Genomic DNA, 115,343 nt, shown 5'->3' on the forward strand with positions numbered 1-115,343 from the left:
AAGATAACAAAATGTTAACTAAGTACGAAATCTTTTTTAAGGAAATGTTATTGGGTAAAACAATTAATGAACCAATATTTTTGGCATTACAAGATTCTTTTAAAAAGTTTGACTTAAGCCCACGACCTTTCTTTGAGCTAATAAACGGAATACGAAGTGATCAAAATTTTGAACAGCCTCAGTCAGAAAAAGAACTCTTAAATTATTGCTATCAAGTAGCTGGAACCGTAGGGGAAGCTATTCTTCCAATTCTCGCTAAAGAAAATCATCAAGAATTAAGAAATGATGCCATATCATTGGGGTGTGCAATGCAACTTACTAACATTTTAAGAGATGTAGGCCAAGACTTAGGTGATGGAAGAATATATTTTAGTAAAGATACAATGGAATACTTTGGGATTACTGTAATTGATCAGCAATTTGTTCCTAAAAAAAACTATCAATTAATGTGGGAGTATTATGCATCAAAAGCAGAAGATTTGTATATTGAAGGGTTATCACATATCTATTTATATGATGCAGACAGTAAAATGATAGTAAAGTCAGCTGCAGAAGTATACAAAGCAATTTTGTCAGCTGTACGAAAGATAGACTATAGTCTTGATAAAAAAGCAACAGTCTCTCGAATGGAAAAAATTAAAATACTTTCTAAAAACACAAAGTAGAAATGTGTAAACTTACGGCTCTTTGTCAAATAATATTGGTAAAGAGAAATTGTAGAATTATATCGAGTCCAGAGGAGAAAATCCTCTGGATTTTCTTATTTGGTTTGTATGGCTTGTCCTTGTTGTACGAAAATCCGCAATTTGAAATTATAAAAGTTACGAAAACCATAGGCATTCCGCTTTAACACTTTGACATGATTATTTAGACACTCCAATTGTCCATTGGAATAAGAATAATTCAAGGCATGATGAATTTGTTTTTGGTATTTTTTAAAGGTTCGTATAGTTGTTTGATAAGTAGCTGGCAAGTGAGAAATATTTTGCGTAAGCAAGGCATCAAAATACGTTTTGTTTCGTTTAAGAACGGCATACAAGAAGTCTTGGTACAACACGTGTAACCTTGTGTTAATTCAACGCTATAGGAAAGCAGTCTGTCCGCAAGCTCCGTTTCGGTTAGATAAGTTTTAAACGAAGGGCGCCAACAGCGGTTTAAACTATTCAACTTTTCTTGATTTTTTTGTAATAACTTCCAATGTTTTTTGAGCTGTTTTCCTTGTCGTTTTTCAGCTAAACTTGAACTTTTTAATAGGCGATTTGTCCAAATGATTCGATGGTTTCGAAAAGACCGATCGATGTGTTGAACGATATGGAAGCGATCAATGATGAACTTCGTCTTAGGGAAACATAAAGTGCGTACATATCAATGACAATAAATTGGACGTTTTCCCGCACAGACAGTGGAAAACGATTAAAATAACGTTCTAAATAAGGCAATTGTCGGTTTTCAACAATATCAAACAATTTTCTTGTTTGGCCATTTAAAATGATAAAACTCATGGCACCAGAAACCTGACGAATGGATTTAAATTCATCAAAGTGAAGAACCGTTGGTAAGGTTGTTTTAAAGGGATTCATCGGTTGGTAAAAGCGTTTCAGTACACGATAAACAGGCACATTTTTTTGGCGAGAGATGCCTGTCATGGAAGTATTTTCTTTCAACCATGTAGTAATGGCCCATTTGACAGATTGACTAATGAAACAGTGCTTTTCTGCAATACTTGTATCCGCAACAAAAGTCCGTTGACATGCGTGACATTTAACACGTTTTTTTTCAATTCCAGATATGTTTTGAATTCTGCGACTTTATTAAGTAACAAACGAACGGTTGTCATTCCCCAGCGAATAATCATGGAATGACTTTTACAATGTTCACAGGGATTTGGAGAATAGGTTAATTTTCCTGTATAAACTTTACAAATTTGTCCGTTTATTTTTTCTTTTCGCAAACAATTTTCTTCGAAAGTAACATATAGGTCTAGAATATTTAGGATTTCTTTGATAAGCTCAGTATAGGACTCCTTAGAGTGGGTTTAGCGACTTTAATTCTACAGAATTTCGAGGTGTCTTTTTTGTGAATCAAAAAAGATGTTGGTAAAAATACCAACATCAGAAAGTATAGAGCCCTTTTTCATACGTAGAAAGTAGTATAATAGAAACAGAGGAAAGCATATCAGAGCCAGCGATAAATCGCTAGTTTTTCGTTTTTCTACAGGTACACTTCTGCTCGCTTTTGTAATAGTATTATTACTGCTGAATAGCGGACAGCTTGTATGTATCTCCATTGGAATGCGATCAATATACATAATAGTAAATCCTTACCACTTGCACTCTACCACATGGTATCTACTGGCATATTAGTGCTTATGATTTATATTAACGTTTCTGTTACGATCGTTTCATATAGTTAATTATTAAACCATCAAAAGCTGGCATGAATGATATAAGAAATTAAGTTGCATGAGGCTAATATTGTCAAAAAAGCGGTTTTTTCATTAACTTGCAAGGCAAGTGATAGGGGACTGGTTTCCTAGAATCTATTTTGGCATTTCATTTTTTGTTATTGAGTTTAGTGAGCTGTAAGAATCTCTCCATTATAAATTTTCAATTCATAGTATTGCTTTACTCAGTGGATAATACGGTAATTTGACATTCAGTAGTAAAATTATTTTGAGACTTGTCACTTTCATAGATTTTAACAACGGATTGTTTAACCTCTTTATCAAATTTACGAGGTTTTTTTTGTTTGTCTCTCATAATAAAAATCCTTTCTAAATGAGTGTCTATTTAATTGTCAATATAGTAGAAAATCTGCCTACCTTGTTAGTATATATTCATGGTATCGATGAAAAAACTGTTGTGAAATTGGAAAGTAAAGGTGAAGTAACCTCTATATACAAAAATGATAAAAAAGGATTATATAGCCTTACTTGATTGTGAGCAAACTGGAACGAAAATAAGAGTACTTTTACTGGAAAAAGTGAAAGATAATAAGGTTTCAGAGATGGCATATAATTCACTGAAACAGGGGTATTAATATTGATATATATGGATTTACACTTTGTTTATTGATATTATATTTAAAAAACATTACTGCTTTGTATTTCATCTATTCATATTCTTTTTAGGGACGTGTAATCAATGAGAATCACAACGATATGATTTAGCAGTTTATTTTCAAATAAACTCGGATGTGCCATTTCCTACAGTTCGACGTTTTCACTGTTGAATGAACAATTTTCCACGAAAAATTTTGGGTTATGCGATGCCTATAGAATGTCTATGGAAGAACTGGTGCAGCTATCATTGACCACTTGAGCTTCTGGTAAGAAATAATTAAAAATGAACTACTAATCGTTTTAAAACTTGGAGTCTCATCAGCGGTACGAATCCAGTCAGCTAGCAGTAAAATTGAGTATATTTTTCAAAAATGAGAAGTACGATGGATAGAAATTGATTTTTCAAATTGAACTAGCTAGTGGAGTAATTTATTTTTTTAAATTCATCAATCCATTCCTTCTAAAAAAAGTCATCAAAAAGGTGTAGTCAAATCACTATACGATATTTAAAGCTCCTAAAACTGGTTTTTAAAGATAAAATATGGTATTTATGTATCTTTTGAGATCTAATGGGCGGACTATCTTACTTCTGTTCTTTTGTTTTAATAGAGTGAAATAATTTTTAAATATCAACCATATGGTTGATAGAAATCAAATTAAACCTTCTATACAATAGAATTTGTAAGGAGGAGAGCGTTGATGAAACCATTAATTGAAGTAAAACAATTAGAAAAGAGCTATAAAAATAAAAAGGTTATTCATGGAATATCCTTTTCAATTTATGAAGGAGAAATTCTTTGTTTATTAGGACCGAATGGTGCCTCAAAAAGTACAACAATCAATATTCTATGTGGCGCACTAGGGTTTGATGGCGGAAATATTACTTGCAAGGGTGCTCCGATTGATAAGAATTTGCAGGAGTTTAAACAACAATTGGGCGTTGTTCCACAAGAATTGGCTTTATATGAAGATCTGACAGCAGAAAAGAATGTTCAATTTTTCGCTTCTTTATATGGCTTGAAAGGAAAAGAATTGGAAGCGGGAGTCACCTTTGCGTTGTCATCGGTGGGGTTATCCAGCCATCGAAAAGAAAAGGTAGCATCCTTTTCCGGCGGTATGAAGCGAAGACTGAACATCGCGTGTGCCCTCGCTCACCGCCCGGCCTTGCTTATTATGGATGAGCCTACGGTAGGAATTGATCCTCAATCTAGAAATCACATATTGAATTCGATCAGAGATATGCAATTGAAAGGAATGACTGTTCTCTACACCACTCATTATATGGAAGAAGTAGAAGAAATCTCTTCGCGAATTATTATTATGGACCATGGTCAGATTATTGCTGAGGGGACAAAGGAAGCTTTAAAAGAAAAAAATGATGAACGAAAAATCACGATTGAAATCAGTAATTCAAATGAAATTTTGTTGGACTCCTTTTATCAAATTGAAGGTGTAAAAGAAGTGGCATTAAACGATGATGAATTGTTAATCACTTCAATCAAAGGAATCGAGAATCTCGATCACATTATCGATAAGCTAATCCGTTTGCAACAGAAAATCCAAAATGTTGTTGTTCAAGAGGCTAATTTAGAAACAATCTTTTTGGATTTAACGGGTCGATCTTTAAGAGATTAAGAAAGGAGAAGAACAATGTATCGACTTTTTAGAATTATTCAACGTGATACGATGAATCTGATTACGAATCCTATGTGGATATTCTTTAGTTTAATGTTCCCATTTCTGTTAGTCGCCATATTAGGTTTTTTAACGGGAGGACTGTATGGAGATTATTTTACTAGTTATGACTATTACGGTGTCACACTAATGTTGTTTTCAACGATGTATGCGGCGACTTTTTCAGCCAATAGTTTCATGGAGGAAAAAATCAAAAAGGCCAATTTGCGAATTGTGTATTCACCTATACGTAATTGGTTTATCCCTTTTTCAAAAGCTGTTGCTACTTTTATTTTTACTACTTTCTTTTATACCATCGCCGCTGTGAGTTGTCATTTGCTGTTTCAAATAAGATTTGGTGATGACATGCTGTTGCAGATTTGGCTTTTATTCATTGGAATGGACTTACTATTCAGCTGTATCGGGGTATTGATGTGCTGCATTTTCAAAAGTGAAGGAGTTGCCAATCAAATCCTTAGTATTTTGACTGCTGCGTTGGCAATGCTCTCTGGATTTCTATTTCCAATCGCCAACTTAGGAGAGACGTTTGTCAAGATAAGCAAGTGGCTGCCTACGACTAAGGTGGTACAGACAATCTTCGAAATGATTTACGATCAGAATTCGGAAAACTTTTCTTCAGTTTTTTTGATGCTAGTCGCTTTTTCTGTTTTGATATTGGCAGTATCGACGATTCTATTTAACGGGGAGGAATATGTATGATCGCGATGTTCAGAAATGATTGGGCGAGGACATGGCAGAATAAAGCACGGCTCTTTGTCATGTTAGGTTTGATCCTTGTATCCATTGTTCTAGCAGTTTTTGTTAGCGGTAAAGGAAATTTTTCAACCAAAATTGGACTAATCGGCCCTTCGAAACATGAAGTAGTTTTGGATACTGTAAAAATAGATCACCTTTCACAAGAACCTGAAAAATCAGCGTTAGTCTTAGGAATGTATGACGCAATTATTGATATGCGAAGTGGAACTCCCGCGATAACGACCTTTAAAGGTGAGAAATATAAAAAAGAGCTGGCGGAGTACCTCAAAAATCCTCAGTCTATTCGAAATATCCAGAAAAAAGAAGGAGGCATTGGCAGCATGATTATCGGCTATATGTTGATGTTCGTATTGATGTCCAGTGTAACAAATATGCTGCTGTTTAGTGAAGATAAAGAAAAACACATTATGGAACGAATCAACACCACACCAGTTAGTTTTATCAAATTATTCACGAACTATTCATTGTTTTCTTGGCTGTTGCTGTTTATTCCCAATATTTTGATTCTTGCTAGTATTTCACTCTTGGGTCTTACCGACATCGGTTTTTCTGTTTCCAATTATCTTGTATTGATTGGTTTGATCGCTCTCTTTGGGGTGTCATTCTCAATTTGCAACGCATCCTTTTTCAAAGTAGCAGATACGGCAAGTATGTTGGGATCGATGATTATGATGATCACCACCATATTATCGGGAAGTTTCTTTTCGCTAGATAACGGCAATAAGTTCTTCAACAGCTTAATCCATTGGTTGCCACAAAAACAATTTTTGGAGTTAGTTAAAAATATCGAGGCTGGCCAAAGCTATGGAGAAAATTCTCAACGGCTGCTCTATTTGATTGGCGTAAGTACGGCTTTGATGATCGTTGCTATTTTTAAAACAAGAAGGGAGTATGTCCGTAATTGAGTAAACTGATATACTAAGGGCATTTTTATTGGAAGGAAAATCTTTATGAAAAAACACTTATCAACGAATCGCGTTAAAGCACCAGAAATTCTTGAAAAATTTATTAGTAGAGAAGAATTAGCTGGAAAAATACAAATCGGCCTTCAAAAAAAATTGATGATCTTAGAAGCAGGTGCTGGACATGGTAAAACGACCGCTATCCGAGAGAAGCTTAGTTATCTCCCTTCAGATCGATGGCATTGGTTGACCCTTAATGAAGATTGTGATCACTTGATCGTTTTCTGGAGCTATATGATTGAAACACTGAAGGGGCGGTTGGATTCGACAAAGGAGGAACTTCTTGTCTATTTTCAATCAGGAATGAACTCTGAAAATATTGAAGAATTTATTATCTTTTTAGTAAATAGCTTAGCTATTGAAACAGATGAGTATCTAGTCCTCGATGATTTTCATACTGTAAAAAATGAAGTGGTTCTTCATTCCTTCGAACGTTTTTTAGAAGAACTCCCAGATAGTTTACATGTAGTAATCACAACTAGGTATCAGCCGGAGTTGTATTTAACGAAATTTCTATTGGCAGAACAACTTCAGTATATCCGGGAAGACGATTTTCTTTTATCTGATAATGAGGGAACGACCTTTATTCAGCAAAATTCTCGTGAAGAGCTTTCTCAAGAAGCGAAGAACTATTTACTTGAAACTGCGATGGGCTGGATCGGTGGATTGAAATTGTTGATGGCGGTTAAAAAGATCAATCAACCTCATGTTGAAAAAATCAGCTTTGAAAATAAAATCCTTTCGGAATATCTAGCAAGAGAAATATTTGACAACTTATCGAAAGAGGAGCAGGAATTTTTGGTTATCTCAGGATTCTTTCCCTTCGTCTATCCCAACGTAAGTCGAGAAATTTTTCCAAAGGTCAATTTCTTGTCCATGATTGAGGGATTGCTGGAAAAGAATCTTATGATTACTTGTATTGATAATGTGGAGCAAAAATTTACTTTTCATCCGATCCTTAAAGAATACCTAGTTAAAGAATTTCAAACACTGCCGGTCGAACAACAACAAAACTTAAGAAAACAAACGGCAGCTGTTTTTATCGAAGATGGGTACCTGGATGAAGGGATTTCTTTATTATTCGAATTAGGTGAATATCCGCAACTTATGAATCTGATCGTGGAAAATCAGCAATCTTTTCGGCGAATGTATTATATCGAGCAAATTCCGAAAGAAATTACGTTGACGAATATTGATTTTGCTTTTCAAAAATTTGTCTATTATTATTCCAATCTTGATTATGATAATTGCTACGATTTGATTGAAGCGCTGGAAGAAAAATATCCTGATAAAAAAGAAATTAGAGCGTTAAGCGGCATTAAATTACTGCTTGGTTCTGACTATTTAACAACCGATCAGACACCGAACACGATTCAAGAAATTAATCAACTGAAGCTTGATGATGTATCTAAAGCACTCATTTTCTTGAAAAGTGCTGTGATTCTCTTTTTTAAGGAAAGCTACCAGCAAGCAAAACAATTCATTGAAGCAAGTGAAAAATTGAATCAAAAGAGTAAAAGTAATTTTTTGAGCTATTTTAATCAAACACTATTAGCGCAAATTTGCGAGGAGACGGGTGAACTGAACAAAAGCCTGGCTATTTTGACAACTGTCTATCAGAGTTTAGATAGTTTAGGAATCAATTCCAAGATGAAAGAGACCTATCAAGTTAGTTTTTTTATCACGATAACTGGTATTCATTTGAAACAATTAAATTTGGCGGCTGCGGCAGATACATTGAAAAGAGCTGACACAAACAAACATCCACACATCCGAGCATCCTATTTATATAATTTAGCAGAATTTCATTATCTTGCCAGTGATGAAGAAAAAGGCTGGCAAATATTTAAAGAATTGGAAACCGGAACAACAAACAGCTACAACAATCCCTTTACACAATCTGGTATCATGAAATACGCTCTGAAGATTGATCAGCTGCCGGGCTATTATGAAGAGCAATTTATCGAAGTCTATAAGCAACATCCTGAACTTCATAATATGGCTTATCAGCTATTTTATGGCATGATCCTGTTAAAAAGAAGGGACTATCAAGGATGCATATATGTGACTGATCGAATTTTAGAAAAGAGTCGAAAGCAACGTATTTACGCCAAAATCATTGAGGCTAACCTATTAAAACTGTCAGCATTGCTGCAAATAAAAGGAGATAACTCAAGGCAACTGCTTAATATTTATCATGAGTGTTTGTATTATGGCAGTGAAAACCAAATCTTGAACAACTTCTTTCTTTTTCGCCAAGAAATCGCCCAACTTATTGAACTGCTGAAAGATAAAATAGATGCAAATTTGGAACCGCGTGAGAAAGACTTTCATAACGAAATAATGAATTTATGCTGTATCAGATCAGGTTCTTTATTAACTGAGCGAGAGATCGAGATTTTAGGGGAAATGGCTAAAGGAATGACTAATAGAGCGATTAGTGAAAAATTGTTTATTTCAGTAGCAACAGTCAAAACCCATATTTTAAACATTTACCGTAAATTAGAGGTTAATTCCCGTGTAACTGCAGTTGATAAGGCTAAGCAAATGCGGCTAATCTAACTAGTTTATAAAAAAATACTTTGTTAAATGCCAATGATTCCCTATCTACATCATAAGCAATGCCCCATCTATGATGGAATTACGGCTCTTTGTCAAATAATGTTGGTAAAGAGAAAATGTAGAATAGCATCAGGTCCAGAGTAGAAAATCCTCTGGACTTTTTTATTTGGTTTGTATGGCTTGTTCTTGTTGGACGAAAATCCGCAATTTGAAATTATAAAAGTTACGAAAACCATAGGCATTCCGGTTTAACGATTTGATATGATTACTTAGACACTCCAATTGTCTATTCGAATAAGAATAATTCGACGCATGATGAATCTGTTTTTGGTATTTTCTAAAGGTTCGTAAGGTTGTTTGATAAGTAACTGCAAGAGAGAGACACTGTGAGTAAGCAAGATATAAAAATGCTTTTGGTTTCGTTTATGAACGGCATAGAAAAAGTCTTGGGACAACTTGTGTAATTCAACGCTATAGGAAAATAGTCTGTCCACAAGCTCTGTTTGAGTCAAATAAGCTTTAAACGAAATGCGCCAACGACGGTTTAAATTACTCAAATTTTCTTTATTTTTTGTAATAACTTCCAGTATTTTTTGAGTTGTTTTCCTTGTCATTTTTCAGCCAAACTTGGACTTTTAAATAGGCGGGTTTGTCCAAGTGATTCAATGGTTTCGGATGGTCTGACCGATGTGTTGAACGACATGAAAAAGATCAATGATGAGTTTAGCATTAGGGAAGCATTTCTTCGCTAGAGTGCACCCAAAGTGCTAGTTAAATTTAGAGATAGAAAATAAAAGAAACTTTGCCTAGAATTAACTCAAAATATCGACGAAATAAGTGATAATTCTAGGCAAAGTCCACTACAGAATATAAAAATATTACAAGACTATCAACTATCTTTTTCAAAACTAAAAGAAAAAGTGTTGCCTTGGTATAATGAGTTTGTTCCTCAGAAAATTAACAATTATAAAAATATCGGCCAATAAATTCAATCCGATTTCGTTATCCTTTTAGCGATTATTTTGGCGACAACGCAAATATATACAACACAAATAGCCCAGTATAAAGCGATTAGTTCCATGTTGTTTCCTGATAGTTTTCCAGAACGTTCTAGATACTAACGTATCTGCGGGTTATTATCAGATGTGATTAAAATCATTCGTGTTAATTACGTACAATCGTTACATGAAAACTGTCCTATTTCCGTCCTAGACAGTAGACCAATTCCATTATGTGCACCTGTTAGAAAGAATCGAAATCGAGCAAAGCTATTTAAAGGCATTGCAACTTTTGGCTACAATGCTATGAGAGCGTATTAAAACAGTTTTTTCTACATTAATAAAACTGAGAGAAAATGGGGTTTTAAACCGCTCTCTAGTAGGATTCGAGACCAAACTAAAGGTGATTCTGTTGACCTACAGTTTTCTGCTTGAAGAAGCATAAAGGGTTATTCCTAGGACATTAAAATATTCACTTGGCTACTTTTAAATTTAACTAGCAATTTGGGTATAAACAAGTAAAAAATATTGGTAATAATGCTCAACGCTACTGATAATAATGATTTTTTAACATGATTAAACTTTAGCAACAATTAATTCATAAGAATTATTGCTAATTAAAATCCAAAGGAGTATAATCCTTTCAAGGAAATAGTTAAGTATGTTTCTTTATACTTTCTGATTATAAAATTTAATTGTTCTTGGTACATCTTGTTCAATATATCACAATATATTTGATGATATGTTAAATCTTACTATTTCATCTGTTATAAGAATAACTGTTGTTAAAGTAACTGTTCATTTGATAAAAATTTTATTTTTAAGCAATTCTAATAATAAAAAGATGTTAGGCTTAGATGACATGAAATTGTTTATGTATTTAATAGAACAATTAATTATATTGATAGATGGAAAAATAGTATTGTAAGGATAAAAATAAAAATTATTCAATGCTAATAAATATGCTAAATCTAAAGATTTACATAATTGAATAGTTTCTAATTTTAGGAATAAAGAATTAATTAAGTTACATTGTTAAATTAACAGTAGATAGGGGGTGTATATATTGGTTAATTTTTTGTACGCAATGGTCTTACTTTTAATTATATATAATCAGTTGAGAATAAGAAAGATCAAAAAAAGGCGTGTATGGAGTTATTTAGCAATTATGTTAGTGGGAATTAATATATTTTATAAAGGAATTTCATCGAAACAGTTACTTCTAGATAAAAGTTCAATTGAAATTTTAATATTTGTATTTCTAGTTTTAGCTATAGGCTCAGGGATAGCTCGTGCTTGTACTTATAAAATTTGGCAAACACATAATATAGTTTATAGAAAAGGAACTTTAATAACTCTGTTAATCTGGGCGATTACAATCATCGCACATCTCTTTTTTGATAGTTTAATTGAAAACGTTCAGACCTCTTCGCTTCTTTATCTAGGAATTACTTTATTAACACAGCATATTGTTACCTTACAAAGAGTTAAAATGTAAGGATTCTATAACATATATGGCGAGTTACCTCTATATAAGCTAGCAAGTTGTAGCTGTTTACTAGATTCTATAGATAGAGTCCATAAAGTTTGATAAATTATTTAGAAGTGCACTTTTTACTAAACCTATTACTTTTCTCACGCAACATTTGTTCAATACACTTTTGTAAAATATATCTTTAAATCATGAAAATTATAACGATAAAATTGACCTCTCACAGCGTCCTGTATTGAAATAAGAATTAATATTATTGAGGGGATGAGAAGGAGAAATATCTATGATTAATAGCAGTTCCATTTTTTTATGCTCAGTGTCTGTATTCTTATTACTCATATTTTACTTAGGAGTATATGTTTTTTTTAGTAAAAAATATAAGATTAGATTTATACCCGTTCTGTGTGGATTTCTATTATTTATTCTTTTTGCCTTGATACTAGAACCAATAATACATCAATTAGTTTTACAGCCTTCTCCTAATGGAACAATTTCTATGAAGACTAATAATCCTATTGTATACATGATGTATGCTGCTTTTACAGCTGGAGTCTTTGAAGAAATAGGCCGCTATACTGGTTTAGCATTTTTAAGTAAAAAATATCCTGAACAAAATACAAGTATTGCATATGGGTTGGGACATGGGGGTGCGGAACTTCTTATATTGGGAGTAGGTACCTTAATAAACAATTTAATTTTAATGATAAGTATCAATCAAAATAATAAACAAGTTATCATTAATTTGCCTAAAAATATTGTAGATACACTAATAAACACACCGTCTTCACACTATTTGTTTATTTTGATAGAAAGGATTCCTGCGCTTTTTATACAAATTTTATTAACAATTATAGTTTGGTATGGTATTAAGCACTCTAACAGTCTTAAAATATTACCGTTAGCAATTGTTCTTCACGCTGTTATAGACTTAATTAGTGCTGCATATCAAGTAGGATATATTCAAAATTTTTTAGTTCTTTATGGGTTGCTTTATTTAGCAACTTTAGGATTATTTGTATTAACTAAAAAATATTTTTTTGCAGACTATGATTCATTAACTAAAAGAGAAGGTAACATAGCTAAACAAATTTAAGTAATAAATCTTTAAAATTCACAGAGTTTAATTTAGTAGATTTCCTATGTAAAATTTTTATTTTGATTAAATGTATCTGTAATGAATAATTAAATTGAAATAAAATTTTTTAAAATCATCTAATAATATTATTTAATATATAAGTTGTATATCTAACCTCACATATGGAATGGGAAATTACCAAAGATAAATCCGGAAAATCCATATTAATTTGATATAAAAAAGTTGATGTTAAGTCATACTTTTAAGAAATTTCTGAGTCAACATTGGAATACGCGTCTTACTTGAAAGGTGAAAGTAAAGACTTAGAGACTTTATTGAATGAATTAGGATCAAAAGTAGAAAATGAAGCAATAGTAGCAGTGATTCCAATAAATTGGTTCGTCTAGTTACCTGCTGTACTAGTTAATTTTAAAAGCAGAAAATAAAAAAGCTTTGCGATAAAATATGCTTAAAATCCTAACAAAATGAGCGAATATTTTATGCAAAGCCAAATCACAGAATACCTAATGTTATTCAGATTTTCAAACAGAATATCAAACAACCTTGGAAAAGGTTGAAGAATTAAACTGTGAGTTTGTTCCTGACTTTGTCCGCGTTAGACGAAAGATTGATCAACAAAAACAGCTAGATACCGTGATTGTTGCCACGATGATCTGGGGATTTTCAAACCAGTCATGCACTTATCGTGCAATCTGCGCTTTTTTTATGATCCTGCTTCTGACTTTTCGAGTTGTTCTAGATATAGCAAAATTTGCGATAATTTGAATAATGTTTTAAAAATTATTCACTATAAATACGTAAAATCATTGGATAATCAAGCAACTTATGCTATTATCGACAGTTTCCCTTGCTCGTTGAGTGCCACCATTCGAAACAGGCGAGCGAAGCTTTTTTCTGAAGTTGAGAATATTGGCTACAATGCGGCGAAAGAGTTGTATTACTACGGATTTAAAATCAGTCTAAGTGTTGATTCTAAAGGATCTCCACTCTCTTATGGGGTAAGTTCAGCTTCGATTCATGATGTAAACATGGCTTATGATTTAGTGGGACAAGCCCCAAATAAGCAAATGTTGGCTGATAAGATATATTAGTTAAAAGCTAAAACAGGATTGTCACGCTATTGGCGTAGACTTCTGGACACCACGTAAAAAGAATCAAAAATCATGCGAGACCGTAGATGACAACATACTAAGTAACTTTCACAAGAAACAAGAAAGTAGAAACTGTGATTTCCAGTTTAAGGTTACTAGTAGCCCAAAGTACGGTTTCTGTTACACTTAGATGGTCACTAGGTTAATTTTAAAATTAACTAACACAACGAGTTTGTAAATGTACATTGTCATCTCTATCCTTGTGAAAAAGTGAGTGAAATCTCTAGATTAACAAAAATTGGTTCGGTAAAAGCTGGATTTGATTTTGAAAAAGCTGAGTTTATGTTAAATTCGAGACAGTTTCAATTCCAAAAATGTAAGAGTTGCTGGGCGATATTACATTGTGGACATTGTATAAAGACATACGAAAATAATGGGAAATTAGATAGACATAAAAAAGAGAGAGCATGTAAAGATAGTATAGAGGCATCTTGATTTGTTGTTAATCTGATGATTTTAGCATCTGAAATAAAGGGTATTTATGGTAAGCACAGCGAAACAAACATGGAGCTTTTAAAAAGCTAAGGAGAATAACTTATGTATTTTATAATAATTAAGCTTTTTATAACTTTTTTCCTTTCTTTTTTGACAACGCCTATCATGAGAATGTTTGCATTTCGAATTAATGCTGTAGACTATCCAAATAAAAGAAGAATAAATACTGAGCCAAAACCTTCCGCGGGAGGTCTCTCAATATTTCTGATATTTATGTTTTCTTCGGTAGTTTTGTTTAATAGTTTGATACCAAAACAATATCTATACCCGATTCTTTTGGGTGGATTTGTGGTTGTTATTACAGGACTTTTAGATGATATTTATGAGTTGTCTCCTGGGAAAAAAATGCTAGGAATATTTAGTGCAACATGTTTAGTATATTTTTTAGGAGATATTAATTTTAATAAAATTACATTGCCTTTTTTAGGACATATGAATGTTTCTCTGTTCTCTTTTCCCTTGACAGTATTTTGGATTATAGGGATAACAAATGCTATTAACTTAATTGACGGGTTAGATGGCTTGGCGGCAGGAGTTTCAAGTATTTCATTAGTAACTTTGGGAATAATTGGCTTCTTTTTTTTGTTAGATACTAAATATTACGTTGTAATACTAATATTTATATTAGTATCAGCCATTATGGGTTTTTTACCATACAATTTCTATCCCGCGTCCATATATTTAGGTGATACAGGGGCTCTTTTTTTAGGGTTCATGATTGCTGTACTTTCTTTGCAAAATCTTAAAAACGCAACATTTATAGGTATTGTTACGCCTATAATAATTGTTGGCTTACCCATTGTGGATGTTATATCTGCAATCATCCGTCGTATTGTTAACAAAAGGCCGATTACTTCAGCAGATAAAATGCATTTACACCATAGATTATTACATCTGGGGTTTACTCATAAAGGAGCTGTTTTAATTATTTATAGTATTACTTTAATCTTTTCTTTTGTTGCATTGTTAATGAATTATCAAAGTTTAGAAATGAATGTATTTATAATCATTATTTTACTAATAATAGTAGGATTTTTTGTTGAAATTATTGGGTTAGTAGACCCATCTAATAAGCCAGTGTTGTCAATTTTGAAAAAAATTAAAAAAATAACTTTCACTCAAGGAAGTCCAGCGTTGCAATAATAGAAAATAATTATTTTGAAAGTAGGAATAAAATATGAAATTGTTAGTTTATAGCGTTAATAAGGATATAATACTTTTGCTGAAAACTTAAAAAAACAAAAGGATTTGGTTTTCATAGAAGGTTATTTCAATGAGTTTTTTAAAAAAGAACTCATAAGCTTAGGCGTAGTAAAAGAAAATTTGCGTGACGCTATAGATGAAGTGAATTCGTGTTGGATACCTGATTTGAAAGAAACTAGAAATGATAAAACATATATTATTGACGTACATTGTCAAATTAAGTGCAACACCTTTTTTATAAAAAAATTCATAAGGTGTTTTCCAACCCAGACATTTTCTAGGTCGATTATTAATTTTAAAAGCGACTGATTCAATAAGATCATTTGAAATGGGGGTCATATCAACACTTTTAGGTAGGCACTCACGTACCAATCCATTTTTTCAGTCGTTTCAGGAAGGCGTACGCCGCTTGTATATCACGCTTTTACCTAGCCAAATATCTAAAGTCAATCCGTCTGCGTCAATCGCAAGATATAAATAGTGCTTTTCCACTTTGATTTTGATATAATTTCGTCCATTTTCCATGAATAGAAAAACTGTCTATTTTTCTTTTTCCAAATTTGATAAAGGCCTTTTCCACATTCCGGCACTCAGCGGTAAATCATGCTATGACAAACATGGATACCACGATAATATAAAATTTCTTGTACTTCTCGATAGCTGAGGTTATACCGAAGATAGTGCCAACGGCTACGATAATCACGTCTTACTGAAATTGTTTCCCCTTAAAAGGATCCATCTTCATTCCTCCAAACTATCATTTTTCTCTATTTTACCTTAAATTGTATTTGTTAGAAAACTTTGCAACAAAACCTTTCAAAGTATGTACTTTCTACTATTCTTGCTTCATTATTTATGGGAGTGCTTTTAGCATTTTTCAAGCACTGGATTGAAAAACGGAACAAACAGTCAGCAAGCGAATAAGAGGCAAACAGACCCCCGCGGCTACCTATGGTAGTAGGGTTCTTTACAATTTTTTCTGAACAAAAGTTTTTGACCTTGGTTAATTAATCCCAAAATATTTAATCTCATCTATTTAATTCAATTACATTAAGTTAATTAATCATAGTATAGAATTCTTTAAACCTATTGAAATATACAGTATAATGAATGATGAGGAGTGATTGTATGTTAACTACAAAATCAAGGAAACAAGAAAGTTCTGTAGTATTGACTTTACCATCTAATAATGGACAAAAACCAAAAGCAGACCAAGAATATATAGTGATGTATTCTGATGACGGGGCAATTACATTAGTTCCCAAATTACAAGATCCATTTAGTGGTGGAGCAGAAGAGGAGTACTATGAAAAAGACGAATGGCATGATATTGAACCTGGAGAGAGAGAATTATTTTAATGAGTGACAAAAAGAAATACATTTCTAAAAAGGGCGATATTGTATGGATAGATTTCGATCCTTCAACTGAAAAAAATTCAGAAAAGATGTCCAGGTCTAGTAGTTTTTAGATATGAATCTAATAGAAAGACAATGTTTGCAGTAATTTGCCTAATAACTTCTATAATTAAAAATATACCAACGCGTTATATATTACTTGATGAACTTGATGAAATGGAAACTCATGGACAAGTTGTTATTTCTCAACTAAAATCTTTGTATTTTACGGAAAGAAGACTAAGTCAGATAGAAAACTTACCTTTAAAAGATATGGCTAAGATAGATCAAACAATTGAATATATTTTTTAATTATTAAACAGTAGGAAAGAATACATATAATAGTTGATATTCATAAATTCTTTCTTTTTATAACATCTATTTACTATAACGTATTATAGTAAATAGATGGAAAGGAGCAAAAATTGAACCTAAGAAAAATAGAACAAGAAATTGAAGAAATATTGGCTAAGGATACCCATTCATGGGTACGTCTATACGAGCTCATAAGAGAAGTAGAATATAATAAATTATGGCGTAATGAGTATAGTTCTTTCACACGGTGGATTAAACATTTGGCATATGTAGCTGGAGTAACTGAATCGCTAATATGGAAAAGAAAAAAAGCAGGAGAAATATACTTTGAATACCAGCAACGAGCAGCAGGTAGGGGAGTTAATGTTCCTAACATAGAGGATGTAGAAGTCAGTCCAGATAATTTTGAATTGGTAGAAAAAATTAGTCAAGGAAATAGCCAAATAAAGGATGACTTAATGCAAAAAGTTTTATCAAAAGAGATTAAGCGATCTGACTTATTAAATACTTGGGCAACTATTAAAGCGATACAAGCTAAAGAGGGTGGCGGTATAGTTAAAAAAAATCGATACTCTAAAATTGATAGTAGTGACGAACAAATATTTACTATATCTGATTTTTCTTTTGCATTATCAGATAGTTCCTGGTTACAAAGTACTAAGAATTCATATCACAAAGGAAAATCAATTTATAGGTTAGTTCCTAATTTTTCTTTTTATTCTTCGTTATTAATAAGATCAGTTACTTTAGATTTTTTGATGCTAGAAAACGTATCTAGTAAATATACACAAGAAATAAATACACATAGCATTGAAATAGTTTTATCATATAACAACCTCAACAATATAATTTTAAATCCTAAAACTAATTATAGTTGGATAGTTGTTCCTGAAGATATTTTATCACTTGCATCTAAAAATCTTCCTGAAGAAATAGGGTTATTAAAAATTTCATCTGAAAGAAAAATTCAAATTGTTAAACATGCGGAACTTAATAACGAAACTAGTAAATTAGATATTTTACAAGCGTTCATTGTTAAAACTATCTAAATTAACATCTTATATGTAATAACAAAAAAGTTTATCATGATGATGTACCGTATCTCAAAAAAGGGCATTGAGTTTATTTTTACCATAAGAGAAAAGGGGAATATTACTGGAGAAAAGCTGGATAGTAAGTATCTCTATTTTTTTGATTGTTATGTAACTTTCGTGTTAAAATACATTGAAAAACTTAGTATAAAAGTTGAAGGAGTCATTGAAAAAGAAGATTAATAATTAGTAGGCGGTGATTTTAGTTGCTAGAAAACAAATTAGGCATTACTAACCAACTTGAATTAAACAGAGTTGAGGAGCGTATTAGTAAAGAAAAAGCAAAACGATTATATGACTCAAAAGATATTGAAAGAGTAGAAGTTGGAACATTCAAAGGGCTATCTTACATCCATAATTATTTATTTGAAGATATTTATGAATTTGCTGGTAAAGTAAGAAGTCAAAATATTTCTAAAGGAAATTTTCGCTTTGCACCAGTAATGTACTTAAAAGTCTCTTTAGAACATATAGATAAAATGCCACAAAGTACTTTAGATGAGATTGTAGCCAAATATGTTGAAATGAATATTGCGCATCCTTTTCGTGAAGGTAATGGCAGAGCAACCAGAATATGGTTAGATCTAATTCTAAAAAAAGAATTAAAGCAAGTTGTTGACTGGAACTTAATCGATAAGGAAGATTATTTGTCTGCAATGGAAAGAAGCCCAGTTAAAGATTTGGAAATCAAACACTTAATCTCAAGTGCTTTAACTGATAAGATTAATGATAGAGAAATTTTCATGAAGGGTATTGATATTAGCTATTATTATGAGGGATATACCGAATACAACGTTGATGAATTATAAATTAAATAAGAAAAACAAAAGTAGCTTGGATTAATTGTCCTCCAAGCGGCTTTTGTTTTAGGAAAAAAAGAACTAAGAGAATTACAGTCTGTTTGATAGCTAGTTATATAATATAGTATTTAAACGGCTGAATTTAGTTTTATTTTTAGTTTTTTTATCAATGATAAGTTGTCATAAAAAAGATTATTTGTTGAATTTTATGTTATAATTCAGACTTTTTATTTTACTTTGTTAATGATTATATTTTAACAAAATAAATAAATCTCTGTGTAATAACAGCGTAAAAAATACATCTTGATTCATTATGTAAACGGAGTAATTATATTATTTACCAAATTAAAAAATCTATTTGGTGGTGAATTATAAGGTAAATATCAAGAAAAAGGCAAATTGAATATCTTAACCAAAGGGAAGAGAAATATTTTAATAACGAGTGATAACATATAATTTACGGCTATTTTTAAATTCTATAGACGCTAACTTTAAAGCAGATTTAATTGCTTCGTTTTTTATCAAAAATCTAAATTCTCTTTTATAAAATCCGTTCTCTAATATTAGATATTTATCTCTGTCTTTGATCAATACGATAGATCGATCTTTTTTAAATGTGTAAATTTTTATAGCACAATCATTCTTTAAAGAAGAACGTATATACGGTTTTAATTGCTTTTTATCAATAATCTTCATAATCATTATTCTCCTATGATAATTTGATAAATAAGTATTACACTGTTTTTTTGTTTTCATTTATTTTTACATAGTTTTTTTACTTCTTTGTCAAACATCTTTTTTACTAGGCTTGAACTAATAAAGAATACATTAATCTTATCTTTATTTAAATCAAATGCTATTCAATAAGGTTTTTTATCAAGAATAAGCTTCATTTCATAACACTTTTTGTTTTTTACACGGACTGGTTTTATTTTATAAAAATTATATTCTATACTAACTTTTATTTTATTTGTAATTATACGCTTAAATAAATATTGTTTTTCATTTTGAAAGTGTTTCAGTTTCTTTTACGTAACCTAATAACGTCAATTAATCATATATTAAGTGTCTCTGCACATTGTTTATTTTCAAAGCCTTTCGGGATTACTTCAACAAAATACAGCAACAATCCTTCTTCCCGCATTGTTTATACTTAAAATTTCTAACCAAATTATACCAAGATACATACCTATTTTTTTAATTTTTAAATAATTTTTTGTAATATTTGTAATTAAAAATAATTATAATAGGCACTAATCTTATAATTTTTATACATCTCCAACTATATAATCGCTTTAAAGATATAAAAACTTCTAATCCAGAAAAATATTTATATTTTCTCAATATAAGAATCCTTTATTTATTTTAAGTTTTTTATATAAGTTTATTACTAATTATTATTTAAGGGTTAGCTATTTAATGGGATATATGTCACATCAATAAACTTTAATAATCTTTTTTACGCTGTAATATAAAAGAATTTTGGAATCGCTAGCACATGACCTTATCTTTTGATTTCGCGATTATGTATATATGCATATAATTTTTCTTAATTAAAAAAAATTATTTAAAAGTAAAACTTCAGCATTAAATGTTGGATACTTCGTTTTATTTTTAAGTATGAGTATATGGCATGGTTTAACCTGTTTCTACATTGCCTATAGGCTATACCACGCAACATTGATAATTGGATGAAATATGACGTTTTAGGCGAAGAAAATAGTTGGGTGGCAGAATGGACAGCGAACCCAAGTGCTAATAACTTATTGCTCACAGATACAGCCGCTTGGCAATGGAGTAGTCAAGGTTCTTTTGATTTCATTACTGAATCTAACTTTGACTTCAACGTGGATTACCTAGGACGCTTTACTACTAACTAATAAAGAGCGATTCTTTTTAGAATCGCTCTTTTTTCCTGTCTAGTCGACCACTGAACAAACATACCTAAAATACTTCACCAGATAAATAGACAGTCGTTTTCCGCCGACTGTCTAAGACTAAGATAGATTTGTAAAGAAGTGAATAACATACTTTACATAATAGAATTTTAACATATACAAATAAAATGAGCCAAATTTTAGTATCTTAAATACATTAGTTATTATGTTATATATATTTAAATGTAAATTATTCAACGTAAGTTTTTATTTGTTAGTTTCAAGTAAAAGCTTGCAAAGTTATTCATAATTCTGTATTCTTATATTTATATCAAAGGAGGTGGTTTAATTGACAAGTGACTCGATAGAAGGTGAGCAGAGAACTTTAGTATGTTTATCCTATTTCTTAATTGAATAAGAATACAGTAGTGCATCAAAAATTACTTTTCATTACCAGGATAGTAATAGATGGGCTTTTTTGTGTTTAACTATATTAAGATAGGGGATTAAAATAATTTATGGAAGAAAAAAAAATATACCAATTAAATATCAATGAGGTATTAAGAAAATACAATATATCAGATTTAGAAAATGGTTTAACAGATAAACAAGTTAAAGAAAGTTTGTTAATGTACGGATTAAATAAATTAGAGTCAAAGAAGATACCAAAATGGAAACTACTTATTAGACAATTTAATAACATGATAATCTATATTTTATTGTTTTCGGCATTGCTTACATTGATAATGGGACATATCTCAGATGCCCTTATTATTGCATTAGTGGTTATTGTCAATGCAATGATTGGCTATTATCAAGAGGCAAGTGCCTCAGACGCTTTAGAGCGAATCCAAGAAATGCTATCTTCTGAGGCAACTGTGTATAGAGATGGGATCAGAAAAGATATTCTTTCCGAAGAAGTGGTTGTTGGTGATGTTGTCTTTTTAGAAGCTGGTGATAATGTTCCAGCAGATTTGAGAATCGTTGAAGCCGATAATTTGAGGATCCAAGAATCTGCTCTGACTGGTGAACCTGATTCTGTAAAGAAGACTGAAGAATCTTTAGAAACGAAAGACATACCACTTGCTGAAAGAGTTAATTTAGCTTTTGCTTCAACTTCTGTTACTTCTGGTAGTGGCATAGGAGTTGTAACTTCAGTTGGTGAAAAGACTGAAATAGGAAAAATATCAACTGATGTTAATAATACGGAAACTAGAAAAACTCCACTCATGAAAGAGATAGATGGCTTAGGTAAAGGAATTACTTATGTCATCATGGGGGTAGCAGTAGCTTTGTTTATTTTTAGTTTGATTTTAGAGACTTATTCTTTGTCAGTGCTATCTCTTGCCGTAGTTACAATGATTGTGGGGTCTATCCCTGAGGGATTACCAGCCACAACTTCCGTTGTTCTAGCAATGGGTGTGAGTGATATGGCTAAGAACAAGAATACAATAGTTAAGACCTTGCCTGCTGTAGAAACATTAGGCTCTGTAAATGTTGTAGCTACAGATAAAACTGGAACTTTAACTAAAAATGAAATGACTGTGAAAGATATTATTTTTTACAAAAAATATCTTCAAGTTACAGGAGATGGATACAAACCCAAAGGAGAGATTCTTCATAATGATTCTCCAGTTATAGTCGATAACCAACTTGAATTGTTTTTAGAAGCTGGGTTTGAAGCTAATGATACGGTGCTGGTAAAAGAAGAGGACCGTTGGACAATTAATGGAGAGCCTACAGATGGTTCTTTCTTAACGTTGTTTTATAAGCAATATTCTTATCCTAAGAAACCAGACTATGAAGAAATAGACATGTTACCATTTGACTCAGACTATCGATACATGGCAAAGCTTGTTGAAAATAGTCACAAAGAACGGATTATTTTTATAAAAGGTTCTCCCGATAAACTTTTTCCAATGGCACAATCTTTTGATTCTTCATTTGATGAGAAATATTGGTTCCAACAAGTATCAGAACTTTCTGAGGAAGGAAAAAGAGTTGTTGCTGTTGGATTCAAAAAAGTCTCTTCAGATATTGGGGAAGTGACACATGAATTACTTAGTCAGGGTATAGATTTACTGGGGATTGCTGGAATCATTGACCCTCCAAGAGAAGAAGTTATTCATGCCTTAAAAGAAATGAATCGTGCGGGTGTGCATGTCAAGATGATAACGGGTGACCATCCTTTAACAGCAAAAGCAATAGGCGAAAAACTTTGTTTAGCTTCTAAGATAAACGTGGTCACTGGTGCAGAACTTGACAGTATGTCACACGAAGAGTTTAAGAATGCAGTGTTGTATAATCAAGTATTTGCAAGAACCACACCAAAAAATAAAATGGATATTGTAGAAGCTTTACAAGAAAGTGGAAAAGTAACTGCAATGACGGGTGATGGTGTCAATGATGCTCCCGCTCTAAAGAAAGCAGATATTGGTGTAGCCATGGGAATGAACGGAACTGATGTTGCAAAAGATTCTGCGGATATGATTCTAACAGATGATAATTTTGGAACAATGTCTGTAGCCATCAGAGAAGGTAGAAGAATTTACGATAATATCAAGAAGAGCATATTATTCCTTCTGCCAACATCTTTTGCTGAAGGTTTAATCATTGCTTTTACAATTTTGACGCAAAAAGAAATGCCATTACAACCAACACAATTATTATGGATTAATATGGTATCAGCAATTACAATTCAGTTTGCTTTTATCTTTGAGCCTGCTGAAAAGGGGATTATGCATAGAAAACCACGTAAAAATGGGAATCGTTTGTTAAACAATCATGATATATGGCAAATGGCTTACGTATCGGTTTTGATGGCTCTGATAAGTATTATTTCATATGAATGGTTATTAGCAAAAGGTGTTAGCCAAGCAGTTGCTAGTACTATGATGATTAATGTTGTTGTATTGAGTAAGATATTCTACTTATTCAATATTCGTACTAGTCAGCCGGTAATATCCAAAAGTTTCTTTAGTAATCCAAAAGCCTTTGTAATAATTTTGATTATGATTGTTCTTCAGATAATTTTGACCTATGTCCCATTTATGCAGTCTTTGTTTCACACTTCTGAGATGTCAATAATTCTCTGGGGTATTTCGATTGTATCAGGCATTGTCATTCTTATTATCACAGAAATTGACAAGTTACTTAGGCTAAAATTAAATAACCAAACGTAGAGACAATATACACAAAAATAAAATTAGATAAAAGCCGATTAGATTGTTCTGGTCGGTTTTTTTATATTACTACAAGTATATGATAATGTTAGTCGAAAAGATACTTTTCGAAGTTTTTCTAACTAGCTATATTAAGATCACAATTTATCAACCTTCTTTCCACGAATTTTTAAGTGTAAAAGTAATTGAAGTTGTGATTAATATTTGCTTTCTACAATAACTGTCTATTCTCTTGTGATATAATAGGCAAAAAAGTGAGTCTACATTTCAGGAGATGATTTAGTAATGGGATTGAATGCATTTTTAACAGGATTAGCAAATTTAGAAAAAATAAGGAGAGCTCCAGGTTTTTTTAAATTTACTGAACACACGGTAGCTGCTCATTCATTTAGAGTAGCAATGATTGCTCAAACTTTAGCTGATATAGAAGAGTTGTCCGGGAATAACATTAATTGGCAAACTCTCTATGAAAAGAGTCTAAATCATGATTATACGGAAAGATTTATTGGTGATATAAAAACACCAGTGAAATATGCTAATAAAGAATTACGCAGCATGTTAGCTTCTGTTGAAGAAAGCATGACAGAAGCTTTTATAAATCAAGAAATTCCTAATGAGTTTCAAAAAATTTATCAAAGAAGACTTTCAGAAGGAAAAGATGATACTTTGGAAGGTCAAATTTTATCCGTTGCAGATAAAATAGACTTAATGTATGAATCATACGAAGAAATTTCTAAATCAAATCCAGATAATGTATTTAAGGATATGTTTTTCGATGCAGTAATAACCGTAAAACAATATAGAACGCTAAGTAGTGTCGAATATTTTTTTGAAAATATTTTTCCAGAACTAATCCAAGATGATTTTTATGGTAAACTTTCGTTCCAAAAAGAAATAGAAGCTATCCTTAATGATTGAATATCTAATAATTAAAAAAATTTATAGAATAGAAAAATTTTTTTATATGCAGTAACCCCTAAAAGTTAGATATAAAAATCTAACTTTTAGGGGTTTTTTGTATTATTTATTAGGTATTTAAATAGATTATTCTATTTAAACTTGAACAATAAGAAAAAAACTATATTTTTTCCTTGCTATGGAACCAGTTTCATCATTTATTCTAAATTTGTAAAAATAGAGGAGGGAAGAAAATGTTTACAAATATCGAAATACAAGGAGAAAAAGGTAATCAATTGATCTATGTACGTTTAACAATTGAAGGAGATACTTTGGTCTTGAAGAGTCTTACTGGCAGTGATCGTGGAAAATTAAGAATGATTCCACTGAATGAAATCGAAAAGCAGGTTTTCGATAATTATTTTGGAGGACAAAGGTGGTCTTTTGAATACTTAGGGGTTACTTGGAAGATTTTTGAATATGGTACAGGACTCTTCTCGTATATTCAAAAGAATTTACAGCTGCTAACTTATTAATAAAAAAACAAAAAAGACTTAAAATTCAAGTCTTTTTTGTTTCAGTAAAAGTATCTGCTAGTGCATAACTAATTCTAAATAATTATAAATGTTACTAAAGGATAGTATAGTTTCTTAATTTTAAATTCCTAATAAATCGTTCGAATTAAATAATATTACTTCTATACCAAATAAAAATAATTTAATTACCTTTTTTTAAATGGTTAATTCTAGTAGATTTCCTTCAGGATCTTTTACTATAGATTCATAATAACCATCACCAGTCCACCTAGGGCCATTTAATATTTCAAATCCATCTTTAATGAATTGCGTAGTCATTCGATTTACGTCTGATACTTCACCAACTTTAATTGCTAGGTGAGCAAAAACTAAAGAAAAATTATTACCATCAACTAATCCAGATTTATTTTGAATCTCCAAACGGGCACCATCTTTAAAAATTAAAAAATAAGAACGAAAGCCTGTTCTAGAGTTATGGTAAAGTTCAGTTGCAGTAGCGTTAAAGTAAGCTGTATAAAAATCCTTCATCATTTCTAAATCGTTTACCCAAAGTCCGATATGTTCAATTTCCATTTGATATTCACTTCTTCCTGTTTATTTTGTAAAATTTATTGTAAGATTACTATAATTTATGGAACGCGTTCCAAGTCAAGGAGAAAAAAATGCATACTATTTCAGATATTGCAAAAATTGCTGGAGTTTCAAAAACGACTGTTTCCCGAGTATTAAATGATGAAAAATATGTTTCTGATAAGTTACGACAACGTGTTAAAAAAATTGCAGACGAGTTAGGTTATATTCCGAACGGTAATGCTATTAGTCTTAGTACTGGAAAAACATATACTCTAGGTGTCTTGTTGCCCGCATATGATAATTGTTATGACGAACTGTTAAACTCGATTTTATTAAATGCAAAAGAAAAAGACTATCATGTTATGGTATTGCCTAGTTATTATGAATTTATTACTGAAAAAACCTACTATGAAATGTTTCGTCGTAAAGTCATAGACGGTCTAATTCTAGCTTCCATAAATGCTCCAGAAAATATAATTATAGATTTACAAAAATATGGGAAAATAGTCTCTGCTGAAAAGCTAGATAACAGAGATATAACTATGATTTATCCTGATAGAACTGCTGCGTATAAAACTTTATTTGGTCATTTAAAAACGTTAGGTAAGAAAAGAACTGTGTTTACTTTAGAACGATCACCAGAGGTTAGTAAAAGCTCTCTAAATAAAATTAAGTCTTTCCAAAATCATTTTACTGAGCCCATAGAAAATAAAGATTTTTTCATTGGAATTAAAAGCTTTGATGATGGTTATCAGTTAGGTAAACATTTGGCAAAATCTCAAAATGTTCCTGAAATAATATATACGAGCGGTGATCAAATAGCAGCCGGTGTTATTAAGGCTTTTAACGAGAATAAGATTAAACATGGAGAAGATTATCAAATTATTGGAGAAGGAAACACACCATATAGTCAAACTTTGAACTTTTCTTCTATCGATTTTCGTTTAACTGAAATTGGTGAACTCCTCGTTACACACATAATTTCTGACGTAGAACAAGAAAGTAAATCATTTACACCTAATATTTTATTTCGTGGTCATTTAGAATAATATAGTTAGTCATTAATTCACAACACTTAAGACATAGATAGTTATCAAGTAGAAAACACAGCTCTATTAAAATAACTTTAATAGAGGGATTTTCTGTTTCTTAAATAGTATTACAGCTAGAATATCAGGGTGCTGGTCCTTATACAGGAATTAAACGGAATATAATGTAAATAGGTACTAAAGGATATTTTAGTTCTATAGCTATGTTATTGAAACCTTTAAAATAAGTTGTTACTATTAAAGCAATAATTGAAGTAGATTTTTGTTTGCAAACTTATGTTTACTTTTGGTAAGCATATAGCTTCTTAAAATTTAAACTTATTAATAGAAGGGAAAGTACAAAGCATGCAAATTAGAAAAATAGATAAAAAAGATTTTTCAATAGTTTCTAAAATGATTCGAGAATCTTTTGAGCATACGGAGCATGGATATGGTAACGAAGCTGAATTAGTTGATAAGATACGCGCCAGTACCACATACATTCCTGCTTTAGAAATGGTTGTTGTTGACAATGATAGCTCTATAATAGGTCATGGATTATTAAGTGAAGTAGAAATTATTGATTCTGACAATGTTCCTCATGTGGGATTAGTTTTGGCTCCACTTGATGTGGCAGTTAATCATCAAAATAAAGGAATAGGAAGTAAAATCTTAATAGAGTTAGAAAAAGCAGCGACAGAAATGCATTATCGATTCATCAGCATTCTTGGTCATCCCGATTATTATCCTAGATTTGGCTATATGCCAGCGAGTAAATACAATATCGAGGCACCTTTTGATGTCTCCGATGAACTATTTATGATAAAACCATTATATGATGATGCACTAGATTCAATTAGTGGAACAATAAAATATTCTGATGCTTTTAATGAATAATGCAATAGGAGCTGATATCAGCTCTTTTTGCATGTTGTTATCTGGATTTGCCGAAAAATTATTACTTTTAATCCCAAAAATCTAAAAAGAAACGTAACCGTTATAAAATAAAACATCCGTACAGTCACGCACTTAATTTGGTCATTAAGAATATGTAAGTCTACTACATAAACGCTTCATGAACGTGAATCTAATGATAATTATACATAAATAAAAAATCAAAAACGAACAATGTAAGTTATTAATCATTTAAACTTCCTTAAATATCACTAAAAAACGAATAATTTTCTTTAACAAGTATAATTTTTGCTCTTAATCTTATCATTCAGCCCTTTTACACTACTTTGAATAATACATCTTATGTTAACTAGAATTTTTATATTTGAAAAAATAAAAAAGGATAGCCTAATTTTCTCACCATCCAAAATTACGACCAACAATTTCCCATATTAGAGCTCCTCCAGGATAATCAGATACCACAATTCCATTTAATATTTACTCTTATATAATCAAATGTATGAGGATCTAAATCTTGAGTATTTTTCCAGTTGGTTAACAAATTCCCAGTAAAGCTGAGATAATTAATATAAATCATCCCATTACCTTTTCCAACATTTTTATAGTGTATCCCAATCAATTTCACTTTCCTCATTTTCGAAGTATCTAGTACGATCTAAAACTCCCGTATTTTGTAAATAAATTGTTTCTTGTAAGAAATTCCAATAACTTTTATTAATCATAACCATGCTCTCACCATCTTTAGTATTAGCAATCTCAATAGGCTGACTATCTGACACAACATGCGGATATATACTAATAAAGTAGACATTTTATTAATGGTTTACTGTCTATAAGTAGACACAATAATGAAAGGGAGAACTCTTATATCCCGTTACAAAAAATACGATGAAGATTTCAAGAAAAGCTTGGTTAATCTTTATCATGGCGGGAAAACTCAATCTAGTTCATGCAAAGAATATGGGATTTCACAAACAACTATCTCACGATGGATCAAACTCTATTCTGAAATCGAGGAATCCGGAGCGCTTCTTGCTGCTAACCAAGTGATAGAACTCTTAAAACAAAAGGCTGCTTCAGAAGAGAAAAATCTTATTTCAAAAAAAGCGATTGCCACATTTATGCCACACGCCACCAACGACTAAGAGTTATTTTCTTACTTCAATCAGAACACACTGTTTCTAAGTTATTTCGTGTGCTGAAAGTCAATCGTAGTACATTTTATAAATATAATAACAGAAAACCTTCCCCTCGCTTTCTTGAAAATTAAGAACTAAAACGGAACGGTTGATTCTTCAGGTTTACACAGAATAGGTGCTGCAAAAATGCAAATTCTTTTATAACGTGAACATAGCGTTTCAATTAGTATCGACAGAGTGCACCGTCTAATCAAATCAATGAACTTACCAAAAACGGCGACCGTAAAACCAAAATTCCGTTATCAAAAACCTACGGTTTCTTTGACTTATACAAATTTAGTACAATAACAGTTTAAAACAAGGCAGCCCATCAAAGCATGAATAAGTACTATCTCCTATATTCTAGTAAAAAATGGGTTTGTTTATCTTTGCGTCATTCTCGATCTTTTTTCTCGAAAAGTAATTGCCTGGAATGTTTACAATAAAATGACAGCTAGTCTCGTTTGCGATATCTTAGAAAAAAGCTGTTAGTAGAAGAAAACTTGCATGCTCAGTCATTTTCCACTATGATAGGAGATCTCAATATCTTTCGAACCAACTTCAACAGCTTCAAGAAAAATTAGTAATTGTTCCATCCTACTCAAAATTAGCTTATCTGGGAGACAACGAGGTGGCTGAGTCTTTCTTAAATGGATGAACCATGAAGAATTGAAACGCCATACGTTCTCTTCGTTAGAAGAAATCAAACTTGCTTGTTTTAAATATATCGAGAGTTTTTATAATCTTAGAAGATCTTATGCAGCAATTGATATGCGTTTTCCAAAAATAAAAGAAAAAAAATATTGGAAATCCCACTAAAAATATGCTTTTTTCTGTCTACTTTATTGTTTAAAATTTACTCTTGTAATTGGTAACAAATCTCTTTAGTAGCAGAATATACTTTACTATATATTTGAAAGAGTTTATTATATATCAATACATTTTTTTCAATTGGTTGATATACTTTTTTGTATTTCACAAACATTTCAATACAACTATCAACGTCTGTACACATACCACAACCGATAACTGCTAATATTGCAGCCCCTAGGCTAGGCCCCTGTTCTGTTACCAATGTAGTGATAGGGATACCAAAAATATCTGCCTGTATCTGAAGCCATTCTTGATTTTTCGATCCTCCCCCTACAGAGATAATTTTTTTAATATTCAAATTTTTTCTTTGTTCCATGATTATCTTAGATTCTTTTAATGAAAAAGTTATTCCTTCAATAACTGATCGTTTAAAATGTTTAATGCTATGTCGACTATCGATACCAATAAAACTACCTCGAATTTGACTATCTTGATACGGTGTTCTTTCTCCTCTTATGTAAGGGGTAAAAATCAATCCCTCACTTCCTACCATTACTTCATCAATATTAGCTAACAAGTCAGAAAATTCCACATTTTTAGCGAATGTATCTCTAAACCATTTTAAAGAATTACCTGCTGCCAATGTTACTCCCATGGAATAATAAGAATTAGGTAAAGCTGAATTAAATAAATGGAGATTACCTTGATATTCGCTCTCAGAATCGTCTTCCATTGACAAAAAGACCCCACTAGTACCAATTGATAGCATCGCTAATTCGGAACTAACTATCCCAGCTCCAATAGCCGCACAAGCATTATCAGCACCACCTGCAAAAATTTCCACTTTTGTTTCTAATCCAAATCTATTAAATAATGAACTTCTCATATTACCAACTTTAGCTGAAGATTCAAATACCGTTGGTAAATACTCCTCAGGAATATTAAACTTATCGAGAATTATCTTGGACCAAACGCGCTTTTTAACATCTAGCATTAACGTTCCAGCCGCATCTGAATAATCCGTAGAATAACAACCAGTTAACCAATGTACCAAATAATCCTTAGGTAACATTATATGCCTCGTTTTAGTCCAATTCTTTTTTTCATTTTCTTGAATCCATAAAATTTTGGGTAGAGTAAAACCTTCTAAAGCAACATTTTTAGTGATTTCCTGTACTTCCCTACCCATACAATTCATAATATAATCACATTGTTTCGTTGTGCGTACATCATTCCATAAAATAGCAGGACGAATTATTTCATTATTCTTGTCTAATAGTACTAAACTATGCATTTGACCAGATATACTGATTCCTTTTAATTCTTTTCTCATTTCGGGGATTTTACTCAATAAATCATTAATTACATTTTCAATTGCCTTAATCCAATCGCTTGGATTTTGTTCACTATATCCTGGTCTTGAAGAAAACAACGGATAATCTGATGAAGCTGTAGCGATGACATCTCCTATTTCAGATACCAATAATCCTTTTAATGAACTTGTACCTAAATCTATACCTAAAACATAACTCATAATTATTAAATCCTTTCAAAAAAGCTGAAATATCTGCAAAAGATATTTCAGCCCATTTTTCTTAATACAGATAATCATTTAAAATATTTTTTACATATTCTATATGACTTGATTCTATTATTGGCTCTTCATTTTTTAGGGCATAATCAGTTAAACTTTCTAAATTTTCTTTTCCAGAAATGATTTTTTCGCCAATACCTTCTTTAAAAGATGAATAACGCTGTTCTTTTAGATCCTCAAAAAAACGATCCTCTTTTAATTTCATCGCACTCTTTAATCCTCGCGCAAATGTATCCATTCCAGTAATATGAGCAAGTAATAAGTCTTCCATTTCAAAAGATGAACGTCTAACTTTAGAATCAAAGTTTATCCCACCAGGTTCAATCCCCCCATTTTCTAGTATTTCACACATAGCTAATGTCGCATCATATACATTAGTAGGAAATTCATCTGTATCCCATCCAAGCAGAACATCACCTTGATTAGCATCAATTGAACCTAATGCACCATAGTTTCTTGCCACATTAAGTTCATGTTCAAATGTATGTCCAGCTAAAGTTGCATGATTAGCTTCTAGATTTAGCTTAAAATCCTTTTCTAACCCGTATTTTAAAATGAATGCCATAGTAGTAGCAGCATCGAAATCGTACTGATGTTTTGAAGGTTCTTTGGGTTTTGGTTCAATTAAAAATTGTGGCTTATGCCCAATTTTTTCACCGTAAGATATAGCCATTTTGAATAGACGAGCAATATTATCTTGTTCAAACTTCATATCAGTATTTAGTAGTGTTTCATAGCCTTCACGTCCACCCCAAAAAACATAATTTTCTCCACCTAGTTTTTTTGAAATATCTAACCCTTTTTTTACCTGAGCAGCCGCGATAGCGTATACGTTTGCATTATTTGTAGATGCTGCGCCGTTGACATAACGAGGATTTGAAAACATATTTGCAGTATTCCACAATAGTTTAATACCAGTTTCATCCATCTTATCTTTTATTAAATCTGTAATTTCATCAATATTAGAGAAGAATTCTTTTAAAGAGTTACCTTCTGGAGCAATATCAATATCATGAAAACAAAAATATTCAACATTTAGTTTTTCTAGAATTTCAAAAAAAGCTATAACTCTTTTTTTCGCAGTCTCCATAGGAGATGCTTCCAACCAATCTCGCTTATTAACTGGGTTTCCAAATGGATCTGAACCGTCTTGTGTCATAGTGTGCCAGTATGCTACAGCAAATCGTAAATGTTCTTTCATAGTCTTTCCCATAATTATTTCTTCTGGGTTATAGTGTCGAAACGCGAACATATTTTTAGTATTAGTTCCTTCGTATTTAATTTTTCCAATATTTGGGAAGTAAGTCATGTTATAAGTCTCCTTATCATCTTTGAAATAGTTATTTCAATTCTATTAATAATTTCATAATTTATATACTATTGAAAATTGATTAGCCATAGGTTTTTTAATTTTTATTATTACTCTTCCTCTTCTTCAGAAAATTGTAACTTCGGTATTTTAATACTTTCGGTACCTATTTTCAACAAGTTTTCTACAAGATTTTCCTCTTCTATGGCAAAGAATGATTCTAAAACCATTCCTAGATTAACTCCAGTTATTACCTGAATTCTTGAGTCTCTACTTGCCATCATCATAGCCACATTAGCTGGAGTTCCACCCATTAGATCTGCTAAAATCACAATTCTTTTTGCATCATTTAAAGTCCCAATAATTTTATCTAATTTCTTAAAGGTTCCTTCAATACCATCATCAGGCTTCATAGAAACAACAGGATAATTTATTTGATCACCTAAGATCATTTTAGCTGAATTTAAAATTTCTTTTGCCATAAGGCCATGGCTCATTAATATTACTTCGTTAGTCATCATTGTCTCCCTTACAATATATCTTTTAAAAAAGTCTTTTTGTCATCAGGTGTCATAATTGTTGTTATTTCAATATCTAGACTTAATAGTTTCTCAAAAGCAGACCGCTCTTCATCAGTGACACTAATATTTGGTCTTAAAACAGTAGTATTATTACGATTTGACATATTACCAACATTGATTCTTTTTATCTCTAAATCATTTTCAATAAACGGTAATAAATCCACGGGTGATTTGACAATCATTAAAACATTTTGTCCTTCATATTTACCATTTTTAATATTACTAATAGCTGTTTCTTCAGTTATGATAGATGAAGAAATTCCAGCAGGAACTGCCATTCTTAAAACCTGCTTTTGTAAATCATTTTTAGCAACGCTGTCGTTCACTACCATTAAACGTGTTACTCCCAATTTATTACTCCACATTGTAGCTACTTGACCATGTATCAAGCGATCATCAATTCTAATATTGTTAATGCCTTTCATTTCCATCGAAAATGCCTCCCATAAATTATTTTATTTTAAAATACCTAGAGCCGCTAAAATAATTGACAATACCATAACACCAATAATTAAGTAAATAGGTTTAACGTTCTTCTTTAATGCCCAGAAAACTAAACCAACTAACAATGCAGGCAATAATCCGGGCATTATCTGATCCAAAATGTCTTGACCTTTCATTGAAAAATTACCTTGTTTAAAGTTTAAAGCAATATTCGCTTTAACGACTGAAGGTATTAATGCCCCCACGACCATTAAACCTAAAATCGAAGTTGACTCAGTTAATAATTTTAAACTTTTTTCTATAGTAGCAATTAATTTTGTTCCTGAGGTATATCCTGCATTAAATAATGGAATACTAATTAACTTTAGTGCTATACTTACAACAATCCATAATAAAATCCCTACTGGACTGCCATCAATTGCCATATTTGCTGCAATAGCACCAAATATAGTCCAAGGAATAACTACAAATAAACTATCACCCAAACCAGCTACCGGGCCCATAAGGCCCGTCTTGATAGATGTTACAGCCTCTTCTGTGTTTTCGTCAGCATTCTCTTCCATAGCTACATTAATGCCTAAAATGTAAGGTGCCACCCAAGGATTAGTATTAAAAAATTGTAAATGATTTAATACCGCTTTTTGTAATGCTTCTGGTTTATTTTTATATGCTGTTTTTAAAAATGGTAATACTGCATAACAATATGCTAAAGCTTGCATCTTTTCATAATTAGAAGAAACTGAGTTTGTAAAAAACCATCTCCACAAAACACTTCGTTTAGTTTTTGTATCAACACTTAATTTTGTTTGTTCGATATTATTCATCGTCATCCATCCCCTCTGCTGTATTAATTACAGTATTCTTTACTAAATCTTTACTATTTTTTTTATAAATTATTAATGCAATAGCTGACCCTACAAGCGCCACTCCTAATAAAGGTATTTTCATATAAACAGCCATTACAAAGCCAATAACAAGATAACTAAAATATTCTTTTGCAGGTAAATATCGCAGTAGTAATCCGATACCAACAGCTGGTAATAAACCTCCAGCGACAGTTAATCCATTGGTTAGCCACTCTGGAGTATACGATAAAATTGTATTAATTAATGATGGACCGAAAATTACTGCCAATGCAACTGGTATGCCTGTTGTTGCTGCTGTTAAAAACACACCAAACATTTGCATTTTGGTAATCATACTATAATCACCTTTTTTCACACCTGTTTCAGCTTTGTGAACCATCCAGATGCCAATGGTATTTCTGATTACATCTAGTTGGACCATCAATAAAGCTACTGGTATGCCAATAGAGATTCCTACAGATGGTTTTTGCCCAGTAGTAATTGTAATAAAAGTTGCTACGATACTTGCTGTTTGATAGTCAGGTATTGAAGCTCCTCCAAAATTACTTATTCCCAAAGATAGTAACTGTAAAGTACCACCAATAAATAAACCTGTTGATATATCACCTAGAATTAATCCTGTGACAAAACCTGCTGTTACCGGTTGATAAGTTCCAAACATTGTTGAGTTTTTTTCAAAGTTAATAAAAAATCCATACAGCACAATTAATACTAATTGAAGAATATTTGCTTCCATTAATTTTCCTCCTTAATTACATCAAATAATTTTGAAAATTTACCTTTTTCACTTGTTTTGATAAAAATCGGGATTTGTTGAATGTCTGCTTCGACTACCACTGTTTTTCCACCATCAAAGTTTTCTCTTGTCCATAGGTTTGTCCAACTTTCACCTTTTGGTAAATAAACTTCTCGACTAGTTTCTTTATAATTTTCAATAGGCGCAACAAGGAGTGCATCTCCAAATAAGTAGGTATCTTCAATATTCCATGCATTCTGATCATGTGGATATTCATAAAATAATGTTCTCATAAGTGGATCACCAAACTCATGGGCCTGTCTCATCAACTTACTAATATAAGGTTTCAATTCTTCTCGTATTTTTATATATTTCGTTAGTATTTGTTCTACTTCTTTACCATAAGACCAAATTTCATTTGGAGCTCCGGTAACCATTGATCCTCCTCCATGGTCAGATAATGGTTTGCTGTGTGGTAAGCGATCACCATGCATTCGTAAAATGGGCGAAAATGTTGCATATTGGAACCAGCGAACTAGTAATTCTCTAAACTCAGGATCTTTAGGGTCTCCTCCATGAAATCCTCCAATATCTGTCGTCCACCAAGGTAACCCAGCCAACCCAACGTTTAATCCAGTATTTACTTGATTACGAAAAGCTTCAAAGCTAGAATCAATATCGCCTGACCATAGCAAAGCTCCATAGCGTTGAGCCCCTGCCCATCCACCTCTTACAAGTGTAACAACTGATTGATTATTTCCTAAACCTTCAGAAATCATTGATAAATAGTCGATTGGATACAAATTCCCAATTTGTAAATCAGTTCCTTTTTTATATCGATAATTATCGAAATCATATACAGAATACCCAGGCTCAGCTACATCTAGCCAAAAGTATTTAACTCCTTTGTTAACATAATTCTTTTTAATGAGGTTCCAAACATATTCTCGTGCTTTCTCATTAGTCATATCAACAAAAATTGTGTTCCCTTGAATTTGCATTGTTAATCTAACTCCACGATTCACTTTAACTAAGTAGCCATTTTCTAGATATTCATCAAAGTTCATTGCATCAGTTTGTACAGTAGGCCATATGGAAATAATTGGTTCTACATTATATTCATCTCTTAATATTTTTAAAAATTGCTCAGGTTGAGGCCAATATTCTTCATCAAATCGATATTCACCTTGTTTAGGCCAATGGAAATAATCAATAGCTATAGTTGAAAGTTTTATTCCCAAAGCACAGTATTTTTTTACAACATTCAGTACTTCGTTTGGAGATTGATAACGTAGCTTGCTTTGCCATAATCCCAATAAGCTTTCAGGCATTTTAGGAGCTTTGCCAGTTAAATCACTATAATTTCGAAGTATCTCTTTTGGTGTATCACCCGCAATTATTACATAGTCAATATAATTAGTAGAAGCCATTTCCCATCGAGTCATGTTTTTAGCAAAGGATACCTCTCCTATACCCGGATTATTCCATAAAAATCCATATCCTAAACTCGAGATATAAAATGGTATGGATGCTTGTGAGTTTCTTTGAGCTAGCTCTAGAACTGTATTCTTCAAATCAAGATAAGATTGTTGGTATTGTCCCATTCCAAAAATCTTCTCTTTTGATTCAGATTCAAATCTAGTTGTAACCTGAAACCCACCTTGCAAATTAGAGCGATATTCTCTAGGCTTCAACTTCAGCGTTGAATTAAAATCTTTAGTGATTTCAACTGTACCTGCATCTTCACTTCCGTCATCATGCTTAACAGCTCTCAATCTGATAAACTCTTTTAATAACACTTCATTTTTTTCATTATAAAATGTCAATCGGTCCCGATGGTCTAACACAACTCTAATTTTTCCATTTATTAATTCTATCTTATTTTCGTCTTGATTTATTATGACTGTACCTGAAGTATTAGGCTCATCAATTAAAGAATTAAGTCTATTTTCAAAGTTCATATCTGCAAATGATCTGACTCTAACGGCATTTTTCCCCCAAGCTTCTACAATCAATAATTCATCATCAAAGGTTCTCGAAAAAGATTTTGGTGTAATTTCAATCACATCTTCCATCCCACTTTCAATTTTTCTAAATTAGTTTCTGAATGATTACAACACCAGTAATCGCAGCATTAAAAACGCTTTCAAGAACATGCCTGCTTATTCTTCTGTATCAACAAAAGGTTATAAATTAATTTGTTTTCACGATAAACTAATTAGTTAAAAAAAATAAATATAAAATAATAAGCAGCAGTTACTTGAAATTTATTCGTTAGCACGTTAAACTAATTAATAACTAGACTATAAAACAAGCTCAATAAAATGTCAACTGTAAACGCTATATTTTTTATGACAGATCGATTTGTTTTTAGCAAACAGGAATCTTAAATTTTAATTGTAGCTAATTTATTCTAACTAAGGAGAAAAAAATGATTTCTAGCAAATACACTATCAGAGAACAAAATGAAGCTCAAATACTTAATCAAATTATAAAACATAGAGAAATATCTAGAGCAGAATTAAGTAAAATTACCTCTTTAAATAAAGCATCTGTTTCTTCAATTACAAATAAATTAATAAACGATGGATTCATTATTGAAAAAAGGATTGGGAAGCTACAAATCGTGGAAGAAAGCCTATCATGCTGACCTTTAACGGTAGTTCTTCAGCTTTAGTAATTGCAATTGATCTAGGCTATAACTATATAGATGGCGCATTAGCTTCTTTGGATGGAAAAGAAATCCATAGGGTTCAACTTATTGATACTTATGTTAACAAAAAAAACGTCCAAGATTTAATTCATAAAGTATTCAATCAGCTTACTTCAGATTGTCCTCATACCCGTTATGGCATAGTAGGTATGACAATAGCTCTTCAAGGTCAAGTTCTAAATAACAAAATTATCAGTACTTCCTACAACGATCTTGCTGAAATAAACCTAGTTGAAATGTTAAACCAAGAATACAACTTCCCGGTATTCTTACAAAATGAAGCTAATTTATCAGCATTGGGTGAATATACTTTTTCATCAGATATAGAAAACTTAGCATCTATTAGTCTTCATAGTGGCATTGGTGTCGGACTTGTGAAAAACGGCAAACTAGATGTTGGTAATAAAGGCTATGCTGGACAATTAGGACATACTATTTTATTTCCAAATGGAAGAAAATGCACTTGTGGAAATTATGGTTGCTTAGAAAAATATTGCTCTACACAAGTAATTTATCACGAAATTTCGAAAGAAAAAAATCTCAATAAAATAAATTCAGATGTAGTTTCTATTCTATATGATAATAAGGAATCAAAAGTTGTTGAAATGATTAAACAATATGCCCACTACTTATCCATTGGTGTTAATAATACCATCATGTTATATGCACCGGAATTAGTAATTTTCAATAGTCCATTAACAAAAAAATTCCAGATATGATAAACATCATTCAAAGAAATTTAAACAATCAATTTACAAAAGATGTCCTTGTTATTAACAGCCCTATCGAATGGAATCCTGTAATTAGTGGAGCTATTTCACTTTCAATACAGAAATTTTTAAATATTGAACAATTAAAACTCGGCAATCCAAATAAAACTTAATACAAATTAGATATCATCTATATCATATTATCTTCTCCTCTACCATTAGAAGATAAATGATGAATAATTAAACTATTCAAACGATGGTCGCAAAGGAACGCAGAATAGCAATTTGCAGCAACTCCATATCGTTGGCGATACCATGAAAGTTTCCTTCTGTTTATATCCAATTGTTCTTTTATCTATTTATCTGTTGCGCACTTAAGAAAAAGTAAGAAAAAGGTGAAATGCTAATTAATTGTCGGTTAGCTTTAAATACTTATATTATCTTTGAAACTTACAAGCAATGGAAAAGAACTTTATGATTGATAAGGAATGGCTTACCCAAAGAAAAATTGAAAAATATCTTTGCCTACTTCTAGGGTTAGTTACGCTCTACTCTCGAATTGTCCAATTAAGTGCAACACTTTATCGTAAAAAACTTAATAAGATATTTTCCATTTTAAACATTTTTGTGGTCTAATATTTAATTTATGCGTAAAGGATTGAATATAACTATCTGAAGTTAAGGTCATATTTTCCCCTTTTGGCAGGTATTCTCGTAATAGTCCATTTGTATTTTCATCGGTCCCGCGTTGCCAAGGTGCCTGTGGATCAGAAAAATAACAATCAATATTAGCAACTTTAATGAACTTATGATATAAAGCAAATTCAATTCCCCTATCAGGAGTTATCGTTCTTCTTTTATTGAAAAGCAACTCAGAGAATAGATTAATGATAGCGTTCGAAACAGATAGAGCATCTTTTTTTGCAGCTTTAGAAGTCAATAGAAATCTAGATTTACGATCCACTAACGTGACTAAGCAAGATTTTCCTTTCGCACCAATAACTGTATCCGCTTGCCAATGTTCCAAGTTCTTTCTATTTTCAGCTTCAAGCGGGCGCTCATGTATATTGGGGGCATCATTGAATTTTCCTTGACCGTCTTCAACTCGTTTGGGATAGGTTTTCCTTTTTGTCTAAGTTTTCTAAGAGCGCCACGACTATATTTAGTGAATCCTTTATTAAATAAGCCATGATAAATAAAACGATAAATAGTATTATAGCTAATCGTTGTATGCTTTTCCATTTTAATTCTATTCGCTATTTGTTCAGGATTCAATAAAAGGTTTACATACCGTTTCCTTAAGTGATGACGTATCTAAGATACGTTTTCTACCACATTTTTGTTTATTTTATGATATGATTTCTGCGCTAAAGAAGGTGAATACGGTTTTACTTTTGTAGAATTCCGTCTAATTCCCCTCATCACTGTTGAAGGTGACCATTTGATTAACCGGCTTATTCTTCTAAGAGAAACACAAAAACGATGATATAAAAATATCATTTCTCGCTTTTGTGTAGTAAGATTTATATATAAAGTCATAGATAAAATTCCTCTTAATGCGTTTGTTAGTCCACACCATTATACAAGAATTTTGTCTATGCTTTTAGTGTTGCACTTAAATTGCAAATCATTCTTCAGCACCAGACACACCTAAAATTCTATCGGCATTTTTGATATTGGTTTCTGTTAGTCCAAGATCTGTTATTGGATCGGTTTTTACTTCTGCTTTTTCTGAATAGAATTTTGCTGCTAATTGCAACAACTAATCAACTTTCTCTTCAATTGTCATTTGTTCGAATAGCGCAACTAATTGTTGCTGTTCCATAAAGATTACCTCACTTATCCTGCTTATCTCACACAGGTTTTATTTTGTCCGCTAGATCAGCTGACAGTATTTTTAATCACATTCAGATACTGGGGACTCACCAAGAAGTTTGGCGCAAATCGACTTTCAGGAAGATAAGCTACTGCTTTGGGATCAATATCTAAAAGCGTTTTAGCCCACACTAAAGAAGCTGCATACCGTCCATAGATAATAGTTAGATGATAGCCGTCTTCAGCACATAGACTAAGACCGCCCGCGTCGTAATTAAAAGGTGCTGTCAATCGCAGTGTTTGAATTGCGGAGCCACTCGTAATAAGCGGCAGTAAATATTTTTCAGCGATATTTTGATAACATGTTGTTAATTTTTGATACATTAATTTTTGATTGTTGCCATAATTTGTGAAAGCTGGATGCAAGCTGTCAATTTCATAGGCCCAAGTTTGATGAAGCCAGATCTGAGCTTGCGGTGCTTTTTCCGTTAGATAACGGAGTATGTTGCCAACATACGGTTCATAAGAAGACTCAATTCCGCTTAAATCACTACTTTGCTGAATAACAATATGGTTCCAATCGTCATTAATTATGGTTTCATTGATCGCAACTAAAGGCGCATTATCTTCATAAAAACCATTTTGTTCAAAGCGATAATCGCGGCGATTGTTTTGAATATTCTCCCAATGTTGAGCCAGACTGCAGCCACCGATATAAAGATTGACTACTTTAGTATCAACTCCTGACGCTTCAGCTATTTGATGAACGTAGTGGGTGGCATTCTCAGAGAAACTATTACCGATTGCTAAGATTTTAATCATTGTAAAAACCTCTTTAAAATAATTGTTCTGCTTTAAGGTGTTTAAAGTCTGGAATTACCATATCTGCACTTGGCAGATTTTTTGCTTTTCCAATACCGACCACGTACATTTTGGCTGCTTTTCCTGCTTCACAACCAGCTTGTGCATCTTCAAAAACGACGCATTTTACTGGGGTCAATCCTAAACGTTTTGCACCTAGTAAAAAGACTTCTGGATCTGGTTTCGCTTTTGTAACATCATTGCCATCCACAATTGCATCAAAATATTGCATCAAACCTGTATTTTGCAAAATAATCGACGAGTTTTTGCTGGCTGAACCCAAGCTTGTCTTAATTTTTCTGGCTTTTAAAGCGGTTAAAAATGCTACAACTCCAGGTAAAATTTCTGAATGATTCATTTTTTCAATGAAACTGACATATAAATCATTTTTTTCAGCTGCCATCTGTGCTTTTTGATCTTCTATATACGTTCGATTACCTAAGGACAATAAAATATCCAAAGAAGCCATTCGCGAAACACCTTTCAACCGTTCATTGTCTTGTTCTGTAAAATTTATTCCTAAGCGGTCTGCCAGAGATTTCCAAGCTAAAAAATGATATTTGGCTGTATCTACTAAAACACCATCTAAATCAAAAATTGCTCCTTCATACATCATCTAAACCCATCCTTTTTATTTTTTTCTGATTTGATAATCGTCATTTTTTACTTGAATTTGATATCGTTCGTTTTGATACATGATTGAAAATGAAATTTCTTCAATACCTTCCGGCAAGTGCGGATTCAAAGACAAACCGTCTTCTCTCAGTCTCAGATTACAAAATCCGTAAATAATATTCATAAAGGTTCCGCCCATTGAAGCAGTATGAATGCCCTCTTTCGTATTTTTATGCAGGTTGTCTAAATCTGTCCGAGCATTCTCCAAAAAATATTGGTAACTTTTTTCAAGCTCACCTAACCGACTGTAAACAACAGAAAATGCTGAATAAGACAACGACGAATCATGAGTTGTCCGCTTGTCGTAATAAGCGATTGTTTGTTGTGTCACTGCAGGATCAAAATCATCTGGGAATAACATCAAAGCTAAAACAGCATCCGCTTGTTTAGAAATTTGATAGCGATAAATTTCTAAAGGGTGATAATGCAGTAGCAGCGGATATTTTGTTTCTGTATTTGAAAAAGGCCATTCTGCTTTATTTAAAAAATCACGATCTTGTGCTAGAACACCTAAAACCGGATCGATAATTTTTGTCATATGATCCGCATAATATTGTAATTTTTTCAATTCATCAGGCTGGATTTTTAATTTTTCAGCTAAGTGCTGCCAATCACTAGGATAGTTTTCTGCAAGTTTTTCGGCCAAACGGCAGACCCATTTATATTGGTGTTCAATCAAGCGATTTGTATAAAAATTATCATTAATCAAAACGGAATATTCATCTGGACCAGTCACCATATCTATATGAAACTGATTGTTCTTTAAATAACCAATCTCAGCAAATACGCGCGCTGTTTCCAAAAGCACTTCAAAGCCGCCGTTGACCATAAACTCCAGATCATTTGTATACCGATAATAATTGATGAACGCATATGCAATATCAGCATTAATATGGTGCTGTGCTGAACCTGCTTCGAAAAAAGCCGAGGACTCTGTGCCGGAAATGGTGCGCCAAGGATACAGCGCCCCTGTTTGATAACCGATCATTGCTCGATTTTCTCTAGCGTTCGGCAAAGTTTTTATACGATATTCCAACATTTTTTTGGCCAACTGCGGTTGTAAATGTAAAAATAAAGGAAAAATATACATTTCCGCATCCCAAAAATAATGGCCTTCATAGCCGTTGCCACTCAAACCTTTTGCGGCAATACTAGTATATCCATCTGTTCCAAGCGACTGCAGCAAAGCAAAGGTGCTGTAGTTAACACTTTCTTCCAATTCATCGCGACTTTTGATTGAGATTTTAGCAGCATCCCAAAAATTTTTCAAATAAGCTTTTTGATCAGCTAGTAATTCTTCAAAACTTAATGTTAAACCTTCATGTTCTTGATCATGAAAAGCATAACTCAGTACTTTATAATACACATTTCCATCAAGTTCATTTTCAATCAGCAAACGTGATTCAGTTGATTGATAGTGAAGATGGGATTGATTGATCTGCCATTTCAAACTCGCAGTTATTTGTGAATTTGGTGCAACGAATGTACAAATCTGTGCATCCGTATCTAATGAAATAACCTCAACTTGGTGCAAATCATGACTCATTCTTGGATCATTCTTATCAATCGTCCGTACAGGGACATAATTCAAATGAGTTGTAATATAGATTGGCAGTTCATGATTAATTTTTTCAAATTCAAAATGCATAGCAAATAAATTTTTATGGGTAAATGAAGCCAGCCGTGTAATGGTGATTTTTGTTTCAAAACCATTTGGTGACAACCAATTTACTATACGAACTGTTACTCCCTGTTCCAAGTCAATATACCTTTCGCTGCTTTCCAACGTTCCCCGGTCAATTTGAAATGATTCGTCACCGATGGAAATCAATGTTGTTTGCCCATCGACAACACTAATCATTGTTTCACTAGTTGAAGTAAAACCGTACATTTTTTCTGGATAATCAATCACTTTGGTTTCGTAAAAACCATTCAAATAGGTTTCACGGTTAGTTGCAAAATAATCGTAATAGGCTTCTTCTAAGTTACCACGAACACCCAGATAGCCATTACCGTTAAAAAATAAACTTTCCGCTTTTTCGACGGTTGCTGGATCGTACTTGTTTAAATAAATTTTCATTTTTTTACCTCTTTCAAATCTTTTTTACAATAATAGTTACTGAAACGCCGCCAATATTTTTTGAATCGCTCAACCCAGTCTGAGAATAATACTGACCGTTTTCATTGATAAACTCACTAGTTTGATCTTCTGGAAGCTGGAGATACTCAAGAGGTAGTAGAACCTCTCCTGCCGTAACATTTTTAAAAAGTAACCCAAACCTTCTTTTCTGAGCTTTTAAAACAACAACATTCATAGTCAGGCGTCTCGTTCTATGAGCAAAAATGACTAGTGTATAAGTACCGACACAGAGATTTATAATGGTTTAATTCTCCACAAATCAAATGCTTAACTGCTTTGACATAATTAAGCAAACGGTGTGAGAAGCCTGTGCTTGTCAGCATTCCTAAACGGATCATTAATCGGGCTTGTTCTTCTGGCAATTGTGAAAGATCTTTATTTGGAAATAAAAAATTTGTCAAGCTTCAAATTTTCCATATATTCGACTGCTTGGATACGATGTTCCAGTAATTACCTAACCAGGAGCCGACAAGCATTATTTTTTTCAGCATTTTTATCCTTTTCCTAAGAAAAAAGGTTAGAGCGAAATCGACCTTTTAGTGATTGTTTTCCGCAAAAGCAATACTTTTTGAAAAAAGACGATTGATCAGCGCAGTGCTCATACAGTACAAACCAAAAAGCAAAAAAAGATCAGCTCCAGTGAAAAACAATAAAAACAGCCCTTGAAAAACAATGCTGAAGATTGTTAAAATAACTAGTTGAAATTTGCTGATTCCAAACAAAAAGAGTCTAGCTGCTCCTTTGACAGTCATTTTATAATCAATCGCTGTCGGCAAAGTAAACGTCATCACACTGATTATCAAACAGAAAATAAACAACAACACAATTTTTGCAAAAAATGCTGGACCCGCTGAAGATATATTATTATAAAACAGCACGTTGCTAAAACCCGTCATAAAAACCAGCAAATAAAGATAGCCATACTTGTTCCCACTAAGGAAAACTTTTTTATACATGTTGATATAATTTTTGATAATTGGCTCATCTACGCTCTCTTCAAGCATCAAAGAAAACAGCATGATCCCTGAAAAAACGGCTGGAAAAACCCCGAAAACAATCCCGCCACACAATGTACCGACAACTACTAAAAAATTAATTTGGGCAATTCTCAGTACCCATGTACATAATTTCATCAAGACATTTATCATTATTCATCACCTAAAATTCTATTTTAGCATTTGTATCCGTTAAAACTTTCCATTCATTGGTACCACCGCTGACTTTAATCTGATAATCATTATCTTGAGTGCGTTTTACTTCAAAATCAAAACATTCGCTGCCAATCGCAACGTTTTTAACGCTCATTTCATGCCATTCATCAGGCAGACAAGGTGACAATTGAATCTTTTTTTCAGCTGCGTTTGGTTCAAGGCCAATAAAACCAGAAACTAAAGGATTGATTATACCATATGATGTCCAAGCTTGAACAAAGCAGCCATAATCAGGGGACATTTCTGAAATAGAGCCTGGCAAGTACAAATTAAAGGTGCTTGCAATTTTTCGGATAAGCTCAAGTGCTTGATTTGCTTGCTTATAAGCTAAATTTGCCTGAATTTGTACTCCGGTCGAAATTGTCATCATCATTGTTTGTGCATCTCCTGATAAATACATACCGTATTTACCGATAAATTCTTCACTGTTCAATCGTTTTAAAGAACGCAAAGCATTTTTTTTATCAGCAATTTTCATCTCAAGTGGAGTATTAATCACCCAGTTTTTAAAACACCATGAAATATCAACATCTACCTGATCCAATCCTGAAGCTTTTAAATTAGTTTTGATTCCTTCATAAAAATCAATCATATGCTCATCTTGATGCAAGCTTGATTGATAAATAAATTGGTCTAACCGCAGATAAAGATCTTTTCCCGGAATTCGAATATCTGAGTATAGTGCCTCTTCTTCCGACCACATTTCTCGATTAATCCGTTCTTTCAAATCCAGCGCTTTTGCTTGCCAGTCAGCAGCTAAATCATGATCGCCAAACAAATCAGCAATTTTTGCGCCATCTTCAAGAGCGGCCTGAGTGTAAACTGCAGTGTCAATCAATTCGCCATCAAGCCCTAATACTTCGATGATACCGTAGCCTTCAGGGAACAGATCGCCATCTGAATCTTTTGTTTCCAAAAGCCAGCGAATTCCAACTTTAATATCATTATAATATTGTTCCAGCCACACTTTATCGCCTGTCCAAGTATAAAGATAATACAGCCCATGAATAAAAATTGCTGTTTCTTGCGTGTTGCCTGGATTTCCTACAACACCATAAGAATTTTCTTCGTGGATAATCCGACCATTTCCATTTTTTTGTCTGGAGCCTTCGATAACAATTTTCATCGTTTCTTCTGCTAATTTATGGAACCCGGCTGGAATACATCCTTTTATTGCATAAATAGAATCCACACCAAACCACCAGACATATTCTGGAATACCTGCTATCAAGCCAATACCAACCGGCTCGGATTCAATTGTCAGCCATTCAATATGGCATTTGTTCCAAGCAAATACTGTTTCTAGTTTTTTATCCGGGATAACGATTGCTGCAGTGTCCAAAATTTGCTGATAATAAGCGCGGTTCGTTTCGAATAACGATGCAAAATCTGAAACAGCTGCCAGTCTGTTTATAGATTCTTCATAACTGTTTAGCGATCCGCTGATTTTAAGACTAAAGGTGACTTCAGAACCAGTCTCCACCATAGCTTCAAACGTCCAGCCACCATGTTTGCCATTTCCAAATGTTTGGTCATAACCTTGAACTTGATCAAATATTTTGGCTTTGGCCGATTCAATACCAGTTAAAGCAGCTGTAGCAAACCAATCGTGGTCGCAATCTTTTGCTACAAATGTGCCATCAACTATTTCAATACGATCTTCTCCATCTAAAATACTGGCTTCTTCTGAATACCAAACAGGTCGCAAATCAGTTGTAAAAGAAAGCTCCCCTGCAACTTCTTTCTTTTGATCAGTAGTATTCTTAACCGTGAACGAAACCAGCATCGCTGATTCTTTTAATACAGTGATTTGTTTGCGTATCACTTCCAAACCGTCCAACTCAAATCGTAATTCATTATGAAATGCATAGTTGTCAAAACTAACCGCATCGCGCACCCATTGCCAGGGTTGATTTTTTTCTTTTAGCTTCAACCAAAATCCGTCAAACAGCTTAATCGGATGCATCCAAATGCCGCCCATTTCATTTTCTACATGATGACCAAAGGGCAGAAAACTGCCGTCTTGCGAACCAATTAAATGAATTTTTCGTCCCGGTGTTAAATAATGATTTTCCTTAGGATTTTGTTTTGATTCGATTAAAGTAGTTACGTTCATCATTATTATCCTTTCATCCCTGAAGAAATTGAAATTCCTTCAATAAAATATTTTTGACCAAAGAAGAAAATAATTAAAGAGGGCATTAGCGATACGACCGACGCAGCCATCAAATAGTTCCACTGTACATTATTCTCACTCTTAAAGAAGTTAATCCCCAAAGCTAACGTATACAAATCATGATTGTTCAAATAAATTAACGGCCCCATAAAGTCATTCCAAGCACCATTGAATTGAAAAATGGCAACTGTAGTTAAAGCCGGCAAAGTTAATGGCAGAATCACTTTAATTAAAACACCGAACACACCCAATCCATCAATCTTAGCGGCGTCTTCTAATTCTCTTGGCAGCGACATGAAAAATTGGCGCAGTAAAAAGATGAAAAAAGCATTACCAAAAAATGAAGGAATAATCAAAGGTAAAAAGGTATTAATCCAGCCAAGATTTCTAAAAATCATGAATAAAGGGATCATCGTTACTGTACTTGGCAGCATCATTGTTGATAAAAGTAACATGAACAAAATTCGTTTTTCCTTAACGTAAAAGCGTGCAAAACCATATGCAATCAACGTACAAGAAACTAGCGAGCCGATAATGGTTAACGCTGTAATAAAGATGGTATTGGTTGTCCATTGTCCAAAAGGCAGACGAGTAAATGCTTCAACATAATTACCCCATTGTGGTTTTTTCGGCCACCAAGACAGATCAAATTGAAAGACTTCTGCATTCGTTTTCAATGAAGTAGAAACCATCCAAAACAGCGGAATTATCATTATGATCGCACCGGCAGTCAAAAGAATATACACAATCGTTTTCCATACACGATTACTTGCTGTAACACCCATTGTCTACTCACCCTCGCTTTCATAATAAACCCACATTGACGACCATTTGAACACTAATAAAGTCAAAATCATAATAATTACAAACAAGACCCAAGCTAAGGCTGACGCATAGCCCATTTCAAAATCTTTAAATGCTTTCTTCCATAAATAAAAATTAAAGAATAGGGTGCTGTTTTTCGGTCCGCCGTCTGTCATAATATAGGCTTGATTAAATGTTTGCAGTGCACCGATTACACCGTTTACTAAATTGAAAAAGATTGTAGGCGACAATGTCGGCAATGTAATATTAATAAATTGCTGCCAGCGGCTAGCACCATCCAAACGTGCGGATTCGTAAAGCTGCTCATCAACACCGGATAGCCCTGCCAGCCAAATAATAACAGTTCCGCCAATATTCCACAGACTCATAATAATTAATGATGGCATTGCCCATTTAGAATCATAAATCCATCCTGGCCCGTTAATACCAAACATTTTTAGAATCTGATTCAACAACCCCATTTGCGGATTAAAGATGTATGCCCACAAAACCATCATTGCAACACCAGAAACAATTACCGGTAAATAATAAATTGTGCGGAAAAATTTAACGCTGCGAGTAATTTGATTCAGCAACAGCGCCACCGTTAATGAAGCAATTAAGCCTAATGGAACAGAAAATAAAGAGTACACAAAAGTAACTTTCAAAGATTGATAAAACAGCGGGTCTTCAGTAAATGCGCGAATATAATTTTTAAAACCTACCCAAGTCGGTTCTGTCAATAAATCCCATTTTGTAAAACTCATACATAATGACATAATCATAGGAATCAGTACAAAAGCCAAAAAGCCAATGATCCATGGCAATATAAACAGATAGAAATGTTTTCGCTCAATCCGGCTTTGCGTCTTTTTCTTTTTTTTCACAAAAATCGCCTCCTTACAAATGTATTTATAAAACCAAGCCTTTTATACGATTTCGTATAAAAGGCAAGGCTGTTCTTGCTTATTCTTTATTCGCTGCATCCATTGCTTTTTGGCCTTTTTTAGCAGCTTCATCAAGCATTTTATCAATATCAAGTTTTCCGTCACCGTTTGTTGTGATTTCCGTTAAAACATTTAAAAATTCTGTTCCCGCTGTTTTACCAAAATTAAAGTTCAAACGTTCTGGAAACATTTTAATATTTTCAAGGCTTTCGATAAATTTTGCTTTAGTTGGATCTTCATCTTGTTTAGAAGCTTTAACTGCTGGTTTATAAGCAGTCATTAATCCGTCTTTAGCTATTATTTTTTGACCTTCAGTACTGAAGTATCTTAAATATTCCCAGGCTTCTTCTTTATGCTTAGATCCAGAATACAATCCATAGCCAGAGTAATAGATTGTTGAAAACTGCCCCGCACTCCCTTTTGGCAACTTAGCAATTCCAAACTTTAAATCACTATCAGCATAACTAGATGACGGCCAAACGCCAGAAATATTCATGGCCACTTTTTTCGACAAGAATAAATCCGCTCCTTTAAAGGCATCAGTATCAACAGAAGACGGTGCAACCTTATCTTCGTTTAGCAGCTTATCAAAGAACTTCAAACCAGCTTTTGTGCCCTCACTGTTCATGAAACCATTAACAGTTTTGCCGTCTTCACTGATTACATCACCGCCCTGTGCGTATAGAAATGGTAAAATTGGACGGATTTCCGCACTTGGCAGTTCCACACCCCATTGCTCATAGTTGTCGCCAGATTTAATCGTTAATTTTTTAGCCATTTCTTCAAATTCGTCCCAAGTCCATTCATCAGTTGGATAAGCAATTCCTGCTTTATCAAACATATCTTTGTTATAATAAACTGCTAAGGTAGAATAATCTTTTGGTAAAGTATAATAGCTGCCGTCAATATTGCCGACTTCTAAAATCTTATCAAAGAAATCACCAGTGTTAATTCCTTTATCTCCTTTGATATAGGAATCCAAATTTTCTAAAGCCCCGCGGTCTTTGAACATCGACACATCACCGTCCCCTACTTGAAACACATCAGGTGCGTCTCCGCCAGCAATTTGCGTTAAAATTTTAGTACCGTATTGATCTGGAACACTTTCGACTTTAATCGTTACATCTTTGTGTTTTTTCATGTACTCTTCTGCAATTTTTTGGTGACGTTTATACGCTTCGTCTCCTTCCCAAGTCCCTACACGAATGACTGTTTTTCCCGATCCAGATTCTGAATCAGCAGAATGTTTGTTATTCCTGCAACCCGCCAACGCCATTGCTGTTAATAATCCAACTGCACCTAAAATCATAATTTTTTTCATTTTTTTACACTCTCCTATTTCAAAAATAAAAAAAGAAAACGTTTACATTTTTCGATAAAATCATAATCCAAAACGTTTTCAGTGTCAACACTATTTTTTGAATTATTTTTTATTGTTTATTGCTAAATAGCTAAAAGTCGTGTATTTTTTTACTTGGAAACGCATAGAAAACATTATGGAGGAACAGTTATGGTAACTATCAAAGATGTTGCAAAAAAAACCGGATTTTCAACTACAACAGTCTCTAGAGCCTTGAACGGACACTCAGATGTTAACGAAGAGACAAAGCACATAATTGAAAGTGCTGCAAAAGAATTGAACTATATACCTAACCTTGTAGCTCAATCTTTAGTTACAAGGAAATCACGGACGATTGGGCTTTTGGTTGCTGAATTAAAAGCGGAAAGTGCGAAAGATAATTTTATGTTTGAGGTTTTATTAGGTGTAAATAATTATGTTGCTGCCAAAAACTACGAAATGATTTTGTTAAGTACAGATACTTCAAAGCAGCAAAATAAAACGTTGAATCAATTAGTTTCCGAACGAAATCTTGATGGCGTTATTATCGAAGGCTTAAAAAACGATGATCCGTATATTAAAGAAGCGCTGAATAGTGAAATTCCTGCTGTTTTTATTGATATTCCACTTGAAAATCAAATAACCGGATACGTAACAACTGATCAAAATAAAAGTGTTAAACACGCAATCAGATACTTTTATCGTCTTGGACATCGTAAAATTAGCTTTCTAGGCGGTCATTCTCATGCTTACGTTAGTATTGAGCGTTTAACGGCCTACAAAGAAGCATTAGAAGAACTTAATGTGGAATTCAACGAAGATTATGTTTATTATGGTGATTTTGCAGAGCAGATAGCCTACACAAATTCAATTCAATTTTTACTTAATTTTCCTGAAGTTACCGCTATTTTTTGTGCCAGCGATTTAATGGCTTTAGGCGTTTTAAAAGCTTGTAAAGAGCTCAATATCAATATTCCAAAAGACTTGTCTGTCATCGGATTTGACAATATTCTGTTAACTCAATATGTAACACCAACGTTAACTACCATCGCGCAGTCTCCGTTCCAAATTGGACAGAGATCTGCAGAATTGCTGTTAGATATGATTCATAAAACCCAAACGGCAACGCACTACGTTTTAGAAAATCGTTTAATTGTTCGTGAATCTACTGGGAAAAATAATCACTAATCAAAAAGCACTTAAAAACACGTGAGTTTCGTGTTTTTAAGTGCTTTTTGATTAGTAAAAATAATTATTTTAAAAATTTAAGATTGACACTCCGAAACGTTTCGGATATTATCAGAATGAAAATCTAATATGAGGGAGTAAAAAAAATGTCTAATTTGATTAATTACAACCCAAATTTTGCTGAAAAGAATTGGGTAATCAGCGAAGATCGTTTCAATCCAGAAATTTTGGCAAAAACAGAGACGATTTTCTGCTTGGGGAATGGTTATATGGGAAGTCGCGCTACTGCTGAAGAAGTATATTCAAATCAAACACGCGGACACTTTATTTCAGGCTGTTTCAACAAAGCAAATGGCCATAAAGAAGTTTCAGAACTGCCAAATATCGCTGATAACCTAGAAATTGCAATTTGGATTGATGGCGAGCGATTTTCTTTACAAAACGGTACACTTATTAATTACCGCAAACAACTAGATCTAAAAAAAGCGTTACTGACACGCACAATTGAATGGATTCATCCAAATGGAAAAAAATTCCAACTCAATTTTGACCGATTTGTTTCGATGGATAACCTGCACGTTATCGGTCAGCAAGTTAGAATTACGCCGTTAAATGAAAGCGCATTAATTTCATTTGAATCTGGGATTAACGGGCGTATGACTAATTCAGGAACACAGCATTTTGAAGAAGGCGAATTACGTTTGTTCGATAACCAAATCTTAAAAATGACGCAAACAACTACTGAATCGCAAGTCGACGTAATCAATTATGCAAAACACACCTTTAACTTAAATAATCAGTCTATTAACCCTGAACAGATTATCTTTATGGACCGACGCAAAATTTATATGAAATATAACGACATCACAGTTGAAAATGGCCAAACATTGGTACTAGATAAAATCTCAGGATTTTATACCAGCCGCGACCAAGAAGCTTATAGTGATCTTGATCAAGAAACATTGGCTTTGTTCCGAAATGTAGCCGATTACGACACACTATATGCTGCACATACTCAAGCTTGGAATAAGCTTTGGAACTTCTACAACATTCAAGTAACTGGTAATGACTTTGATCAATTAGCACTGCGATTCGCCATCTATCACCTAATCATTATGACGCCCGCGCATGATAACCGTATGAGCATCGGTGCAAAAGGATTATCAGGTGAAGGGTACAAAGGTCATGCTTTTTGGGATAATGAAATCTTTATTGTGCCGTTTTATATTTTAAGCAACCCCAAAATTGCTCGACAATTATTAGAGTATCGCTATCTTTCTCTTGATGGTGCCGCAAAAAAAGCCACAGAAAACAACTACGAAGGTGCTATGTTCCCTTGGGAATCTGCTTGGCTGTCTGAAGGTGAAGTAACTCCTGTTTATGGTGCAGCAGATATTGTGACCGGAGAATATACAAAAATCTGGTCTGGTTTTATTGAACAGCATATCAGTGCTGATATCGCCTATGCGACTTGGCAATATTTTCAATACACACATGATCTTGATTTTATGCAAAAATACGGTTATGAACTAATTATGGCTACTGCGATTTTTTGGCAGTCTCGCTTAGAATGGAATGAAGAATTAGAGCGGTATGAAATCAACGAAATAATTGGTCCGGATGAATATAAAGAACACGTAAATAATAATGCATTCACCAATTATATGGCTTATTGGAATATCAAAACTGCACTGAGCTATTATGATAACTTGAAAGAGACGCAACCTGAACTGATTCAATCCATTGCAAAACGTTGGAGCATTGAACGCTATTCTAATTTATGGCGTGAAAATCTTGATAAAATTTATTTGCCTCAACCAAATGAAAATAACGTGATCCCTCAAGACGACACTTATTTAACTAAAGAAATTATTGATTTAACACCTTATAAAGAAAATGAGCATGTTGGTTCGCTCTTTTTTGACTACAACTTAGCTCAAGTTAACGAAATGCAGATTACTAAACAAGCAGATGTGTTAATTTTGATGTATTTGCTAGAAGACTATTTTAATTATAATTTGAAAAAAGCCAACTGGGATTATTATGAACCAAAAACTTTACACGATTCTTCTTTGAGTATGTCTACTCATAGTATTCTTGCCTCTGATATGAATGACCGGAAACTCGCTTATAAAATGTTTGAAGTCGCAACTAAAATTGATCTAGGGCAAACGCCAAAATCAAGTGACACAGGAATTCATTCCGCTTCATTAGGTGGTGTGTGGCAATCGTTAGTATTTGGTTTCGCCGGCGTTCGGCTGCGCCATAACCACTTAGAAATTGCTCCAAAACTACCTGAAGCATGGTCAAGTGTAGCGTTCCCAATTTATTGGACAAACTACCGCTTATTTATCACTGTCACTAATGATAAAACAACGATTGAGAATCTATCAGATCAAACTATTACTGCCGTTCATTCAAACCAGCAAACCACAATCAGCCCAAATATCGCTAAGACTTTTTCAAATAATGAAAAAGTCTTTATCAGTAAGTAACCTGTGCAAAATTCCTAATAACAGCAACGCAACAAAAACTTTCATCTTGAAGATGGCGGTTTTTGTTGCGATATTCACTTATCATCGTGACTCCAATAAATCGTCGTGCATCAAAACTTTTACACCAAGTTCACGTTTTTTTATCAGTTGGCCATTAAACACTGCCTCCGCAACTGTTTAGTTCTGTTCACTGAAGTTTTTAACTGCAATAGTTAATTGATTACTACTGTTTAAAATAATCTCACTTTTTTCAATACTTAGACTAATAATTTAAAAAAAATGTGTCCGTCACCGGGAACAATCCGAGAATAGTACAAGCAACCAGCAAAGTTAACCCACCGCTATCATTATTGCTGCATAATCCGCCTTTGGCATTTGAAAATATACAGTTCATCCATAAACGAAAAATCTGATCGGATTTAATATCCTGCCTAGCAAAAGTATAACATAGTGGGCTTTCCATATCAGTTTCATTGTTAAAACCTTCAAAACGATTTAACAATTCTTCAGTCAATGCTTCTTCATTCGCGTACGGTTGTTTAACTGGTTTGGCATCATATCAAAAAAAGTGATCGAGATTATTGCGTAGTAGAATTTAGTTCACTGTTCACTACTCTTTGCCCCATTTGCGGTAAAATTATAAAGCTGTAGTTCCAATGTATACCTTAACAAAAGCTTCCTGTATTTTTTAAAAGACCCGTTTCCAGATCTAAAATATTTATCCATTGATCAGCCGCAGCAAAACAAAACCGAGCGATATCTTCTCGACCTAAGTCTCCTGCAAGCTACTTAGTTGCGTACATGCTAAGTAACTGTCAAATCCAAAGTATGCGCAAGATACGGCGCTGTTATTCCCTCAGATTGAAAATCTAAATTTTGATGACTATTTCTATTTAGGTTTGACAACATGAAGTCGGGCGCTTGGTAGTAGTTGTTCCCCTCAATTTCTCTGCAATTGCATCCCAAATACTGTAACAGACAAGCGACCATGCTTGTATCGCTGACAAGTCATTTTTCTTCTTTAACAGCAAATCATTTGGAAAATGTTTAAAATCTGGGTATAGCTGGCCAGAAAACTCTTGATAATTTTTTGAAACTGCTCTTGATAAAGGATGAAAATCAGTGGTAATATCACAAGGCTTTAGCAATGCACGATAAAAATGAGAATAAAATTTTCGTTTTTTTTTGACCAGCATAAATCTTAACTGCCGACAGATAACTTTCCCAAATTCTTACCGCATATAATTTTTGTTCAATAAATTTTTTATTTCAGTATTTAGTTAAGAAAACTTACTATTGAAATTAGTATAGGAATGTATTCTTTAATAGTCAGTTTGTTATCTTCGAACCTTCTTCTTGTTCTATTGACTAGCTCACCTTTAAATTTTAAATCTTTTTTATGGATTTTTTATTATTTTTGATTAATATATCGGTTCTGTTGCAAATTTTTATTATAAAGAAATCTTTCCAATTTAATTTTTTTAGTTAGAATTTCCAGTTTAAATTAAAATACGACAAGTAGACGTCTGATTTATTTTAGCATCTAGGAAAATATGGAGTTTTACAAACAGCCATCTCGCGATGGATCAAGCTCTATTCTGAAGTTGAAATGGAATCAGGAGAACTACTTACTGCTAAGCAAGTAAGAGAACCTCAAAAACAAAAAGCTGCTTTAGAAGAGAAGAACCTTATCTAAAAAAAACAATTGCCATATTCACGCCACACTTCACAAACGACTGAGAGCTATTTCCTTACTTCAATCAGAACACACTATTTTTAAGTTATGTCTTGTGCTAAAAGTCAATCGTAGTTAATTTTATAATATAACAACAGAAAACTTTCCGCTCGCTTTCCTGAAAATATAGAATTAAAACGGTTGATTCTTCAGATTTGCACAGAAACAAACTATCGATTAGGTGCTGCTAAAATAAAAATTTTTACAACGTGAACACGGTGTTTCAATCAGTATTAGCCGAGTGTACCGTTTAATGAAATCAATGAACTTACCAAAAATGGCGAGCGATTCCTGTCATGGAAGTATTCTCTTTCAACCGTGTAGTAATGGCCGATTTGGCAGATTGACTAGTGAAACAATGCTTTTCTGCAATACTTGTATCCTCAAAAAAGTCTGTTGACATGCATCGCATTCAAACCGTTGTTTTTTCAATTCCAGATACGTTTTGAATTCTGCGACTTCATTCAGTAACAAACGAACGGTAGTCATTCCCCAGCGAATAATAGTGGAATGACTTTCACAATGTTCACTGAAATCTGGTGAGGAAATTAATTTTCCCGTATAAACTTCACAAATTTGTCCGTTTATTTTTTCTTTCCGCAAACAATTTTCTTCAAGAGTAACATTTAAGTCTAGAATCTTTAGGGTTTCTTTGAAAAGCTCAGTATAGGACATCTTGATTCCTCCTTAAAATGCATTCAGCGACTTTAATTCTACAGGATTCAGAGGTGTCTTTTTTTGTGAATCACAAATGATGTTGGTAAAAATACCAACATCAGAAAGTATAGAGCCTATTTATACAATTATGGTAGTCATGCCCACCGTCTCTGGTGGGTTTTTGTTTTATTTTATGGTTGTGGTATATTTTTTTGAAAAGGGAGCGTTCAGTCAATGTTTATTCCGCGTTTATTACTTCTAATTTTAGCTGTATTAATTTTCTTTATTGCTGTTTTTGTATGTATCATTTTTATTCATGATAACTTTAATAAAAGAAAAAGACCATAGCGTTAGCTAAGGTCTTTTAGTGTGAAAAAAAATAAAACATTGCTGCTATGATACACATAGCTATTGTAATAAATAAAAATATACATCCACAGCCATCATCTAATCGTTCTCTTGGTCCTGTTCCTCCTAGAATAAACCATAATAAGTTTCTCATTATATCTCCCTTCCAAAAAACTTTACTTCTATATTTTTCTAACAATTTTTAAATTTATGGACCATACAGGACTCGAACTGCAGTAAAACAAGAACCATCCTTGGATGATGATCTTTGCAGTAAATTAATGTACATATAGATTAGTTGGTAAATGAATTAGAAAGTGAAATTTCGTCTTTTTTTGGAAGTTAACAAAAATACTTTACAGTAATCTTATAAAGTATTACTGTAATATTATCTCCCTACCACAACGACAAAAAATATTACTTGGGGAAGTAGTGTGCATCAGTGGTAGGGAGTTATTATACAGATAAATGCCATATATAGAAAAGTTATTAAATTATAGTTTTTATAATTATATAACAATTGTTGCTTAATTTCAACAAGTAATATAAAAAATTACATACAACAAAACCGTCCTTGGATCAGGGCGGCTCAGAGAGAAAATGTAGGGTATTAAGTCGGGTTCATTATACTGCTACTTTTATTTTAAAGCAAGCTTTTTTTAATTATCAGAATAAATCAGAAGCACCGTTGCTTGCCTTAAACTATCAATCTCTTCTTTTAAGCGTTTATTTTCTTTTACTAATTCATGTTCTCTAAATGAAAGAACATTTCTGTCGCTAGGATCCGCTTGACGGATCCATTTACTAATTGTCGAGACATTCACATTGTATTCTTTCGACAGAGAATTGATAGACCGTCCGGTTTGATTCAAAGAGACCATCGATTCTTTAAATTCTTTTGAATGCCGTATCGCTAGATTTTTGGTTTGGATAATAAAAAAACCTATACTAAATTATAGCGAACATCTTGTCCGTATTTCTAGTATAGGAGCCAAAATAATTGATAGGCTTCTTTTTTTCGAGCATTTTCTGAATTAGTTTGTTTTTTTCAATTTCTAGTAATTTTGCCATGACTTTTTCCGGCCCTTCATTTTAATGATTTGTCTAATCCTAAGATCAGTTTTACCGAATATGTTTCTACTGGACGTAAATTTGCTTGTGCTAGTGCACTATTTGATATTTTATGCTCTATATTTTATGTAGCTACTTTGTTTCTATTAAAAATGTAATTTTTTTTAAATAAATAAATCGTTAAAAATTCTAACAATCCTTTTCATATTATTGAGTTTTGAAGAGATAAAATAGATGTTACCTCACTCAGATTGAGCCAGTATACTAAAAGTTGACACGGAAATAGCCCCCTTACCCAAAGTACTAGTTAAATTTAGAGCTAGAAAACAAAAGGAATTTTGCCTAGAATTAACTCAAAACATCGCGAAATGAGTGATGTTTTATTGATACATTTTTTAAATATAATCAGCGAATTGGGTCGAAAAAACTCTTTGGTTATTTAACCAACCAAGGCGTCGCCGTTTCTCTTGGTTTTATTAAATCTGTTATAAAAGCGCATGGTCTTGTTTCTAGAATAGTCAAAACATATAAGAAGAAAAACAAACCGAATAAAGTCTTTAATAATGAGCTAAACAGACAATTTTAAGTATCCGGAGAACTCTAGGAACAACCTCGAATTGTTTGTGATATTACAGAATGGAACAAATATATATTTATGCGCTGTCCTAGAATTAGCGACACGTGGATTAATTAGCCATAAAGTGTCTTTAGATTACGGGTCATAATTCGGTATAGGAGAGAATTACTCATAAAATTAAAAAATGAACAGAAAGAAAATAGTTCTTTCTGTTCACCAATCATTCTAGTATTTCTCTTCATCAGCACCATTTGGCAAAGAGCCAGAATAGTCCTTTTCTTTATGGTGTTGCTTCTAAATTCCACACTAATTGAGCTTTATACTTATCAGCAGGGGTAGCTTTTGAAATATTTAATGTTGGAAATAATTGTAACTTAGTTAGCACTTTTTTGTTTTTAATTAATTGACTATTAACTTTAGCCACTAATTGTTGATCATCATTAACCAAAATATTTTGCTCAGTTGTTACATAATCGACTGATTTCGGATTTAGTGTGAGATCAAGCCCTGCATCTTTCCACACCTGTGTTTTCTGATCATTAAAATTATAGGCTACTTCAAGCTTCCAGCCAGTTGTTCGATTAGGGTCCCCCGTATCTTCAATGTTCATCTCACAATTTTTTAATGTCTGTGTTTGATCTTGGCCATTAAATTTTACGTTTTCAAAAGGCATTAGTTGTTCAGGCAAGTGATAAAAGTCTAGGCGATTAGAGTAATAGTAGGTCCAACCAACGGTAATACTTTTTTTAAAGCCTACTTTTTGAGAAATATCATACGTAATACTGTATACTCCTGCTAACTCACTATTTACCTTACTAGGAGTATAGCTAACCTTTATGTCACTAAAAGGAATTGTTTTACCATCATTGCCTTTAGCACTATCAAAAAGCCGTTCTGGCTCAAAGTCAGTGCCCACAGGAAAACTACCATCATGTGCAGCGATATGTGCAGAAGAAGGGATAACCTCTAATGAAGTCTTTGCACTCATTCCCAAGTATTCATAATCAATTTCGTATTTACCAGTGACATTAGTGTTAACATCATCTACAGGCGTTTTTTTATCTCCATCCATTTTATTTATCACTACTTTTACATCCTTAAATTCTCCTTTTTTACCCTCAGAATTCAGTAGTGTAACAACTTCACTTTCCGAATTCCACTGTGTATATTGATAAGCAATGTCTTCAGACTTAACTTTAATCTGAGCTTGATCAATATACACAGCCAGACTTTTTTCGTTAGAGTAATTTTTATCTTTATCATCAGCATCAAGAACCCTAAACGTCAATGTGTACTCACCTGATTTTGGTAAAGTATCTGCTGAACATTCAAAACTAACATTTCCATCTTTTACAGGCAAACTTCTTAAATCTTGCTCTCCGATTTTATGAAAATCAGTTTGGGAAGGACCTGAAACTTTTTCTTCAATCTGAACTTTTCTAGTTGTCGGAGCCTTAACTGTTAGTTCTACTGGTATTTTTTGTTGCGGATGAAATATTGTTTGACCTTTGACAAAAGCTGCATTTTCTATACTTGGCACTTGATATGGTTCTGTAGTGACTCGCATATATGTTTTATCTGTGGGCTCTGAAGAATCCGTTCCTGGCGGGTTGACTAACGGCAGCCCACAACCATCTTTGCCACTAAATAAATAGGTTGTTAACCCGTTTTGTTGTTGTGAAGAGACATTCACATTGGCCTTAGGATCAACTGTGTGAGTATGAAAATTAACTACGCGAGCAAACCGTTGAGCAACATACCCATCTGTCCAATTAAGCGGATTGTCTTGTCTTTGGTTCATCGTAAACTTTGGTGATAAAAAATCCCCTGGTAACATCGTTTTGCTTTCAGGTATTTCAGGATATTTAGAGGCATCTTGGGTATTGTAATTGGATAACGGGGTATCTTTATCGCCGCTGTCCCACGGCGAGATATAAGAAGACCAAGTAGCCACTTTCCCTGTAATTCCAGTAACAATTTGATGACTCAAGTTATTTGGATCTTGATTTGCTGCTGCCGCTAAACTTGTCGCACGTAACCACATTTCAGAATCAGGAAGTGTAGAATAATTAATAGTGTTTGTCGTATCTGATTCGTACCAACTATTTTTTTCATATGTTCTTCCAAAAAAATCAGCTGACAAAGAAAACTGGTTACTTTCACTTCCATTTGTTAGAACATTTGATACCGGTAATCTATATTTTGTTAAATTTTTATCAGACGTATAATCATTCAAATCTCCATTCATCATTAAACTAGTCACATCCAAATCGAAATGAAGTTCAAATTTTATAGCGGAAGTATCTGGTTCACTTTTCCAAATATCATAAATTTTTCCAGTAGATAAATCGATAGAATCTCCCCGTTCACAAAACATCACTTGGTGATTTGTGTCAATCCCATTATAGTCTTGTTTAGTATCCTCCCAGCCCTCTGTCGAAGAGTATCTTTTAAAAGTTCGCATTCCTGTTGTAGAAGTTATTGGAATTCGTGTATTTTTTTCCCCACTAATTGAATAAAAATTTCCTGGGTTGTCAATATAAGCTTTATCATAAGCTGCTTTGAAATTTTCTGCACTTATATTTTCTGGTAAGTGAAACATCAATGCATATTGCATTCCGGAAGTACTGAAACTTGGTACAGTTAGTGAAACTGTATTGGAGGTATTCACTGTTCCATAAATTTTTACGTGTATTTTCCCCCCAAATGTGCCATCTGGCCCATATCCTTCATCATGACTCATTTCCATTCCATAAGGCAAATCAGTTCTCAAGTCAATAGCTAGCCCACCAGCTTGCGATGTAGCATGACATTTTTGTACGTGAAACACTAAAAAACAAGAAATCAATAACAAGAAAAGACAAGACTGAAAGAAATAATTGACGCTTTTTCTCATTTTAGGTTGTTTCTTTCTAGGAATTTCGCTGAAATTTTCCATTATTTTATCACCCTATCTTTTTAAAAAGTTAAATACGTATTTAACTTTTTATTTTTTCTAGTTTATTAACATTAAATTTTTCTCTTCTATACGCAATTATTCTATAACCTTTTAAAGTAAACTTTACGTCAAACTGATTTCATGATTCAAAATTTCATATACATAAGATATAATTGAAGCTAAACTTAATTCCCTATAAATTTTTGATATCTAATTCCCATTTTTTCATTAGACTTAGATTTCAAAATCAGCAAATTTCAAAACACAAGAAAAAAATGAAAGACTTAGTCCATTTTTGATTGTCTCGTTAGGTAGTTTTTAATAAATTTTCAATTCTATTCCAAAGGAAAAAGTTTAAAAGGATTATTTCTCTTAACCTTTCTTTGTAGAAATCAGAGACTGCTTCAATGCCTTAATTGTGTCACCTGCAGTGTTTATTGACTGAAAGCTATCCCCATAGAGAAGCTTCTCTTTCACCTGTTAGTGATCCTATTCTAAAATATTATTGAGGAATCTAGACTTTCAATGAGGCACTTTTTTATCCAGATAAACATTTTTTTAGCTCTTTTATGGCTTTCAAAGAGAGGCGTATTTATTGATTTTAATAGAGCAAGGCTGTCCGTGATCTTGATAAAGTTTTTTTGTAAAGACTGTATCTCGATGCTTTTGTAACCACATATCGGGTGTTTATCCATTAGAGTCAATAGGCTTCAATAATAATTCGATAACAGTATTATTCCCCTTTTGAGTGTTTGTTCATAATCATGTCCTCCATTTGCTAGTTTTCAAGCTAATTATAGTGTAAAATAGATGTTAAAAAAACTTTGCAACACAACCATCATTTCCTCTTCTTCTTTCCTAAATAGTAGAACAGCCCACATAAGATTAAAATCAGTAGAACAATTCCTCCGTAGAGCGCCCACCTTTCCCATGGAGATTTGGTATGATCAACGGACGTTTGGTTATACTTTTTCGCCTCACTTGCCTTAATTGTAAAGTCTTTTGAGAACTTCCACTCTTCATTCGCATTTTTTAATAAAATCGTGTAGGTATAGTCTCCTGCTTTAAAGTCTTGCTCCAATGCTAAAGGTAAGGTAAATGAACTATTAGGTGCAATACTGAGGTCTTTCTGCTTCTTCTGTGCTAGTGGTTTTGATTGGCCTTTTTTGGTCACTGTAAAGGTTCCTTCCAATTGTGTGAGCAACTTTGGTTCTGGATTGCGTAAGGCCATCGACACTTGATTGTGTAAATTATTTTGACCAATCGTCACGTCACCACCAATCACTTTTGTTGGTACGGGGTCGTCTGTTTGATCCACACGGATTGCTAGGGTATGCATAAAGACATTTTGAATACCTTCGCCTTGTTTCTTCTCTTGGATTGGACGCACCACCACCCCACCTAACAAAATTCCTGTTAAAGCGCGATCAGGCATCGTCAATCGGAAGCGAACTGTCTGTGATTGATTGGCAGGAATCGTGACTTTCGGTTGGTCAATCGTAATCAGGTCCTTAATCGCAAGTGTCATCGATGGATCTTTTGGAAAATCTGTCTTGGTGTAATCTACAATCCCATTTTGATTGGTTGTAGCAGTAGTTATCATAACTTGAAAGGTTTGCGGTTGTTTGGCTTGATTAGTAATGGTTAATTGAAAGGTATCCGTTTGTTTAGGTTGTATTCTCATATCATAAAAATTGGTTGTTTCTTTCTTTTGTGTTGCACCAAAGCTAGGTGAGATACTGTAGTTATTTGCTTGTTCCACAGAGGAATTGTCTTGTGCATGACCTACTGTCGGCTGGAGCATTCCTAAACATAGTAAGATAGAGAAAAAGTTGATAACTTTTAATTTCATGATGTTCTCCCTTTAATAAAAAGAACCATTCTCGCTAGAGAATAGCTCTCTCTCGTTTTAGTTATTTTTCTATGCTGGTGCTCCTTCCACCGCATTCCATACAATCGTTCCGGTATAGCTTTTTGCGGGTGTCTTTGCAGGTACTTTAATCGTTGGACTTAGTGTAAGTGTCGTATCTGGATTACTCGGATCTGCCGCATCCAACTTGTAAAATGTCATCGCATCTTCCCCAATATCTATTGGGGTTGCGGTCCCCTTTTGCTCAGTTGTAGGAGCAACATGTAACGTCAGTCCTTCACCAAGAGCTTTATTTTTTTCATAGTTTGCTTGCAAGTACCAGCCTGTTGCTTTTCCACGATAATCATGGATATTTAGTGCAGGGGTTTTGGGGTCTGTGGGTTGTGACGTTTGTTCTTGACCATTCAATGTGATTGCTTCAAAATCAATTTTTCCTAACGCATCGATGTTTAGTCCACCACCATTAACTGTGATATTCGCTTCTGTTTTGTTGCTCTCTGCTGCATGGACTGGCACTTGGATGAATAACGCACTCCCCATTAATCCTCCTAGTAGTACTGTACCAAAAATCATTTTTCTCATAATCCATTCCTTCTTTCCGTTTTATTTTTATCATAGTGAAAAAGTAATAGAGTGATTAAGCATAACAGTGTTCCTAACGGAACCATCCACCATGAAGACTGCTCTTCATTGGTTTGTGGGTACTTTGAATACCCCATACCTTTATTTGAATCTGGATTTCCGCGAATACTTGTATCAGAAATATCAATTGGGATTAGTTGGTTTGCATTTGGAACCACCGGCGGGGCTTCCTTGATTTTAATAGCGACTTCTGTCTGTGATGGTGCTGCAAAAACTTCTTTTTGATCAAAGTACCCTCCGAAAATCCCAAGTCCTATGATGAGGGAAAAACCATAAATTAAATGTTTCACATGCAGACTCCTTTCTTTTAACTCAAATAGCATTAGACTATTTAGGCCCTTGCTGGATGGTCCAAACAATGGTTGTCGAATAATTTTTTGCGGTCAACGACTGAGGAACGGTTAGTTCTGGTGAAAGGTTAAGATCGACAATCGTCCCTCCTTGTTTTTTACTTTCATCAAATTGAGTGATTATTGGCGTGGCATCCGGACTCACCTGTACTTCAGCTGTTTGGATATAGGGTTGTGTTGTACTAGATTTTACTTTCAACGAGAAGCCTGCTTTTTGCCACTCATCGTTGGGGGTATCGTAAGAGACCAGTAATTGCGTACCCGTGTCGTTCTTAGGCAGTGCATCGGTTAAAGACAAACTCGCTTTTTCAGTAGGCGTTACAGTCTGTTTTTTGCCGGAAATTTGTACTTTTGGGAAAGAAAAGTTTTCTGAAACTAAGTCTATAGAAATTCCTGTAGGCTGTCAAACATACGTATCCGCGTCTGTTTCTCCGTTATACTTCATCATTAATTCACTACTAGTCCAAAGGTTCTTTCCTAATGGTTTTTTCTGATCACCCGAACCAAGATTACGCCATTTTCCAACTATTTTATCGTTATTAGGTGGCTTAGGAAGCTCCGTATTACTAGCTGCAAATCTAAACCCTTTTCCTAGTTTGAGTAGCTGAATATTCGTTGTGTTAGAGAACATATGCTCCATATTCGTGACTTTGCTGGTTTCTTCCGTTGACGAAACAGGTTCATCCTTTAAATCAGTAGACGTTTCTGTCCTCGTCACCCCTTCTTGTGGTGGACTTTCATTTGTAGTAGGTTGCGAACCGACCCTGGGTAATGCCTTGTTTTATCCATAACGGCAGAATAACTTTGCGGAGTCGTTTCCATTTTTGCTGCTACCACTGTACAAACTGGTTGAACCCAACCTAACGTTATAACTCCCAATAATAAAAGACTTCGTTTCTCCATAAAGACACCCCTTTAAATTAAAGATTTCACATATTAGAGTCTAACTAAATGCTGTTCTACGTTCCCGCCTCTTTTTTCTTGTAAGAATATAAAACAAGAAGTTATTCTTAATACTTGATAAATTAGCTTTTTACTGATATGACGGGATATACTGACGGCTATTCTTAATTATTTGTTTGTCTTTATATAACAAAAAGAACTTCTTCAGAAGTTCTTTACTCATTATTTATGAAAAAAGAAATCTCTTTTTTGCAATCGCTTTCCTTTTTAAAAATAAAAAAATCCCTGTCAATTACTTCCTTTTTTATTTTTGAAAAGGGTTTCTAAAAACTGCCCGCTCCATACAACGAATTGCAAAAATTCTTTGTTCTAGTAAAGAATCTGAGTAAATATCCAGTGTCATTTGTGTCGAAGAATGACCTAGAAGCGCACTAACAGAAGAAATATCTGCACCATTTTCTAAACATCGTGTTGCAAATGTATGACGAAGCTGATGGAAATGAATATTTACTAAGCCTGCTTTTTTACAGATTCGCTGAAAGTGATAGGATAATAAACGCGGTTCATAAGGCTTATTGTTAACAGAAAAAACGTACGTTGACTGTTTATTTTTTGCATGTTCCTTTAATAATAGAATCAATTTTCTTGATAATGGTACTACTCTTTGAGCAGCCTGACTTTTAGCAGGAGCCTCAGTTAAAATGGTCTTATTTTCATTAGGGAGCGGTAAACGCTGATAAGTATTTTCAACAATTAAAAGTTGACGATCAAATTGTATATTATTCCATTTCAACGCGGAAATCTCTCCAATTCTAAGCCCCGTATGCATAGCAACTATGACTGCTAAAGAACTAGGGGTTGCAATGGTTTCAATAGTATTCTCTAACCTTTTTGCTCATGTAAAGATAATGCATGCACCTTTTTTTCTCTTTACTTTGGGTAAGACAACATTTGAACAAGGATTTTTTTCAATTAATTCCTTTTTATACGCAACTCTTAATGTCTCACTTAAAAGTGTTATCATTATTTTAATACTTGCTGGGGAGAGAGATTGCTTTTTCCAATTGACTGACTAATTGCTGTACTTTTGTAGCTGAAATTTCGTGTAAAGGTAGGTCCCCTAAAGAAGGTAATAAATACTTTTTAGTTTATAACTGTAGCTAGAAAAAGTAGAGTCTTTGACTATTCCTTGAATGTTCAGTAGCCATTCTCTACACCATACTTTATAAGACAATGAGCCAACCCCTTTTATAATGGTTCATCCTAGCGACCTTTTTCCGCAAAAGGAATTAAACGATTTCTCACTTCACTTAATGTTCTACCGTAAATGTACCCATAATGCAATCGTCCATTGGGACGTCGACCAATTGGATAACGGCCCTCCCAGCGACCATCTTTTTCGTTTATAAATATTTTTTCTCCAGTTCGTGGCATAAAATAACTTCATCCTTTCTACTTGTTGACGGCTTAATTTTGACGGGTAAAAAGAAACTAAAAGACTATTAGATATCTTAATTTTAACTTTTTTGAGCTATCTCTATTAAGTATACTCGAGAGATTTACGAATAAATAGTAATAGTAATAGTTGTTCTTGTGTTTATATTCTAATAGTATTATAATGTTAATGTGAAATATTGTAGTAGATTTTAAATAATTAATATATTCCCTTGTTTAAAATGATTCTAAATGTATAAAAACTTCTTGTTTTATATTCTTACAAGAAAAAAGACAGAAAATAATTCGGTTCTGTTGCAAGTTTTAAACTTATTTATAAAATCTTATATTTTTAACAAAATAAAAAAACAAATGATTATCTACCAGCATTTCTGTTTTTAAATTATTGTTTTTATAATAGGTTTTTTAAAATTTTTGGTACTTACAACTGATCCATTATTATGCCATAAAAACCTTGTATTGTTGCTGATACAAGGCTTTTTCATTGGTAAAATTTATAACATAACCATAATTACTAACGTTTATGACCACCTAAAAGATCACTGCGATCTTTCCCTGTTGCTCCTTCTTTTAGACTGTTTGCTTTCATTAATCCTGCAAACCCGTATAGTTGCTGAATCTTGTCTATAATATGATCTAATTCCAGAGATTTTACTTGTTTATTTACATCCTCAAAGAGGTTTAATTGAACGGATTCTTCTTTTTGGAGTTGTCCAAAACTAATTCCAACTTGACGAACCGCATGCTCCTTATAATGAGTACGGAAAAGAGCTAAAACTTCATATGTTAGTTCTTCTGCTCGATTGGTTGGCGTAATCTTGCGTTATCTTGAAAACCCTTTGTAGTTTCATATTTGAAATAACGAATTGAAATATGCACTAATCCAGTCAGTTTTTCATGGCTACGCAACCGTTTGGATAATTTTTCTGTCATTTCTCGTAAGACGATTTCTACCTGACTTTGTTCAAGATAATCTTTTGGTAGAATCTGTGAGTTTCCATAACTAGTGGATTTGGGTTTCACACGCTCGGATAACTGTGAATAGTTCACCCCATGACAAAAGAATATATGTGGAAATCTGATAAGAAAAGAAGAACTAAAAAAAGAGAGAAAACGGTCGACACTAGAGTTAATTCGTTGTATCATAAATCTGAAAGAAAACCCTATGAACTGCCCATTATGCATTCTAGTAATGTAGGTACGAAAGTACGAATTAAACACATTTTATCAGTTAATTCTGAACCCAAATTAATTTAGTAAAGAATAACGAGGTGTTTTGATGATAGATCATTTCAGTATAAAAGTGTCCGATTTAAAAAAAAGCAAAGATTTTTATAAACAAACGTTGTATCCATTAGGATACAAGATATGCTTTGATACAGACTATGTAATAAGTTTTGTTAGTCCAGAAGGTGCAGACCCCGCAGGAGACTTTTGGATTAGCCAAGGTGAACCTAGTGGCAATCATTTTGCATTTACTTCTAATACAAAAGAATCTGTCGATTTATTTTATGAATCAGGTTTAAAAGCAGGGGGTATCACTAACGGTTCGCCGGGCTTTAGACCTCAGTATCATGAAAATTACTATGCAGCTTTTTTATTAGACCCTGACGGTTATAATATAGAAGCCGTATGTCACAACTGATTACAAAAGCACACAGAGGGTTTCAAACAAAAATTTTACATTATATATTTAAATGTAAGCGTTTGCATTTTTGCTTATCTTATGATATAATAGTCTTGATACAAAATGTTTATAGAAAGCTGGTAGATAAAATGAAATTAAAGTTATCAAGAAAGTCCAAGTTTTTCTGTTTAGCAATGTCTTTTTTTGTAGTCCTTGGTTTGTTTGTTAGTGTAGGTGTAAATGTTCATGCAAGTGAAGTCTCTTCTGATAATTCCTTTAGTTATGACATCGATAAACTTGATAAGTATGTTACATTTGACAATGTTTCTTTAAAATACTCTATATCTGATAATGCTAAGAGTGAATTGTCAAAGTCTGAACTAACATTTTTGCAAAATAAAATATCAGAAACTAATAGTGTGACATCAAATATCGTGATCGATCCTGCTAAAGAAACTTTAACTACAGGAGATAAAACTATAACAATCAGTCAAAATGTAGAATCTAACAATGGTATTAGTCTAGGATTCTCCGAAGGTAAAAATGATGCTAAAGTATATTGGTGGGGAGTTCGAATCTGGTTAAGTAAAACAACTGTTAACCTTATTGGAGCAGGTGTTACTATTGGCGGGATATGGGTTCCAGAGCCTGTAGTATCCAAGGTACTTGCTACTGTAGGTGTAGTTATTGGTTTGTGTCCTGGAGGAATAGTATTTAATTCTACACCTCCTATTGCTAACTTTTGGGGATTTGAATTTCAATGAGCTTAATTAACTTAAAAATAACTCAAACGATATCAGCGATAATTTTTATATTCAGTGTACTTTTTAATATAACTTGGCTAAGTTATATTATGGGCGTTTTGCTTATAATAACAATTTGGATACCAACAAATAAAAAGGCTCCCTGAGTGATCTATTTGCTTTTCGTAATTGACCATTCCAATAAATACCTAAATCCTTGAGGATTTAGGTATTATTTTTGGCTATGTTACAAACTTTTAAAATAAGGTAATCTACTCCAGCTTTTACTGTTTAACTTAAGCTGCTTTGAATAAATTCTTAATTTCTTCCCACGGGGAAAATCCGAAGAGGTCAATTTCTCTTAGACTTTCTTTGTATAATTCTGAAACAACCTCAATCCCTTTAATCGTTGCTGCAGCTTATAGGTAGATTGGAAACTATTACCATAGGGTAGTGTTTTCCTTTCACCTGTCGGTGATCCTTTTCTAGGATATCATTGAGATATTTAGACTTCCAGTGATTCACCTGTGGATCCAGAATTCCCTTTCCTTTCAGCTCTTTAATAGCTTTTAATGAAGGGGCATACTTATCTATCTGTCACAATCGAACGTGGCTGCCCATAATCCTGGATCAATCGCTTAATAAAGGCTTTTGTGGAGACCGTATCTCGATGTTTACGCAACCATATATCTAAGGTGTCTCCGTTTGAATCAATGGCGCTATACAAGTAACTGTCTTTGCCTTTTACTTACGTTTCGTCAATCCGTCAAGATTTAGATAGGCTTCTTTTTTTATTTCGCTTCTTCCATGAATGATAGAGGGCTTTTCCATATTGGTTGTTCCAGCGATAAATCGTGGTATGGTCCATACCAATACTGAATTTACGCATAATTTTGGCACAATCATGATCAATCAAAGAAAAATGATAGTATAAGCCGATGGCTTTGATAATAATGCGATAATCGTATTGTTTCCCTTTAAAATAATTTTTCATGAGTATGTCCTCCTATAGCTAAATTCAATTGAAATTATACCGTAAAATCGAGTTCAAAAAAATTTTGCAACAGAACCAGACTTTTTACATTGGTTATTGATTAGGAAATTGAATACCTTTGGAAAAGTAGTTATCGCGATTATATTATGACTTTTGTTGTTAAAATACGCATTCAATCTAGTATTCATGGTGAACTTTCTAAAAGTAATAGTATTAATTACAATTATTTACTGGCTGGTTGATATCTACTTGCGAGTTAAAAAGAAACTAAAAAAATAATGACTGTAGATTTTGAGCTACTTTAAATTCAAAATAATTCGGAAAACTGAAATTTCGTTGTTGCAAAACAGAACGTTAGTTCGCATAATGTAACTCGAAAGGACGGTTTTTTGCATGAAATTTGATTATTCCAAAGAACCCCGAAGAGATATTCTATGTATTGACATTAAATCATTTTATGCGAGTGTGGAATGTGTTGAACGAGGCTTAGATCCCCTCAAAACAATGCTTATAGTGATGAGTGGTGCTGATAATGCAGGTGGACTTGTGCTTGCTGCTTCGCCAATGGCAAAAAAAGTCCTGGGAATTTCTAATGTGACTCGTAAAGATGAAGTGCCTGATCACCCAGACTTGCTTATTGTTCCACCAAGAATGAACTTATATATGAAGAGAAATAGTGAAATTAATAATCTGCTCAAACGGTTTGTGGCAGATGAAGACCATTCTGTTTTTAGTGTGGATGAAAGCTTCATTGATATAACTGCTTCTCTAAAGTGTTTTAATTGTGATACTGCTTATCGATTGGCCAAAATTATTCAACGTGTTATTTATAACCATATGGGTTTATACGTCACGATTGGCATTGGAGATAACCCATTGTAAGCCAAGCTGGCACTAGATAACGAAGCAAAAAATACACCAGGTTTTGTAGCAGAATGGCGATATGAAGACGTAGAAGAAAAAGTTTGGGCTATCTCCCCTATCACGGAATTTTGCGGGATTGGCAAGCGTATGGCAGCTCGTTTAAAGATGTCAGGAATTGAGTCGATTTATGATTTAGCACATGCAGATCCGTACATTTTAAAACAACGTTTTGGTGTCATGGGTTTACAGCTGTACGCTCATTCTTGGGGTATTGATCGAAGTTTTTTAGGAGAAAAAAGACAAGTTTCCAAAGAAAAGTCTTTTGGAAATAGTCAGGTATTACCTAGAGATTACGCAAGAAGAGATCAAATTGAATTAGTGCTGAAGGAACTTTCAGACCAAGTAGCAACCAGATTGAGGAATGCAAACTGTCAAACTGAGTGTGTTTCAATTTTTGTTGGTTATTCTAAAGGACAAGTTGATGGGACTGGGCAGGTCTGGTTGGCGAAAACAGCTTAAAATCGCTCGTAGCAACAACACAAAAGTGTTAACCGAGCATGTTTTAAAGCTTTTTCGAGAAAACTTTATTACAGGAATTGACATTCGGAATTTAGGTGTATCTTTTGGTAAACTTGTTTGGGATACTACACTTCAAATAGATCTCTTCTCCCCTCCTGAAGAACAAATAATAAACAATCAGTTAGACTTTCTAATTGATAAAATCCGTCAGAAATTTGGTTTTAAAGCATTGATTCATGCGTCCTCACTTCTGGAAGGGGCAACAGCCGTGAATCGTTCTGGCTTAGTTGGCGGTCATGCAGGTGGCAACGTCGGTCTTGGAGGTTAACAAATGAAGAAAACTAAAAAGGAATTTACACCTTATAACGATTATGCAGACCGCCCTTTTGATTTGAAGTGGCCAACGGCGTTTCCGTTGGGCGAATTAACAGAAGCAATAAAGAGTACAGATGAATATCACGCTCGAAATATTGAAAGACTTCCACAGCAATCTCAAGTACAAATAGAATATTTTTTAGATCGCTCTATTAAGCAAAATAAAGTACTAGAGATACAGCTGAACTCATTAGATGAATATGAACGAGTGAAGCCACACGTTTTCGGAGTTTTTCGTGGCATGGCTGAATTTGATGTTGTTTTAATTGGAGATTTTCAAATTGATTTTTACGACATACGCCATATTAAAATTCATAACTTTTTGAAATGGTCCGCAGTAGAAACATTAGAAGATCCTTTTATAGATGTAGAATTTTCAGAATTAACCGTAGAAGAAAGTAAAACAATTGATGATTTCATTAACGACTATTAAAGCGATGGAGATTTTTATGAAAACATATGATTACCAAGGTAAACTAATCAAAGAAGACAATAAAACAACTAGTATAGCATATGTTCAGTGTACGTGTGGGTGCCTTGCAAGCAGAGTGTCGAGTGATTCAGATAAGTACAAATGCTCATTATGTAAAAAATATACATGTTTCAAAAGAAATCACATGAAAAAAATCAGAATAAATATTAGATAAAACTTCTGTATACCCTTTTAAGTACTTTATAAACAATAAAACACGGTTATGTTGTATACATGTATACGATATAACCGTGTTTTAAAATGTAGCATTTATGGTGTAATTTTTAGATAGTAATTGTGGTTCTATTGCAAAGTTTTCTAACAACGCTTAGTTTTTTACTCACACATCAGTATAGCTGTTTAACAATTAACACATTTATCTTTATTTTTGTTTGTTATTAAACCGCTTTCATGATAAACTTTTAGTAGTTGTGTAATGATTCACAACTAATCTTATTCTAAGGAGAATTAAATGAAAAAATTACTGTTTTTATTAGCCAGTCTCTTATTCTTATTTTCTAGCGTATTAGGTATGGGTTATACCGCTTCTGCCACTGAAGTAGATGATATGCTTAACAGTCTTTCTCTTACTGGTGATGAACTCGATGCTTTTGAAAAATCTGAACAAATCCAATTTAGAAGTATGTCCCCTGCTTTTGATGATTTTAAACTTAGACAAGAATATGATGCTCTCAAAGCCTCTGGTGCTCTTGGTGAAGATGTCACCTACGACATGTATGTTTCCTTGGCTACTACTCCGCCTCCTACCGATCCTGTGGCTCCTGAGTTTCGCAATAGACAGAAACGTGGTATCTCTGATTTAGCTCCTGGGGATATCTTAGTGACTAATGGAACATCACTTGACGGAGCTTTTGGTCACGCAGGAATATACGCAGGTAATGGGTTTATTATGAGTATCCAAGGTATCGGTTATAAACCCGCTAAAATGCACATCATGCAATGGATGTATTATTATAATAAACCTGGCTCTTGGACCAAAGTTTATCGTCCAGCACCTCGTTATAATGGTAGTTCTGCCGCTGAATGGTCTATTAATCACTATGATGGAAAAGACTATAGTTACATGATTACAACCAATATTTTTAGTGAAAATCCTACCTATTGCTCTAAAATCGTTTGGCAATCTTACTGGTATGCTTCTGGTGCCGTTCAAGTCGGTGGCATGTATCAACCGGTTATAGCTCAACCTTACGATTTACCTGATTATTTTGATGTTAAACCTACTCATACTCAGACCTGGAAAGGGTAAGTTTCCAAATAACTGAAAGGCGTGAACTTCATGAACTTTTTTAAGTTTCTCTTTGGGACTATTTGGACTATTCTTTTATTCATCTTGATTTTTTGTATGTTACGAATAATGACAAGCGCAAGTAAAAATGACTTTAATGGAAATGGCACGCTTATTTATACTTGGGCGGCCATTATTTATATTGTTATTACCTGTGGTTTAGGCTTTTTTCTCTCTAAAAAATGGTTTTTCTTCGTATTAGCGTTTATCATCCTTACCATTTTAGCTCCTTTCGTAGCGATTTTTATGCTCAATCATTTTGACCTTAAGTAAGATTTACCTACAATTGAAGTAAAAACCTATTTTCTTACGCTAGGGTCTGTAAAGAATTTTGTGTAAGTTACAATTTCAGCTAAAGGAAAACAGCTGAAACCCTGTTATTTCAAGTTTATAATTGAGTAGCTTTATAGTAGCCTAATTATTTTGATGTACGTCCGGCACATACCCAGATTTGGAAAGGATAGCTATAATTGAAAATTTTTTACTTCTTATATGTAAAATATCTATGCGCTTTTATTTGGACTATATATACACTTGGCTTAGTTTTGTGTATGTTAAAGATTGTAGTGAACCTAGCAACTCTACACCCCTTTGAAAAATATGAAATTCTACTTTATGGCCTACTCACCGCTGTATACGTCCTAACAACTATTTTTTTAGGTGTATATTATTCAAAAAAATGGCTTTACTTTCTGGTTGCCTTCGTTTTACTAACTATTGCTTCCCCTTTTATACTATTATTTATATTAAACCATTTTAATCTAAAATAAAAAATAAGGGTTCTGTTGCAAAGTTTTGGCGTTAAAATTTTGGATACTCCTTTCAGTTTTTCTTCCGCCGTGTCTGTAGTAATGTCGTAAAAACTTTTAGAAAATTATTCACCTATTGATTTCAAATTAACGTATTCTTGGTGTGAATAAGAATGTTTTGGAATAGGGATTTTCTTAGTAGAAGCACCCTCTTTATCTTCTTTAAACGCTTTTAATTCTTGTTCTAAATCATTCGTTTTCTTAACATAATTTTGAATGGATTTAGTTTGTTGAGGAAGGATTACATTTTTAGCATATACAAATGTTCCACCTATCACTAATGCTAAACCACAAGTACCAATTATTAAAAGTTGGGTGATAAATTTCATAATCTTCTCCTTTACATTTTTGGTATAAAAAAAGTAACCTAAGTAGTTATCTTAGGTTACTTATCTATTTTAGATTTTTTACTGTTTTATCTAAATGAACATACCAATTACTTCAATGACATTGACCCAAGTCAACAGATCACACTGTTCAATTTTTTCTACATTCCTGTTCATGAAATCAACTGAACGCAGTTGATGGGTAACTATATCTCCTGCTATTTTTTGAGGGTCTTTTATTGCGACATATGTCGCAAAGCTTCGTCTTGTAGAAGTAATTGGGCAAACTATACAAAAAACCGTGCGCTTGTTAAATTCATCTTTACTCACAACTAGAGCGGGCCTTCGTTTTTTGATTTCTTTACCCTTTAAAGGATCAAAATCTATCCAAATAATATCCCTTTGCTTTGGGTAATCCATCTAGTATTCTTCCCCTTTTAACTTCATTGTATCCCATTCTCTATCTTCTACAGTCACAGAATCTCTAAAGTCTTTCCAATCTGCATCATTTTTAAATATATCTTCTCTTTTAGGTTTTAGAATATACGTATCATCAATTTTAAAAATTGTATACGCATCTCCAACTTCTGGAGAAATCCCTTTAGGGAAAATTGCTCCTACAGAATTGCCTATTTTACGTACTACTGTTTCCATAACTATCATCTCCTATCCGTATGTTAAACTAAGTTAAACACTCCCTTAAGCACTCGTCAAATATTACTTATTTTTACGAACAATACTACGTATTTTTGTTATGTCAAATATTTGATTTTACTTTGGATTTGGATCAGAGTCAATAGATGAGACACTTTTTGTGAGAGATTTTTTATGCAGCTAAAACGGATTGCTCAAATTGACTTGGAGATAAATACGCCAACGCACTATGAATTCATCGATTATTATAAAAACCTTGCACATAGCTAAAAATTGAAACTTTCGTGATAGAAATGAAAAACACGTTGATCCAGTAATTCCTGTTCCTGCATTCTTTTTGTTTGGGTGGGGTTGAGATTTTCCTATAATAGGTTGCTCGTGATATGGCAAGAAGCTGGCACATTTTTATAACACTATGATTGCCTTTTTCGCTTTCTTAACGAATCAATTCAATGAGTTCTATTTATTTCCAGTAGGCCGAGTGCTTTTTTAAGATGGTGATTTCCTCATCTTTTTCTTTGAGCAGTTTTCTGAGTTCTTTTGCTTCATCCAGTGTTAGTCCACTGGCCTAGTTTTGGTGGAACCGTGGACCCATTTCAAAATCGTTGAATAACCGACTTCGTATTCTAAAGATAATTGACGGGCATTTTTACCCTGGTTGTATAAATCTAAAATAGTTTGTTTAAATTCTTTCGTATAACGTGTGGACACGGTTGGACACCTTCCTTTGAGATTAGTTTACCTTCTCTCCAAAACTGTCTAAACTTCTATTCTACATCCAACTGGTTCTTTTTCGAGACATACTTTGAAAGATATTATTGTCCTTTAATTGTTTGTATATAGGCATTCATTTGATAAGCCCAGCCTTGATCAGAGTGGAATGTGCGACGATAAGGGCAATCGTTTGTTGGCTCTTATGTCAAGACTTCGGACAAAAAAAGACGTATACTTTTCAAAATAATTTTCAATCCTACTCTTTCTAGCAAAAATGGTTAGGTAAAGCAGACCAATCTAACTTTAATCATTCATTTTTTGGATAAAAGACAACTCAAATAACCATTTTTAGTTAAATTTTTAAAAACGGTGGGAACTTTTATTTATAAATGCTCAAGTAACCATGTAATACGTTCATTGTTATACCAGTGGATACAGCTATCAATCCCTATAATGACTTCTTCAATCGATTGAAAAGACTGAAAATTTACATATTCTCTCTTTAAAAGCGAATGGAAACTTTCGATTCGGACATTGTCTCCAGGGCATCCCTTACGGGAATAGGAATATTTAAGCTCACAATGATTGAGCGTTTGTTCAAACAAATTACTTGTATATTGGCTCCCCATATCACTCTGAATGATTTCCGTTCCTAATAATTTTAGAATGGTCGGTTGAATCACACTCTCCGCTAGCTCTTTTGTCATGTTGTGCCCTATTTTGTGTGCTTCAACCCGACGGGTTTCAGGGTTAGAGAAACTAGCTAAGTAAACCCGTTTCTTTTTCACGGGAATGTAAGTCATATCTGTTAATAAAACACTGGATTTATCGGTTGATTTTTTTATTAAGTTCGGACGTTGAGCGATTTCGGTATAGGACAAATATCGAATCCTTATTTCGCGATTATAGCTGAACTTTCGCTTTTTCCGAAATCCCTTATCCTTTGAACAATGTATATTTCTCACGAAATACCTACCCCTAGGAAGTTCATAGGACTTACTCTGTTTTGACTACAAAATAATTGTGTGTATTTAGGTTCTACCCGTAGATCGGAGATTCTGTCCACTTTCTAACAAGGAGGAGGTTGCCTTGTATCCCTTGTCTCATGCCATTTTGGCCGGAGTGTATCACTCACTTTTCACCCCTTCACATCACGGCCCAGCAGTAGTTCACTTATGTTAACCATGTCCACTTTTCCTAGCAATGTTACCAGTTGTGAGTGCTGTTCTACCACATTGTCCTGATAGCTATCACACCTAAAAATTACTTTTCACGCATGTACCGGTAGGAATATTACAAGTGAAAGTAATAGCTCCTTATGAGCAATTCTGTAGACGACTTTTCAGGTTGCAAACTCCCTTACGGGACAGTTGCCAAAAGCAAGTATACCATACGCTTTTTCTTTTTATATCTGATTTTACTACGCCAAGGTAGGGTATCCCTTGTTCTACATTCTGTCTTCTTTTTAAACTTTACAACAGAACCTTTAGCTATGTAAAAAGTGTGATACACAAGCGGAGTATGCCTTCCTGAAAAGATTGAAGAAACAATTCGGAGAACCAACCGATAAAGCCCTCTCTATTAGAAGTGCCTTCAAAAAATTACAAAAAGCTGGTCAATAAACTAAGAATAAGCATCGAACAGTGAAGTATCTCAACAACTTGATTGAGCAAGATCATTGTACAAGTAAGCGTCGAAATAAACTCTATCAACATCTTTGGACTGCTTCTGCCACGATTAAAGAGATGGAAGCAATTTGAGGAATATACAAGAAATACTGAAAAGAAGTGACTCTTTTCGGCTTTTCCATCTGTATAGAAATAAAAGTTTTACTGGGTATTCCAAATTAATCGGAGCTTTAGATAAGTCATTCACACTTCTTTTCTTAACTTTGCAACTGAACCCTTCTACTTTGCTCTATAAGCTGAATTTAAAAATCTATTCAAGGCTGCTTAAACAAATCAGCGAACATTGATTGACTCTTTTATTTTTTCAAACTTTGCAACACAATCGTATGACAAATATAAATATCACGGGCAAAAAGAATTTCTTAGACTTCTCGATGGCTAAGATTATAACGAAGAAAGTAGCCAACAACTACGATAATCGCATCTTTTTGAAATTATTTTACTTTAAAGTGATTCATCTTCGCTCCTCCAATCGAATTTTTTTATTTTATCCTAAAATAGGCTTGTTAGAGAATTTTTGTAACAGAAGTAGCCATATCATAATAAGGTTGGTATAAAGATGCACTATAAAAAGTGAAATTTTATATATGGAAACGGTTTAGATAAAAAAGTATACTTTAATCACAGAAAGGAGCAATTTATATGACATTAACAATGCTAGATACTATTACGAGCATCCCTGCTCTAATAAAAGAAAAATTTGAAATGAAGGAGTCTATTAAGAGAACTGCACGATCTATTACTCAAACTAAAGTAAAAGTTATTGCTTCTGGTTCATCCTATAATACAGCTTCTATAGTTAAAAGTTTTGCTGACAAATTCCTTAACATTTCAGTAGATGTTATTTATCCAAATTATTTTACTACTAATTTCACTAAGAACCAATATGAAGAAGACACGCTTTATTTGTTTATCTCACAAAGTGGTAAAACAAAATCAATAATTGATGCAATTAAAATAATTAATAAAATGGGCGGAACTACTTTATCGATTACCGAAAAATTAAATTCTCCAATTGGAAAACTTTCACATATCAATCTTGAAATTGGTAGCAAAAATGAGCCATTTATTTATCGAACATCCGGGGTTTCCTTAACGTTGCTGACTTTATATCTATTTTTTATTTATTTAGCAGAAAATTTAGCCACTATTACACCAAATAAATCACTAAAGTATATAGCAGACTTAGAAAGATATCCGGAAAAGATATCTGATGTTGTTAAATTGGCTTTTGAAGAATACGATAAGTATAAGTCACCATTGAGTAATAGCGAAGCAATTTTCTTCGCTGGAGGCAGTGAACTTTGGGCAGTGGCACAAGAAGCTGATATTAAATTTATGGAAATGATTCCAATAATTTCAAATAGTTTTGAAATTGAGGAAATTATTCATGGTCCTCAAAATTGCTTTACTAGTAAAATAAGCTTTTTCTTTTTAAGTAATAATAAAGCAGATTTTGAAAAAGCTCTTAAAATTGATTCTTTTGTTAGAAAAGAAGTTGGTTCTTTCAGTAAAGTTCTAGCACCATATAATTATGAAAATGTAACGAAAATTGGAGATAAAACTGCTGTTTTTGATTCTTTACTTTATTTAAGTTTTTTTCAAGTGTTAAGTTATCTATTTTCGCAAGATCAAAATCGTGATTTAAGTAAAAGAATTTATCCAAGTATAGATATGTATATTAATAAGACAGTGTAGGTGAATTAAATGAATTATGTTTTAATCAGCCATGGAAGACTTGCAAGTGGATTACTTGCAGCGGTCGAGATAATATTGGGAAAACGTAACAATGTTTATGCTATTGACATGTATCTTGATGATCAAACAATTGAAGAGAAAGTAAATTATATTTTCACTACCACTAATCTAAATGAGAGAAATACCATTATTCTTACTGATATTTTTGGTGGTAGCGTAAATCAAAAAGTTATAAAAATGTTTGACTTAGAGAAAATAAAGGTATTAACTGGAATGAATCTTCCACTAGTCTTAGAACTTTTAATACTATCTGATGATCAGATTACCGATGAAAAGTTGCGAGTTATTGTAACTGAAGCACGTAAACAAGTTGATTACGTAAACGATTTAATATTTGACCAAACGTTTAATGATGATTTTTAGGAGGGAGAAACATGATTCAATTAATCAGAATAGATGATCGCTTATTACATGGGCAAGTGGCTTATAATTGGAAAGCTTATTTAGGTTATGAAGCCATAGTTATTGTTAGTGATTCAGCATCCAGTGATGATATGCGCAAGATGGCGCTAAAAATGGCTAAACCAGAAAATGTTAAACTAGCAATTCGTACAACGGAGAATGCTATTAAGCTTTTAAATAACGAAAAACTGAAAAAATTAAATGTCTTTGTCGTCACAGATACTATTGAAAGTGCAAAGAAATTATTCGATGGGATTTCTGAAAGACCATTATTAAACATTGGCGGGATTCAAAAAGCAGATAATAAAGAACCAATAACATCATATGCTTATGTTACAGAGGAAGATAAAGGAGTACTGAATAATTTAAAACAGTCTGGAATCAAGATTGAATTTCGTTTAGTTCCATCAGATAAACCTAAAACTTATTAGTTCGAAAGGAAGTAATTATAATGATCAATGCTTTACTAGTAGGTCTGGTAGTTTCATTAGTTTGGTTTTTCGAGAAGATGGGAGGTACACCAATGATTAATCGACCAATCATTATATGTACACTCGTAGGTTTAGTTCTTGGAAATCTCAAATCTGGTATTATGATTGGAGCTAGCTTGGAATTAATATTCATGGGTGCTATACAGGTAGGTGCAGCAGTTCCTCCAGATGTTTTAGTAGGTGCAAGTTTAGGTGCAGCCTTTGCTATAATCACAGGAAAAGGATCTGAAGTTGCTTTAACATTAGCATTGCCAATTGCAATTTTAGCACAGTCATTAAAAGTTATTATATTTATTGTTCGCAGTTGGTTTATGAATTTTGCCGTTTCACTTGCTAAAAAGGCAAATATTAAAGGCATGTTTGCTTTAAATATGTTTGGTTTATTCCTTCAGTGCTTAATGTATTTTATCGTAGTCTTTGTTGCAATCTTATTTGGTTCTTCTGTTGTAGAATCATTCGTGAATAATATTCCACAAACAATCATGAATGGTCTACAAGTTTCCGGAAATCTTCTTCCTGCAGTCGGATTTGCCTTATTACTTCAACCGATGATGAGAGGAAAAAATCTACTGTATTTTATTCTAGGATTTATCATGATTTCATATGGAAAGTTACCAATTTTAGCAGTAACAATTTTTGGTATTGTGCTTGCTTTCATTATTGTTTTTGAAGTCGATGGAAAATCTAACAATTCTACTGCTAATGTAAATACAAAAGAACAAGAATTGGAGGAGTTATTTGATGACTAAACAAAAATACACAAAAGATGAAAAGAAATTTTTCAGAGAAATGTTTTGGTATTCATTTGTTTTAGAGAACGCATACAACTATGAACGGCAACAAGCATTAGGGTTTGCTATAGGTATGTGGCCTGCCATTAAACGTTTCTATAAGTCAAAAGATGAGCAAGCAGATGCCCTTACACGTCATATGCAAATTTTTAACACTACACCGCATCTTGTTACAATGATTACTGGTGTAACCGCAGCGTTAGAAAAAGAAGCTAGTGAAAATCCAAAGTTTGATATGGATACAATCAATAATATTAAAGTGAGTTTAATGGGTCCCTTAGCAGGAATTGGCGATTCATTTTTTTGGGGGACAATTCGAATTATCGCAGTAGCAATAGCACTACCATTAGCTAAAGAAGGTAGTTTTTTAGGACCACTTTTATTTATAGTAGCATTTAATATTCCGCATTTATTATTGCGATACTACGGTGGAGTGTTTGGGTATTCAATTGGAACGTCCATTCTAACTAATCTTTCTGAATCAAATCTGTTTGCAAAACTGTCGAAAGCCGCTACAATAGTGGGATTGATGGTAATAGGTGCGATGAGTGCACAGATGGTACAATTAAGTACTAAGGTTTCTTTTAAATTTGGTAGTACAACCTTTAAGTTACAAGATTATATTGATCAAATTTTCCCTCTGTTATTACCACTACTATACACATTATTTATGTTTTGGTTGCTCAAATCAAAGAAAAAAAGCGCTATGTTTCTTCTGGGAGTGACAATAATATTTGGTTTATTTGGTTCTTTATTTGGAATTTTTTAATCTTGTATATTATTGTTATAATGAGTTTGGAATATGAATTCAATCTAAAAAAAGCACAATTCATAAAAATGAATGTAGTGAGACCCGAAAGTTAGACCGAATACCGACTGGAGAAATCTGGTCGGTATTTTTATGCGACGAACCGTTCACGGAATTGAACAGGACTGCACCCTAGTTTTGTCTTTATTCGTTGATCATTATAATAATCAATCCATTCCTCAATTGCTTGTTCTAGTTCTTCGAAACTAGAATAAATAATGCCATGGTAGGTTTCTTGTTTTAGTAAACCAAAGAAATTCTCCATAGGAGAATTATCAAAACAATTTCCTTTTCGAGACATGCTTTGAAAAATCTGGTGACTGGTTAATTGTTTTTTGTACTGCTTCATTTGGTACCTCCAACCTTGATCGGAATGAAAAGTGCGACGATATGGACAATCTTGCGTTTTATTAATGGCTTCTTTTTGTGCCTCAAGAATTGCTTTGACATTCAGCTGTTTAGAAATACGGTAAGACAAGATTTCACCATTAAATAAATCAAGAAAAGGATCCAAATAGAGTTTTTTTATTTGAATATTCCCACTTTGATTACGTTCATAATACTTAAATTCAGAGGTATCTGTTGTTAGCTTTTGATGGGGTACTGAAGTGTAGAAACGACGATGTAGACGTTTTTTTTGCTATATCCAACGCTTCCTTTGTAGGAATTATATTTTCTTGATTTACGAATAAATTTTGTGACTTTTAAGCCAAGTTTACGCATAAGACGACGAATTTTTTCTGGTTTACGTTCAATCGTTCAATCCTTGTTCTTTTAAAGCTAATTGAATACGGTGATAGCCATAGTTTCCTTTGTTTTCGTCAAAAATTTTCTTAATCAGGGATTCTAATTTTTGATTGGGATTTTTTCGCTCAAATCGCTTTTGCCAATACATATAAGTCGCTTTAGGAAATTTGGTTGCTTCCAGTAATACCGTTAATCGGAATTTTTTTTTGAGTTTTTGGATGATTCGGGTGTCTCGTTCTTGAGTCGTTCCGGGATATTCATTCCTAAAGTGCGGAGCTTTTTTATGAAGGCTAGTTCCGCCCGCAATAGTTCATTCTCATGTTCTAATTCTTGTTCACGTGTCCGTATTTTTTTCGCCTGAACGGGTTTCTTTTTCTTTGACATAGAAGGTCTTCCTTTCTGTTTTGGTGAAAGCCTTCTATGCCTGTTTCTAAAAATTTCTGGTTCCAAGCCAGGACTAAGGTATCATTTGGCAGACCATATTTCAATGCGACAGTCAGATAAGAGTCACCACTCGTTAAATAATAGTGTATGACATCCTATTTGAATTTGGAAGAGTAATGTTGGTAATTTACCCTTCGATGAAATACATTAAATCCAAATTTTTCGACTATTTTAACCCATTTACGAACAGTCGAAAGTGAAGCAATATCAAATTGATTCGTTAGTGTTCGATAACCTCCTGCTTCATTTTGATAAGCTTCTACTACTTGTTTTTTGAATACATAATCGTACTTTACCAATTTAAATACGCCCACAAAGTTAGATTTTTTAATCTAACTTTAGGGGCGCACTACAGAAATTAATTTTGTGCTTTTTTAACGTAAAGTTTCCAAAAGAACTTTAGGCGTTGGGGTTTCATGTAATTTTTGTATGGAATCTGGATTATTAATCAGATTGGAAAAAGCATTACATAGTAAATTTAAGTCACTATCCCCATCTTTTTTAGTTTTTATAAGGAATAACAATTTAATTACTGTTTTTTTCCAAAGAATTGGCTTGGTCAAGATAATAACTAAACAGATTCTCTTATCCACTATTTTATAAAGGTCTTGTATATGGACAATCCCATTACCAACCTCTTGATAAGAAAGTTCATAGTATTTTCCCTTTTTTAAATAGTTATTTACTTCTAAATGCCTAATAATCTCTAAGGTCACTTTCTTTTTTGTAGATGCATTTATAATTAAAATACTATTCATTGAAATATATTTTTTAAAAATATTTTCTTTATCATTTAAATTTTCTAAGTAATAGTTTAAGCGTTGTAAAGTGGTTTTATTGAAATTTGAAATAACTTTTTTGTTTGAGTACTTTATTGGTAGTTGTCCGTTTACTAAAAGCACATCAAACTCCATCTCCTTTTCTGGATAGCTTTTAATAAAGCGGTATTCATATTTTTCTTTATTCAAGTTAATAGATAAATAATTATCTAAAAATATCCTTTCTGAACGATTATTTCCAAGATAAATTAGAATCATTTTCTTCTTAGTGATATATTTAGATAGCATTGCTTGAAAATACAAAATAAAAAAACCGTATTCATCAATTGGGATTTTTTCTGGTTAATTTTCTTTCTATAATTTGAATAGCAGTAATCGTTATTTTTGCTGCAAAGAGATAGTCTCTAAAGAATTGAAAGACCAGCGGATTCTGAATGAACAAATCATAGTTAACTCTTTTGACAAGTTGAATTGTGTGCAGTTTGATAGCTTTAAGAACAGAGTATTCTTCAGAAAAATCAATATCAAAATTTATATATATTTCAGCAACTATTTCACGAATAGTATTCTCAATGTCTGTATATTTAGAAGTAGAGTGAATAATTATTTTTTTGCTAGATATATGTCGAAATAGATAATAGATAGAATAATCATGAATATCGTAAGAATTAAACAGATGAGATGTTTTTATGAGAATATCTTTAGCCAACTGAAAATCAGATTCATTTTCTTTATTTTTGAAATAGGGCATACTTTCATCTTCGTTTTTTCTTGTATAAATAATAATCACTTCAATAGCCAAGTCATTTATTGAGTCATCCGAAAAAGAAGTTTGATAATTATCAGCAACTTGGCGAATTATTCTCTCAATATATTTAATTAAAATAGCTTCGCGTCTGTATACAGCTTGATTGTAATTTGAAATATAGCTTAGAAAACTGTGAAAGAAAAAATTACTTATTGCAAGTCTATAGTAATATTCATCTCCGATAATTTTAACTCCGTAATTAGGAGTATGAGTAATTTTAAGTTTATATTCCCATAATAGTGTTCTAACTTTAACCATATCTTTTTTAAACTTGATATACTAATGAATAATTCATCCGCAAGCTGCTCATATAGAATTGGTCGTTTGAGTAATAGCAAACGTTGTATTAAATAAGCAATTCGATCATAATTATTAAGAATTAAATCTTTATTACGCGATAATGCAAAACCTTCATTATTAAAAGGATACTTTTGACTAAGATAATATCCTTTTGCTGGTTTCGAAGTTAATATCTCTTCATTTTTATTAATTATATCTTTTAAATGAGATAAATCTTTTTTTATAGTTCTTTTTGAAACAGACAAATAATTAGCTGCTTCTTCTGAAGTGACAAAATCATTCTGTTGCAAATAATCTAAAAGTAATAATTCTCTATTCGAAAAATGATATTCCATAAATTATTTTCCTCCACTACAATATATTTATAGTTTACCCGTAGTTGTAATAATGATAATAGGGTTATCTATATTAGAATCCCTTAAAAAGTTTAAAATCGATAAACCATCTTTATCAGGTAAATTTAAATCTAATAAAATAGTATTATATGTATTTACATAAGCTTTTTCTTCTCCAACCAAACCAGAAAAAAACAAGTCTACTACAAACTTTTTTCATTCTAAGCCTTTTTGTACAGATAATGCCAATTTTTGATTGTCTTCAATAATTAATATTCTCATCTGTCACGTTCCTTTCCAAATCGCCGACACGGATCAATAGTTATCTCATAAGATACTACACCAAAGAATGACTTGTCTATTCTTAATTTTTTAATGCGAAAATAAAATAACAAAATCCAGCAATTGTTTTTAAAATTCCAAAAACAATTGCTGGATTTTGTTACTTATACCTATTTATCATCATGTAAGATACTAGCAACTTTTGCTGTGATCAAATCAATCGCTACATGATTTTCGCCATCTTCTGGAACGATAACGTCTGCATAATGCTTCGCAGATTAAATAAACTGATGGTATATTGGTTTTAACACAGTCAGAAACTGAAAGGTTTTGACTTTTTATTTTTAATAATGAAAAAGCATATTGTGTGCGCCACAACCTCGTTGTGTCATATTCGAGAAAATCACGCCAAACGAGGTGATTCTTAGTCTCCGTACATTTTTCTAAGGAGTCTTTTCTTTATAACTGCTTTGAATATGATTTAATGTATGGTGTAACAGGTATAAATCATAGTAGAAAAAGAGGGATATTTTTAAAAATTGTCGAGCCGATTCGAGACAAAAAAGATCGTTGCCATGCAAGCAATGTTATCGGTCGGGCAAATGGGCCAAAGAGATGGTCTTATTTTTTCCGTTGGAATTAATCCTGTCTATCGAATTTCTGATTTACGCCGACTAAAATTATCAGATGTTCTCACTATCTCCCCTAGACGAGTGATTGCAAAAGATTGATTAGCGATGAAAGAACAAAAAACCGCGAAGCATATTTTAATTATCCTCTCTAACAACTTGAGAAAACGAATCCTTGACTATACGACAGAAATGTTCCCGACATATCTTTCAGCGCACGGGTTTAACCATTACTTATTTCCGAGCCAAAAAGGTAGTAGCCAATGGATTGGCCTTAAAAATATAGAAAGTCATTCCATGCGTAAAACGTTGCGCTATATTGGTATCACGCAAGAGGATAAAGACACAGCTGTCATGAGTTTGGATCTGTAAGTTTTTAAGACAATTTTAGCAGAAAGAGATAGATAGTCCTTTAAAAAAATCACGAAGAATGATGTGTATGTTGAGATCCGGTAATAATTATTAAAAACTTTCACTAATTTCACTAGTAAGATTTTTATCCCTATAAACGTTCGAATAACTTCATCGAACTATGTGAACAGCTTTAACGGCCATCAAGAACATGGAAACCATTCGATGAATCTACATGAAAAGCCGAAAAGAGGAAAATCTCTTCGGCGGTAAAGGTCAAGATATCATGATAGAGTCCTTGACCTCGTTCTGCTCTACTTAAAGCTGCATTAACGGGTTTACTATCTTTATCTTTAATCTGATTCTTTTGCCAAAGAAACGATAAGGACTAACCCATCGAATTTAAGAGGTGTTCCTTGATCATTCTTTAGACTCCATTTATTTTTAGATAGTACTTCAACATCGACATCTTTATCACCGTTATAAGTATTCTCATAAGGGTCAGTTAATCTCACGTTCCCTTTAACGGCTGGCCCAAGTTTCCCATCGGACCCTGGATTATTTCCTCCTGTAAAATCGTAAGAGGTTGGAATGATAAGCTCTCAATTATCTACTGGAATAGGGGTATCACCAGAATCGTAGGTCACATTATCAATTCCTGTAAAGATATCATTTGAGTTTACCTTCCAAGTTGGAGAAACCGTTTCTTACGTTCCTCCGGGACGTTGTGTCACTAATCGTATTTCTTGATTATCCTGAGTAGTAATTCCTTTAACTTCCCACTTCCCTTGAGCATCCACTTGGGTCTGCCCTTTGGTTTCCCAAGGTACAATGACATTCGTTCTAATTTCCATCCGAAGTTGATCATCCGCTTGTCCCGTTCCACTAAAGGTAGCTTCTCTCTGAGCGGAAATCGTTTGATTGGTTTGCTTAGGCGAAATCAAGCGCGGGATGCTGGGTTCAAGTGGAGAAAAGGGTTGAGTTTTTGCAATGAAGGTGTCATCTTGTGGAAATTGAGCGACAATTCGAAATTGAGCCGTATTGATTAAGTCAATATTTTTCATCAGCCATTTTCCAATATCTGATACAGTCGTTGTCCCATTTTTAACTGGCTTCCATGTTTGTGTTGCCGACACATAGGTTGCATGTATACTAATAAAGTAGACAGATTTTCTGCTATACTATCAATTAAATAGACACTCATTTAGAAAGGATTTTTTATTTTATTATGGTAGACAAACGAAAAATACCTCGTAAATTTGATGAAGAGTTTAGACAATCCATCGTTAAACTCTATTAAAGCGGCAAATCTCAGAATGCTCTTGCTACTGAATATGGGTATTACCGTATCCCCTATTGCTCGTTGGGTAAAGCAATATTCAGAAGTGAAAATTGATGATGGGACGATCCTTACGGCTCGACAAATTCAACAATTACAAAAAAGAAATACTCAACTGGAGGAAGAAAATCTCATCTAAAAAAAGCGATTGCCATATTCACGCCCCGCTCCACGAACGACTAGAGGCTATTCATATCCTTCGTTATGAACATACCGTTGTTACTTTATGCAGAGTTCTTAAAGTCAATCGTTCCACTTACTACAAATATTTTTCAGATAAGGTTGCCCCTAGAACATTAGAAAATCAACAAATCCGAAAAAATATTTTAGAGATTTATACGACCTCTCAGAAACGAGTAGGTCCAGCAAAAATTCAACGAATGCTTTCTCATGACTATGGCTTACACATCAGTATTGGTCGAGTGTATCGACTAATGAAAATGATGAATTTACCTAAAATGACTACCTCTAAACTTGTTTTTAAACGATCAAAAAACCAGGTTTCTTTAGAAAGACCCAATTATTTAAAACAAGCGTTCAATCCATCAGCACCTAATCAAGTTTGGACAAGTGACTTTTCCTATATTCCCATAGGGAATAAATCCTTTGTTTATCTTTGTATCATTCTTGACTTACTTTCCAGAATTGAAAAAATCCTGCAACCGCTATTATAGTGATTCCTCCTACAAGTTTCCAATCCACTTTAAAAGATCCATTTTCAATTTGCTCAACAATATCATTATACACTGGACTAGGTAATGGTGAATCAAAAAATGGTTTATTATAAATTTCAACTTCTAGCTGAAATTTTGAAGACATCTCATAGTCCCCACTTTTAGTTCCCAATAATCCATCTCTTACAGAAACACCGACTGCTATTGCACCATTTTCTACTTTTGGACCTAATTCATTCAATAAAGTTTCTAAATCTTTATTTTCACCTTTCAGGCAAGACGCATATTCTCATATGGAATCAGAAATTTCTTCAAAGTATGGCTTAAGCTCAACCTTCTTATATTTAACAAATACTGATATCCCATATTTTTCTTCTGAAATTTCCCATTCCATATGAGAAGTTAAATATATTGCCATTTTCTTTACACTGCTTCTCTAGTTATGCTTTGCATATAGAACTTTCTTTCTGTTCCATGAATAGTAGCTTTCTTTTTAGGTTTTCAATTTTTATCAAATGCTAATCTCTGTTTCAGAGGTAGTTCCTTTTTTGAAAACTTTCGTTCTTGATAAGGTCAATGTTAATCCCACTGTAATCACGAATGTAATTAGATAGCCTATGAAATAAGATGGCCAATATTCAGGAAATACGGATAAGAAAGAGAAAATACCACCCACACCAACAGAAGTTGCTTTCACTCCTTGGAAAGATAAGAAGGCACTCCCTGCAGCACTTCCGATCATGACCGCGATAAATGGGTAGCGATACCTCAGATTCACACCGTAAATCGCAGGTTCTGTAATACCTAGTAAAGCAGAAATTGTGGAAGTCACAGCGATACCACGCATCTTTTTATCATTCTTTAAGATAAAGAACATAGTCATACAAGCAATAGCCTGTGCCATTGTTACCGTTTCCCCGATAGGCCATAAAGTAACATAACCCAGCGATCCGGCCATTTGGAGATTAACGCCTAAGAATAGATGATGCATCCCAGTTATGACTAATGGAGGGGAAATGAATCCATAAATGGCACCTGCAAGTGTCGGAGCAACATCAAACAATTTTACGATACCATCAGTAATTAGATTCGCACCCGCCATTGTAACAGGACCTATAAAAGCAAAAGTAATAATACCAGTAATCAACAGTGACAAAGGCGAAACTAAAACTAATTGGACAGTATCAGGAATCCATTGTTTCAGCTTTATTTCTAACTTGGATAAAATGAAGGCAGCACATAAAACCGGTATAACTTGTCCTTGATAGCCAACCTGCGCGATCTGAAAACCTAAGATATTCCAGTATTCGGCAGCTCCAGGATTTGCTGCATAATCATATGCGGACAGCAAGGATGGATTAACCATTACTAAACCAAAGACAATCCCTAAAACAGGATTTCCACCGAATTTTTTCGCTGCCGACCACCCGATTAGAGCAGGCAAAAAGGTGAACGACGTATTGGCGATCACATTAATGATTCCAGAGATTCCTGCCCAAGCTGGATAAGCCTCCAAGACAGATTTTGCAAAGAAAATTCCCGGATTAGAAAGCATATTGTTTAGACCCAACAATAAACCAGATGCAACAATTGCAGGCAAGATAGGGATGAAAATATCTGCTAACAAGCGAATCCCCCGTTGTAAAAGGTTATTGTCTTTTGAAGTCAATTCCTTAACTTCTTCTTTAGAGACTTCAGATGCACCTGTTTGGTGCATAAATTCTTTATAAACTTTTTCGACTAATCCTGGACCGATCACGATTTGATATTGGCCGCTTGCAAGAAAACTACCTTTGACAATTTCCAAGCTCTCTAGTTTCTTTACTTCCACTTTTTCCTGATCCTTCAGAACCAGTCTTAATCTAGTGACGCAGTGAGTCGCTGTTTGAATGTTTTCCTTACCACCGACATATTGAATAATTGAAGTAACATCTTCACCCATATTATCCATTTCTATTCCCCCTTGAAAACATTTTGATTAACTTGTAAGAACAAGTTAAATATACAATGAACAAATTCCAATTGCAAGCCTTTTCAAAAAAGAAATAAAAACGTCTTTAAAGTGTTGACTTAATAGTATTTTATTTGTATCATTAAATAACCAACTTGTATGAACGTGAAAACAAAGGAGCTCGGAACTTATGGACATCAAAGATACTCCGTTCAGTTATTTCAAGTCTTATATGTCAATTGTCACGGAAAAAGATAATGACAATATAGAAGATAGCTTGTGGTTGAAGTCTCTACGCGGAAAAGCAAAACATCAAATGAAATCGATCGAAATCATTCCTATTGTTGATGGTAAAAAGTCGTCGTACCGTATTCATGCGGACTACTCAAAAATTGACATCTCAGTAACAAACGGTGGTTCTATAACGATCGCATTTGAATCAGATAAAAGAATCATTATTGAAGGAACAAATTGTGATCTAAAGTTGGATACCCATCCTAAATATAACTTCGAATACAACTATCTACTGAGCAGGAATGAACAAGTTTATTGTATTGTAAACAGCTATAAGAATTACACAAAATATCTTGTTTATCCTATCACTGGACAAATGAACTTAGAACAAACCCTCTCGATTGATTCCGCTGGATCGATGAACGACTCGACCAATGAGTCTTATATCATCATCAAGCAAAACAAGGAAGGAAGATTTACTGTTGTCCTAGAGGATGTTCCAACAAACGGAGCTATTCCAACGGAAGCAAATGTGTCTATTCAACAAGCAATCGACAGTACTAAAGCTTCTTTCAACCGTTTTTGTCAAAACCTTCCTTCAATACCAGAAGAGTTCCAAGAAACACAAAAAGCTGCAGCCTATGTATTATGGTCTTCCACGGTAAAAAGCGAAGGTAATTTGAAACGAACAACAGTATACTCTTCAAATAAGAACTTTCCAGGAGCGTGGAGCTGGGATCATTGTTTCATTGCTCTCGGGTTAGCCCAGATTAATAAGGAACTTGCTTTAGATCAGATGTTTACAATATTAGATCATCAAGATGATTTAGGTCAGTTACCCGGCTCTGTAAGTGATTCTAGTATCCGCTGGAATTTCTCAAAACCGCCTGTCCACGGCTTCTTTTTTCAGAAACTTCGCCCACATCTCTTCTTTACAGAAGAGCAAACTAAGGAAATCTATACAAAACTGGAAAAGCAGGTCATGTTCTACTTAGGATACAAAGATTCTAATCAAGATGGCATCTGTGAGTATCATCATGGAAATGATTCCGGTCAAGACAATAGTACCGTCTTTCGTAAACCAGTGATTATCGATTCACCTGATTTAACAGCCTTTTTGATCAAAGAAATGGAGTTTCTTTCAGAAATTTCTCGCGATTTGCATAATGATGAACATGCTGTTTATTGGGAAAATCAAGCTTTCGAGCTGCAAGAACGTTTCAATAACTATTTTTTAGTAAATGATTTGCCTACAGCAAAAGAAACTTTAACTGGAGGAGAAATTCACTCTCATAGTTTGCTACCCATGGTATCAATTATTCTAGGAAATAGATTACCCGATAAAACCATTCAACTTTTACTAAAAAGATTATCCAGTCCTGACTATCTGACCGAATGGGGCGTTGCAACAGAGTCATTAAATAGCTCAGAATATCAAGAAGATGCCTATTGGCGTGGTGCTATATGGGGTCCCACTACCCTTTTAATAGTTGAAGGGCTGGAAGATATCGGCGAGACGTTACTTGCAAAAGAAATCGCTAAAAAATATTGCCGCTTAGCTAAAATGAGTGGTTTTCCAGAGAATTTTAATGCTAAAACAGGAGCACCGCTTAGAGACAAGTCTTTCTCTTGGACTGCTGCTGTATTCTTACATTTATCTACTAAAATTTTTTGATTAAAAGAGAAACAGACTTCAGTATGGAAGTGAGCCGACCCCCAAAAGTTAGACATAGAAATCTAACTTTTGGAGGTTTTTTTGTATGGCAAAATACAGTTTTGAATTTAAACTTAAACTTGTTCATGACTACTTATCTGGTCAAGGAGGTCTAAGATTTCTCGCAAAGAAGTATGGGGTTAAAAATAATTCTCAAATAAGCAAATGGATTAATGCCTATAAAGAACTTGGTGAAGATAGACTACTTCGCAGTCGAAAAAGTAAGAATTACTCTGTTCAATTTAAGCTAGATGCGATAGAGTTGTCCTATCAAGAAGTAGCTAATCTTCTAAAAATGAACAATCCATCATTGATTGGAAAGTGGCTTAGAACGTATCAGAAGTTTGGTATAGAGGGACTCTCTAAACAGAAAGGACGTCCACCTACCATGTCTAAAAAGAAACGAAATGAACTCCAAGCATTACCAAGTAAACTATCTTAAGTAGAGAAACTAGAAAAAGAAAATAGAATGTTAAAAATTGAGAATGCTTATTTAAAAGAATCGAGGAGACTGCGTTTAGAGGACGAACAAAAAATGAACGAATCGCACGAATCATTCACAGTCTCCGAAGACACTTTCGATTAAAAGATATCAACATTATGACTATAGAAGGATGACTCAAGAATTGAAACGACGTGGATATCAAGTAAATAAAAAGAAAGTGCAGCGATTAATGCAAAAGCTACAGTTACAAGTTAAAGCATTTACTAGGAAATCTAGAAAATATAATTCCTATAAAGGAACCGTTGGTAAAATCGCTAAAAATTTGATTCGTCGCCGATTCAAAACCTCTGTTCCTCATCAAAAAATCACGACGGATACAAATGAAATTAAGTGCTTTGAAGCAGATAACGTAGACATCTTTCGTCAGAAAAAACTATATTTAGATCCATTTATGGATATGGTATAATAGTGAAATTCTAAGATACAGCCTTTCTACTCAACCAAACGGTAAAACGATTATGACTGGTTTAAAAGAAGCAATTTCTCAAACAAATGATTGTCCCTATCGGCGCACCTTTCACTCTGATCAAGGCTGAGTTTATCAAATGAATGGCTATATATAAACATTAAAGGACAACAATATCTTTCAAAGTATGTCTCGAAAAGGAACCTGTTTAGATAATTCTCCTATGGAGAATTTCTTCAGTATCCTAAAACAAGAAGTGTACTATGGAAAAATCTATCAAAGTCAAAATGAATTAAGAGAAGCAATTGAGAACTACATTTATTATTACAATCATCACCGAATTAAGGAAAAACTTAACTGGAAAAGCCCAGTAGAATTTCGACAATTCAATCAAAAAACTGCATAAAAAATAGAGTGGAAAAATCCACTCTATAAAAAGTCTAACTTTTTGGGGTCACTACAAAGTCTGTTTCTCTTTATTAATCCGAATAGACAAAATAAGCAGGATTATGACGGGATTCTGTAAACTCAAACATAATTCCTTCCCCGTTGTAAGTTCGATTCACTACAACCACAACACAATCGTACTCCTCTAACTCAAGCAAATCCGAATCCAACTTCGTAGCCTTTTCAACAAATATCGTTCGCTTTGTGACGCCAATTGTTTGTTTCAGCTCTTCTTTGAGATAATTATAAATTGATGCCTCGGAAATCCTTTTCGTCAATCCCACCGCTATATCCTGTCTAAAATAGCTACGATGTAGAATCACTGGTTTTTCGTCCATATAGCGAACACGTTCTACATAATAAATAGGTGTATTTATAGGAAATGTCGTCAATTTACTTATTTCTTCATTGATATATAATTCAGAAAAGACATTCACAAATTTTTTCAAAGCTACTTCATCCTCTTCAAGTGCTTCGTCAAATTGCCCAATGCCATGATAAATAAAGTTCGGATGTTCAACTTCAGGGGGAAAAATGACTCGTACACCTTTTCCATGAATCGGTTGGATAACCCCCTCTGTAGCAAGAATCGATAATGCATTACGCAATGTATTTCTTGAACAATGGTACGTTTTAGTCAATTCATTTTCAGAAGGAAGAAACTCATTTTGTGGATATTTACCACTCTGGATATTTTCTTTGATGTCTTGATAAATCAATTTGTATTTTGGAATCATTTTTTTACTCCAATCTTTAGTTGTTCATACATGTTCATTTTAATACTGAACATGTACAAATACAATTCCAATTTTAAAATTTATTTAAAAAGGAAAAAATAATAAAGAAAAATTGTCTAAAAAAGGAGGAATTTAGCGCCATTTAAATCTAAAAGCGACATCCAAGTATAGCACGAAAAATCAAATAGGTCAAAAACTTTAAAAGTTTTTGACCTATTTGATTGAGATAATATGTCTAAAAATTTATTAACTTAATCTGAATTTACTTTATTTTTTATTCAAATGAGTTATAGGATATGGTTTACCAAAACTATCTACTTCACCTTCTGATTCAATTTCAAAATCATAAGTTAAATAAAAATTTTTCGCATAATCATTTTGTGTATTGACATCGATTCTTTTAATGCTTTCATTTTCTGCTAAATCAAGCAGTATTTTACTACCATACCCCTTACCTATGAATTCAGGATAAAGAAATAACTTAACTAATTCATCATTATTTATACCACTCAATCCAATTACTTTATTGTCATCTTCCCATAAATATAGACTAATATAATCTAAATTTTCTAGAATAATTTTTTATAAAATCAAAATCATCTTTAGACAAAAGTGGATATTTTTAAGTGGGACTCTCTTGCACTCATTGGAGTCATTTCAATGCAATACTCAACACTCCAAATATTTACTTAAAGGCGCCTATAAAAACTTAATTTTGTTACAATATCTAAGTTTTATTTAAGATATAGATACTGTTAAACCAAGGTTTTGATTTTAGAAATTCTTGGCACTTTGACTATTTCAAGAGTTTTTATAGGTGTCTTTAATTACAGGGACCACATTTTTCAATTTATTCAGCCATACTTATTTTTTTAAAATGTAATGCTGCGCCGATTAAGTTAGCATCATTATTAAATCTGCAGCATTTGATTGCGGGCATTATTGCTTCTATGCCTTCCTTTTTAAGGGAGTTAAACAGACGTGTGGAAAGCTCCGCCGCCAAATCGGGACGCCTAGAGATTCCGCCACCCAAGACGATTAATTCTGGATCAAATATCACTTGGATATTATAGAGATTATTGGCCATGATTTGATACATCTCGTCCAGCAATTTTGTAGCGATCAGATCACCATTTTCTTTTAATGCGAACAGTTCTTTTCCTTCAACCTGCGTTCTGGTTTGCTCCGAATAGAAGTTTGCGGCTTTGACTAAGGTGCCGTTCAAGCTAAAGGTTTCGGTGTTCTGACTCTTCAGCAGACCAACTTCTCCACCGAAAAGATGGCTTCCTTTATACAATTCTCGTTTAACAAAAAGTGCTCCGCCTACTCCTGTTCCTAAGACAACAAAAGCGACGTTTTGCGCATCTTTTCCGACGCCCAGTCTAACTTCTGCGATGCCTGCACAATTGGCGTCATTCTCGATCGTTACTGGTAGATTGAAGTAGTGTTCAAGCTCATCGAAAATTGGGCGTTGATGAATGTACTCGACCGCGCTGATACCCAAAATTTGTTTTTTAACTTGGTCTACCGCACCCGGCGAGCTGATTGCGATACCTTCGATAGACCGATTGTAGGCGCCGATCACCTGCTTAAACTTTTCGAGTAATTTTTCAAATGTATCAGGTGTTGGGAAAGCGGAAACCTCACTTAGTGATTGCTTTTCCCAAACGCCATGTTTTACTGAAGTTCCTCCAATATCAAATACCGCTAAACTCATCTATCATCACCTAAAATCCATTATTTTGACTAACTGTTTTAAACCATTTACCGCTCTTTTTCACTGATCGCTCCAATGTTTCCAAGTCCAATCTGTAGAAGCCATAGCGATTGCGGTAGCCGTTCAGCCAAGACCAGCAATCGATAAATGTCCAGGCATGATAGCCAAAACAATTGCTTCCTTCAAGAATTCCTTGATGCAAACAGCTTAGATGTTCTTCCATAAAAGCAATTCGATAATCGTCTTCTATTTCTCCTAAAGCATTCATAAAGCGCTCCTCATCAGCAACGCCCATGCCGTTTTCACTCACAAACCAAGGAATATTGTGATAATCGTCCTTCATCATGATTGAGACATCGTAAAGCGCTTCGGGATAGATTTCCCATCCACGATAAGGATTGATTTTCTTGTTCGGCCAATCATAGGCCGTATAAAAATCAACAGGCATTTGTGCTGGGCGATTCGCTGATTGCGGTGCCTGAACCCGTCTAGGCTGATAGTAATTTAGTCCAATAAAATCCACTAAATTTTCTGCGATCAGATCTTTGTCTCCAGCGTTTACTTCTGGCAGCAAATCATTTTCCGCTAAAAGTGTTTTCAGGTCTTCGGGAATCGAACCTAAAACCGCTGGGTTTAAAAAGCTCCGTGTATTCAATAAATCTGACCGATACGAAGCCAATAAATCGGCTTTTGCCTCACTTTTAGGATACGTAGGTGAAATATTTAAGATAATTCCGATTTCTCCCGTTTCCGATACTGCTCTAAAGGCTTTTACCGCCGCTTTATGAGCAAGCAAGGTATGATATCCCACCTGAACCGCGCGTTGAAGATCAACGACCGCGGGATAATGATACTGATAGAGATAACCGCATTCGACATGCACCATCGGTTCGTTGAAGGTCGTCCATTTTTTGACTAAATCGCTAAATAATTCAAAGCACGTTTTAGCGTAGAAAGCAAACGCTTCAATAGAGTTTCGACTTTCCCATCCACCTTGATCCATCAGCCACATTGGCATATCAAAGTGAAAAAGATTAATGATTGGCTCCACTCCATGAGCACTCATAGCAGAGAAATAATCGCGATAAAAGTCAACTGCTACGGGGTTTATCGTCTTTCCATCCGGTAGTAATCGCGCCCAAGATATAGAGGTTCTAAGTGAATTCAGACCAATATCTTCCATCCGTTGACAATCAGTTAAATAGTGATCATACATGCCAGACTTGATTGCGGGTCCTTGATTTTGATTGAACTTCTCAGGGGATTTCTGGAACCAATGATCCCATGTTGTTGCTGACTTTCCAAAAGTTAAACTTTGACCTTCGGTTTGAGGTGCGGACATAGCTGCTCCCCACAGAAAATTTTTAGGGAAATACTTCATAATGACTCCTTTTTATCTGTGTAATATTTTTTCAGATGCCATCCATTGTGGCACGGAATCTGAATATAGATGAATATACCGTTCATATACCATATCCAACTGGATCAGGATTGGAATTTGCGGAGAAACATTTCCTAGCGCTTCTTCTCTGGTAAAGCTCGCAGCAATCAAAACCACGTCTGCATGAGAAACTAACTGCGAGTAACGATTCGACGTAATCAACAAAACCGAAACGTTTCGTTCCTTTGCGATTTTAATTGCTGCCATTAATTCTTCATCATCTCCGCGCAAACTAGAAACGACGATCAACTCATCTTCATTGGCAAAATGGGCCGACATCAGAATGGAGTTTTCATCTGTAATAACGCGAACATATTTGCCGACTCGCGAAAACTTGAACTGGAAGTCTGCTCCGGCATAGGAATTGAACCCTTTTCCCCAAAAATGAATGATTTTATGCTGGTGCAGCAGATCGCAAAAGGCATCCACTACCTCTTGCGAATAGTTGCTGTCACTTCTTGTCGCCAGCGAATGGTACGCCGCGGTTATTTTTGATGACACGGATAAGGTTGATTCCTCGATATCTAAAGAAAGCTTATAGAGGAAAATCAGTTCCTTGTAATTATTTAGTTCGATTTTTTTACAAAATCTGGTAATCGATGATTTCGAAACAGCTAAATGCTTTGATAACCTATCAATCGTCATAGGCGCTTGCTTACTCAATAGATAATCTGCTATCACCTGCTCAACAGATGTAAAGTTCAAACGACAGGACTCAATTAGAATAAAAAGATCTTCTTGCATATGATTTCTCCTCAATCGACAATATGGATCGTCTTTATTTCTCCCGGTTTAAAAGTTCCTAGAGGAATAATAACATTTTTTTTCATTGAAGAAATAGCGTTTCCTTTCAGATCGACAAAAGTATAGTTCATTTCGTGTAACCCTCGCAGTGTTCCGCCTTCAACTTCTCGGCCAAAATCAGGATTGTAGACTCGAACGTCAAAACCAGGCCCATTCGCCGTTTTTACTAAGGAACTAAAAACAAGGGTGCTGCTGTCAAATTCGATTCCTGTTGTTGCGGTCACTTTATTTTTCAGCGGATTTGAGACAAAATATTTAAGCGTCGTTGTAAAACGATTCAGCTCCTGAATCTGATAAAATGGACTGCTGATTGCATAGTCCAAGTAATCCTTCGCAAGCTGTGCTGGTTGATAATCGTTATCCAACTGAAGTGCGAATTTAAAGGTCATTTTTTTATGCAATTGACTATCTGGTGTTGGAATATATTTGAACTCATTTCCTGAAGCTACACCCGGACGTCTAATCAGATCGGGCCGACCTAGATAGCCCACGGAACGGAACAACGTTAACGCCATCGTTTGAAAATTCTCTCCAACAAATTGATATTCCTTCATTCCTTTACTGAAAACTGTCCAGCTAGAGTTCTCAGCATGACTATTCACATATGTTAGCATGGGGAAAATCGCTGTGGGTTCTTCTCGCCATCCTAATTCTTTCCAGTCATTAATATGGCGATCTTCCACAGCTCGCTTAATCGTGCCAAAAGGCGTATCGGTAAAGGAAAAATTATTCGTATGTGGCGTATTGATCAACACTCTCATTCGGTGGTCGTCCGCCTGATTTTCAAGTACCAAATGGCATTGAATCTGCCGACTATTCTTCATTAGTTCAATCGTCAACTGATAAGGAATTGCCTGTGTTCTTTTTTTTGCTTCTCGCTCCTGTAAATCTTTAGCGACCTGCCATTCTCCGACAAAAGTTAACTTCGACAGTAATGGGTTTTGGCTTGCTTCACAACTGGATCCTTTTAAATCCAAGCGATAAAGATGATCCGAGTAAGGAGGAGAATAGTCATAGGTATCGCCTTCATCGCCGCTATCTTCGAAGGATAAAAAGTTCTTAAAGTTTTTTCCGGCTTTTCGGTCCACTAAAGACAATTCACCCGCCTGAAAAATAAGCCGATAATAGTCGTTTTCGATTGAATCAATTGCAATTTTTTGTGCGGCTTCTTCCATTCGGGGAAAATATTTCACTACTTGATAAGTGAGAAAACTCAAGGCAGGAATCTCAGTTTCCAGCAGTAATTCGTGCACGTAATAGAAGCTCGCAGGATTTTCATCCTGTTTCTCTCGCCGAATCGAACCGCAGAACTCTTTTCTCGTCTTCACTAATTCAAAAGGAACCGCGCATCCATTCATTTCAAGCGATATGCCCGCAAAAGGAGTAGATACTTCACACTTTATTACTTTTTTGTTTTTCCATGGCAAGGTATTGAAAACAACCAGTTCACCTTCTGCCAGATCCATTCGTGACTCGGCGATTTTTCTCGTCAGATAATCTATTAACGCGTAAGATAGCTGATCCGCCTCAACAAAACGCTCCATAATAATCTGATTGGTTTTATCACTATTGCAACCACCAGCGGAATCATGCGCCTGATTTTTATTCAACAGCTTCCAAATTCGATCAAGAAGCCCTTTTTTATAAGGAATCCCGCACTTTTCTGCCATCGCCATTAAAGGCTCCGCTTGATAGATCATTCTCCGTTCGACTTTGTCGTTCAAATACTTATGATCGTAGCGGGAAGAGTATATCGATCTATGAATTTTAGACACCGAGCTTGAAATAAACTCTCCACCCACCGTTGGGAGCTCCTGACCTTTGATTGCTTCAAAAAAAACCTCATAATTGCTTTCAACGAGTTCGACATCTTTTAATTCTTGATTGTATTGTTCCATCCGTTCACGTAAATTAAAATCGATATACCGCTGATCGCCGCCTACGGGTAAAACTAACTCGGTGCCAGTTGCTCCTTCGGAAATCGTATCGATCAAGGATTCTGCATCATCCGAGTAAATTAGACCGACTCCTATAAAATAGCCATTTTTTATATTCGATGTTAACACACTGGAACCATCCTCTGCTCTCCAATAAAATTCACGCTTGATCGTAACTTCATTCGGAACGCCTCGCCAGAAAACAGCTTGCTGAATGCCGAATCCGTTATAGATTTTCGGCATGTCCTTGCTTTGACCAAAAGAATCGGGCAAATAACCGATGTTCATATATCCGCCCAATGACTCCGCCAGCTCCATTCCTATATTCAAGTTTCGAACGATCGACTCGCCTCGCACGATCAGCTCATCGGTTTGCGTATACCACGGACCAATGGCCAACTTTCCGCTTTTTACTAGCTGCGACAAACGCCCTTTTTGCTCTGGAAAACTCGTTAAATAACCATCCAAAATACTCATCTGTCCGTCTAACAAATAGTAGTCGATCTGCTCTTCTTCTAATGCCTGCATCACCTCATCTAAATGGTAAGCCAGCTGAACAAAGGATTCATTGGTGGTGAAATACCATTCAAAATCCCAATGCGTGTGATGTATTACATGAACTCTTTTTTTCATAAATGTCATCCTACTCGTAAATTATTGTTTCCTATTTATTTAAAATCGATTTGATCAATGATATCAGCCAACGCATCCGGATCGTTCTGTTGCAAGACATCGTCCCTAAAGTCCTTGGCGATCAGCTTTCTTGCGATCAAGCTTAGCAGTTTTAAGTGTTCGGTCGCTCCCTCTTCCGGTATCGTCAAACCGAAGGCAACTTTTACCGGCTTATTATCAAGTGCGTTCCAAGGAATTGCATGAGCAAATTTGACTAAAAATAACCCCGGCTTCTTATTGGTACTGCTTTTGCAATGAGGGATTGCGATATGATCTTTAAAGCCGGTTGTCGCTTCGTTTTCACGATTTTTTAACCCTCTAAAATATGTTTGTTCATCCGTTACAAATCCTAATTCATACGCAAATTTAGCGATACTTTTGAAGGCTTCCTCCTGTGTGGTTGATGTTTCATCAAAGAAAATATGTTCACGATTAAATACCTCTGTATTCATTTTTTCTACCGTCCTATTCGTTTACTATTTACATCATTTCATCTTGTTCAATTGCAATATCTTCGACAACATCATTTCGTGTAAATCCAATTAGCAGAGCTGTTATTAAAATACCAGTACTTACGCACAATATCCATGTAATAAAAGGAATTGGTTGCTCAATATACCCAATAAAGGTTCCTAACGGTGATCCGATCCCCCCGTAAAACTTGCACCCTGTTGCAGCTACTAATCCGCCGGCAACTGCTGAACCTACCACATTAGAGAAAATCATTCTGATTGGATCAGCCGCTACGAAAGGAATCGCGCCTTCTGTGACACCTACTATACCCATTCCAAAGGCAGCACTAGCCGCGATCTTCTCATTTTTAGAGAATTTCTTTTTAAATAGGATCGTTGCTAACCAAACACCTAGTGGTGCAACAGAAATTGCTGCTTGTGTAGCTGTTCCTGGAACGAAATTAGCACCGTTGATTCCATATTTAGTCATAGTATCTGTAAAAATCGCGGTTCCAAATATTAGCGCTGTTTTGTTTATCGGTCCACCTAGGTCAAAGCCTATCATCGCTCCGCAGATCGCTCCAATTAAAACCGGTGCTCCGGCATAGTTATTGTTCAAGTTCGTTAGTCCTTGATACATCGCATCCATTCCGATTGCTATTGGATCTCCAATAATATAAAGAACGATCAATGTAATGATTGCTGTTGCAATGAACGGAATGATCATGATTGGCACGATTGGAACTAATAATCTGGGCCATTTTATTTTTTTCAGCCCCTTAACTAGATAACCAACAATAAATGCTACGATGATCGCGCCAATAAAACCACCACCAGCTTTTGTATTTAAAAACTCAGGGTCATTCACAAGGTATGCTCCAATCATTGCGGGTGCAATGGCTGGCTTGTCAGCAATAGAATTCGCTACAAAACCTGCAAATAATGGAATCATCAGTTTGAACCCAGTTTGCCCGACATAGAATAGTTTAGACATTAAAAAACCCATATGCGTTTTGTTATCAAAACCCCACTTAACGATTCTACCCAAATCATCTCTTTGGAAAGCGTATAAATTGGCAATCGTTAAAAGCAGACCTGCGGCAATAACCATAGGAACCATATAAGAAATCCCACTCATAATGTGCGTGAAGAAGTTTATCTTCTCTTTATTGCTACCGATTTGAATCTTTCCTACCTTTGAACCCTTTTTTCCGAAAACTTGTGCTCTTTCAAAAGCCTCTTCAATCAACGTTTCTGAGTCTTCAATCGCCGGAATGGATTTTGTAACATAAAGCGGCTTTCCCGTGAAACGTATCGGGTCGATTTTGATATCAGATGCAACAATCACTAAATCAGCCTGTTCAATATCTTCAGCCGTCAGAACGTTTTCCGCTCCAATCGCGCCATTCGTCTCGACCTTAATCCCATAGCCCATGCTTCTAGCAGCCTGTTCAAGTGATTCCGCTGCCATGTACGTATGCGCAATACCCGCCGCACAAGCTGTGACAGCAACAATGTTTCTCTCCATTTTCTTGTACCCCCAGTTATTTATTTTCTATTATGAATATTAACTTAATAGCATCTATAAATAAAGCGTTTTCGATATTTGGGTACTAGTACCATCTTTTAATATAGTATTGAAATTTATTTCAGAATCATATTTGTGTTGTAAGCTTTGCTTCTACATAGATTTTACTTGAATTGCTAGTTAATTTTAAAAACGAAAAATAAAATAGCTTTGCGATAGAATAAGCTCACAACCACCAAGAAATGAGTGAACATTCTATGCAAAGCCAATTACAGAATATCCAACTTCACCAGAAGCTCAATCAACTTATCATACAATTCTAGAAAAGGTGGAAGAGTTGTACCTGAAGTTTGTCCCCGATACGATTCGTCTTCGGCGAAATATTGACCAACAAAAACAGCCTGATACCGTGATTGTTACCACAATGATCTGGGGGATGATGATGGACTTTCCAACCCAAATAAGTATGTATCAAGGCATTTGTGCTTTTTTGTATCCTGATAGTTTCCCCAGTCATTCTCACTACAATAGCTATAAATACAGATTAACCATAATTTGCTGCTAAAATATTATTCTTATTCCACTTTTTTCAAACATATTATTCTTTGTTGCAATAGAATTTAAGATTTTCCAAAATACATATAGAAAAGAATTATCAATTTGGATCCTCTATTTGCTATCTTAGCAATTTTATTATTCTAACCCTTCTTAAAAGTTATAAAAATTCTATTCTTTTAACTCTTTTATCCACTCATACTTTTTACTTACATACACGTGTGAAACCTTTTTGATTAAAGAGTAATAAATTGCCTATCTTAACATTATATATAAGGGGCTTCAGCTATCAGAAAAATACATCCATATAAAAATTCTCCTATCGTATATAAAATAGAAGAATAAAATTTATTCTTCAGTTCGGATATAACTGAAAATATATGATTTTTAGAAAAATTTTTTAAAACAAAAAGTAGAATATTCAAGAAGCCGAAAAGAAAAAATATCTTTTCGGCTTCTTGAATATTATCAATACAGATATTAATTAATAATTTTTTATTAACTCGTTTTTTAATATCACAAAACTAAGCAATGATCCTAATACTCCCATAACTCCTAAAAACAACAATTCCATTGTTTTAGGTAATGAATTAGAATAGCTCATAGACGTTTTTTTATCTTCAACGTAAGGCAAAGCTTTTGTTTGTATGTGAACCTTGAACCTTATTGTAGCATAATTCGATTCAAACACAAACATTGATATAACAGCATTTACAAACAAAAGAAGGTGCGTTCCCTTTGATTTACCTAGTTTTACAATTTTTTGTGGTAAGTTTGTGGCAAAATCATCAGTTACTATCAATATACATTAGATAGTTTTAGCTTCCTGGTATATGACAATAAAAACCCCATTGTTGTGTAACCGCTTTCTTGATATAATTTTGTTGTAGTATTCTATGATAAAACACATACAAGGAGGAACGAATGAAAAAAATACTTTTGTTATTAGTAGGTGTCATTTTTCTATTCACTATCTGTTTAGGACTTCATACTAACGTTTGTGCAACTGATACAGATGATATGATAGTAAAACATGCACTGATAGGAAGAGAATTAAACGAATTTGAACAAAACGAACAAGCACAGCAAAGTCTTAGATCATTTACTACCGATGAAGCAACATTACAAATGGACTATCAGTCTCTTAAAAATTCTGGCGTTTTAGGTGAAGATATATCTTTCGAAATGTATATTGATTTAGCAACAACAGCGCCTCCAACAGATCCAGTTTCACCAGAGTTCAGAAATCGAGCGGTTAGAGGTGTTTCTGATTTAAAACCTGGAGACTTTTTTAATTACAAATGCAACATCATTTGATGGATATACAGGTCACGCGGGTATATATACAGGTAATGGGTTTATTATGAGCATTCAAAAACCAGGTACTCACCCTGCACAAATGCATGTTATGCAATGGATGTATAACTACAACAAACCAGGAAAATGGACAAAAGTTTATCGTCCAGCCTCACGTTATAAAGAACCTAGCGCTGGAGAATGGGCAATTAATCATTACAATGGAACAAATTATGGTTATGGAATTACTACAAATATTTTTGGATTAAACCCCACATACTGTTCAAAAATAGTTTGGCAATCCTATTGGTATGCTTCAGGAGCGGTTCAAGTTGGAGGAATGTATCAACCAGTTATTGCAAAACCTTATGATATGCCAAATTATTTTGATACACCGCCTACACACACTCAGACATGGAAAGGATAATTCAATAGAATAACAGTATAATGAATATGTATAAACTATTAATATTTTTTTGGATAACTATTTTGTTTATTTTGGAATATTTCATATCTCGTGTGATGACTGGTGTTAGTAGGTATGATTTTAATGGCAACGGCACGATTGTTTATATTGTTTTGGTTATTTGCTATTTAATTATTACCACTTTATTAGGAATATTTGTTTCTAAAAATTGGTTTTATTTCCTAGTCGCATTCGTTTTATTGACTGTTGCTTTACCGTTTATTACGATATTTATGTTAAACCATTTCAATTTAAAATAGCATTAAAGACAGTAAACTATATCGGTTACTGTCTTTTTTGTAAAGATAAAAAATCGCCTCAATAAAGAGCGGTTCATGAAAAATTATGTCTTAGACAAGTTCATTGTACTGCTGCTTTTCCTTTTAGGAAAGAACTTTTTTAACTTGACCTACTAATTTCATTGGGGGAGAATATCATGAACAAGGTAAAAAACGCAAGGAAGCTATACATAATATTTTTTCAAGTACTAAACCTACCCATAAAAGAGTTGCATTGTGGATAGTACTTTTAATTATTATTGTAGATATTGTCGTGTGATATTTTATTCATAACTATTAATCTCATCCGTAAATATCTATGTCTCACACATCACAGTGGAAGACTTTTTTAATATCCAATTCCACACATGTTACTAGAATTTCCATCATTTGCCCCAACTGGAATATAAGTACGATTTCCACTTGTATCAAAGTTAGCTATTATATTACAAACAATTAGAATATGTACTTCCCCTCATTTAAGAGGGGGTGATTTAATAGTTCAACGTTTGCCCTGGATAAATCAAGTTAGGATTTACTAATCCGTTCCGTTGTGCCAAGTTTATCCGCGATACTTGATAAGTTATCACCAAACTAATACTTTTAGATTTTTATTTTTTGGCAATCGTTAACTTATCTTAACTTTTCTAAATTAACATTTATATCAATTCTAGTTTCTTCATTTTCACTCTTTTTTTCTGATAAGTATTATCAAAGTATGGTCGTTTTATTTTTGTGCCCACCGCCTCTGGTGGGTTTTTGTTTTATTCTATTTTATAGTTGTGGTATAGTTTTTTCGAAAAGGAAGTGGTTCAGTCAATGTTTATTTCGCGTTTATTACTTCTAATTTTAGCTGTACTAATTTTCTTTATTGCTGTTTTTGTAGCAATCATTTTTATTCATGATAACTTTAATAAATGAAAAAGGCCTTAGTGTTGAAATTCATCCAAATCATTAGATTTTTGTCTAATTTTTGTGGTGCAGTTCAGCGTTGGCTAGGGTCTTTTAGTGTGTATAAGGTGCAAATCTTTATTCAAAAAATAGAAAAATATACTTACTGGAATTAATGATAGTCCTACTATAATAAAATTATCCATCGTTAACACCTCACCTATTTATTTCTTCACCCTCATACTATACCTAATGATAATTATTATCAATTAATTGAATTCTTATAAAAAATCAAATCACCATTGACAAAATGCTTATAAGAAAATCTTTGATTAACGCATAAAAACATACCTCACTCTCATCTGGGAGCGAGGCTTTCATCAGGAAATATTTTAGTTTCTTATTATCCATTTTGTAACTCCAAGTCTTTTTACCTTACAATCATTACCGTACAAGGCGCATGATTCACCACATACGTTGCTGTTGATCCCATTATAACATTACCCACACTTCCCTTACCAGTTGCTCCCATAATAATTAAATCTATATTCTTTTCTTTGGAATAACTTACAATTACTTGTTTAGGCTTGCTAATGATAAATTTGGATTTGACATCGTCATAACCCCTCACCTTAACTTTTTTTTCTACAATTGCAAGTTCCAGTTCAATTTTTGATTTTTCTCTCTCTAAAATTTCATGATAAAATTCTGTGCTAACATTTAAATCACCGCTATTCAATACTGCTAATAAATATATCGTTGATTCATACTTTTTTGCGATATTTATTGCCTGTTCAAGTGCTTTCTCCGATTGTTCTGACCCATCTATAGCTATTAAAATATTTTTGTATTCTGACATTGTAACCGCCTCCTTAATTCCATTATAAGTAATTACAGAAAATTTAGGAAATGATAAGGCAAAAGGCCTTATCATTTAGTGGGCTATAGTCTTTTAGTGTGAAAAAAAATAAAATATTGCTACAATGACACACATAGCTATTGTAATAAATAAAAATATACATCCGCAACCATCATCCAATCGTTCTCTTGGTCCTGTTCCTCCAAGAATAAGCCATAATAAGTTTCTCATTATATCTCCCCTCCAAAAGTCTTTACTATATATTTTTCTAACAATTTTTAAACTTATGGACTATACAAGACTCGAACCTGTGACCGAACAGTTATGAGTCGTTTGCTCTAACCAACTGAGCTAATGGTCCTGAATACAAAACCACCCACAACCTGGCATCAGGATTGTGAGCGGTTATGCTTGGAATTAAGTTTAATGATAAACTCGATGGATGTGACTAAACTATACCACAGCACATATTCTATGTAAAACAAAACCGCCTAATCAGGGTAAGGCGATTTTGATAATAAAAAAAGTCAATAACATATCGATAATATCACTATACTGTATTTTACAATAGAGTTTAAGTATTTATGTAAAACCGCCCTAGTCTGGTAGTAGGACGGTTCATGAAAAATTATGTCTTAAACAAGTTCATTGTACTGCTGCTTTTCTTTTTATGCAAGAACTTTTTTACACTACAGGAAACATTTCTTCTAATCGTTTGTGCCAGGGCGTATTAATTGCCCAATTTTGTTGAGTATAGACGGGTAGGTCACACTCATTATTCTTCTTATAGAGCTCTTGCAATATCTTGACGTTGTCTTCATATGGGATATGATGGCAATTAAGATTATTACAATAATATTTTCCTACCGTGTTTCCATTATCATTATTTAGTTTTCCATCTCTCATTGGTCGTTCATAAATACAATGCATAGTTGCCACTTCCTTTTTATTATTTATTTCTTCATTTTCCTTTTCTGGTCGCTTACTTCCTGTTGCATATAAATCCCAGTCTTCAAGCGTTCCATAGAATACATTTAATACAGGTTTCCACCCTAGCCAGGTAATTTCCCACTTGATGTATATTGATACATCACTGTAATCAGTAAACTGAACGTATTGAGCGTAGACATCTTGATACTTGTTGATATATTCGCTCTTAACTGCATTTCCATAAATCCGTTGATAAGTTCCGTCTGCTTCACTTTGAAGCTCTGCAAATAACAATACTTTGGTGACAATTGATTGCCAATCAAATTTAATGGTTAATCCTTTTAAATCTTTACCATAACGAACAGTTTCAACTGTTATCTTATCCTCTACGTCTTATCAAAGATAATTTAAAAGGTTCTCGTTTGATTTCTCCGCCCCAGTATTGAAGCAAAGAACCTTGTTCACCAGCAATACAATTAAGTACATTTCTAGCTTCGAATATCATACTAGAAGCTGTGTTAATATCGGAATGAAATTTGATATCGCATGGTTCGTCCATGTTCTGTTCGATTAATCTCATTGCTTCTACGCCATTACGATTATCAACTGTTAATAGCTTCACTTGTCTGTTTCCTAGCTTATAAGCACGATATTGAGCATAAATGACAATACTACTAGTGAACGTATCTTTAAACGTTTGCTTGATCTCGAATATGTGATATTCTTCTAAATCATTTGGCTTTGCTTTAATTTGATAGCCATTTTCAAAATAATCACTAAAGCGACTAATCGCTGGATAATCCATTTCTAGCTCATATTTTCCGTTTGCTTCTTCTGTGATTTCGCAACGTGTCGCATCAATAAGACGTCCTAAACCGTTTGTTGTAAAATCTTTTTCTCCAGGTTTAAAAATAACTGGAATCAAATCTTTCGCTTCCAATTAGGCTGAACCTTAAACTCTGTTACTTTTCCAGTCCAGCGAAAATTATTTTCTCCACTTTTAAAAATTGGGTAATCTTTGAAAAGTGTTTTATGATCAAAAATTTCAAAAGCTCCACCTGATTTTCGATAAGCTTCTTGTTTTTCTGAATCGATAATGATATCTCTATCAATCGCTTTTAATGAATATGATTGATTATTGATAAAAAAGAAATATCCTCAGACCCCAAAATCTGAATAATAGGTTCTGAAGGATATTTTTCTGTATTGATTAACTGATTAGGATTACTTACCCAATATTGACCAATACGATTTTTCTTAAAAGGTCGGATACTTACAGTAAACTCAAAAGAAATTAAAATTCCTGTTTTTCTTGTTCCTGTAAACTTTGGCGGACTCGTTACAATCGCTTGATAAATATAATGTTCATCAAAATAGACGATAAAATCAGAGTAGTTTCCCATATCAAGCCAAAAAGAAATTTCATCTTCTAAGAAAGAAACTTCTTGTAAAGTACTTGCTTTCGCATAGCATGTAATAGTGCGCTCTACATTTTTATAATATGCAAAATCAACAGCTATTGAATCATTACCCGTTCACTCCCTAAGTTCTACTACATTTCCTGCAGAAAGTCGTTCAGGTCTTTCTTTCATAAACACATTGAATTCAGAACTATGCTTCCCATTAAGAAAAAACTGACCTCTTTTAAATTCCACCCATAGCACCTCCTACTGCATCGCTATCTCTATTTTTGACAACTTGAATATATTTAACAAGTTTCTATGCTATATTCATCTAAGTCACCCATAGCTTGTATATTAATATTGAAAGTATCACCACCAATATTAGTCGTGGCATTGCCATTATTTTTAGCTAAGCTTTCTGTTTGAGCTCCTTGTTGGTCGATATATCTACCAGTAGTAGAAAAATTTGTGCATGTATGCTAATAAAGTAGACAGATTTTCTGCTATACTATCAATTAAATAGGCACTCATTTAGAAAGGATTTTTTATTATGGTAGATAAACGAAAAACACCTCATAAATTTGATGAAGAGGTTAAACAATCCATCGTTAAACTCTATGAAAGCGGCAAATCTCAGAATGCTCTTGCTACTGATGCCGTATCCCCTATTGCTCGTTGGGTAAAGCAATATTCAACAGTGAAAATTGATGATGGGACATCCTTACGGTTCGACAAATTCAACAATTACAAAAAAGAAATACTCAACTGGAGGAAGAAAATCTCATCTAAAAAAAGCGATTGCCATATTCACGCCCCGCTCCACGAACGACTAGAGGCTATTCATATCCTTCGTTATGAACATACCGTTGTTACTTTATGCAGAGTTCTTAAAGTCAATCGTTCCACTTACTACAAATATTTTTCAGATAAGGTTGCCCCTAGAACATTAGAAAATCAACAAATCTGAAAAAATATTTTAGAGATTTATACGACCTCTCAGAAACGAGTAGGTCCAGCAAGAATTCAACGAATGCTTTCTTATGACTATGTCTTACACATCAGTATTGGTCGAGTGTATCGACTAATGAAAATAATGAATTTACCTAAAATGACTACCTCTAAACCTGTTTTTAAACGATCAAAAAGCCAGGTTTCTTTAGAAAGACCCAATTATTTAAAACAAGCGTTCAATCCACCAGCACCTAATCAAGTTTGGACAAGTGACTTTTCCTATATTCCCATAGGGAGAATAAATCCTTTGTTTATCTTTGTAGCATTCTTGAATTACTTTCCAGAAAAGTGATTGCTTGGTCTGTGAGTCACAAAATAGATACTCTACTGGCTATTTCAACGGTAGAAAAAACGATTCAATCACGAAGCCCAACAGCACTAGTCCTTTTTCATACAGACCAAGGTTCCCAATATACCTTTTTAGAATTTAGAAGATATTTGGAAGATAGACCACTTGTCCATTCTTTATCTAAACCAGGTTATCCTTGGGATAACGCAGTAACAGAACCTTTTTTAAATATATGAAAAAGGATGAGCTGAACCGTCGGAACTTTTCTTCGCTCCAAAAAGTACAGCTTTCTTGTTTTGAATATATCGAAGGCTTTTACAATACCCAACGACCTCATGGGACATTAAACATGCTTACTTTCAACAAAAAGGATGAGCAATACTTTGGAAATCTTTAAGTATCTACTCTTTTTGTATCTACTTTATTGACAATCATCCACAACTAATAAATCGTCTACATCTAAAATCATTATTCCGTGACCTCTTAAATAATCTTCTTGAAACTCATCTAAGCTATTATAATCATTAAAATAACTTGATTTCATTAAACGAAAGTAAAGAGTATTCTTTTTAATCATATCTATACCTCTCATAAAAAAAGCCTTTCTTTTTAAAGTCGCAGCATCTACGAATACATCAACTATAAACAGTTTCTTTTTAGAGTCGGTGTTGTTCCAGACTGTAGACAAAAAGGAGTGGCTTAATTGCCAACTCCTTTTTGTTAGTTTTTGTATAAATTTGAAATAAAAAGCCATAGGCTTTTTTGTTTTCCATAGTCATATAGCTAGTTTTTTTAAATTCACGGCAGCAAACGTAAGCATCGTGTGCGCAGCGACTTTTTCAAGACCTCGATATTTCGTCCAGCGCATACCATGCTTTTCTTTTGCATCTGCAAATATTCGTTCAATGGTCTGTTTTCTCTTTTTGTAAATTTCTTTATTTAACGCCGTATGGCGTTGGTGTTCAAGTTCATCCATAAGATCAGCCCAAATATGCTGAGTTACAATTTTTTGATAGTTTGCACTCGAAGTACAGGTTTCAAGTAATGGACAACTCCTACAGAATTTTGGATTTGATTTATAGATTCGATAGCCATCACGAGTGATAGTTGAAAATAACAACGGTTGATTATTAGGGCATAAATAACAGTCAAAATAGGCATCATAAACAAAGTCTTTTTTAGGAAACATTCCTTTTACTCCATGAGGTGCAGTATATAGAAGAATCGGGTAGAGTTTCAAGTGTGACAGAAAATGAACAAATTTAGGCGTCTTATATCCTGCATCAGCGACAACACGCTTTATATTTGGAAAAGCTCTTTTCGACTGTTTAACCAGAACGGTTGCGACTTGGCTGTCCTGCACATTTCCTAGTGTGATTAGTGTAGATAAGATAAAACCGTTATCTTCGCAGGAAGTATGCGCAGAATAAGCAAATTGTTTTTCTCGTTCTCCTTTAATATAGTAGCCACTTTCTGGATCTAAATGACTAATTTTTTGAAGACTCAACTCACTTTCTGTGCCCCATGTAAAAGGACGTTTTCCTACAGCAATACGTTCTTTATTTATTTCATCTTCTAATTCATCTTGATAAGCTTTAGCTTGACCGTAGGTCATTTCTTTTGTGAACTTATGTTTATTGGCATTTGCTTTGATATGAGTAGAATCAATATAAAGGTTGTCTTCCGTAACGAAGCCAGCTTTGACAGCTTGTTCTAAAATATGAGAGAAAACATCCTCAAATAAAGTTGTTTCTCTAAATCTTCGAACATAGTTTTTACCAAAAGTAGAGAAATGTGGGATAGGATCCTCGAATGAATATCCTAAAAACCAACGATAAGCAACATTTGTTTCAACATCTTTAATTGTCTGTCTCATCGAACGGATACCAAATAAATATTGGATAAATACTAATTTAATTAAGATCACTGGATCAATACTGGGACGACCATAGGTCGAATACGTGGATTCTACAATGGGATAAATAAAATCAAACTGAATCGCAGCATCAATCTTTCGTATCAAATGATCTTTTGGTACAAGATCATCAATTGTTAACATAGCAAATTGATTTCTACCTTCAATCGATTGTTTTCTCATCATTAGAATCACTCCCCAAACAGTTTATGCAATCAGTATAAAACAAAAAACTGCAAACAACACTCCAAATTTGGGAGTTTGTCTACAGTCTGAGCTCTCTATATTGATAGAAAGCTTCGTCAAAATTGAGAAATTTAATGACCTTCTTAATGAAAATCACTTATTATTTTATATAATTTTTTCTAAAGTTCAACCTTGCTCCTTAATTTTTCTTTTTCCTTCCTTGAACTCCAAATGTTTTCATTACTTGATATTTGGCTCGAATCATTCGTCCCATTGTATCCGTAGGATAATACCGTTTTTCGATCATCTCTTTATCTTTTGCCACAATTTCTTCCCACGTCTCTTATACTTCTTGAGAAATCAAACAATTTACTTGGTAATAAATAATTGTTCTTTTCACTAAATGCCTATCATTCCCATCAAATACTATCACTGTATATTGATTTATCACTTAAACTATCTTAGCTTGTTTGATTTAGCTTTAAATAATGAAAAACTAGCTCACAATACATCATGTTTGCCCAAGAAAACCATTCCCTTGTATAATTTTTAGGATCATCTACATCAATTCCTTCATGACATTGTAAAGTTTCTGCATCTGTTTCTGCAATTTGATTAATTTTTTCGCTCACAAAGTCTTTATTTGATGAAGTTAAGCCTTCCATTGCAAGTGAAATTGGCCATACATAATTTGGAGGAGTATGTGGACTACCAATTCCTTTTAAATATTTCCCTGAGTAATAATAGGGATTCTCTTTACTTAGAATCTTTTCACGTGTTTTTCGATAGATTTTATCATTTTCCTTTAGACAACCTAAAAAAGGTAAGGATAACAAACTAGGAATATTGGCATCATCCATAAACATATGATTTCCTAATCCATCAATTTCATATGCATAATAACTATCGCCTTTTTCATCTTCTAAAATAGCATATTTTTGAATTCCTAATTCTATATCTTTTTGTAATTTATTCATCTTGTTTTGCAACACTACTTGATTCTGGTTAAAATTCAATATTAAAAGTTCTTGTAACTGTTCTAATATTGATAAAATGAAAAAGTTTCCTGGAATAAAATATCCATAAACACACGCATCATCACTTGGTCTAAAACCACTCCAAATCAAGCCCGTATACGCTACTGGAGATCCTTTACCATTTTGAGTCAAAGTATCTGACTCTGGGCAATTTGTTCGTTGGAAAAAATATTCTGACGAATTATGATATTGTTCATTAATAAATGTATCAATTATTAATTCAGTAACTTTCCAAAATTCATCAGTTAAATGTTTTGTATAACCTACTTTCTTATATAAAGTAATTGCAAAAAAAGTGGTGCACACAAAGAATCAATTTCAAATTTTCTTTCCCAAACCCATGGAGAAATCGATACATTCGATATATCATCACTATAATGTTGATTCGTTGCTTCTTTATTAAATGCGTTCGCATATGGATCATGCTTT

93 protein-coding genes, 1 tRNA gene and 25 pseudogenes (2 of these 119 cut by a window edge) are annotated in these 115,343 nt (G+C 33.7%); 45 read left to right on the forward strand and 74 right to left on the reverse strand.

Going from position 1 to position 115,343, the window contains the following annotated elements:
• Window positions 1-665, forward strand: the 3' portion of a protein-coding gene (locus IGI63_RS14255; RefSeq protein ID WP_429976042.1) for a phytoene/squalene synthase family protein. The gene continues 172 nt to the left of window position 1, outside the view; 665 of the gene's 837 nt are visible here — the last part of the coding sequence; its start codon lies off the left edge, out of view; the stop codon is at window positions 663-665.
• Window positions 666-760: 95 nt separating this feature from the next.
• On the opposite strand, the pseudogene IGI63_RS14260 reads toward IGI63_RS14255, so the two are convergent.
• Window positions 761-2,005: pseudogene (locus IGI63_RS14260) on the reverse strand (ISL3 family transposase).
• 1,755 nt (window positions 2,006-3,760) lie between these two features.
• On the opposite strand from IGI63_RS14260, the gene IGI63_RS14265 reads away from it, so the two are divergent.
• The 4 genes from IGI63_RS14265 to IGI63_RS14280 are packed head-to-tail and all read left to right on the forward strand — an operon-like array spanning window position 3,761 to window position 9,036.
• Window positions 3,761-4,696 carry an ABC transporter ATP-binding protein gene (locus tag IGI63_RS14265; RefSeq protein WP_429976043.1) on the forward strand — a complete coding sequence of 312 codons (936 nt, stop codon included), beginning with the start codon at window positions 3,761-3,763 and terminating at the stop codon, window positions 4,694-4,696.
• A gap of 15 nt (window positions 4,697-4,711) precedes the next feature.
• Entirely contained in the window at window positions 4,712-5,455 is a 744-nt protein-coding gene (locus IGI63_RS14270; protein WP_429976044.1) for an ABC transporter permease, read from the forward strand.
• Window positions 5,452-6,417 carry an ABC transporter permease gene (locus IGI63_RS14275; RefSeq protein ID WP_429976045.1) on the forward strand — a complete coding sequence of 322 codons (966 nt, stop codon included), beginning with the start codon at window positions 5,452-5,454 and terminating at the stop codon, window positions 6,415-6,417. Before IGI63_RS14270 ends, IGI63_RS14275 begins: the two co-directional genes overlap by 4 nt.
• Before the next feature lie 45 nt (window positions 6,418-6,462).
• Entirely contained in the window at window positions 6,463-9,036 is a 2,574-nt protein-coding gene (locus IGI63_RS14280; RefSeq protein WP_429976046.1) for a LuxR C-terminal-related transcriptional regulator, read from the forward strand.
• A gap of 162 nt (window positions 9,037-9,198) precedes the next feature.
• Here the strand turns inward: IGI63_RS14280 and IGI63_RS14285 are convergent, their stop codons facing one another.
• Complete coding sequence (locus IGI63_RS14285) at window positions 9,199-9,357, reverse strand: transposase (RefSeq protein WP_429976297.1); 159 nt, start codon at window positions 9,355-9,357, stop codon at window positions 9,199-9,201.
• 341 nt (window positions 9,358-9,698) lie between these two features.
• Window positions 9,699-9,755: a hypothetical protein gene (locus IGI63_RS14290; protein WP_429976298.1), complete on the reverse strand. Its 57-nt coding sequence runs from the start codon at window positions 9,753-9,755 to the stop codon at window positions 9,699-9,701.
• A gap of 1,447 nt (window positions 9,756-11,202) precedes the next feature.
• Here IGI63_RS14290 and IGI63_RS14295 point away from each other — a divergent pair.
• The 4 genes from IGI63_RS14295 to IGI63_RS14310 all read left to right on the forward strand — a co-directional run bounded on the left by IGI63_RS14295 (window position 11,203) and on the right by IGI63_RS14310 (window position 15,411).
• Entirely contained in the window at window positions 11,203-11,532 is a 330-nt protein-coding gene (locus tag IGI63_RS14295; RefSeq protein ID WP_429976047.1) for a hypothetical protein, read from the forward strand.
• Between the two features lie 277 nt (window positions 11,533-11,809).
• Window positions 11,810-12,619, forward strand: coding sequence for a YhfC family intramembrane metalloprotease (locus IGI63_RS14300; protein ID WP_429976048.1), 810 nt, complete (start codon window positions 11,810-11,812; stop codon window positions 12,617-12,619).
• 677 nt (window positions 12,620-13,296) lie between these two features.
• The gene (locus IGI63_RS14305) at window positions 13,297-13,713 is read left to right on the forward strand and encodes a transposase (protein WP_429976049.1); all 417 of its coding nucleotides are present in this window, start codon (window positions 13,297-13,299) and stop codon (window positions 13,711-13,713) included.
• A 597-nt stretch (window positions 13,714-14,310) separates the two neighbouring features.
• A complete protein-coding gene (locus IGI63_RS14310; protein ID WP_429976050.1) occupies window positions 14,311-15,411 on the forward strand; it encodes a glycosyltransferase family 4 protein in 1,101 nt (366 codons plus the stop codon).
• Window positions 15,412-15,683: 272 nt separating this feature from the next.
• Here the strand turns inward: IGI63_RS14310 and IGI63_RS14315 are convergent.
• Together IGI63_RS14315 and IGI63_RS14320 are read right to left on the reverse strand one after the other, a co-directional pair.
• Window positions 15,684-15,849 (reverse strand): annotated as a pseudogene (locus tag IGI63_RS14315) (IS30 family transposase); the annotation flags it as partial.
• Window positions 15,839-16,174 (reverse strand): annotated as a pseudogene (locus IGI63_RS14320) (DDE-type integrase/transposase/recombinase); the annotation flags it as partial. The pseudogenes IGI63_RS14320 and IGI63_RS14315, both read right to left, overlap by 11 nt.
• 98 nt (window positions 16,175-16,272) lie before the next feature.
• Here IGI63_RS14320 and IGI63_RS14325 point away from each other — a divergent pair.
• The 5 genes and pseudogenes from IGI63_RS14325 to fic all read left to right on the forward strand — a co-directional run bounded on the left by IGI63_RS14325 (window position 16,273) and on the right by fic (window position 19,081).
• On the forward strand, window positions 16,273-16,395 hold the full coding sequence (locus tag IGI63_RS14325) for a type I toxin-antitoxin system Fst family toxin (protein WP_429976051.1): 123 nt from the start codon (window positions 16,273-16,275) through the stop codon (window positions 16,393-16,395).
• A 204-nt stretch (window positions 16,396-16,599) separates the two neighbouring features.
• The gene (mazE, locus tag IGI63_RS14330; RefSeq protein ID WP_429976052.1) at window positions 16,600-16,830 is read left to right on the forward strand and encodes a type II toxin-antitoxin system PemI/MazE family antitoxin; all 231 of its coding nucleotides are present in this window, start codon (window positions 16,600-16,602) and stop codon (window positions 16,828-16,830) included.
• Window positions 16,830-17,178: pseudogene (locus IGI63_RS14335) on the forward strand (type II toxin-antitoxin system PemK/MazF family toxin). The gene mazE and the pseudogene IGI63_RS14335 overlap by 1 nt, the downstream one beginning before the upstream one ends.
• Window positions 17,179-17,291: 113 nt before the next feature.
• On the forward strand, window positions 17,292-18,230 hold the full coding sequence (locus tag IGI63_RS14340; protein WP_429976053.1) for a hypothetical protein: 939 nt from the start codon (window positions 17,292-17,294) through the stop codon (window positions 18,228-18,230).
• 248 nt (window positions 18,231-18,478) lie between these two features.
• Window positions 18,479-19,081 (forward strand): protein adenylyltransferase Fic, encoded by a 603-nt coding sequence (gene fic, locus IGI63_RS14345; protein WP_429976054.1) that lies wholly within the window; start codon window positions 18,479-18,481, stop codon window positions 19,079-19,081.
• A gap of 423 nt (window positions 19,082-19,504) precedes the next feature.
• On the opposite strand, the gene IGI63_RS14350 is transcribed toward fic, so the two are convergent.
• Complete coding sequence (locus tag IGI63_RS14350) at window positions 19,505-19,768, reverse strand: hypothetical protein (RefSeq protein WP_429976055.1); 264 nt, start codon at window positions 19,766-19,768, stop codon at window positions 19,505-19,507.
• A gap of 995 nt (window positions 19,769-20,763) precedes the next feature.
• Between IGI63_RS14350 and IGI63_RS14355 the strand changes: the two genes are divergently transcribed.
• The 4 genes from IGI63_RS14355 to IGI63_RS14370 all read left to right on the forward strand — a co-directional run bounded on the left by IGI63_RS14355 (window position 20,764) and on the right by IGI63_RS14370 (window position 25,564).
• Window positions 20,764-20,952: a hypothetical protein gene (locus tag IGI63_RS14355; protein ID WP_429976056.1), complete on the forward strand. Its 189-nt coding sequence runs from the start codon at window positions 20,764-20,766 to the stop codon at window positions 20,950-20,952.
• Between the two features lie 515 nt (window positions 20,953-21,467).
• On the forward strand, window positions 21,468-24,131 hold the full coding sequence (locus tag IGI63_RS14360; RefSeq protein WP_429976057.1) for an HAD-IC family P-type ATPase: 2,664 nt from the start codon (window positions 21,468-21,470) through the stop codon (window positions 24,129-24,131).
• Window positions 24,132-24,416: 285 nt separating this feature from the next.
• Window positions 24,417-25,049, forward strand: a complete 633-nt coding sequence (locus IGI63_RS14365) for a YfbR-like 5'-deoxynucleotidase (RefSeq protein ID WP_033601058.1) — start codon at window positions 24,417-24,419, stop codon at window positions 25,047-25,049.
• Window positions 25,050-25,282: 233 nt separating this feature from the next.
• Complete coding sequence (locus tag IGI63_RS14370) at window positions 25,283-25,564, forward strand: hypothetical protein (RefSeq protein WP_016622482.1); 282 nt, start codon at window positions 25,283-25,285, stop codon at window positions 25,562-25,564.
• A gap of 195 nt (window positions 25,565-25,759) precedes the next feature.
• Here the strand turns inward: IGI63_RS14370 and IGI63_RS14375 are convergent, their stop codons facing one another.
• On the reverse strand, window positions 25,760-26,137 hold the full coding sequence (locus IGI63_RS14375) for a VOC family protein (protein WP_429976058.1): 378 nt from the start codon (window positions 26,135-26,137) through the stop codon (window positions 25,760-25,762).
• A gap of 89 nt (window positions 26,138-26,226) precedes the next feature.
• Between IGI63_RS14375 and IGI63_RS14380 the strand changes: the two genes are divergently transcribed.
• The 4 genes from IGI63_RS14380 (at window position 26,227) to IGI63_RS14395 (ending at window position 29,750) form a co-directional block, all read left to right on the forward strand.
• Window positions 26,227-27,186: a LacI family DNA-binding transcriptional regulator gene (locus tag IGI63_RS14380; RefSeq protein ID WP_033601060.1), complete on the forward strand. Its 960-nt coding sequence runs from the start codon at window positions 26,227-26,229 to the stop codon at window positions 27,184-27,186.
• 345 nt (window positions 27,187-27,531) lie between these two features.
• Window positions 27,532-28,062: a GNAT family N-acetyltransferase gene (locus tag IGI63_RS14385; RefSeq protein ID WP_429976059.1), complete on the forward strand. Its 531-nt coding sequence runs from the start codon at window positions 27,532-27,534 to the stop codon at window positions 28,060-28,062.
• Between the two features lie 866 nt (window positions 28,063-28,928).
• Entirely contained in the window at window positions 28,929-29,225 is a 297-nt protein-coding gene (locus tag IGI63_RS14390) for a transposase (RefSeq protein ID WP_429976060.1), read from the forward strand.
• 393 nt (window positions 29,226-29,618) lie between these two features.
• A complete protein-coding gene (locus IGI63_RS14395; protein ID WP_429976299.1) occupies window positions 29,619-29,750 on the forward strand; it encodes a DDE-type integrase/transposase/recombinase in 132 nt (43 codons plus the stop codon).
• 364 nt (window positions 29,751-30,114) lie between these two features.
• Here the strand turns inward: IGI63_RS14395 and xylB are convergent, their stop codons facing one another.
• The 7 genes from xylB to IGI63_RS14430 all read right to left on the reverse strand — a co-directional run bounded on the left by xylB (window position 30,115) and on the right by IGI63_RS14430 (window position 37,676).
• Window positions 30,115-31,605, reverse strand: a complete 1,491-nt coding sequence (gene xylB / locus IGI63_RS14400; protein WP_429976061.1) for a xylulokinase — start codon at window positions 31,603-31,605, stop codon at window positions 30,115-30,117.
• A 61-nt stretch (window positions 31,606-31,666) separates the two neighbouring features.
• Complete coding sequence (gene xylA, locus IGI63_RS14405) at window positions 31,667-32,974, reverse strand: xylose isomerase (RefSeq protein WP_429976062.1); 1,308 nt, start codon at window positions 32,972-32,974, stop codon at window positions 31,667-31,669.
• A 110-nt stretch (window positions 32,975-33,084) separates the two neighbouring features.
• On the reverse strand, window positions 33,085-33,492 hold the full coding sequence (locus tag IGI63_RS14410; protein ID WP_429976300.1) for a PTS sugar transporter subunit IIA: 408 nt from the start codon (window positions 33,490-33,492) through the stop codon (window positions 33,085-33,087).
• Window positions 33,493-33,503: 11 nt separating this feature from the next.
• Window positions 33,504-33,986 (reverse strand): PTS sugar transporter subunit IIB, encoded by a 483-nt coding sequence (locus IGI63_RS14415; protein WP_429976063.1) that lies wholly within the window; start codon window positions 33,984-33,986, stop codon window positions 33,504-33,506.
• Between the two features lie 24 nt (window positions 33,987-34,010).
• Window positions 34,011-34,823 (reverse strand): PTS system mannose/fructose/sorbose family transporter subunit IID, encoded by an 813-nt coding sequence (locus IGI63_RS14420; protein WP_429976064.1) that lies wholly within the window; start codon window positions 34,821-34,823, stop codon window positions 34,011-34,013.
• On the reverse strand, window positions 34,816-35,601 hold the full coding sequence (locus IGI63_RS14425) for a PTS mannose/fructose/sorbose/N-acetylgalactosamine transporter subunit IIC (RefSeq protein ID WP_429976065.1): 786 nt from the start codon (window positions 35,599-35,601) through the stop codon (window positions 34,816-34,818). The genes IGI63_RS14420 and IGI63_RS14425 overlap by 8 nt, the downstream gene beginning before the upstream one ends.
• The gene (locus IGI63_RS14430; protein WP_429976066.1) at window positions 35,601-37,676 is read right to left on the reverse strand and encodes a glycoside hydrolase family 31 protein; all 2,076 of its coding nucleotides are present in this window, start codon (window positions 37,674-37,676) and stop codon (window positions 35,601-35,603) included. Before IGI63_RS14430 ends, IGI63_RS14425 begins: the two co-directional genes overlap by 1 nt.
• Window positions 37,677-38,032: 356 nt before the next feature.
• On the opposite strand from IGI63_RS14430, the pseudogene IGI63_RS14435 reads away from it, so the two are divergent.
• Window positions 38,033-39,197: pseudogene (locus IGI63_RS14435) on the forward strand (ROK family protein).
• Between the two features lie 422 nt (window positions 39,198-39,619).
• Here IGI63_RS14435 and IGI63_RS14440 read toward each other — a convergent pair.
• The 11 genes and pseudogenes from IGI63_RS14440 to IGI63_RS14490 all read right to left on the reverse strand — a co-directional run bounded on the left by IGI63_RS14440 (window position 39,620) and on the right by IGI63_RS14490 (window position 50,974).
• Window positions 39,620-40,563 (reverse strand): annotated as a pseudogene (locus IGI63_RS14440) (IS30 family transposase).
• A gap of 91 nt (window positions 40,564-40,654) precedes the next feature.
• Window positions 40,655-40,849, reverse strand: a pseudogene (locus tag IGI63_RS14445) (hypothetical protein); the annotation flags it as partial.
• Between the two features lie 56 nt (window positions 40,850-40,905).
• Window positions 40,906-41,661, reverse strand: coding sequence for a DUF4886 domain-containing protein (locus IGI63_RS14450; RefSeq protein WP_429976067.1), 756 nt, complete (start codon window positions 41,659-41,661; stop codon window positions 40,906-40,908).
• Between the two features lie 13 nt (window positions 41,662-41,674).
• On the reverse strand, window positions 41,675-42,316 hold the full coding sequence (gene pgmB / locus IGI63_RS14455) for a beta-phosphoglucomutase (RefSeq protein ID WP_429976068.1): 642 nt from the start codon (window positions 42,314-42,316) through the stop codon (window positions 41,675-41,677).
• A gap of 15 nt (window positions 42,317-42,331) precedes the next feature.
• A complete protein-coding gene (locus IGI63_RS14460; protein ID WP_429976069.1) occupies window positions 42,332-44,455 on the reverse strand; it encodes a glycoside hydrolase family 65 protein in 2,124 nt (707 codons plus the stop codon).
• Between the two features lie 13 nt (window positions 44,456-44,468).
• A complete protein-coding gene (locus IGI63_RS14465; RefSeq protein ID WP_429976070.1) occupies window positions 44,469-44,690 on the reverse strand; it encodes a hypothetical protein in 222 nt (73 codons plus the stop codon).
• A 361-nt stretch (window positions 44,691-45,051) separates the two neighbouring features.
• The gene (locus tag IGI63_RS14470; protein WP_429976071.1) at window positions 45,052-45,663 is read right to left on the reverse strand and encodes a DUF624 domain-containing protein; all 612 of its coding nucleotides are present in this window, start codon (window positions 45,661-45,663) and stop codon (window positions 45,052-45,054) included.
• A 10-nt stretch (window positions 45,664-45,673) separates the two neighbouring features.
• Entirely contained in the window at window positions 45,674-47,845 is a 2,172-nt protein-coding gene (locus tag IGI63_RS14475) for a hypothetical protein (protein ID WP_429976072.1), read from the reverse strand.
• A gap of 2 nt (window positions 47,846-47,847) precedes the next feature.
• On the reverse strand, window positions 47,848-48,687 hold the full coding sequence (locus IGI63_RS14480; protein WP_429976073.1) for a carbohydrate ABC transporter permease: 840 nt from the start codon (window positions 48,685-48,687) through the stop codon (window positions 47,848-47,850).
• Between the two features lie 3 nt (window positions 48,688-48,690).
• Entirely contained in the window at window positions 48,691-49,593 is a 903-nt protein-coding gene (locus tag IGI63_RS14485; RefSeq protein WP_429976074.1) for a carbohydrate ABC transporter permease, read from the reverse strand.
• Between the two features lie 79 nt (window positions 49,594-49,672).
• Window positions 49,673-50,974 (reverse strand): ABC transporter substrate-binding protein, encoded by a 1,302-nt coding sequence (locus IGI63_RS14490; protein ID WP_429976075.1) that lies wholly within the window; start codon window positions 50,972-50,974, stop codon window positions 49,673-49,675.
• A 189-nt stretch (window positions 50,975-51,163) separates the two neighbouring features.
• Here IGI63_RS14490 and IGI63_RS14495 point away from each other — a divergent pair, with 189 nt between their 5' ends.
• Together IGI63_RS14495 and IGI63_RS14500 are read left to right on the forward strand one after the other, a co-directional pair.
• Window positions 51,164-52,180 carry a LacI family DNA-binding transcriptional regulator gene (locus tag IGI63_RS14495; protein WP_429976076.1) on the forward strand — a complete coding sequence of 339 codons (1,017 nt, stop codon included), beginning with the start codon at window positions 51,164-51,166 and terminating at the stop codon, window positions 52,178-52,180.
• 146 nt (window positions 52,181-52,326) lie between these two features.
• Window positions 52,327-54,675, forward strand: a complete 2,349-nt coding sequence (locus IGI63_RS14500) for a glycoside hydrolase family 65 protein (RefSeq protein ID WP_429976077.1) — start codon at window positions 52,327-52,329, stop codon at window positions 54,673-54,675.
• A gap of 262 nt (window positions 54,676-54,937) precedes the next feature.
• Here IGI63_RS14500 and IGI63_RS14505 read toward each other — a convergent pair whose 3' ends face one another.
• From IGI63_RS14505 to IGI63_RS14575, 15 genes and pseudogenes are all read right to left on the reverse strand, one after another.
• Entirely contained in the window at window positions 54,938-55,189 is a 252-nt protein-coding gene (locus IGI63_RS14505; protein WP_429976078.1) for a glycoside hydrolase domain-containing protein, read from the reverse strand.
• Window positions 55,190-55,568: 379 nt separating this feature from the next.
• A complete protein-coding gene (locus IGI63_RS14510) occupies window positions 55,569-55,871 on the reverse strand; it encodes a hypothetical protein (protein ID WP_429976079.1) in 303 nt (100 codons plus the stop codon).
• An 822-nt stretch (window positions 55,872-56,693) separates the two neighbouring features.
• Window positions 56,694-57,085, reverse strand: a pseudogene (locus IGI63_RS14515) (ISL3 family transposase); the annotation flags it as partial.
• Window positions 57,086-57,431: 346 nt separating this feature from the next.
• The gene (locus tag IGI63_RS14520; RefSeq protein WP_429976080.1) at window positions 57,432-57,569 is read right to left on the reverse strand and encodes a hypothetical protein; all 138 of its coding nucleotides are present in this window, start codon (window positions 57,567-57,569) and stop codon (window positions 57,432-57,434) included.
• 541 nt (window positions 57,570-58,110) lie between these two features.
• Window positions 58,111-58,347, reverse strand: a pseudogene (locus IGI63_RS14525) (transposase); the annotation flags it as partial.
• A gap of 996 nt (window positions 58,348-59,343) precedes the next feature.
• Window positions 59,344-62,001, reverse strand: a complete 2,658-nt coding sequence (locus IGI63_RS14530; RefSeq protein ID WP_429976081.1) for a bacterial Ig-like domain-containing protein — start codon at window positions 61,999-62,001, stop codon at window positions 59,344-59,346.
• Window positions 62,002-62,839: 838 nt separating this feature from the next.
• Window positions 62,840-63,853 carry a DUF916 and DUF3324 domain-containing protein gene (locus tag IGI63_RS14535; protein ID WP_429976082.1) on the reverse strand — a complete coding sequence of 338 codons (1,014 nt, stop codon included), beginning with the start codon at window positions 63,851-63,853 and terminating at the stop codon, window positions 62,840-62,842.
• Window positions 63,854-63,922: 69 nt separating this feature from the next.
• The gene (locus IGI63_RS14540; protein ID WP_429976083.1) at window positions 63,923-64,453 is read right to left on the reverse strand and encodes a hypothetical protein; all 531 of its coding nucleotides are present in this window, start codon (window positions 64,451-64,453) and stop codon (window positions 63,923-63,925) included.
• Window positions 64,450-64,803 (reverse strand): hypothetical protein, encoded by a 354-nt coding sequence (locus IGI63_RS14545; RefSeq protein ID WP_429976084.1) that lies wholly within the window; start codon window positions 64,801-64,803, stop codon window positions 64,450-64,452. The genes IGI63_RS14540 and IGI63_RS14545 overlap by 4 nt, the downstream gene beginning before the upstream one ends.
• 37 nt (window positions 64,804-64,840) lie before the next feature.
• Window positions 64,841-65,161 (reverse strand): hypothetical protein, encoded by a 321-nt coding sequence (locus IGI63_RS14550; RefSeq protein WP_429976085.1) that lies wholly within the window; start codon window positions 65,159-65,161, stop codon window positions 64,841-64,843.
• A gap of 105 nt (window positions 65,162-65,266) precedes the next feature.
• Window positions 65,267-65,581, reverse strand: a complete 315-nt coding sequence (locus IGI63_RS14555; protein ID WP_429976086.1) for a hypothetical protein — start codon at window positions 65,579-65,581, stop codon at window positions 65,267-65,269.
• Window positions 65,582-66,070: 489 nt separating this feature from the next.
• The gene (locus IGI63_RS14560; protein WP_429976087.1) at window positions 66,071-66,595 is read right to left on the reverse strand and encodes a site-specific integrase; all 525 of its coding nucleotides are present in this window, start codon (window positions 66,593-66,595) and stop codon (window positions 66,071-66,073) included.
• 434 nt (window positions 66,596-67,029) lie between these two features.
• Entirely contained in the window at window positions 67,030-67,200 is a 171-nt protein-coding gene (locus IGI63_RS14565) for a hypothetical protein (protein WP_429976088.1), read from the reverse strand.
• 535 nt (window positions 67,201-67,735) lie between these two features.
• Window positions 67,736-68,038: a hypothetical protein gene (locus IGI63_RS14570; RefSeq protein WP_429976301.1), complete on the reverse strand. Its 303-nt coding sequence runs from the start codon at window positions 68,036-68,038 to the stop codon at window positions 67,736-67,738.
• Entirely contained in the window at window positions 68,008-68,406 is a 399-nt protein-coding gene (locus IGI63_RS14575) for a hypothetical protein (protein ID WP_429976089.1), read from the reverse strand. The genes IGI63_RS14570 and IGI63_RS14575 overlap by 31 nt, the downstream gene beginning before the upstream one ends.
• 94 nt (window positions 68,407-68,500) lie before the next feature.
• Here IGI63_RS14575 and IGI63_RS14580 point away from each other — a divergent pair, with 94 nt between their 5' ends.
• Together IGI63_RS14580 and IGI63_RS14585 are read left to right on the forward strand one after the other, a co-directional pair.
• Window positions 68,501-68,866: a VOC family protein gene (locus IGI63_RS14580; protein ID WP_429976090.1), complete on the forward strand. Its 366-nt coding sequence runs from the start codon at window positions 68,501-68,503 to the stop codon at window positions 68,864-68,866.
• A 131-nt stretch (window positions 68,867-68,997) separates the two neighbouring features.
• A complete protein-coding gene (locus IGI63_RS14585) occupies window positions 68,998-69,612 on the forward strand; it encodes a hypothetical protein (protein ID WP_429976091.1) in 615 nt (204 codons plus the stop codon).
• 275 nt (window positions 69,613-69,887) lie between these two features.
• On the opposite strand, the pseudogene IGI63_RS14590 reads toward IGI63_RS14585, so the two are convergent.
• Window positions 69,888-70,585 (reverse strand): annotated as a pseudogene (locus tag IGI63_RS14590) (IS6 family transposase).
• 393 nt (window positions 70,586-70,978) lie between these two features.
• On the opposite strand from IGI63_RS14590, the pseudogene IGI63_RS14595 reads away from it, so the two are divergent.
• From IGI63_RS14595 to IGI63_RS14615, 5 genes and pseudogenes are all read left to right on the forward strand, one after another.
• A pseudogene (locus IGI63_RS14595) lies at window positions 70,979-72,296 on the forward strand (Y-family DNA polymerase).
• A gap of 3 nt (window positions 72,297-72,299) precedes the next feature.
• Window positions 72,300-72,776 (forward strand): hypothetical protein, encoded by a 477-nt coding sequence (locus IGI63_RS14600; protein ID WP_429976092.1) that lies wholly within the window; start codon window positions 72,300-72,302, stop codon window positions 72,774-72,776.
• The gene (locus IGI63_RS14605) at window positions 72,754-72,990 is read left to right on the forward strand and encodes an excinuclease ABC subunit C (RefSeq protein WP_429976302.1); all 237 of its coding nucleotides are present in this window, start codon (window positions 72,754-72,756) and stop codon (window positions 72,988-72,990) included. The genes IGI63_RS14600 and IGI63_RS14605 overlap by 23 nt, the downstream gene beginning before the upstream one ends.
• A gap of 297 nt (window positions 72,991-73,287) precedes the next feature.
• A complete protein-coding gene (locus IGI63_RS14610; protein ID WP_429976093.1) occupies window positions 73,288-74,085 on the forward strand; it encodes a hypothetical protein in 798 nt (265 codons plus the stop codon).
• A 30-nt stretch (window positions 74,086-74,115) separates the two neighbouring features.
• On the forward strand, window positions 74,116-74,397 hold the full coding sequence (locus IGI63_RS14615) for a hypothetical protein (RefSeq protein ID WP_429976094.1): 282 nt from the start codon (window positions 74,116-74,118) through the stop codon (window positions 74,395-74,397).
• A gap of 601 nt (window positions 74,398-74,998) precedes the next feature.
• On the opposite strand, the gene IGI63_RS14620 is transcribed toward IGI63_RS14615, so the two are convergent.
• From IGI63_RS14620 to IGI63_RS14640, 5 genes and pseudogenes are all read right to left on the reverse strand, one after another.
• Window positions 74,999-75,262 carry a hypothetical protein gene (locus tag IGI63_RS14620; protein ID WP_429976095.1) on the reverse strand — a complete coding sequence of 88 codons (264 nt, stop codon included), beginning with the start codon at window positions 75,260-75,262 and terminating at the stop codon, window positions 74,999-75,001.
• A 90-nt stretch (window positions 75,263-75,352) separates the two neighbouring features.
• Window positions 75,353-75,679: a type II toxin-antitoxin system PemK/MazF family toxin gene (locus IGI63_RS14625; protein WP_429976096.1), complete on the reverse strand. Its 327-nt coding sequence runs from the start codon at window positions 75,677-75,679 to the stop codon at window positions 75,353-75,355.
• The gene (locus tag IGI63_RS14630) at window positions 75,680-75,913 is read right to left on the reverse strand and encodes an AbrB/MazE/SpoVT family DNA-binding domain-containing protein (protein WP_429976097.1); all 234 of its coding nucleotides are present in this window, start codon (window positions 75,911-75,913) and stop codon (window positions 75,680-75,682) included.
• Between the two features lie 555 nt (window positions 75,914-76,468).
• Window positions 76,469-76,624: a hypothetical protein gene (locus IGI63_RS14635; protein WP_429976098.1), complete on the reverse strand. Its 156-nt coding sequence runs from the start codon at window positions 76,622-76,624 to the stop codon at window positions 76,469-76,471.
• A gap of 386 nt (window positions 76,625-77,010) precedes the next feature.
• A pseudogene (locus tag IGI63_RS14640) lies at window positions 77,011-77,499 on the reverse strand (transposase); the annotation flags it as partial.
• A 618-nt stretch (window positions 77,500-78,117) separates the two neighbouring features.
• Here IGI63_RS14640 and IGI63_RS14645 point away from each other — a divergent pair.
• From IGI63_RS14645 to IGI63_RS14670, 6 genes and pseudogenes are all read left to right on the forward strand, one after another.
• A pseudogene (locus IGI63_RS14645) lies at window positions 78,118-78,477 on the forward strand (DDE-type integrase/transposase/recombinase); the annotation flags it as partial.
• Window positions 78,478-78,957: 480 nt separating this feature from the next.
• Complete coding sequence (locus IGI63_RS14650) at window positions 78,958-80,013, forward strand: SIS domain-containing protein (protein WP_429976099.1); 1,056 nt, start codon at window positions 78,958-78,960, stop codon at window positions 80,011-80,013.
• A 9-nt stretch (window positions 80,014-80,022) separates the two neighbouring features.
• Window positions 80,023-80,436: a PTS sugar transporter subunit IIA gene (locus IGI63_RS14655; protein ID WP_429976100.1), complete on the forward strand. Its 414-nt coding sequence runs from the start codon at window positions 80,023-80,025 to the stop codon at window positions 80,434-80,436.
• Window positions 80,437-80,447: 11 nt separating this feature from the next.
• Complete coding sequence (locus tag IGI63_RS14660; protein ID WP_429976101.1) at window positions 80,448-80,906, forward strand: PTS sugar transporter subunit IIB; 459 nt, start codon at window positions 80,448-80,450, stop codon at window positions 80,904-80,906.
• A 20-nt stretch (window positions 80,907-80,926) separates the two neighbouring features.
• Window positions 80,927-81,715, forward strand: a complete 789-nt coding sequence (locus tag IGI63_RS14665; RefSeq protein ID WP_429976102.1) for a PTS mannose/fructose/sorbose/N-acetylgalactosamine transporter subunit IIC — start codon at window positions 80,927-80,929, stop codon at window positions 81,713-81,715.
• Complete coding sequence (locus IGI63_RS14670; RefSeq protein WP_429976103.1) at window positions 81,708-82,526, forward strand: PTS system mannose/fructose/sorbose family transporter subunit IID; 819 nt, start codon at window positions 81,708-81,710, stop codon at window positions 82,524-82,526. Before IGI63_RS14665 ends, IGI63_RS14670 begins: the two co-directional genes overlap by 8 nt.
• Window positions 82,527-82,656: 130 nt before the next feature.
• On the opposite strand, the pseudogene IGI63_RS14675 reads toward IGI63_RS14670, so the two are convergent.
• The 6 genes and pseudogenes from IGI63_RS14675 to IGI63_RS14700 all read right to left on the reverse strand — a co-directional run.
• Window positions 82,657-84,055, reverse strand: a pseudogene (locus IGI63_RS14675) (IS3 family transposase).
• A gap of 75 nt (window positions 84,056-84,130) precedes the next feature.
• A complete protein-coding gene (locus IGI63_RS14680) occupies window positions 84,131-84,838 on the reverse strand; it encodes a hypothetical protein (RefSeq protein WP_429976104.1) in 708 nt (235 codons plus the stop codon).
• A 19-nt stretch (window positions 84,839-84,857) separates the two neighbouring features.
• Window positions 84,858-85,601, reverse strand: coding sequence for a hypothetical protein (locus IGI63_RS14685; RefSeq protein ID WP_429976105.1), 744 nt, complete (start codon window positions 85,599-85,601; stop codon window positions 84,858-84,860).
• Complete coding sequence (locus IGI63_RS14690) at window positions 85,493-85,978, reverse strand: HTH domain-containing protein (RefSeq protein ID WP_429976106.1); 486 nt, start codon at window positions 85,976-85,978, stop codon at window positions 85,493-85,495. Before IGI63_RS14690 ends, IGI63_RS14685 begins: the two co-directional genes overlap by 109 nt.
• A 27-nt stretch (window positions 85,979-86,005) precedes the next feature.
• Window positions 86,006-86,179 (reverse strand): annotated as a pseudogene (locus IGI63_RS14695) (response regulator transcription factor); the annotation flags it as partial.
• Between the two features lie 251 nt (window positions 86,180-86,430).
• Window positions 86,431-86,583: pseudogene (locus IGI63_RS14700) on the reverse strand (uridine kinase); the annotation flags it as partial.
• A 161-nt stretch (window positions 86,584-86,744) separates the two neighbouring features.
• Between IGI63_RS14700 and IGI63_RS14705 the strand changes: the two are divergent.
• Window positions 86,745-87,261, forward strand: a pseudogene (locus tag IGI63_RS14705) (site-specific integrase).
• Between the two features lie 686 nt (window positions 87,262-87,947).
• Here the strand turns inward: IGI63_RS14705 and IGI63_RS14710 are convergent.
• Entirely contained in the window at window positions 87,948-88,376 is a 429-nt protein-coding gene (locus IGI63_RS14710) for a hypothetical protein (RefSeq protein WP_429976107.1), read from the reverse strand.
• Between the two features lie 259 nt (window positions 88,377-88,635).
• Here IGI63_RS14710 and IGI63_RS14715 point away from each other — a divergent pair, with 259 nt between their 5' ends.
• Window positions 88,636-89,253 carry an IS3 family transposase gene (locus tag IGI63_RS14715; RefSeq protein ID WP_429976108.1) on the forward strand — a complete coding sequence of 206 codons (618 nt, stop codon included), beginning with the start codon at window positions 88,636-88,638 and terminating at the stop codon, window positions 89,251-89,253.
• On the opposite strand, the gene IGI63_RS14720 is transcribed toward IGI63_RS14715, so the two are convergent.
• Together IGI63_RS14720 and IGI63_RS14725 are read right to left on the reverse strand one after the other, a co-directional pair.
• Window positions 89,201-89,494 (reverse strand): hypothetical protein, encoded by a 294-nt coding sequence (locus tag IGI63_RS14720; protein WP_429976109.1) that lies wholly within the window; start codon window positions 89,492-89,494, stop codon window positions 89,201-89,203. The genes IGI63_RS14715 and IGI63_RS14720 overlap by 53 nt on opposite strands.
• Window positions 89,495-89,764: 270 nt before the next feature.
• Window positions 89,765-91,204 (reverse strand): PTS transporter subunit EIIC, encoded by a 1,440-nt coding sequence (locus IGI63_RS14725; protein ID WP_429976110.1) that lies wholly within the window; start codon window positions 91,202-91,204, stop codon window positions 89,765-89,767.
• 190 nt (window positions 91,205-91,394) lie between these two features.
• Between IGI63_RS14725 and IGI63_RS14730 the strand changes: the two genes are divergently transcribed.
• Both IGI63_RS14730 and IGI63_RS14735 read left to right on the forward strand, forming a co-directional pair.
• Window positions 91,395-93,113 (forward strand): amylo-alpha-1,6-glucosidase, encoded by a 1,719-nt coding sequence (locus IGI63_RS14730; RefSeq protein ID WP_429976111.1) that lies wholly within the window; start codon window positions 91,395-91,397, stop codon window positions 93,111-93,113.
• An 85-nt stretch (window positions 93,114-93,198) separates the two neighbouring features.
• Window positions 93,199-94,469: pseudogene (locus IGI63_RS14735) on the forward strand (IS3 family transposase).
• Between the two features lie 73 nt (window positions 94,470-94,542).
• On the opposite strand, the gene IGI63_RS14740 reads toward IGI63_RS14735, so the two are convergent.
• From IGI63_RS14740 to IGI63_RS14775, 8 genes are all read right to left on the reverse strand, one after another.
• Window positions 94,543-95,247 carry a GntR family transcriptional regulator gene (locus tag IGI63_RS14740; RefSeq protein ID WP_429976112.1) on the reverse strand — a complete coding sequence of 235 codons (705 nt, stop codon included), beginning with the start codon at window positions 95,245-95,247 and terminating at the stop codon, window positions 94,543-94,545.
• A gap of 267 nt (window positions 95,248-95,514) precedes the next feature.
• Window positions 95,515-95,760, reverse strand: coding sequence for a hypothetical protein (locus tag IGI63_RS14745; protein WP_429976113.1), 246 nt, complete (start codon window positions 95,758-95,760; stop codon window positions 95,515-95,517).
• 337 nt (window positions 95,761-96,097) lie between these two features.
• On the reverse strand, window positions 96,098-96,964 hold the full coding sequence (locus IGI63_RS14750; RefSeq protein ID WP_429976114.1) for an ROK family protein: 867 nt from the start codon (window positions 96,962-96,964) through the stop codon (window positions 96,098-96,100).
• 10 nt (window positions 96,965-96,974) lie between these two features.
• On the reverse strand, window positions 96,975-98,345 hold the full coding sequence (locus tag IGI63_RS14755; protein ID WP_429976115.1) for a glycoside hydrolase family 1 protein: 1,371 nt from the start codon (window positions 98,343-98,345) through the stop codon (window positions 96,975-96,977).
• A gap of 12 nt (window positions 98,346-98,357) precedes the next feature.
• Window positions 98,358-99,149 (reverse strand): MurR/RpiR family transcriptional regulator, encoded by a 792-nt coding sequence (locus IGI63_RS14760; protein WP_429976116.1) that lies wholly within the window; start codon window positions 99,147-99,149, stop codon window positions 98,358-98,360.
• An 11-nt stretch (window positions 99,150-99,160) separates the two neighbouring features.
• A complete protein-coding gene (locus tag IGI63_RS14765; protein WP_429976117.1) occupies window positions 99,161-101,779 on the reverse strand; it encodes a glycoside hydrolase family 38 C-terminal domain-containing protein in 2,619 nt (872 codons plus the stop codon).
• A gap of 35 nt (window positions 101,780-101,814) precedes the next feature.
• Entirely contained in the window at window positions 101,815-102,270 is a 456-nt protein-coding gene (locus tag IGI63_RS14770) for a PTS sugar transporter subunit IIA (RefSeq protein ID WP_429976118.1), read from the reverse strand.
• A gap of 28 nt (window positions 102,271-102,298) precedes the next feature.
• Window positions 102,299-103,798, reverse strand: coding sequence for a PTS fructose transporter subunit IIC (locus IGI63_RS14775; protein ID WP_429976119.1), 1,500 nt, complete (start codon window positions 103,796-103,798; stop codon window positions 102,299-102,301).
• A gap of 1,479 nt (window positions 103,799-105,277) precedes the next feature.
• Here IGI63_RS14775 and IGI63_RS14780 point away from each other — a divergent pair.
• Window positions 105,278-105,670 (forward strand): hypothetical protein, encoded by a 393-nt coding sequence (locus IGI63_RS14780; protein WP_429976120.1) that lies wholly within the window; start codon window positions 105,278-105,280, stop codon window positions 105,668-105,670.
• A gap of 46 nt (window positions 105,671-105,716) precedes the next feature.
• Entirely contained in the window at window positions 105,717-106,076 is a 360-nt protein-coding gene (locus IGI63_RS14785; protein ID WP_429976121.1) for a hypothetical protein, read from the forward strand.
• Between the two features lie 811 nt (window positions 106,077-106,887).
• Here IGI63_RS14785 and IGI63_RS14790 read toward each other — a convergent pair.
• The 7 genes and pseudogenes from IGI63_RS14790 to IGI63_RS14820 all read right to left on the reverse strand — a co-directional run.
• Window positions 106,888-106,987: pseudogene (locus tag IGI63_RS14790) on the reverse strand (LysM peptidoglycan-binding domain-containing protein); the annotation flags it as partial.
• Between the two features lie 727 nt (window positions 106,988-107,714).
• On the reverse strand, window positions 107,715-108,143 hold the full coding sequence (locus IGI63_RS14795; protein WP_429976122.1) for a universal stress protein: 429 nt from the start codon (window positions 108,141-108,143) through the stop codon (window positions 107,715-107,717).
• Window positions 108,144-108,236: 93 nt separating this feature from the next.
• The gene (locus IGI63_RS14800; protein ID WP_429976123.1) at window positions 108,237-108,374 is read right to left on the reverse strand and encodes a hypothetical protein; all 138 of its coding nucleotides are present in this window, start codon (window positions 108,372-108,374) and stop codon (window positions 108,237-108,239) included.
• A gap of 56 nt (window positions 108,375-108,430) precedes the next feature.
• Window positions 108,431-108,504 (reverse strand) — tRNA-Ile (locus IGI63_RS14805).
• A 737-nt stretch (window positions 108,505-109,241) separates the two neighbouring features.
• Window positions 109,242-110,013 (reverse strand): annotated as a pseudogene (locus tag IGI63_RS14810) (phage tail spike protein); the annotation flags it as partial.
• Window positions 109,995-110,728: pseudogene (locus IGI63_RS14815) on the reverse strand (phage tail protein). The pseudogenes IGI63_RS14810 and IGI63_RS14815, both read right to left, overlap by 19 nt.
• Window positions 110,718-110,943: pseudogene (locus tag IGI63_RS14820) on the reverse strand (hypothetical protein); the annotation flags it as partial. The pseudogenes IGI63_RS14820 and IGI63_RS14815, both read right to left, overlap by 11 nt.
• A gap of 83 nt (window positions 110,944-111,026) precedes the next feature.
• Here IGI63_RS14820 and IGI63_RS14825 point away from each other — a divergent pair.
• Window positions 111,027-112,173: pseudogene (locus IGI63_RS14825) on the forward strand (IS3 family transposase).
• 24 nt (window positions 112,174-112,197) lie between these two features.
• Here IGI63_RS14825 and IGI63_RS14830 read toward each other — a convergent pair.
• The 4 genes and pseudogenes from IGI63_RS14830 to IGI63_RS14845 form a co-directional block, all read right to left on the reverse strand.
• A complete protein-coding gene (locus tag IGI63_RS14830) occupies window positions 112,198-112,353 on the reverse strand; it encodes a hypothetical protein (RefSeq protein ID WP_429976124.1) in 156 nt (51 codons plus the stop codon).
• A gap of 204 nt (window positions 112,354-112,557) precedes the next feature.
• A pseudogene (locus IGI63_RS14835) lies at window positions 112,558-113,877 on the reverse strand (IS1182 family transposase); the annotation flags it as partial.
• Between the two features lie 199 nt (window positions 113,878-114,076).
• Window positions 114,077-114,202: a hypothetical protein gene (locus IGI63_RS14840; RefSeq protein WP_429976125.1), complete on the reverse strand. Its 126-nt coding sequence runs from the start codon at window positions 114,200-114,202 to the stop codon at window positions 114,077-114,079.
• 136 nt (window positions 114,203-114,338) lie between these two features.
• A pseudogene (locus tag IGI63_RS14845) lies at window positions 114,339-115,343 on the reverse strand (glycoside hydrolase family 125 protein); it runs 112 nt beyond the window's last position.

The sequence above is a fragment of the Enterococcus sp. DIV0086 genome, from assembly GCF_050498705.1.
Lineage (GTDB): Bacteria > Bacillota > Bacilli > Lactobacillales > Enterococcaceae > Enterococcus > Enterococcus faecalis.

Excerpts from the sequence above, each read along its gene's own strand:
- IGI63_RS14265 (WP_429976043.1), top strand. The coding sequence starts at position 3,761 with ATGAAACCATTAATTGAAGTAAAACAATTAGAAAAGAGCTATAAAAAT.
- IGI63_RS14270 (WP_429976044.1), top strand. The coding sequence starts at position 4,712 with ATGTATCGACTTTTTAGAATTATTCAACGTGATACGATGAATCTGATT.
- IGI63_RS14275 (WP_429976045.1), top strand. The coding sequence starts at position 5,452 with ATGATCGCGATGTTCAGAAATGATTGGGCGAGGACATGGCAGAATAAA.
- IGI63_RS14280 (WP_429976046.1), top strand. The coding sequence starts at position 6,463 with ATGAAAAAACACTTATCAACGAATCGCGTTAAAGCACCAGAAATTCTT.
- IGI63_RS14295 (WP_429976047.1), top strand. The coding sequence starts at position 11,203 with ATGTTAGTGGGAATTAATATATTTTATAAAGGAATTTCATCGAAACAG.
- IGI63_RS14300 (WP_429976048.1), top strand. The coding sequence starts at position 11,810 with ATGATTAATAGCAGTTCCATTTTTTTATGCTCAGTGTCTGTATTCTTA.
- IGI63_RS14305 (WP_429976049.1), top strand. The coding sequence starts at position 13,297 with ATGCACTTATCGTGCAATCTGCGCTTTTTTTATGATCCTGCTTCTGAC.
- IGI63_RS14310 (WP_429976050.1), top strand. The coding sequence starts at position 14,311 with ATGTATTTTATAATAATTAAGCTTTTTATAACTTTTTTCCTTTCTTTT.
- mazE (WP_429976052.1), top strand. The coding sequence starts at position 16,600 with ATGTTAACTACAAAATCAAGGAAACAAGAAAGTTCTGTAGTATTGACT.
- IGI63_RS14350 (WP_429976055.1), bottom strand. The coding sequence starts at position 19,768 with ATGAAGATTATTGATAAAAAGCAATTAAAACCGTATATACGTTCTTCT.
- IGI63_RS14355 (WP_429976056.1), top strand. The coding sequence starts at position 20,764 with ATGAAATATGACGTTTTAGGCGAAGAAAATAGTTGGGTGGCAGAATGG.
- IGI63_RS14360 (WP_429976057.1), top strand. The coding sequence starts at position 21,468 with ATGGAAGAAAAAAAAATATACCAATTAAATATCAATGAGGTATTAAGA.
- IGI63_RS14365 (WP_033601058.1), top strand. The coding sequence starts at position 24,417 with ATGGGATTGAATGCATTTTTAACAGGATTAGCAAATTTAGAAAAAATA.
- IGI63_RS14370 (WP_016622482.1), top strand. The coding sequence starts at position 25,283 with ATGTTTACAAATATCGAAATACAAGGAGAAAAAGGTAATCAATTGATC.
- IGI63_RS14375 (WP_429976058.1), bottom strand. The coding sequence starts at position 26,137 with ATGGAAATTGAACATATCGGACTTTGGGTAAACGATTTAGAAATGATG.
- IGI63_RS14380 (WP_033601060.1), top strand. The coding sequence starts at position 26,227 with ATGCATACTATTTCAGATATTGCAAAAATTGCTGGAGTTTCAAAAACG.
- IGI63_RS14385 (WP_429976059.1), top strand. The coding sequence starts at position 27,532 with ATGCAAATTAGAAAAATAGATAAAAAAGATTTTTCAATAGTTTCTAAA.
- IGI63_RS14390 (WP_429976060.1), top strand. The coding sequence starts at position 28,929 with ATGAAAGGGAGAACTCTTATATCCCGTTACAAAAAATACGATGAAGAT.
- xylB (WP_429976061.1), bottom strand. The coding sequence starts at position 31,605 with ATGAGTTATGTTTTAGGTATAGATTTAGGTACAAGTTCATTAAAAGGA.
- xylA (WP_429976062.1), bottom strand. The coding sequence starts at position 32,974 with ATGACTTACTTCCCAAATATTGGAAAAATTAAATACGAAGGAACTAAT.
- IGI63_RS14410 (WP_429976300.1), bottom strand. The coding sequence starts at position 33,492 with ATGACTAACGAAGTAATATTAATGAGCCATGGCCTTATGGCAAAAGAA.
- IGI63_RS14415 (WP_429976063.1), bottom strand. The coding sequence starts at position 33,986 with ATGGAAATGAAAGGCATTAACAATATTAGAATTGATGATCGCTTGATA.
- IGI63_RS14420 (WP_429976064.1), bottom strand. The coding sequence starts at position 34,823 with ATGAATAATATCGAACAAACAAAATTAAGTGTTGATACAAAAACTAAA.
- IGI63_RS14425 (WP_429976065.1), bottom strand. The coding sequence starts at position 35,601 with ATGGAAGCAAATATTCTTCAATTAGTATTAATTGTGCTGTATGGATTT.
- IGI63_RS14430 (WP_429976066.1), bottom strand. The coding sequence starts at position 37,676 with ATGGAAGATGTGATTGAAATTACACCAAAATCTTTTTCGAGAACCTTT.
- IGI63_RS14450 (WP_429976067.1), bottom strand. The coding sequence starts at position 41,661 with ATGATTAAAATCTTAGCAATCGGTAATAGTTTCTCTGAGAATGCCACC.
- pgmB (WP_429976068.1), bottom strand. The coding sequence starts at position 42,316 with ATGATGTATGAAGGAGCAATTTTTGATTTAGATGGTGTTTTAGTAGAT.
- IGI63_RS14460 (WP_429976069.1), bottom strand. The coding sequence starts at position 44,455 with ATGAAAATTTATTTAAACAAGTACGATCCAGCAACCGTCGAAAAAGCG.
- IGI63_RS14465 (WP_429976070.1), bottom strand. The coding sequence starts at position 44,690 with ATGAATGTTGTTGTTTTAAAAGCTCAGAAAAGAAGGTTTGGGTTACTT.
- IGI63_RS14470 (WP_429976071.1), bottom strand. The coding sequence starts at position 45,663 with ATGATAAATGTCTTGATGAAATTATGTACATGGGTACTGAGAATTGCC.
- IGI63_RS14475 (WP_429976072.1), bottom strand. The coding sequence starts at position 47,845 with ATGATGAACGTAACTACTTTAATCGAATCAAAACAAAATCCTAAGGAA.
- IGI63_RS14480 (WP_429976073.1), bottom strand. The coding sequence starts at position 48,687 with ATGGGTGTTACAGCAAGTAATCGTGTATGGAAAACGATTGTGTATATT.
- IGI63_RS14490 (WP_429976075.1), bottom strand. The coding sequence starts at position 50,974 with ATGAAAAAAATTATGATTTTAGGTGCAGTTGGATTATTAACAGCAATG.
- IGI63_RS14495 (WP_429976076.1), top strand. The coding sequence starts at position 51,164 with ATGGTAACTATCAAAGATGTTGCAAAAAAAACCGGATTTTCAACTACA.
- IGI63_RS14500 (WP_429976077.1), top strand. The coding sequence starts at position 52,327 with ATGTCTAATTTGATTAATTACAACCCAAATTTTGCTGAAAAGAATTGG.
- IGI63_RS14510 (WP_429976079.1), bottom strand. The coding sequence starts at position 55,871 with ATGCTGGTCAAAAAAAAACGAAAATTTTATTCTCATTTTTATCGTGCA.
- IGI63_RS14520 (WP_429976080.1), bottom strand. The coding sequence starts at position 57,569 with ATGAGAAACTTATTATGGTTTATTCTAGGAGGAACAGGACCAAGAGAA.
- IGI63_RS14530 (WP_429976081.1), bottom strand. The coding sequence starts at position 62,001 with ATGGAAAATTTCAGCGAAATTCCTAGAAAGAAACAACCTAAAATGAGA.
- IGI63_RS14535 (WP_429976082.1), bottom strand. The coding sequence starts at position 63,853 with ATGAAATTAAAAGTTATCAACTTTTTCTCTATCTTACTATGTTTAGGA.
- IGI63_RS14540 (WP_429976083.1), bottom strand. The coding sequence starts at position 64,453 with ATGAGAAAAATGATTTTTGGTACAGTACTACTAGGAGGATTAATGGGG.
- IGI63_RS14560 (WP_429976087.1), bottom strand. The coding sequence starts at position 66,595 with ATGCATACGGGGCTTAGAATTGGAGAGATTTCCGCGTTGAAATGGAAT.
- IGI63_RS14565 (WP_429976088.1), bottom strand. The coding sequence starts at position 67,200 with ATGCCACGAACTGGAGAAAAAATATTTATAAACGAAAAAGATGGTCGC.
- IGI63_RS14575 (WP_429976089.1), bottom strand. The coding sequence starts at position 68,406 with ATGCATAATGGGCAGTTCATAGGGTTTTCTTTCAGATTTATGATACAA.
- IGI63_RS14580 (WP_429976090.1), top strand. The coding sequence starts at position 68,501 with ATGATAGATCATTTCAGTATAAAAGTGTCCGATTTAAAAAAAAGCAAA.
- IGI63_RS14585 (WP_429976091.1), top strand. The coding sequence starts at position 68,998 with ATGAAATTAAAGTTATCAAGAAAGTCCAAGTTTTTCTGTTTAGCAATG.
- IGI63_RS14600 (WP_429976092.1), top strand. The coding sequence starts at position 72,300 with ATGAAGAAAACTAAAAAGGAATTTACACCTTATAACGATTATGCAGAC.
- IGI63_RS14605 (WP_429976302.1), top strand. The coding sequence starts at position 72,754 with ATGATTTCATTAACGACTATTAAAGCGATGGAGATTTTTATGAAAACA.
- IGI63_RS14610 (WP_429976093.1), top strand. The coding sequence starts at position 73,288 with ATGAAAAAATTACTGTTTTTATTAGCCAGTCTCTTATTCTTATTTTCT.
- IGI63_RS14615 (WP_429976094.1), top strand. The coding sequence starts at position 74,116 with ATGAACTTTTTTAAGTTTCTCTTTGGGACTATTTGGACTATTCTTTTA.
- IGI63_RS14620 (WP_429976095.1), bottom strand. The coding sequence starts at position 75,262 with ATGAAATTTATCACCCAACTTTTAATAATTGGTACTTGTGGTTTAGCA.
- IGI63_RS14625 (WP_429976096.1), bottom strand. The coding sequence starts at position 75,679 with ATGGATTACCCAAAGCAAAGGGATATTATTTGGATAGATTTTGATCCT.
- IGI63_RS14630 (WP_429976097.1), bottom strand. The coding sequence starts at position 75,913 with ATGGAAACAGTAGTACGTAAAATAGGCAATTCTGTAGGAGCAATTTTC.
- IGI63_RS14650 (WP_429976099.1), top strand. The coding sequence starts at position 78,958 with ATGACATTAACAATGCTAGATACTATTACGAGCATCCCTGCTCTAATA.
- IGI63_RS14655 (WP_429976100.1), top strand. The coding sequence starts at position 80,023 with ATGAATTATGTTTTAATCAGCCATGGAAGACTTGCAAGTGGATTACTT.
- IGI63_RS14660 (WP_429976101.1), top strand. The coding sequence starts at position 80,448 with ATGATTCAATTAATCAGAATAGATGATCGCTTATTACATGGGCAAGTG.
- IGI63_RS14665 (WP_429976102.1), top strand. The coding sequence starts at position 80,927 with ATGATCAATGCTTTACTAGTAGGTCTGGTAGTTTCATTAGTTTGGTTT.
- IGI63_RS14670 (WP_429976103.1), top strand. The coding sequence starts at position 81,708 with ATGACTAAACAAAAATACACAAAAGATGAAAAGAAATTTTTCAGAGAA.
- IGI63_RS14685 (WP_429976105.1), bottom strand. The coding sequence starts at position 85,601 with ATGGTTAAAGTTAGAACACTATTATGGGAATATAAACTTAAAATTACT.
- IGI63_RS14690 (WP_429976106.1), bottom strand. The coding sequence starts at position 85,978 with ATGGAATATCATTTTTCGAATAGAGAATTATTACTTTTAGATTATTTG.
- IGI63_RS14715 (WP_429976108.1), top strand. The coding sequence starts at position 88,636 with ATGATGGGACGATCCTTACGGCTCGACAAATTCAACAATTACAAAAAA.
- IGI63_RS14725 (WP_429976110.1), bottom strand. The coding sequence starts at position 91,204 with ATGGATAATATGGGTGAAGATGTTACTTCAATTATTCAATATGTCGGT.
- IGI63_RS14730 (WP_429976111.1), top strand. The coding sequence starts at position 91,395 with ATGGACATCAAAGATACTCCGTTCAGTTATTTCAAGTCTTATATGTCA.
- IGI63_RS14740 (WP_429976112.1), bottom strand. The coding sequence starts at position 95,247 with ATGATTCCAAAATACAAATTGATTTATCAAGACATCAAAGAAAATATC.
- IGI63_RS14750 (WP_429976114.1), bottom strand. The coding sequence starts at position 96,964 with ATGAGTTTAGCGGTATTTGATATTGGAGGAACTTCAGTAAAACATGGC.
- IGI63_RS14755 (WP_429976115.1), bottom strand. The coding sequence starts at position 98,345 with ATGAAGTATTTCCCTAAAAATTTTCTGTGGGGAGCAGCTATGTCCGCA.
- IGI63_RS14760 (WP_429976116.1), bottom strand. The coding sequence starts at position 99,149 with ATGCAAGAAGATCTTTTTATTCTAATTGAGTCCTGTCGTTTGAACTTT.
- IGI63_RS14765 (WP_429976117.1), bottom strand. The coding sequence starts at position 101,779 with ATGAAAAAAAGAGTTCATGTAATACATCACACGCATTGGGATTTTGAA.
- IGI63_RS14770 (WP_429976118.1), bottom strand. The coding sequence starts at position 102,270 with ATGAATACAGAGGTATTTAATCGTGAACATATTTTCTTTGATGAAACA.
- IGI63_RS14775 (WP_429976119.1), bottom strand. The coding sequence starts at position 103,798 with ATGGAGAGAAACATTGTTGCTGTCACAGCTTGTGCGGCGGGTATTGCG.
- IGI63_RS14780 (WP_429976120.1), top strand. The coding sequence starts at position 105,278 with ATGAAAAAAATACTTTTGTTATTAGTAGGTGTCATTTTTCTATTCACT.
- IGI63_RS14785 (WP_429976121.1), top strand. The coding sequence starts at position 105,717 with ATGAGCATTCAAAAACCAGGTACTCACCCTGCACAAATGCATGTTATG.
- IGI63_RS14795 (WP_429976122.1), bottom strand. The coding sequence starts at position 108,143 with ATGTCAGAATACAAAAATATTTTAATAGCTATAGATGGGTCAGAACAA.
- IGI63_RS14800 (WP_429976123.1), bottom strand. The coding sequence starts at position 108,374 with ATGAGAAACTTATTATGGCTTATTCTTGGAGGAACAGGACCAAGAGAA.
- IGI63_RS14830 (WP_429976124.1), bottom strand. The coding sequence starts at position 112,353 with ATGATTAAAAAGAATACTCTTTACTTTCGTTTAATGAAATCAAGTTAT.